The organism is Peribacillus sp. V2I11, from assembly GCF_030817135.1.
GTDB classification, from domain to species: Bacteria; Bacillota; Bacilli; order Bacillales; family DSM-1321; genus Peribacillus; species Peribacillus simplex.
In genome coordinates this window covers 1,138,849-1,254,191 of sequence record NZ_JAUSYW010000001.1, presented here as the reverse complement: position 1 = coordinate 1,254,191, position 115,343 = coordinate 1,138,849, and the positions used below count along the sequence as shown (strand labels likewise).

Sequence of the window (115,343 nt, the reverse complement as noted above, 5' to 3'; positions counted from 1 at the left end):
GTATTCAGAGGTAGGACGCCCAAGTATTGATCCAGTTATTTTAGTTAAACTGACTTTCATTCAATATACCTTCGGTATTCGTTCCATGCGTAAAACGATTGAAGAAGTTGAAACCAATATGGCTTACCGTTGGTTCTTAGGCTATGGTTTCCATGATAAAGTACCTCATTTCTCTACGTTCGGGAAAAATTATGAGCGACGCTTTAAAGATACAGACCTGTTTGAACAGATTTTCTATCGCATTTTAATGACAGCTGCTAATAAAAAGTTAATAAGTGCTGAACACGTTTTCGTGGATTCCACACATGTGAAAGCCAGTGCGAATAAACGGAAATTTGAAAAGAAAATCGTTCGTAAAGAAACACGAGCGTATCAAGGACGTCTTCAAGAAGAAATCAATCAAGATCGTGAAAACCATGGAAAAAAGCCTTTTCCACCAGATAAATTTGATAAAGAAGAGACCAAAGAGATTAAAGAAAGTACAACGGATTCTGAGAGTGGCTACTATGTGAAAGATGAACGAACAAAACAGTTTGCCTATTCATTCCACGCGGCCGCAGACCGCAACGGTTTTGTATTGGGAACGATTGTAACACCTGGAAATACACATGACAGTCAGATCTTAGAGACACTAGTTGAACAAGTGATTGAGAAAGTTGGAAAACCGGAAGCCGTTGCCGCAGATGCAGCTTATAAAACACCAGCGATTACAAGCTACCTATTTAACAAAGAAATCATACCGGCTTTACCTTATACACGTCCTCGCACCAAAGAAGGATTTTTCCGCAAACAGGACTATGTATACGATGAACATTTTGATTGTTACCTTTGCCCTTCGGGCGAAACTTTAAAGTACTCAACAACAAATAAAGAGGGCTATCGCGAGTACAAATCGCCAAAACAAATTTGTACAACATGCTCATTTTTATCTCGGTGTACAGAAAGCAAAGACTGTCAAAAAGTGGTGACACGGCATATCTGGCAAACACATGTGGAAGAAGCAGATCATCTGCGTCATCATCAAGATGTAAAACCTATATATGCAAAACGTAAAGAAACGATTGAGCGTGTATTCGCAGATGCAAAAGAAAAGCATGGTATGCGTTGGACTACTTTAAGGGGACTTAAAAAATTGTCGATGCAGGCGATGCTAACTTTCGCTGCCATTAATTTAAAGAAGATGGCCAATTGGACATGGCGAGGTCCAAAAATGGCCTAACATAGTGGGCTCGTAGAGCCCCAATCTCTTAACTTTAGGCGAAAATTCAAAGGGAATTTCAAAAGGGGTTCAGAATTTTTTAATTCCGAACCCCTTTTGTCTACAAACTGAAAAGAATTGGTATAAGACCAATTCTTTTTTTGTAGAAATTTATTAATTCAAGTTTATCTTCGAATAGGCACTTTGATCTTTTGTCCTTAGAAAAATTTTTATAAAAAATTTAATGGTAAAATACTTGAAATATTCAAAAAACGGTGATAATATCAGAATAAGAAACATGGTTAGTTAATAAGCAACAGAATACTTATTTTTTTTAATTATTTAATGAAACTACGTTGCTTATTACGAGACTAAAAGGAGGAGTAATAGTGGATTTTTCTAAAGAGAAAGGCAAATTTTATAATAATCTAACGAAAACAATTCGCCGGCACATAGTTAAAATGACGAACCATGCTGGAAGTGGTCATCCCGGTGGTTCTTTATCAGCAACTGAACTAATGTCCGTCCTATTTTTTGAACACATGAATGTTGATCCTAACAACCCAGATTGGCAAGACCGAGATTGTTTCTTCCTATCTAAGGGTCATTGTACACCTGTATTTTATTCAGTATTAGCTGAAAAAGGTTTCTTCCCGGTTGAAGAGTTAATGACATTCAGGGATGTTGACGGCAGGTTACATGGACATCCATGTGGAGAGCATATTCCAGGTGTAGACATATCTTCAGGTTCACTTGGTCAAGGATTATCAGTAGCTAATGGTGTTGGATTAATTGCAAAACTGGATGGTAGCAATAGAAGATCATATTGCATGATTGGTGATGGAGAATTACAAGAAGGCCAAGTATGGGAAGCAGCAATGACAACTGCACATTACAATCTTGATAACGTTTGTGCGATTATTGACTGGAACAAAATTCAACTTGATGATTTTGTTGAAAATGTAAAAGGTGTAAAAAATCTTGGTGATAAATTTAGAGCTTTCGGTTGGCACGTTGTTGAAATTGATGGTCATGATATTAATGCAGTTAATGAAGCGTATAAAGAAGCTAAACGCACTAAAGGCAGACCTACTGCAATTCTAGCTCATACGGTTAAAGGCAAGGGAGTTTCATTTATGGAAGATACACATGATTGGCATGGAATGGCTCCGAATGATGAGCAATTAGAAATCGCTTTAAAGGAGTTGGTTTAAGATGGCAAATCAGGAAGCACCACGTAAAGGTTTTGCTGATGCACTAATTAGACTTGGAGAAAAGCATGACAATTTAGTGGTACTTGACGCGGACTGCGCAAAATCAAATATGACAAATTTATATAAAAATAGATTTCCAGAACGCTTTTTTAACATCGGTATTTCTGAATGTGATTTAGTAGGTACTGCAGCTGGTATGGCAGTAGCAGGTAAAGTACCATTTGCGAATGCTTATGCAAACTTCCTTACTGGGCGCGCATTTGATCAAATGAGAATTTCTGTATGTTATTCAAATAACAATGTGAAAATTGTCGGTCATAACGCTGGTACATCAGCTGCTCAAGAAGGTGCAACACATTTACCGCTTGAAGATATTTCATTAATGCGCTCACTTCCACGTATGACTGTAATTGTTCCAGCTGATGCGGTTGAAATGGAAAAAGCAGTAGAAGCTGCTTATTACCATGACGGACCAATTTACCTGCGTGTTGGCAAATTACCAGTACCGATCGTTACAAAAAAAGAAGAACCATTCAAAATAGGTAAAGCAATTAAATACCGTGAAGGATCTGATATTACAATCATCAGTACTGGGATAATGCTTGATGAATCACTAAAAGCAGTAGGTGAATTGGAAAAGCAAGGTGTAAGCGCTGAACTTTTACACATTCATACAATTAAACCTATTGATAAAGAAGCCATTATTGCATCTGCTGCGAAAACAAAACATGTTATCACAGTTGAAGAGCATTCAATTATAGGTGGATTAGGTAGTGCTGTTGCTGAAGTTTTATCAGAAAGCCAACCAGCTAAATTAAGAAGAATAGGTACAAATGATCGTTTTGGAGTTTCTGGAAAAATGGATGAATTACTTGATTTCTTTGAATTAAGAGCACACCGTATTGTTTCTACTGCAAATGAATTATTAGGGCATAGAGTAACTAGCTAATCACATTTTTTGATAATGAAAGGGGGAGGGTTTTTGTCAAACGCAACCCAATATCTAAGTTTAAAGGATACTTTAGCCCTCTTCTCTAAATCGGATGATAGCCTTCGTGCAAAAATCAAAGCTCATTTAAAACAAACAAAACATAAGTTTATCGTTTTAGATGATGATCCAACTGGTGTCCAAACGGTACATGATATTTTTGTCATCACGGACTGGGGAAAAGACTGGATTAAAAAAGGATTATCTGATGAGAGAAGTGTACTTTATATTTTAACAAACACAAGAAGTTATAATGCAGAAAAAACGGAAAACATCAATAGAGAGATTGTCCAAAACATTGTTGACGTTACTAAGGAAATGGGCATTAATTATTCAATTATCAGTAGAAGTGACTCAACATTAAGAGGGCATTATCCACTTGAAATTGATGTGCTCCAAGATGAATTAGTAAAAACTGCTGATGTACAAATTTCAGGTCATTTAATCATACCGGCTTTTTTTGAAGCACATCGTTACACCATAGATAATATTCATTATTTAGGTATGGATGGTCAGCTTGTCCCAGTAAATGAAACAGAATTCGCGAATGATTCCGTTTTCGGTTTCAATACTGCTAATTTGCCGAAATGGATTGAAGAGAAGACAAATGGAAGTGTAGCTTCAGACTCAGCTTTGATCATTTCACTTGAAGATATTCATAATGGTGGCATTGATAAAGTTTATGAGATTTTACTATCTGCTAACAATAATACTCCTATTATAGTAAATGCTAAATCTTACTATGATTTAGACATCGTATCATTAGCTGTCCTTAAAGCAATTGATTCTGGCAAGCAATTCTTGTTTAGAACTGCAGCATCAATTGTAAAATCGATTGCGGGAATTCAGGATCGTCCATATTTATCAACTAATGAGATTGTTTCAAATGATGAAAACCAAAACAATGGTGGATTTATTATAGTAGGATCTCACACGAATAAAACTACGGAACAAATTAAGGAACTAATGAATAAATACCCGATAGAACAAATCGAAATTAATGTTGTGAAAGTTCTAAATAAAGAAACAAGAACTGAAGAGCTAACACGAGTATGTCAATTAGTGGATCATAATATTTCTTCTAATCGCGATACGCTTGTTTATACAAGTAGGGATTTAATTAGTGCGAAAGATAAGGAAGAAAACTTAAAAATTAGTCAAACTGTTTCAAGTTCTTTAGTTAAAGTTATTCGGTCATTAAAAGTAAAGCCGAAATTTATCATTGCAAAAGGTGGTATAACTTCGAGTGATGTGGCAACTGACGGCTTAGAAATAAAATATGCAAAAATTTTAGGGCAAGCGATCGCCGGTGTTCCAGTATGGTTACCCGGAAGTGAAGCTAAGTTCAAAGATACACCTTATATCGTATTTCCAGGCAACGTTGGGGATAAAGATTCGATTGCTCAAATCTTTGAAAATATAAAAAAGGATCAAAAGGGAGAGATATAAATGGCTAAACAAAAAATGACAGCTGCTGAGTTAATTGCCTTGTATTTAGAAAAAAGAGGAGTGAAACACGTTTATGGTATACCGGGAGCTGCAATTTTACCATTCTATGATGCAATAAAAGAATTAACTAAAATTGAATCATATATTGTTCGTCACGAACAAACTGGTGCTTTCATGGCTGACGGTTATTCAAGAGCAACTGGTGAAGTAGGTGTATGTGCTGCCACATCAGGTCCTGGTGGAACTAACTTCTTAACTGGTCTTTATGGTGCATGGATGGATTCCATACCAATGATAGCAATTACTGGTCAACAAAAAAATAGTCTAATTGGAACAATGCAATTCCAAGAAGCGCCTATCGTTGAAATGGCAAAACCTGTAACGAAAGCTGCTTACCGTTTAACTGACGGCTCGAAAATTGCTGAATTTATTCATGAAGCATGGATAACAGCAACTACTGGTAGAAAAGGTCCAGTCCTTCTTGATTTACCAATTGATCAACAAAAAGTAGAAATAGAAGTAGACCTAGATGAGCTTATCGCTTCTACTCCAATCGATAACTTACCACAAGCTTCTGACGCTGATATAGAGAAAGCATTAGAATTATTAAAAGACGCTAAAAGACCAGTCTTACTTTCTGGTGGAGGGGTTAACATTGCAAACGCTACTACTGAATTAAAAGCGTTAGCTGAAGAACTGCAAATCCCTGTAGTAACCTCTGGCATGGGGATGGATACATTCCCTAACGATCACCCTTTATTCGCTGGACGTATGGGAACGATGCTTGATACTCCATTCGGTAACAAAACAATTGTTGAAGCTGACTTAGTAATCAACCTTGCCGGACGTTTCGCTGATCGTTCAACTGGTAATGTTTCGGTATTCACACAAAACGGTAAGAAAATTATCCACGTAAACCTTGATAATAAAGAAATTGGTAAAGTTGTACCAACTAATTTAGGTATCGTTTCTGATGTTAAAGCATTCATGATTAAACTTACAGAAGCACATAAAGCACTTGGCGCTCATGTCGCTGCAACTGCCGAAGTAGGTACTAAAGTTGACTTAACTGAAGAGCGTAAGAAATGGGCACGTAAAACTGATTACACAACACTTCCAATCAGACAAGAACGTGCATTGCGAGAACTTCGTGAATTCTTAGATCGCGATGCATTCGTATCACATGACTGCGGTATCAGCCAAATCTGGTCTAGTCAATTATTTGAAACGTATGAACCAAGAACATACTTATTAACTGGTGGTGCGGGTACAATGGGCTGGGGGCTTGGTGCAGCAATGGCAGCGAAACTTGCATACCCTGAAAGACAAAGTGTAAACATCCTTGGTGATGGAAGCTTAGGTATGTCATTACAAGATATTGCCACAGCTGCAAAACATGATATTCCGGTAATTATTTTCTGTATGAATAACTCATTAATGGGATTAATTCGTCAACAACAAAACTGGTTCTATAATGAACGCCAAATTTCTACGGACTTAATTTACAAAAATGAATTATGTGATAATGAAGAGCGAGGAATCGACTTTGTTAAAACTGCTGAAGGTATGGGTGTTCGTGGTGAGCTTGTTACACATTATGATGATATCAAACCAGCTCTACAACGTGCAGTTGACTCAGGTAAACCATATTTAATCGAAGTTATAGTTGATCCAGATCCTAAGAACGCATGCGAATTCTCTAACAACGGTGCACTAAATGGATTCAAATACTCTGAAAAAATTGATTATTCTAAATAACAATACTTTTGATGGAAGTGATTTTTTTGAGGCAATGGGATATTAACCTATTGCTTCAAAAAACATATTAGTAATAAAAAGTAGTATTGACTGTACTTAAATAATGGGTTTATTAAAGGAGGGAAGCCGAAAAATCGGCGACACAATGTCAGCAAATCTTCATAATTCTATGAAAGTCGGAATTGTTCACTTTATGGCTTATCCGGAAACAATGGGTGGAGATGGTCCAACTGTTGAAACAATTAAGAAAATTGTACAAGATGATTTTTTCTCTGGAATTGAAATTACATCTATTAACAATCCTGAAGAACGTAAAGAGGCTACTCAAATTTTACAATCTGGTGGAATGACTGTAGGATTTGGTGCACAACCGATTCTATTAAGAAACAAAGGAAACCTTAATTCTTTTGATGAAGCTGAGCGTAGAAGGGCTATCGATTTAGTAAAAGGCGGAATTGACCAAGCTTACGAAGTAAATGCTGCTAAACTTGGTTTCTTAAGTGGGGCTAAACCAGATACTCAACAAGATGTTGCATTACAACTACTAACGAATTCTATCAAAGAATTATGCGATTATGCAAAATCTAAAGGTGATTTAGTACTCTCGCTTGAAACATTTGATGATGAGACTGATAAGAAATGTCTTATCGGTTCGAATAAACTTGCTGTTGAAGTTGCAAAAGAAGTTCGTAAAGTAGATCCTACTTTCGGTTTAATGCTTGATTTAAGTCATTTACCAATGCAACGTGAAACGTCTCATGATGCATTAACGGTTGCTCGTGATTATATTAACCATGCCCATATCGGAAATTGCTATATAAAAGATACTTCTGATCCTGCTTACGGCGATCAGCATCCGCGTTTCGGATATCCAGGAAGTGAAGTTGATGTTTCTGAATTAGCGGAGTATTTACGATCTCTATTAGAAATTGGTTACATCGGTGAAGGTATAAAGAATATAGTCGCTTTTGAAGTAAAACCTGTAGGTACAGAATCATCAGATATTGTAATTGCACAGTCAAAACGTACTCTCATTGATGCATGGTCATTATTACATTCAAAAAAAGGGCGTTTAGTTAGTTAGCTTATATATATATTTACGATATGTATTAAACGGTGACAAGCACATTAGCTTGTCACCGTTTAATCTAAAATTTAATTAGCTTATCATGCAGAATTCCTATTGAGCAACGACTAAATAAGGTGTTAATATGACTTTGCATTAAAAAACTGGATTTTGTAATAAATAACAAAAGTTTTTCTTAGAGATTAAATTGGCAGGGAAGTGATCGATTGGTTAAACTTCAGAAGGATGTTGATGCTATAAGAATCAACACTAGAACCGAAGAACTTGCTGCTTGTTCATCTACATCTGTTGGTGTCACTAGACTACCTTTCACAGTGGAAAGTTTAAAAGCAGAAAGACTAGTTGAAGAGTGGATGAAAGCAGCTGGGATGACGGTAAGAAAAGATGCTCTTAACAATATAATCGGACGTTATGAAGGGAAAGATCCTACAGCTCCAGTTTTAATGATAGGTTCACATTTAGATAGCGTGATTGAAGCAGGTAAATATGACGGTATCTTAGGAGTTATAACTGGAATAGAAGTTGTTCAAACTCTTAAGGATAATGGCATTATATTATACAATCCAATCGAAGTGGTAGGTTTTTGTGATGAGGAAGGAGTAAGGTTTCACTCAACTTTCCTTGGTAGTAAAGCGATTGCAGGAACTTTTACTGGTGAAGATTTAGAAAGAGCAGATGATCAAGGGATAACAATTGCTGAAGCGTTAAAAGGAATTGGTATTGCTGACCCATATGCTTATAAAAAAGCTAGTCGTACTCCAGAAGAACTTCTCGCTTATTTGGAACTTCATATCGAACAGGGGCCTGTGCTTGAGAAGGAGAATGAACCTGTCGGAATAGTTCGTGGGATTGCTAGTGCTACAAGATTTTATTTTGAAATTATCGGGAAACCTGGACATGCAGGGACAGTTCCTGTTGCCCTTAGACAAGATGCACTTTTAGGAGCTAGTGATCTCATTTCCTACATTGAGAACACCGCTATCCAAAATGAACCATTAGTGGCGACTATTGGTAAACTCACTGTAAGTCCGGGTGCTAGTAATGTAATACCTGGCCTTGTAACAGGGACGCTGGATATCCGTGATTTAAATGTGGATCGTAAGAAAAAAGCCATTGATTCCATATTAACTGAAAGTGAAAGAGTAGCAAAAGCTAGAGGACTCCAAATTCATTTTGAACAAGTCATGGAAGCCGATCCTGTATACTGTGATGAACAATTGATTAAAGTAATCGAAGAGTCCATTATCGAACTGGATGGTAGCGTTATCAGTCTTGTAAGTGGTGCTGGTCACGATGCAATGGCTATGGCGGATGTAACGAATGTTGCAATGATTTTCGTTCGTTGTAAAGATGGTCTTAGTCATCATCCTGATGAATTCGTTACTGTAGAAGATATGGGTGCAGGAGCTAGAGTCCTTTACTCTACAGTGATTAAGATAGCCACAAAACAATATTGAGGAACTTATAAGTTTTGGCTATCAACTAAAAGAGAACTTACAAAAAAAACTCGTGATCCGACTGTATCGGATCACGAGTTTTTTCAAAATGAATACATTTCAATTTTAGGACAAAGATCCTTCATTCGATGAAACAGACATGAGTATCGACAATGATCCAATGTTATAAAAGGAGTTCTGTATGTTCATAAAAAAGCCACTGAAATTCCTGGATTCCTCCATAATCAAAGACACTTCCAGAAAATAAAGTCAGATTTACTCTTTATATTGATCTCTGTCTGCGTGGGCAGTTTACCTTCAGTCAATATCTGCTTTAGTAGTAATTACAATAACTTATTAATCACTGTTACCCCTAAAAATTGAACTCATGAGTAAAGCTATACGTAAATGAAGTGAGTTTTTTGCATCATGAACGGAATAATTCAACATGTCCTCACATTTGGCAATTCGGTATTTAACGGTATTACGGTGAACAAACAGTTTCCTGGATGTAATAGCAAGTTCACAATTATTATCCAAATATACCAATAAGGTATTAACTAAGTCTTTTTCATCTTTATTTTTCGGGTAGGATAGAGAACGTAAAGTATTTTCATAAAATTTTTTTAAATCTTTTTCGGGAATTAACCGAATCAGTTCTATTAATTGCTTGGTTTCGTAAAAGTTGATAAATTTATTTTGAAACAGTACAGCCCCATTTGTCCATGCTTCCACTGCCTCTTCGTATGTAAGGTGGATATAGGTAAGGTCATTAGAAAAGTTACCAACTCCAAACGACAACGAAATTTTTAGATTTGAATAAGCCTCATTCTGGAATTCCTTCAGCCTTTCTTCTATTATGCTTTTAATCGAATCATTAATATTCAGAGGAGCTTGCATCAGAATAACAAAATATCCATCTTTCATAAAAACGATGTTGTTAGTATCTATTTTTAAAAATGATTTATGTAAAAATTTATATAAATAGTCGTATAATCTATTCATTATGTCTGCACTTTTTTGTAAAGCGTTTTGTTTATCATCATCAATCTTACATACAATGCATACGTATTTCATATTGTCGATTAAGCCATGCTGTTTTCCCCTATGAATAATTTCTTGTTTGTTAGAAATCTTTCCATCAACAAGGGAAGCAAAAAAGTTATTTTCTAACAAACGACTGTTTTCTCTAATAGCCTCGTTTTTAAGCAGCGTGAATGAAATGACTGTTGATGCTTGCTCTATAGCTAATTGGGATGATGGGTATGAAAGCTTCTCGGGGTGAAGAATTAATAGAAAATAGGGATAGGGACGCATTGTTTTCACCCGAAACATTTTTATAGAAATGTCCGTATTTTGGATGTCGATAGTAAGCTGGTTTTTCTCTAGGTATGTTTCTATATCACGTTTAATTTGTTCTTGAACATTTTTCATAACGATTTTCATATTTCCTGTACGAAAATGATGAGAAAAGGATGTCACATCACCAATAGGATCAAGTAGGAGAACAGGACATTTTAATAGGGAGCCAAGATTTTCAATTAAAGAATTCAGACTGTAGCCTTTTATCATCATATTGGTAAATTCCTTGTGAATATGCATCGCATAAAATAACTCTTCAATTTGGTTATCCCATATAAAGCTTAATAATTGATGAGCAACCGCACCTAATGTTAATGTCTCTGGAATTTGAATAATTGGAAATTCTAATGAGTCAGCCAATTCGATTACATCCTGCGGTATCTTATCAATGAATCTTTTAAGTTTAATGGCAATCCCTGCACATGGAAGTTCATTAATTTGGGAAATGAGATTGCATAATGCATGAGGGTCGTTTTTAAAAGCGTATCCTGTTGTCAATAATAGGGAGTTCTTAGCTAAAAAATTGATGGCATCTGGTGTTTCTGAAATCTCAATTGATTCTACTTTCCTTTTAAGTCCGGCATGTCCAGCAATAATTTTGGCTTCTTGAAACACATCAACGATAAATAAATCTTCTACCTTTTTCATCATACACCTTCTAATTCTACATTTTGTCAGTTTTTATTACTAGAAAGGGAAGCAAACGAATCTTGTTAAATTTGGACAAAAATTTAAATGGAAATTGTTTACATCGCATAATGATTTTGTGAATGAATCCGCTTATAATCAATTGTATAGAGGATTGAAGGTTAATGAAACTGTTTTCAAGATTTTTTTTACATTCCATAAATCCCAAGTTTTTATTATATTTAGAAACTATATTTATATTTTGAAGCGCATACAATCCGCCAGTTTTTTCCTGCTCTCAAGCTATTATTTGCTCTATCATTTTTCTCAGGTACGATACTCGCATTCGTTCATCTATATTGTTTTTGTTAAAAAAGTACAACAGAAACGAGAGGATGTGGTTAAAGGGGCTTAATTGATGGAAACGTGAAATAGTCAGTGAAAGAGTCCGAATATTTAAAAAGCATTTTTGAAGCAGGAGTAAACGATGAAGACCGCCTTGGCGAGGAAATGCCGTACAAAACAAGATAACAGCCAAGGCTGCGCATCTCGCTTCCTGTTTCCATAAAGGTGGATGCGATTAAGTTGGGGAAATGGATTGTAAGTTTCATTCCAAAATTGCTTGATAGAAGTTTTAGTGGAATCTACTAAATCTCAAAACGATGTTCAGAATGTAATAGTTGTATTTAATTCCGAATATATACGATTTCAACAGCCCAAAGCAAGATGTTCGTTTCTTCATTATGCAACTTGTAAAAGAGGATTCTCCTTAAAAGTTTTTATAAAATTTGATTTCCCATAGAAAGGAATGAACCTATGACTACATATGATTTACTCATTAGAAATGGAAATCTTGTAATGTTTGATTCGATTGTTCAAGGAGATATTGCAATTAAGGAAGGGAAAATTAAAGAAGTGACTATCGGAAAAAATATTGATGCTATAGCAACAAGAGAAATTAATGCTGAGGGGCAGCACATCCTCCCAGGATTAATTGATACTCATGTTCATTTCAACGAGCCAGGCAGAACTGAGTGGGAAGGTGTTCAAACTGGTAGCAGAAGTTTAGCGGCAGGTGGGGTGACAACCTATTTTGATATGCCATTGAACAGTACACCACCAACAATCAATAAAGAATATTTGGCATTAAAGAGAGCTTGCTCCGAAGAAAAGTCGGTAGTCAATTGCCGCTTTTGGGGTGGACTTATACCAGAAAATATTGAGAATATTAAGGAACTTGATGAAAATGGAGTAATTGGATTTAAAGCTTTTATGTCACCGAGCGGAATTGTCGATTTCAATCATGTCGATGATATTACGATTTTTAAAGGGATGAGAGAAATTGCCTCTGTAGGTTCACTTTTAGCCGTTCATGCTGAAAGTACAGTCATTTGTGATCAGCTTGCACAAGAAAAACAAAGACAAAATAAGACGACTGCAAAAGACTTCGTCGAATCAAGACCGATAATTTCCGAAATTGAAGCGGTAAGAAGAATAATTTCATATGCAGAAGCTACAGGGTGTAAACTGCATATTGTTCATGCGAGCAGCCGCAAAGTAGTGGAAGTCATCAATCAGGCAAAGCAAAGAGGCCTGGATATTACGGTAGAAACATGCCCTCATTATTTATCTTTGACATTAAAAGACTTAGAGGAAAAAGGCGGATTGGCAAAATGCTGCCCTCCACTGCGTGATGATCAAGAAGTAGAACAATTATGGGAAGCTGTAGCAAACGGTGAAATTGACGTAATAGCATCCGACCATTCACCAGCACCTGCCTCTATGAAAGAAGTAATAAATGATGACTTTTTCAGTGCCTGGGGTGGGATTTCCGGTGCCCAATCTACGCTCAATATTATGTTGACAGAGGGGCATTTCAACCGTAATCTTCCTCTGGGGAAAATTGTTGAATTAACATCAACGAATCCAGCTAAGTTATTTGGCCTTTATCCCCATAAAGGGATAATAGCCGTTGATAGCGACGCTGATCTGGCGATAGTTAATCTGAACAAAAGCTTCGAGCTGAAAAAGGAAGATTTGTTCTACCGCCATCAGCAGTCGCCTTATGTTGGCAGGACATTCAAAGGGCAAGTAACAACAACGATCGTCAATGGGGCTATTGTTTTTGAAAATGGCAGCATTACCACTGTGGAAAAAATTAAAATCTAGGATTGTTAAGCTATAAAGGACTGGGGAAAATCTTATTGCACAATCTTAAAAGCAAAAGAAGCAGGTAAGGAACCAGGACCTTCCCTGAAAGAGAAAAAATATGAAGGTAATATGTTTATCTATAATGAACAAAAATATAAAACGTTTTTATCGATTAGGCATAAAGACTAATTAAATGAAAGCGGTTAATATTTATATAAGGGACTTAATTGTTTCTAACACAAGCTAATAATATATGAAAAGAAGCTTCAATTATAAGTTGATTTATAGCGGGAACAGGGCACACCATGAGTCACATATTTCAAATAAAATACGATTAAAAGGAGAGTTTAAAAGATGGGTTATCCTAAAGATTTATTAGCAAGCAGATCAATAATTGAGCACGGTAAATATGCTTTAATTGCACCTGAAGGATTGGTTAATAATGTTGTTCCGGGATTTGAGAATTGTATCATTTCCATTTTGGCTTCTCCAAAGCTTGGAGCAAGCTTTGTCGATTACATTGTGACAATGCAAAAGGAAGGAAAGAACAGCGAGGGGTTTGGTGGACAAGAAGATGTTGAGACATTTGTCTATGTTATTGAAGGGAAAATAAAAGCTACTGCAGGTGAACAAGAGTTTGTCCTCGATGAAAGCGGTTATTTATACTGTCCGCCAGGAACAAAGATGTATTTAGAAAACCAATTGGATGGAGATTCTAAACTATTCCTATATAAGCAAAAGTATCGTCCACTTGAAGGACGGAGGCCATGGGTTTATTCAAACCATGCGAACAACATTGAATTCAGGATTTATGATGATATGCATAATGTCCATCTTAAGGATCTTTTGCCTGCGGATATAGATTTTGATATGAATTTTCATATTCTTTCCTTTGATCCTGCTGCATCTCATCCGTTCATCGAAACACATGTGCAAGAACATGGAGCCTACTTACTCTCGGGAGAAGGGATGTATAACCTGGATAATCAGTGGGTTCCTGTAAAGAAAGGAGATTACATTTTTATGGGTCCATATGTACATCAAGCAGCCTATGCGGTAGGCAGAGAAAATTTAACATATGTTTACTCTAAAGATTGTAATCGTGATGCATCCTTGTAAAAGGTCACATCATTTAGAAGAAATGAGTAGATGACAACTTCAAGAGATTTAATGCGGGCAGAATTGTATTTTAGGGAGATCCGGTAAGTGTAATTCAAAACCATTAAATATTAAAGAGGTGCTGAGGTATGGACCAGAATGTAATTTTGAACAAAAAGTCGATAATAGAGGAAAGAGTTTTTGAAATCGATAAAATAGCAAAATTCGATTCTAATGCACCACAAAAAAATTATTTCTATGAAACGGATAAAACTGTTGGGGCAGTTTGGTGTCTTGAACCTGAGCAGGAAGTATTTTTACATTCCCATTCGAATGTTGATGATATTTGGGTCTGCATTGAGGGGGAAGGAACATACTTTCCTGATCTAGAGAATGAGATCACGATCAGAAAAGGAATGGTAGTATTGGCCAAGCCTAATCAAATTCATGGAATGCGTAATACAGGAAACAGTCGATTCATGTTTGTAGGCTTTGCTGCAGGGGCATTGCCTATGGATATAACAAGATATTAGAAAAAGGCTAAGATTATTTAACATTACAAAATAATTTAAGTTTCTTCTTTCAAAAAACAAAAAAAGTGATTAAGGCGAAGCGATTGTAATGAAGACAGCGCTTCGCTTATATTTTTATTTATAAAAAGTGATGATTTGTAATTTCTACGATTGGCTTCCTTAAAAACTAGCAAACAGATTTTATAAAAATCCAGAAATCGGAAATGGTGATGATTAAGATGAAACAGCAAGGAGTTACTGTAACATTATTCTCCTCTTTACAGTGGCTTTTTTTTATTTTTGCCAATACGGTTGTCGTACCAATTTCTGTAGGAGCAGCATTCCAGCTTCCTACAGAAACAATTGAAATGACGATAAGGTGCTCCTTTATCTTTACCGGAATATCCTGTATTCTGCAGGCATGGGTTGGGCATCGTTATCCATTATTGGACAGCCATTCAGGGCTAATGTGGGGTCTGATGATAAATATGGGTATCTCTGCATCTGCACTCGGATTGGATTTTGCAACCGTAGGGGGAGGAATTGCAACAGGTATTTTGCTGGCTGGAGCTGTAACCGTACTGCTTGCGGCATTTAACCTGATTTATATCATACAAAAAGTAATTAAGCCGATGGTGATAAGTGTTTATATATTTTTACTGACCTTTCAGCTCATCTTTATTTTCTTCAAAGGTATGTTTAAAATAACCGAAAGTGGAACAATTGATCTCCCTGTCAGTTTGTTTTCAATCTTGATTGTCATCTTCGTCGGCTTTTTAAGGATTAAAGGAGGGAAAATACTAAGCAATTTCTCAATCCTGATCGGAATTATCGTAGGATGGTCATTATATCGAATTATTTTCCCTTCAGATCTTCCGACGGCTAGCTCTTCAGGTATGGCATTCACTTTCTTTCCCCTTGGAACTCCAAACTTGAATATTGGTATTATTTTTGTTTCCTTTTTTGCGGTCCTTCTGAATTTAACGAATTCTTTCGCTTCTATTCAAGCTGTTGCAGATGTTTACAAGGAAAAGGTGGAACATAGTCAATACAGGAGATCTATTTTTGTAACAGGTATTTTTGCGTTTATCACTTCGATTTTTGGCTTGGTCCCTTTTACACCATTTACATCTACGATAGGGTTTCTACAAAGTACCAAGTTATTCAAACGAAAGCCATTCATTATAAGCGGATTTTTGTTTACTCTCCTTGGAGTTATTCCGCCATTAGGGCGATTCTTAGGAACAATACCATTAACAATAGGTAACGCTGTTTTATTTGTTGCATACCTTCAATTGTTTGGGACCGCTATAAACAGCCTGAAAGGAACGTTATTCAACTCTGAAACGATACTCCGTTTAGCGGGGCCAGTCCTAGTTGGAGTTAGCATTATGAATATCCCGCCAGCATTATTCGGCAGTATTCCTGTCCTCTTGCAGCCTTTCATTACAAATGGTCTCATTATGGGTGTCATTATATCGATCTTTATGGAAAAACTCATTGATTGGAATAAGTTAACAAATAAATTGGAAGTCGGGCAGTAACCGAATTATCTACCTGAAAATGGAAACATAAGGTGATTATTCTAAAAAAAATGGGATTTCATTTTACGATTGAAGGAAAAAGGTGTTCATACCATATTGACTATATTGGACATCTCTAACGATAAACTTGAAATTGATTATAAGAAAACAAAACAATAAATTTGAGGACTTGAAATCGAAAACAAATTAAGTATTGAACCCGTTCAAAGGGAGGAGAGATCACCTGGTTTAAGAAAATTATCTCGGCGTATGCCGGGAGTCAAACTAATTTTTAAAGGAGGAATACACCATGGGAGAATATGTGAAAATAGGTAATCTTCAAGTGGCTCCGGTACTTTTTGAATTTATCAATAAGGATGGGCTACCTGGAAGCGAACTGAATCAGGAACAATTTTGGGTTGATTTTGAAAAATTGGTGCATGACATGTCTCCAAAAAACAAAAAATTGTTAGCTCGTCGCGATGAAATTCAAACCAAAATCAATACATGGCATAGAGAAAATAAAGAGATTGACTTTGCTAAATATAAATCATTTTTACAAGAGATTGGCTATCTCGAACCTGAAGGAGAAGACTTTCATATTACGACAGAAGGGGTAGATGATGAAATAGCCTTCCAAGCTGGGCCGCAGCTAGTTGTCCCGGTTGATAATGCTCGTTATGCTATTAACGCTTCAAATGCAAGGTGGGGAAGCCTTTATAATGCCCTTTATGGAACAGATGTTATTAGCGAAAAAGGAGGAGCCTACCGAGAAGGGAGCTACAATGAAGTACGCGGTGGAGAAGTTATTTCATTTGCAAAGGATTTTCTTGATCAAGTAACTCCTTTAAAGGATTATTCACATAAAGACGCTGTGAAATATGCAGTAGTAGATGGGAAATTAGCTGTTACACTCAGAAATGGAGAAATTACGAGTTTAGTAGAGGAATCTAAGCTAGTTGGCAATCAAGGTGAATACGAAAAGCCATCGGCTATATTATTAAAAAATAATGGTTTGCATTTTGAAATTCAGATTGATCGAAGTCACCTGATCGGTAAAATAGATAAAGCAGGCGTTAAGGACATTCTAATGGAATCTACTCTTACGACCATTATGGATTGTGAGGATTCTGTTGCCGCAGTGGATGCTGATGATAAAGTCCTGGTCTATCGAAATTGGTTAGGTCTTATGAGGGGTGATCTGACTGTAACTTTCAAAAAGGATAATAAAATGATGACACGTACAATGAACCCGGATCGTTTATACAGAGCACCAGATGGAGCTGAATTCTCTTTTGCCTGGTCGTTCACTTATGTTTGTCCGTAACGTGGGACACTTAATGACCACAAACGCAGTCCTAGATGCAAATGGTGAGGAGATTCCTGAAGGGATTATGGATACAGTCATGACTAGTTTACTTGCCAAACATTCCCTGTTGGGGAATGGTAAATATCAAAATTCATCTAAAGGATCAGTCTATATCGTAAAGCCAAAAATGCATGGATCCGCAGAGGTGGCTTTTGCCAATGAACTCTTTGGTCGTGTGGAAGACATCCTTGGTCTACAGCGAAATACACTGAAAATTGGTGTTATGGACGAAGAACGTCGAACTTCATTAAACTTGAAAGCTTGTATCCGCCAAGTTAAAGAAAGAGTGGCATTTATTAATACCGGGTTCTTAGATCGAACGGGAGACGAAATTCATACTTCTATGGAAGCCGGACCTATGATCCTCAAAAATAACATGAAAGGATCAAAATGGCTACAAGGTTATGAAAAATCGAATGTCAATGTAGGTCTAGCAACCGGTTTTCAAGGTCGAGCTCAAATTGGTAAAGGAATGTGGGCAATACCTGATATGATGGCGGAAATGCTAACGCAAAAGATTGGCCATCTGAAAGCAGGGGCGAATACAGCATGGGTGCCTTCACCAACTGCAGCGACATTGCATGCTCTTCATTATCATCAAGTGGATGTAAAAAAGGTACAAGATGAGTTGAAAAAGAATCCAGTAAATTTACGTGATGATATTTTAGAAATCCCAGTGGATCAAAACCTCGAATGGAGTCCGGAAGAAATTCAGCAAGAGCTAGATAACAATGCTCAAGGTATCCTCGGTTATGTTGTACGTTGGGTAGAACAAGGGATTGGTTGTTCTAAAGTACCAGATATCAACAATGTAGGGTTGATGGAAGACCGTGCCACACTAAGAATTTCTAGTCAGCATATGGCTAACTGGCTTCACCACGGAATTTGTACAAAAGGACAGGTTTTGGAGACTTTACAACGAATGGCTAAAGTAGTGGATGAACAAAACACTGGAGATTCAGCATATCAATATATCGCGGAAAATTACGACAACTCAGTGGCGTTTCAAGCAGCATGCGACCTAGTGTTTCAAGGCTATAACCAACCAAGTGGGTATACTGAGCCTATCCTGCATCGACGACGCATTGAAGCGAAGAAAAATAAGTTGTAACAATAAGTGATTTCTGGGGCATTCAGACCAACCAGGATGCAATGTTATTAAATTCATAAAGCTTAGCGTATGAAAAACTAATTGTCTTTTTTATATGTATTGTATAGTTAGGGTTTTAGGTTAAAGTGTTGGGATATCCCGTATAAGAAACAAGATTTTTCGCAAAGTCTTATTTTAACTCTATATTTTAGGGGGAATCTCCATTAAATACACTGTATAAACAGATTCGTGATAAGCAATTCTTAACAACCAAAAAGGGAGCATTCGTTCTAAAAATTTACAATTAAAAGCAATAAAGTTACGATAAAGCCTGAATTAAAATCAAGATGTTGTTAATTATAATAAAGTGTTTTTAAAGTCAACTTAAGAAATAGGGTACCTTAAGGTTTGAAAATCCAAGTTCACCAATTGTCATAACCTCATACGGGGCTTTGGATTAAAATAAGTGATTATTCGATAAAATGGGGAACAAGTGATCAAGATTACTTGTTCCCCATTTTGGTCTAATTCTTTATAAAAAGAAGAAGTTAAGTAAACATATGTGAATTAGATGTAACAAGATTAGACATCATCTTTTTAGGTTCGCAGACCAACAGAAGTTAATTTGGACGGCATAAGTGGAACTAGTATCTTAATTTATAAAAAAATACCCGTGAAATATGATAAGGAGCTAACTATAACAATAAGTACCACTTCTTTTGATCATAGAAAATCTGTATATTATACACATTATTGGTTTGCTTTCAGATGGTTGTTTTGCACAAAAAAACACCGAAATACTAACAGAATTGTCAATGAAGTTAAATGCGAAAGCAAGTAAAATAATAGATGACATGAATTTTGTGAATATTCATAACATGAATGGGTATTGTGAAGGGAAGCGATGTGGTGGTCAATCAAAACGAAAAATTCATAGATGAAAAGGATGATGTTGCGTTCGATGATAGAATCGTTAGCACTTTCGGGGCAACAGAGAGAGTAATGGGGTGACCCGGTTATTATATTCCAAGGAATGGATGAGCGCTCAGCAGGCAATGAAAGCTGAGATGGAAAAAGAAAACCTTATTACATATTTTGATAGTATATAGGCAACTTGTTTGGAGGCTTGAGGGAAAGGATCCCCCCCATCCTTGACCGGTTCCCATATAGACACGGTCAAGGATGGGGGGGAATATGACGGCGCATATGGGGTCGTCAGCCATATTGTCGGGCAGCGCCGTAATACGGTGAAAATCATTGGTGAGAGTGAGCATGCGGGCACCACTCCCATGTCATATAGGAAGGATGCAGTAGGTTTTGCTTCGGAATTCATTTCTTTTTTAACGAAAAAAGCGAAGGGCATGGACCCGGGTTTAGTTGCGACGGTTGGCAGAATGGATGTTAAACCTAATGTTCCAAATGTCATTGCTGGTGAAGTGGAGTTCAGTCTCGATATCAGGCACCACAAGGAAACGGTTCTTGAAAGGTTTTGTAAGGAAATCTTTTCGACTTTCGATTCCTTGGCAAAAGAAGCTGAAATGAAGCTGGAGGTTTCACAATGGATGGATGTCGAACCTGTTGCGATGGATCCGGAAATGAATCGCCTTGTCAGATAGCTGAAGATAAAAACATACCTTACCAAGATATGGTCAGCGGAGCCGGGCATGATGCACAGGTGTTCGGTTCGTATTGTCCGACTTGCCTGCTGTTCGTTCCAAGTAATGGGGGAATCAGTCATTCGCCTAAGGAGTTTACGAGTGTTGGGATATGGAAAAGGGAATCGGCGTTTTAAGTGAAATACTATATAAATTAGACTATTAATGGAGTTGGTTAAAATGTCATATTCAGAATTGAATGCACCGATGAGAACGATCATGACACCAGGCCCGGTCGAAGTGGACCCGCGTGTTTTAAGGGCGATGAGCACACCGATATTAGGGCAATTCGATCCTGCGTTCACTACTATCATGAATGAAGTGATGGAAATGCTGCGTTTGGTTTTTCAAACGAAAAATAAATGGGCCTTCCCGATAGATGGCACCTCAAGATCGGGTAATGAAGCGATTCTATGCAGCATCATTGAGCCGGGGGATAAGGTTTTGGTTCCTATATTCGGAAGGTTCGGTCATTTGTTGGTGGAAATTTGTAAGCGATACGGAGCTGAAGTCCATACGATAGAATGTCCTTGGGGAGAGGTGTTCGATCCGCAAGCTGTCATCGCGGAAATCAAGAAACTCTCCCCTAAGATAACAGCAATCGTCCATGGGGAAACTTCCACTGGTTGCATGCAGCCCTTGAAGGAAATCGGGTTGGCCTGCCGTGAATTGGGTGTCCTGCTTGTGGTGGATGCGGTTGCCTCCATCGGGGGCACCGATGTAAAGGTGGATGAATGGTGTATTGATGGATTGATAGGAGGGACACAAAAATGCTTGTCCGTTCCTTCGGGTATGGCACCGATTACGTATAATGAGCGAATAGAAGCAATCATCCAGTCCCGCAAAAAGGTGGAACGTGGTATTGCGACGGATGAAGACAACCAAAAGGTTTCGGTCCGCCGTCCGATTACCAGTAATTATTTCGATTTAAGCATGCTTCAGGATTATTGGGGGCCGCGCCGTTTAAATCACCATACGGAAGCGACTTCCATGATTTATGCGTTACGTGAAGGATTGCGTCTTGTGCTTGAAGAAGGTCTGGAAACGCGCTTTGCCCGTCATGAACTTCACGAAGCTGCTCTCGTTGAAGGGATCAAGGCGATGGGGCTAACGTTATTCGGGGATGGGAAAAACAAACTTCCATGTGTAACTTGCATCGAAATTCCAAAAGGAATCGATGGTGAAGCTGTAAGAGCCATGCTGTTGAATGAATTTGGTATCGAAATCGCTTCCTCATTTGGTCCGCTTCACGGGAAAATCTGGAGGATCGGGACCATGGGATTCAGTTGCAGGAAAGAAAACATCCTGTTTGTATTGGCCTCCTTGGAAGCTGTCCTTTTGCGCCAGGGGTTCCAAGTTAATCGGGGAGAGGCTTTGCAGGCTGCGCTGGATGTATATGAAGGAAAGAAGGAGAAAATGGTAGCATCACGAGGATTTCTTTGATTAATTGATGTCCATGTGCATTTCAGCGAATCTGGCCGTAATCATTGGGAAGGCATAGAGGGAAAATCGTTTATCAGACGGATGGGATAAGTGAAAGGGGCGTGGGGAGTGGTTAAAAGTGATAGATTCCAGTATTGCGGTCAATAACTAGAAGAAGGGTTTAAAATAGGGGAGGGGGATTCCAAATCGGGAATCCTCCTTTTTTTAATGTATGCGTATGTATCCTTGGAAAATCAAGGGAAAGGAAACCGGACAAATGGATTGCTTGTCCGGTTTCAAACGTTACTTATTCAACTTGGTCTACGAAATATTGATTTTTCCTGTATACCATCGCTTCCATGGTTGCAATCAATTCCCTTTCATTTAACACGTCTATTTTATACCATGCCAGTTTATGGTTTTTCTTGATCTCTTCCGCTCTGGCAGTTAAAGTCTCACCCCGTTTGCCAGCTGATAAGAAATTGATGTTGTTTGAAACGCCAACCGCTATTTTGCCATAGGAATTGCTGGCTGCTGCGAACACGTAATCAGCAAGTGAAAAGATAATGGCACCATGAACCGTTCCGTGTGCATTGAGCATGTGGTCACTTGGAATCAATTCTGCTTCAGCTGTACCGGGACCGAGTTTCGTCAATCTCATCCCGAGGAAAGAAGCATATGGTTCTTCGACCAGTACTTGTTTGATTTGATCATAATGCAATTCGTGAATATCCTGATCTAAATGTGTGGTCATGAAAATCCCCCTCCTTAATGGTCTTTAGCTGAACTTATCCCATATCCGGTGTTTGATTTGAACAGTACTTCAGCAAAACTGTTTTCCTCATCTTTTGCCTTTGACAAGATTGTGCCTAAATAAGCTCCAATAAAGCCGAGCGGCACGGTGAAAATGGTCGGGTTGCTCATCGTGAAGAGGGGATCGCCTGTGAAAATCCCCATTCCAGGTTCCGGATTCCATACATTAGGACTGAGCATGACTAGTATGATGGAGCTGAGTAACCCGAATAACATTCCTGTGATCGCTCCGGTTGCGTTGAAGCGTTTCCAATATATTGTGCAAAGGATGATCGGTAAATTGGCACTGGCAGCAATTCCAAGCGCAAGGACTGAAAGAAAAGCGACATTCATTGATTGAGCAAATAAAGCAAGTAAAATCGAAATGACCGCTACGCCGACCGAAGCTATACGGGCAACGAGAATTTGCTGTTTTTCCGTAATATTCCCGTCCTTGATGATTTCACCGTATATGTCATGTGCAAAAGCGGATGCTGACGTTAAAACAAGTCCGGATACAACCGCTAATATCGTGGCAAATGCCACAGCGGATACGAAAGCGAATAAAAATTCACCGCCCACGGTTAATGCAAGTAGGGGCGCGGCCATGTTTCCGGCCGAGTTAGCTTCGACGATCCGGTCAAAACCGACGAAAGCGGCAGCACCGAAACCAAGGAAAATCGTCATGATGAAAAATATCCCTATAAACCATGTGGAATATACGACGGATTTCCTTGCAGTAGCCGCATCCTTCACTGTAAAGAAGCGGACGAGCAAATGCGGAAGGCCCGCTGCTCCAAGTACAAGCGACATATTAAATGAAATCATGTCAAGCCCATCGGTGTATTTATTTCCAGGATTCAAAAAATCATTTCCAAGAGGTGTTGCGGTTTGGACATGATGGAACATCTCTGAAATGTTGAAATTAAAACGGGAAAATACGATGAACGTCAACACAGCGGAACCGCATAGTAAAAGAACCGCTTTGGTGATCTGCACCCAGCTTGTCGCTCTCATTCCGCCGAAAATTACATAAATCGTCATCAATACACCGACAAGAAGTACGGATAGCCAATAATCGATGCCGAGCAACAGTTTAATTAATCCTCCTGCACCAACAAGTTGAGCAATCATGTAAAAGATTGAAATGACAAGTGTATTAGCTGCAGCTATCCCACGCACCTTTTTTGATTTAAAGCGCGCTGATATCATGTCTGCCAGCGTAAATTTACCTAAATTTCGAAGTGGTTCCGAAACAAGATACAGTAAGACAAGAAAGGCAACAAGGTTCCCGATGCTCATATAAAAGCCATCAAAACCAATCAGCGCGATAGCGCCTGTTATTCCCAGGAAAGAAGCGGCTGACATAAAGTCACCGGCTACGGCCAATCCATTTTGCCATGCTGTCAATCCGCCGCCGGCAGTATAAAAATCACTGGCATTTTTCGTTTTTTTTGAAGAGTAATAGGTTATTGCAAGCGTTAATAAAATGATGCCTAAAAAAAGCGTAAGGGATAAAATGCTCATTCGCCAAGCTCCTTCTGATATTTATTCAAGATATTCTTAGCCATCTTGTCGTACTTCTCTGATTTTTTTATATAGACAATTCCTCCTATCCATACGACGGCAAATTGGAGAAGTGCATATACCCAAGCCCAAGTAATATTGAAAAAGGCTTCACCTTTCAGTACTTCTGTGTAAGCAGCTAAAATAGGCAGAACAAAATAAAAGGCAAGAAAGAAAAGAGTGACAGGTAAGATAAAAGCTTTTTTCTTTTGAAGCAGATCCTTGAATTCTTCTGTTTCAATTAATTGACGATACTTATTTCCGCTGTCATGACCTTCAGGTGAAAGACCCATTTTAACCGGTTTTTCCATAATAATCCCCCTTTTTATTGTAGAACGTTTTTAAAACGAGCATTCGATAAAATGATATACCAATGCTAAAGTTAACATAATCAGAAAATTTAGTAAATTAAAACTTTGTTTTTTTTTTTGTTTATTCTGTCATTTTTGTTGAATCCAAAAAACATGATTGACAACGTATAAGTGACGTATTAATCTTAAAATTAAGCATAACAATAATTTTATTTCCGTATTATTACCGTTATGAAAGAGAAATGCTTGGGACCAAATGAGGGGGACTGGAACAATGTACAATCCGGAAGTTGAAACGGCTACGCGTGCTGAAATGGAAAGTTTACAAATGGCACGCCTTAAAAAAACGATAAGCCATGTATATGAAAATGTACCTTATTACAGAGAAAAATTTGAAGAGATGGGCCTTGATCCAGAAGATATTCAAACTCTAGGCGATGTGACAAAGCTTCCATTTACAAAAAAACAGACTCTTCGTGATCAGTATCCGTTCGGTTTATTCGCCGTTCCAATGGAGGATGTGACACGCATTCATGGTTCATCCGGAACAAGCGGAAAGCCTACCATTGTCGGGTATACGAAAAACGATTTGGAAAACTGGGCAACGATCGTCGCACGTGGAATTGTAGCGGCAGGAGGTCGGAAGTCGGATATTTTCCATAACGCATATGGATATGGTCTGTTTACAGGCGGACTGGGTCTCCATTGCGGTGCAGAAAAGCTAGGGGTTGCCACCGTACCAATTTCAGGGGGGAATACCGATCGCCAGATTACGATCATCAATGATTTTAAACCGCGCGGCATTTGTGGAACCCCTTCTTATATTTTGAATATCGCTGAAAAGATGGAAGAGATGGGGATTGACCCAGCTGATAATGGGCTTGAGTATGGGATTTTCGGAGCTGAGCCGTGGTCAGAGGAAATGAGAGCGACCCTTGAGAGGAAACTGAATTTGAAAGCGATCGATATTTACGGACTAAGTGAAATCATGGGGCCAGGAGTTGCGATAGAATGCCGTGAAGCACAGGATGGATTGCATATCGCAGAAGACCATTTCCTTGTTGAGATCATTAACCCCGATACGCTTGAACCAGTTGAGGACGGCAAAGATGGGGAACTTGTCTTTACCAGCCTTACAAAGGAAGCGCTGCCAATCATTCGTTATCGTACAGGTGATATCGCCTCCATTACCCATGAACCGTGTAAATGCGGACGTACCACAACAAGAATGTCCCGTGTTAAAGGCAGAACGGATGATATGATCATAGTCAGGGGAGTGAATGTATTTCCTTCAGAAATTGAGCGTGTTTTATTCCAAATGGAGGGAATCGTGCCTCATTATCAGATTCATCTCGTTAAGAAGGGGAAAATGGATAGTGTTGAACTGCACATCGAAATTGAAAGCGGTTTCTACCAAGAGATTGAAGGAGACTTAACGCATGAAAATGTAGGGATATTAAGGAAAACGATTCAGCATCATATGAAGTCCACATGTCTTGTAACGATGGATATTGTTGTCAACATTCCAAAAAGCATTCCGCGTTCAGAAGGAAAAGCCATCCGTGTCGTTGATAAACGGAAAGATGAAGTGATTAATTTATAACTGGCTGGAAAGGAGGGTGCCGGATGAGCGAACAAGAAAATGTAGTCGATGTCACGATTATTGGTGGAGGCCCAGTAGGGCTATTTACAGCTTTTTATGGCGGCATGAGGCAAATGTCTGTCAAAATCATTGAAAGTTTGCCACAGCTTGGAGGTCAATTATCAGCGTTATATCCGGAGAAGTATATTTATGATGTTGCCGGATTCCCAAAAGTGAGGGCACAAGAGCTGGTGAATAATTTAAAAGAACAAATGAAAGCGTTTAAACAAGAGGTTTGTTTAGAGCAGGCGGTAGAAATGATCGAAAAGCAGAAGGATGGCATTTTTAAACTCACTACAAATAAAGAAGTCCACTATTCAAGAACGATCATCATCACGGCGGGCAATGGTGCTTTCCACCCGAGAAAATTAAAAATTGATACGGAAGAAAAGTTCCAAGGTAAAAATCTTCATTATTTTGTAGATGACCTAAATTCGTTCATGGAAAAGGATGTTATTGTTTTTGGAGGCGGTGATTCTGCCGTTGATTGGGCTTTAATGCTCGAGCCTATCGCAAATCGTGTGACGATTGCACACCGTCGGGGAAAATTCCGTGCTCATGAACATAGCGTTGAAAACCTTACGGACTCTGACGTTGAGATAATGACTCCTTATATACCGATTGAATTACGTGGAGCAGAAGAAATTGAACAAGTGGTGCTCGAAAACGTGAATAACGGGGAAGAAGCGATCCATAAAGCGGATGCAGTCGTGGTTAACTATGGGTTTATCTCTTCTTTGGGTCCGATTAAAGACTGGAATCTGGAAATTGAAAAAAATGCGATTGTCGTTAATTCAAGAATGGAAACGAACATTCCGGGCATTTATGCCGCAGGGGACATCTGCACTTACGAAGGGAAAGTAAAGTTGATAGCTAGTGGGTTTGGAGAAGCACCTACTGCAATCAGCAATGCAAAAGTATTCATCGATCCATCTTCAAAAGTGCAGCCCCTTCACAGCACAAGTCTAATGGAAGAGAAGAAAGAAACAATCATGAAATAGGAGAAGGAGGAAGGCATCTTGGCTAAATATACAATTGTGGATCAAGAAACTTGCATTGCTTGCGGTGCGTGCGGTGCCGCTGCACCGGAAATCTTTGATTACAATGATGAGGGAGTGGCATTTGTCATCCAGGATGAAAATGAAGGAACTGCAGAGGTCGCGGAAGATTTATTTGATGATCTGGAAGATGCAATGGAAGGCTGTCCAACAGAGTCAATTAAAGTGGAAACTTCGCCGTTTAAGGTTTTAGTTGAATAAAAGAATCGTAGAACCCCTGATAATTTCCTTTTATTTTGAAAAAAAACGGAATAGTCTTGCAATAAATATAACAGTAAAATATAATAACGTTATATAAACGTTATATAATAAAAAAGAGGTGATTTGAATGAACGTTCTTTTAAATGATATGGCAGAACAAGAAAAACTGAACCAATTCATTGCCAGAATCGAAGCTGGGGAAAAGATAGAAGCGGATGATTGGATGCCGGAAGATTATCGGGGCACCCTCATCAAGTTAATATCGATGCATGGCATCAGTGAAATCATGGGGGCGCTTCCAGAAAAGGAATGGGTACCTAAAGCCCCGACCTTAAATAGAAAACTTGGAATCATGGCAAAGGTGCAGGATGAAATGGGGCATGGGCAATTATTGCTTCGAGTCGCCGAGGATTTGCTAAAGCCGTACAGCAAAAAACGGGATGACCTTATGCAAGATTTATTTAAAGGAGATTTAAAGTTTCATAATGTCTTCCATATGGAAGCCAAATCCTGGGGCGATGCAGGATTGATTGGCTGGCTGGTTGATGGGGCAGCCATCATTTCCCAGACGAATATGCTTGGCGCTTCATATGGACCATATGCACGAGCTTTACAGAGGATTTGCGCGGAAGAAGTTTTTCACGCCCAGCATGGTGAAGCGATAATCATGGCTTTGGCTGAAGGAACGGAAGAACAAAGGAAATTGGTTCAGGACTCCATCAATTATTGGTGGGAATCTTTGTTACTTTTCTTTGGACCTCCCAGTAAGAATGAAGTGGGATCATCCAAACAGGATGTAACGATAAAGTACAGAATCAGAACCAGTACCAATGAAGAGCTTCGCCAAGGCTTTTTGTCTAAATATGTGAAGCGAATCCTTTCACTTGGTTTTACCATTCCAGATGAAACACTTAGATTTGATAAAGAATCTGAAACATGGATTTACCAACAACCCGATTGGGGGAAATTGAAGGTCATCGCAAGAAATGAAGGGCCCTGTTCGCAGGATCGCTTAAGTCTTCGAAGAACTTCTTATGAAAATAATAAATGGGTACGTGAGGCGTTAGCGCCAAAGGTCATCTAAGAGAGGGGGAAGGACGATATGGAAACTAGACAAGAAAATTACTTTGAAGAATTTGAAGTATTTAGCCGTAAAACGCAAACTTCACCCGTTCAATATCATTTTAGCCTCCTGGCACCCAATGAGGATATCGCCATCATGATGGCACAAGAAAATTTCATGAGACGTGAAGCGGTTGATGATATCTGGGTCGTTAAAAGACAGAATATACGAAAAATGACGATTGAGGAAAAGAAAACGCTTCAACGTATTGATAATAAAGATTACCGAACCACAAAAGGGTATGGGTATTTAAAGAAAAAATGGCGGAAGTATGAGCAGGGAATGCTCGATGAAAAAGAGATAATGTCTTGGGCGGGAGGCGTGAAAAATGAGGAATGAACCATTGAAGAACATAGTAATCAAGGAATTGCTGCTTCAACTGGCGGACGATGATTTCATCCATTCATATCGTGGTTCGGAATGGCTGGGACTCGCACCGCATATCGAAGAAGATGTTGCATCCTCCTCGATATCTCAAGATACGATGGGGCATGCAGCCATATTTTATAAATTACTGGATGAACTCGGTGAAGGGGATGCAGATAAACTGGCTCACGACCGTCCCGCTAAAGAACGGCGTAATGCGATCATCCTCGAAGTGGTCAATGGTCCAGGGTACTATTTGAAAGACCCGGATTATGATTGGGCTTTTGCGGTAGTGCGGAATTATTTTTATACCCAAGCCAAAGCGATTAAGGTTCAATCCCTTCATTCAAGTTCATATGAACCGCTTGCCGAAGTGGCACAAAAGGTACAGATGGAACTTTACTATCATTTGATGCACTGGAAAACATGGTTCGTCCAATTGCTGGGTTCTGGTCACGAAGAAGCGGTTTCGAGAATGATAGCAGCGATTGAGAAAACAATGCCGGATTTCGCTGGCGTATTTTCACTTGGACAATATGGAGAAGAAATGGTGGAGCTTGGCTTGATAGAAAGCGAAGCTGCCTTACAGAAGAAATGGATCGAGGCTGTCACCCCAATCTTTGAAAGTGTAGGCTTAGCAACAACTCTTGAAATTGGAATGGCCCAAGGTGATGGACGCAATGGACAGCATACGGGAGATTTGGAAAAGGCGCTAGAAACGTTAAGTGAAGTGTACGCAACCGATAAAGCAGCTTCATGGTGAATCAATAGAAAAAGGGGAGGGGTATCATGTCGACCGTACTGATAAACACAGAAGAAATATATAAGCTCCTGGAAGACGTTAAAGATCCCGAAATTGATACAGTTAGTATTTTGGATTTAGGGATGGTTGAAGACGTGACGGTTTCGGGCCGGGACGTTTCGGTGAAAATGCTGCCAACTTTTTTAGGGTGCCCGGCATTGTCCATCATTCAAAAAAATGTGGAATCCGCCATAAAACAGCTGCCAGCCGTAAAAAATGTAAGCGTGGAATTTTTACGGTCCCCTTCCTGGACATCTGATCGAATTACGGAAAAGGGGAAAGCTGGATTGAAGGTTTTCGGAATCTCCCCTCCTCCTCGACAAATGAAAAAAGATGGATCTTGGCATGTAGATTGCCCGTATTGTGAATCTACATATGTCACGATGGAAAATATATTCGGTCCAACGGCGTGCCGCAGCATTTTATATTGCAAAGCATGCAAAAATCCTTTCGAAGCGATGAAACCGATGATTAAAATGATTTAATAAAATGGAGGTTCTATAAAATGGTAAAGTTAATCGCCCTATACAAACAACCTGAAAACAAGGAAGAATTCGATGAGCACTACTTCAATGTACATGGTCCGATAACGGAAAAAATTCCCGGTCTTCAAAAAATGGAGGTCACTAAAATAGTCGGGACCCCAATGGGCAAAGACTCTGAGTATTACATTCTATGTGAAATGTATTATGAAGACCACGATGCACTGCAACAAGGAATGCGTTCCCCGGAAGGAAAAGCATCAGGGAAAGACCTGATGGGCTTTGCTGGGAAACTAGTAACGATGATGATTGGCGAGGAAATAAAATGAATGCGCTTCAATTCATTGAAACGTCAATCGAGGATGGCATTGGTTATATCTTTTTAAATCGGCCGAAGCAACTGAATGCCCTTAACAGGAAAATGGTAAGGGAAATAGTTTCAACTATGGAAGAATTCGATTTGGACCCTCAAGTGAAGGTGATTTTGCTAACGGGCAATGGAAAAGCATTTTCTGCTGGAGCTGATATTGACGAGATGGTGAACGACAATCCAATCAGTATGGAGTTAACTAACCAATTTGCTGATTGGGACCGAATAAGCTTAGTCAAGAAGCCTGTGATTGGTGCGGTGAAAAGTTTTGTATTCGGTGGTGGTTTTGAACTTGCTTTATCCTGCGATTTCTTGATTGCCGCTAGCGATACCCAGTTTTCCTTTCCGGAAGTGACATTAGGAGTCATGCCTGGTGCAGGAGGAACCCAAAGGCTAACGAAATTGGTAGGCAAGACGAAGGCACTTGAATGGATATTGACGGCTGAAAGGATAAAGGCAAAGACAGCTCTGCAATATGGTTTCATAAATAAGATCGTTGCTCCTGAATTGTTAATGGAAGAAACAGTCGATTTTGCAGGAAAGATAGCAAAGCAACCTCCGTTAGCTGTAAGGCTGATTAAAGAATCCGTCAATAAAGCCGTTGATTACCCCTTATATGAGGGCATGCAATTTGAACGGAAGAACTTCTATATTCTTTTTGCATCAGAGGACCAAAAAGAAGGGATGAAAGCATTTGTTGAAAAAAGAGAGCCTAATTTTACAGGCGGATAAGGGGTGCTCTATGTACGAAACTATCACATATAGGGTTGAAAACGGAGTGGCTTGGCTTACTTTGAACCGTCCTGATAAACTTAATGCCTTTACGTCCCAAATGAATAAGGAAATACAGAAAGCGATCAAAATATCTGCGGGTTCCGCTGAAGTGCGGGCCATTATCATTACAGGGGAAGGCAGGGCCTTTTGTTCGGGGCAGGATTTATCTGATGTTGATGAAAGCATGAATTTAGGCCAGATGCTGCGCGAAGACTATGGTCCGATGATGCTGCAAATAGCAAGCTGTGAAAAACCGATCATTGCAGCGGTCAATGGAGTGGCTGCAGGGGCTGGATTCAGCCTTGCACTGGCATGCGATTTCCGGCTTGTTTCTGAAAAAGCCAGTTTTTTAAATGCTTTTGTCAATATCGGATTGATTCCTGATTCGGGAAATCTTTATTACCTTTCGCGGATCGTTGGTCATGCGAAAGCCTTGGAATTATCTTTATTGGGGGAAAAGGTCCCTGCTGCCGAGGCGAAAAATATCGGGCTCGCTACAAAAGTGATCGGTGCGGAAGAATGGAACGGGCAATTGAAAGCCTTTGCAGAGAATATCGCAAACAAACCAACGAAAGCAATAGGCTTAATCAAAAGATATTTAGAGGCATCCTATCACCTTTCATTAGAAGAATACTTAAAAGAAGAAGCGGAGGGTCAGCGAATTGCCGGCTTAACGATGGATTATGCTGAAGGTGTGGCAGCATTCAGTGAAAAAAGGAAAGCTCAATTCATAGGCAAGTAATATAGAAAAGGGAGTGGATTACATGGTTAAAGTTCAAGAGTCAGCATTTGAAAAAGCGGAAGTGAAACGTGATTATTATCATCTGATCATTAATGGAGAAAGAGTCGAAAGCTCTAATGGATCCACAATCGACGCGTACAATCCTGCGACTGGTGAAATCATTGCCAAGGTTGCAAAGGCGACTAAAGAAGATGCAGAAAGAGCTGTTCAAGCTGCACGTGAAGCATTTGATAATGGGAAATGGAAGAAAACTCCGATTAATAAGCGGTCTCGTGTATTGAACAAAATTGCAGCAATCATGCGTTCACGCTTCAATGAATTGGTTGAATTGGAGGTTCTGAACAGCGGTAAATCCATTTCCGCAGCGCAAGGCCAAGTCATGCAGGCAATAGAAGATTTCGAATTTTATGCAGGCGCTTTAGTTGGACACCGCGGAACTGTCAATAATGTACCTGGTCAATTCCATAACTATACGGAGAAAGAGCCAGTAGGTGTTTGTGCTCAAATCATTCCTTGGAATTACCCGATGATGATGGCAGCGTGGAAAATTGCACCAGCAATCGCAGTTGGCTGTTCAGTCATTGTTAAGCCAGCTTCTCTAACGCCGCTGACTGCCATTGTATTAGGGGAAATCTGTTTAGAAGCAGGTGTTCCTTCGGGAGTGGTCAATATCATTCCAGGTCCTGGATCGGACGTAGGGAACTACCTTGTCGAGCATCCGAAAGTGAATAAGGTGGCTTTCACAGGTTCTACGCCAATCGGCAGGGATCTAATGGGCAAAGCTTCACAGACATTAAAAAGGGTGACATTGGAGCTTGGCGGAAAGTCCCCGAATATTGTCTTTGAAGATGCGGACCTTGAAGCAGCTATCGATGGATCCTTATATGGCATTTTCTACAATACTGGACAATCTTGCGAGGCAAGATCCCGTTTATACGTACACGAAGACATATACGATGAGTTCGTTGCCAGATTCGTAGAAAAAACGAAGAAATTGAAATTGGGCAATCCACTCGACAAAGAAACACATGTCGGTGCAGTCATAGATCAAGGGCAATTGGATGTCATCGACAATTATGTGCAATCTGCCATTGCTGATGGAGCGGAAATCCTGACAGGAGGAAAACCAGCGGTTATCGAAGGTTTCGAAAGCGGTTATTGGTATGAGCCGACGGTCATTGCGAAGGTCAATCATGAAATGGATGTAGTGAAAGAGGAAATATTCGGACCGGTTGTTGTCATTATGAAATTCAAAGATGAAAAAGAAGCCGTGAGACTCGCGAATGATACGGAATTCGGTTTGGGTTCAGCCCTATGGACAAAGGATGGCGGGCGTGCGACTCGAGTGGCAAATCAAATCGAAACGGGAATCGTCATGGTGAATTGCCCATTCTCCGCATTTCCTGGAACACCTTTCGGAGGCTATAAACAGTCAGGATTCGGCCGGGAACTTTGTATTGAGACACTTGATCTTTATACAGAAACGAAAAGTATCATTTCCTATCATGGAAGCCGTCCCTTAAATCCCTTTGGAATTTAATAAAATATAAAATAGGTGGCTGGCTGAACGGTATGTCGGAAAAGTAATTCAGGTATGGATGAATGCTGATCTGATTACATTGTAGCCAGCCCTATTTATTTTTAAGGAGGAATGAACGAATGATTAGAAATCTAGTGATTGTCGGATCTGGTGTCATGGGCAGGGGAATAGCCTATGTAGGAGCAACAGGGGGCTTTAACGTAGTATTGGTGGATGTGAATCAAAATGCATTGGAAAGTGCAAGAAAAGAGATCGATACCATTTTTGAGAAGGGTGTGCGCTACCAAAAAATCACCCAGGAAGAAGCGGCAGCCGCAAAAAGTAGATTTTCGTATTCTTCCGATTTGAAAGAATCAGCAGCATATGCCGATTTAATCATAGAGGCAGTTCCGGAAAAGGCAGAAATAAAGAAGGGTGTCTTCGAAACAATTGAAGAACATGCAAAAGAAGGCTGTTACTTTGCAACTAATACTTCCACGATGAGCCCGACGGAAATTGGTTCTTATGGAAAGCGTCCTGAAAAAACGATTGCCATGCATTTCTTCAATCCTGTACAAAAGATGCCACTTGTTGAAATTGTACGTGGTCTTGAAACAAGTGATGAAACGGCAGCCATAATAAAAGAGGTAGCTGAAAAAATGGGAAAAGAAACCGTGGTCATTAATGAATTCCCTGGGTTTGTAACCAGTAGAATCAGCTGTTTGGTAGGTAATGAAGCGTTCTATATGCTTCAAGAAGGTTTAGGAACACCAGAAGAAATCGATAAGGCAATAAAGTTAGGGCTTAATTACCCAATGGGACCATTTGAGCTAGGGGATTTGGTGGGATTGGATGCCCGTTTGAATAATTTAAAATATTTATATAGTAAACTTGGCGAGAAATACCGTCCGGCGCCCCTCCTTGAACAGTATGTTAAAGCTGGCAGGCTCGGCCGCAAGTCTGGCAAAGGTGTGTACGATTATACAAAAGATGGAGAGCTGGTGAGGAAATGAAGGATGTTGTGATTGTCGATGCTGTGAGAACGCCAATCGGAAGATATAAAGGAGCTTTGAAAAGCGTTCGGCCGGATGACCTCGGTGCAATTGTAATCAAGGCGCTTACCGATCGCAATCCAGAGCTGCCACCAGATCAAATTGAAGATGTCATCTTCGGAAATGCAAATCAAGCAGGAGAGGATAATCGCGATGTGGCTAGGATGTCCGCCCTTTTAGCTGGTCTTCCGGTAAACGTAGCTGGAACGACAATAAATCGTTTGTGTGGATCCGGACTGGATGCCGTTATGTATGCTGCACGCTCTATAGCAGTAGGGGAAGGCGATATTTATATCGCAGGCGGGACTGAAAGCATGACAAGGGCGCCGTACGTCATGGCCAAACCTGAGAGTGAATTTCCGCGGGGGTCAATGGAGCTTCAGGATACAACTATCGGATGGCGTTTCACGAATGAGAAACTTAAAGAAATGTATGGCTCGGACTCCATGCCTCAAACAGCCGAAAACATCGCCCAGCGTTTTTCGGTTTCAAGGGGGGACCAAGATCAATTCGCGTTTCAAAGCCAGCAAAGAGCGAAAAAAGCAGTGGAAAATGAGCGTTTCATTAATGAAATCGTACCTGTTCGATATACGGATCGTAAAGGGAATGAGGTCATTTTCGATAAAGATGAACACCCCCGTCCTGACACGACCATCGAAAAGTTGGAAAAACTCAAACCTATCTTTAAAGGTGGCACTGTAACGGCCGGTAATGCTTCCGGTGTAAATGATGGTGCCTCGGCATTACTATTAATGAGTGCAGAAAAAGCACGGGAGCTTGGATTAAAACCTCTGGCCAAATATGTTGTAGGCGCGGTAGCGGGCTTAGAACCGTCCATTATGGGCCTTGGTCCAATTCATGCCACTAAAAAGGCATTGGAGAGGGCAAATTTAACGATTGAAGACATCGGGTTAGTTGAATTGAATGAAGCATTTGCTTCCCAATCCGTAGAGTGCATCCGCCAATTGAAATTGGATCAGGAGAAAGTGAATGTCAACGGCGGGGCGATAGCATTTGGCCATCCACTCGGTGCAAGCGGGGCGCGTATTTTAACAACACTTGTTCACGAAATGAAAAAGCGGAATGTACGCTATGGTCTTGCAACGATGTGTGTCGGTGTTGGCCAGGGTATATCCGCCATTATAGAAAATATTGAAAATGATTGATGTTAGGCCCTTAATAGTTTTTTTTGCATAGGGGTCATTTTCTTAAAAAAGGGAGAGGGCTCATGTCTAAGATTATTTATAAAGTGGTAAATCAAATCGGCTATATAACAGTGAATCGACCTGACGTATTGAATTGCTTCGACTATGAGACACTTTCTGAACTGCAGGAAGTCATCGATTCAGTTTATATGGACGGCGATATCCGTGTCGTTATTTTCACGGGTGCAGGGGAAAAAGCATTCAGCGCGGGAGCGGATTTGAAAGAAAGGAAGTCTTTGAATGATGCGGAAGTAAGAAGGAACGTTAAAGCGATTCGCGATGTTTTTAATAGTATCGCAGGGCTTCCGCAGCCAACCATAGCTGCCGTCAATGGGTATGCATTGGGGGGAGGATTTGAATGGCTGCTTTCATGTGACTTTGCAATCGCTGCTGAAGGTGTTTCTTTGGGGCTCACTGAAACTAGCTGGGCCATTATTCCTGGGGCAGGCGGTACACAGCGGCTGCCGAGATTGATTGGGGAAATGAAAGCGAAGGAATTAATCTTTACTGCTAAAAAATTGACGGCAGAAGAGGCATGTCAATTAGGGATCCTTTTGAAGGTCGTGCCAAGGGATCAACTTATGTCAGTCTGTGAGGAATTGGCAGCAGACATCATGAAGAATGGGCCGATTGCTGTAAAACAAGCCAAATATGCGATTGCCCAAGGAATGAATACAGACTTGCAAACCGGAATGGCCATAGAGGGAAAAGCCTATGAATTGACCATCCCGACTCAAGACAGATTGGAAGCACTCCAAGCATTTAGTGAACGGAGAAAAACGCAATTTACGGGTAAATAATATTGCGCTTTCATTTGAAAAAGATATAATAATTATTATGTCTTCCGTTTGAAAATAGTAACAATGTAAGGGTGAGGTGAGAAAGATAGGTACTAATACTCAATCCATGATTTTTACGATATACGGCGATTATATCCGTAACTATGGAAGTAAAATCTGGATAGGCAGTTTAATTCGTTTGTTAAAGGAATTCGGTCATAATGAGCAGGGCGTTCGTGTAGCCGTTTCACGAATGGTCAAGCAAGGGTGGATTCAGTCAGAGAAGCAGGGAAATAAAAGCTATTACTTTTTGACTGATCGCGGTGTGCAGAGAATGGATGAAGCGGCCAATCGCATATATAAGATGAAACCGAATGAATGGGACGGGAAATGGCGTATTTTAATGTACACGATCCCTGAAGATAAGCGGCAATTACGGGATGATTTCCGTAAAGAATTATTATGGAGCGGGTTTGGCAGTTTTTCAAGTGGTTGCTGGATTTCGCCTAATGATTTGGAGAAACAAATCAATCGCTTGATCGAGAAATATGACATCAATGAATATGTTGATTTTTTCATTTCGGAGTACAAAGGTCCAAAAGAAAACCAATCGCTTGTAGAGAAGAGCTGGCATTTAGAAGTGATTGAAAATAAATATGAAGAATTCATCGAGAAATACAGCAAACAATTCATAGTTCATCAAAGCATCATTAGCAGGGGGGAAATGTCCGATGCTGATTGCTTTGTAGAACGAACGAACTTGGTGCATGAATACCGTAAGTTTTTATTTATCGACCCGGGCCTGCCAAAGGAACTGTTGCCTTCAAAGTGGAACGGGAATCATGCTGCTCTTTTATTTAGCCAGTATTATCAAGTCTTGGCTGAACCAGCAAGCCGTTTCTTTGAAAGCGTATTTCAGGAAAACAATGATTTATGCCGGAAAAACGAAACCTATGATGCTAAGGATCATCCTCTTATCATTAAGTGAAAAAGAGCTTCAGCCAGTCGCTAATGACTTGCCGGAGCTCTTTTCTACATTTTTTATGGTCAACTAAAGACAACGGCGAAATTCTCTTTGTGATTTTTAATCAAGTATCCCTTTGAAGTCCTTTCCTTTTTGAACATACGTATCAATCGAAAGTTGGATCAATTCAAGATCTTTATCATTCAATCTGCGAACCACTTTCCCCGGGGAACCAATGACCAGAGAACGTGGAGGTATGCTTTTGCCAGAGGAAATCAATGTATTCGCTCCGATAATGCATTCTTCGCCGATTTCTACATTATCCAATATCGTTGAACCCATACCGATAATGGATCGTTTTCCTATTTTACAACCATGTAGGATAACGTTGTGACCAACCGTCACTTCGTCTTCAATGACAACTGGGCATCCTTCAAATAAATGAATGGTGGAGTTATCTTGAATACTGCATTTTTCTCCTATTGTGATTGAATCTTCATCACCGCGCAGAACGGAGTTAAACCAAATGGTCGATTCTTTCCCAATCGAAATATCACCGATTAAATGGGCACCAGGTGCAATGAAAACGGTATCATCAATAGAAGGCTTTTTATTCTTGTACGGAATAATCATAGTATCGCTCCTTTTGGAAAAGTCAGAATTGTTTTTCTAATGAATATAGTATAACATTAAATGGACAGGGAGGGATGAAAGTGAAATATATTTGCGAGCTTTTTTCGATAAAATATCCAATTATTCAAGGCGGCATGGGGAATATAAGCAATGCAAGTCTTGCGGCTGCAGTATCCAATGCAGGGGGCCTAGGGACAATAGGGTGCGGTACCATGAATCCTGAACAGGTAGAAGCCATCATTCTCGAAACCAAAGATAAAACTAATAACAATTTCGCGTTGAATATTCCGATAAACGTTAGTCCATATACAGATGAGTTAATCAATCTTGTCCTGAAGCATGATATACCTGTAGTTTCCTTATCTGCAGGAAATCCTGCCCCTATCATTCCATTATTGCAAAAAAAGAATATAAAAGTGATCGCTATCGTTGCATCGGTCAAGCACGCACAAAAAGCGCAAGCTGCAGGGGCCGATGTGTTGGTCGCAGAAGGGTTTGAAGCTGCCGGCATCAATTCGAACCTGGAATTGACGACCTTTACACTCATTCCGCAAATTAGCAAGCATGTGACGCTTCCCGTTTTGGCTGCTGGCGGGATAGGCAATGGTCAGGGGTTGGCAGCTGCATTGATGTTGGGAGCTTCAGGAGTCCAGTTAGGAACCAGGCTGATTGCTACACAAGAAGCACCGTTCCATCCATCATATAAACAGAAACTAATGGAAGCGATGGGTAATGATACATTTATATTGGGCAGATCCGTTGGCCAGGTCAGAAGAGTATTGAAGGACCCATACACGGAAAAAATTCTGAATTTGGAAAAATGTGGATTGTCCCCTGTGGATTTTCGTGAAATGACCTCAGAAGTCCATCATATTAATGGGGCGATGAACGGGGATGTTAACAATGGTTTTATGAACAGTGGCCAGGTTGCCGGATTGATTGACGATATGCCCACGGTTAAGGAATTACTTGATGGCATGATGAAAGATGCGAAAAAACAAATGGAGGATGGATTAAGTAGGCTTTCCACCCCCTTTATGATTTGAGAAACAAGGGTAACAATCTTGTCATTAGTACATGTCTAACCATGTTGGGATATTCTCTGGTTAACTGTCGAAAGCTTAAGGGCAATTCGTCCTCAAGCTTTTTTCGTTTCGGGACCATCTGAAATTATATTATCATTCTTCTTACAAGCTGAGTTCTGTAGTAAATAGCCCGATAACGCAACATGAACTCCATAAGAACATTGTTTTAGTTATGAAAAAATGCGAGTTAACTTGTGATACAATGGGAAATGTCCTTTTTGACATCAAGGGGTGCCTGGATTCATTCTGGGAGCACCCCTTTTTATATGTAATAAAAGTTAGAAAAGGGGAAAATTCTATGGAAACTTTAATAATGGATATGATTGAAGCGTTTAAATCTTTATCCTATTTCGGTGTGTTACTAGCTTTGACTTTTGAATTCATTCCTGCTGAAATAGTTTTGCCACTTGCCGGATACTGGGTTTATCAAGGTGATATGAATTTATACTTGACTATCCTTGCCGGTTCGCTTGGTGGAGTAACGGGACCATTGACACTTTATGCTTTAGGCAAGTATGGCGGGAGACCGCTTGTATTAAAGTTCGGAAAATACTTTTTGATTAAAGATGAGCAGTTGAACAAAGCTGACCGCTTCTTTGAAAGGTATGGAGGGGGAATGGCCTTTTTTGGACGGTTTGTACCAGGCATTCGTACCGCCGTGTCGCTACCATGCGGAATATTGAAAATGAATATTTGGAAATTCATTTTATATACCTATATGGCGATGCTTCCCGTTACCAGTGCTTATGTTTATCTAGGGTATAAGTTAGGACCTAGATGGGAGCAGGCAGGAGCCATCTTTTCACAATATGCGAATTTCTTGCTTATCCCCATCGCACTCATAGTCATTTGGTTCGTTATGAAGACGCAAAAACAAAAGCAAAGACAAAAACTAAAAGCCAATTCATAACAAAGAAGGCGCCTTGTTCAGGCGCCTTTCAGTTTGTAGACAAAAGGGGTTCGGAATTAAAAAATTCTGAACCCCTTTTGAAATTCCCTTTGAATTTTCGCCTAAAGTTAAGAGATTGGGGCTCTACGAGCCCACTATGTTAGGCCATTTTTGGACCTCGCCATGTCCAATTGGCCATCTTCTTTAAATTAATGGCAGCGAAAGTAAGCATCGCCTGCATCGACAATTTTTTAAGTCCCCTTAAAGTAGTCCAACGCATACCATGCTTTTCTTTTGCATCTGCGAATACACGCTCAATCGTTTCTTTACGTTTTGCATATATAGGTTTTACATCTTGATGATGACGCAGATGATCTGCTTCTTCCACATGTGTTTGCCAGATATGCCGTGTCACCACTTTTTGACAGTCTTTGCTTTCTGTACACCGAGATAAAAATGAGCATGTTGTACAAATTTGTTTTGGCGATTTGTACTCGCGATAGCCCTCTTTATTTGTTGTTGAGTACTTTAAAGTTTCGCCCGAAGGGCAAAGGTAACAATCAAAATGTTCATCGTATACATAGTCCTGTTTGCGGAAAAATCCTTCTTTGGTGCGAGGACGTGTATAAGGTAAAGCCGGTATGATTTCTTTGTTAAATAGGTAGCTTGTAATCGCTGGTGTTTTATAAGCTGCATCTGCGGCAACGGCTTCCGGTTTTCCAACTTTCTCAATCACTTGTTCAACTAGTGGCTCTAAGATCTGACTGTCATGTGTATTTCCAGGTGTTACAATCGTTCCCAATACAAAACCGTTGCGGTCTGCGGCCGCGTGGAATGAATAGGCAAACTGTTTTGTTCGTTCATCTTTCACATAGTAGCCACTCTCAGAATCCGTTGTACTTTCTTTAATCTCTTTGGTCTCTTCTTTATCAAATTTATCTGGTGGAAAAGGCTTTTTTCCATGGTTTTCACGATCTTGATTGATTTCTTCTTGAAGACGTCCTTGATACGCTCGTGTTTCTTTACGAACGATTTTCTTTTCAAATTTCCGTTTATTCGCACTGGCTTTCACATGTGTGGAATCCACGAAAACGTGTTCAGCACTTATTAACTTTTTATTAGCAGCTGTCATTAAAATGCGATAGAAAATCTGTTCAAATAGGTCTGTATCTTTAAAGCGTCGCTCATAATTTTTCCCGAACGTAGAGAAATGAGGTACTTTATCATGGAAACCATAGCCTAAGAACCAACGGTAAGCCATATTGGTTTCAACTTCTTCAATCGTTTTACGCATGGAACGAATACCGAAGGTATATTGAATGAAAGTCAGTTTAACTAAAATAACTGGATCAATACTTGGGCGTCCTACCTCTGAATACATATCTTTCACCAAGTCATAAATGAAAGTGAAGTCAATGGCAGCCTCCATTTTACGAACCAAATGGTTCGGTGGCACCAGTTGATCTAAAGTAATCATTTCAAGTTGATCTCGCTGAATAGAATCATGTTTAGAAAGCATCCTCATCACCTCAAGTTTTAATACTTCTATTTTAAAACAAAAATGACTCCAGGCAAAAGTGTTCTATCTAAAAGGTAAGACAAAGTTGATTGGAACGGAAGGTACGAGACTCCTGCGGGAAAAGCGCGTCTAGGGGAGACCCCGCAGGCGAAAGCCGAGGAGGCTCCCCGACCGCCCGCGGAAAGCGAGTGCCTGGAGTGGAAATCAACGTCCAAATTGTACAAGCCATAAAAATAGACAAACTCGATTTTCATCGAGTTTGTCTACAGTCTGGAAGGCGCCTTGTTCAGGCGCCTTTTTGATTTATGTCATTATTAGCAGCATCCACCGAAGCCGCCGCCGAATCCCCAACTGCATCCGATGATGATCAACAAGATGAATAATACGATCAGCAATGCAAATCCGTTATCGAAACCGCAGCCACCACCGCCGCCACAACAATCATTACCATTTCCACCCATTTAATTTCCTCCTCATACATATTATGAATTACATACCTAGCAAAACATCTTTACCGGGAATACTTCATACTATGTATTCTAGGCCGAAGTGTTTGCTTATTCATAAAAAATGGGCATGGGTATATCAGGGGGAATAAGCCCGAATATTTTTTTGATTTCGTTTGAAATGTTATAATATACCATGTGGATTGTGGGGGAAGGGAGCTGAATTAAGTCATGAAAGTTGCCATTATAACGGATGTGCATGGTAATGCATCAGCGTTAAAAGCCGTTCTTAGGGATATTGATCAAAGGGAAGATATAGATCGTCTCTATTGTTTGGGAGATATGGTCGGGATTGGCCCGGATACAAATGAGGTCCTTGAACTTTTATTTTCAAGAAATGATTTATCGATGATAACTGGAAATCATGATGAAGCTGTCCTGGCCATCATTAACGGGGAGCCGCATCCGGCCGGTCATATTCATGTGAAGGAGCATCATGAATGGATAGCGGATAGGATGCATCGGAAATTCATAACCAAATTGGAAAAATTACCTCGTACCATACATCATATCATTAATGATCACTCCGTTTACTTCACCCATTATCACATGGAATCGAAGAAATTGGATGAGCACATAAGCCAAAATCCATTTAGTAAAATCGTTGAACCGAATTTAAATAATTTAGAAATGCTTTTCAGAGATCAACATCACGATTTAATAGGGTTTGGTCATCATCACCCTATCCACTTTTTTAAAAATGACCGAACGATATTCCTGAATCCTGGTTCACTTGGCTGTAATGGTGAACCAGTTGCTCCTTATGCCATTGTTACGATTGAAAATACCGGTATTCAGGTAAAGCTTGAAAAAGTAGCCTATGATAATGCATCATTCCTGTTATCGTATAAAAGCCTACAAGTTCCAGAGCATGAATTCATTATACGTACCTTCCATGGCGGACAGCAGGTCTAATACGTATGGGGAAATGTTTAGCATAAAGGTACATGCCTGTGGATACGATAATAGGCAAACATCATGATGCTGGAGGTAGGTTATGAAGGAAAAGGAACAGGTAAGTCAAGAGCAGGAAGAGATGGAACGGCACAGTCTTGTCTGTAATGATGAATTGTTTAATAAGGATCTGCACGCCATTGTCGATGATACGATGCAAGAGGAAAGATAAACGGGAAAAACGCTGCAGGAATCGTCTGTAGCGTTTATTTTTACTTTGAAATGGTTGAAGGCAGAATTTTGGTTTTTCGTAAAAGATCACGTCCTGCCTGTTTTCATCACTCTTTTTACAGCCAGTGGATCCCAGAAGTGAATCATTTGAAACCATTCTGGATTTATCCCATACTATATATAAGTTTCAAATCCGAGAGGAGGGATGGCATGGGACATCATCATGGTCACTCCCATGATCATGGGCACGGACACCACCATCATTCTAATAATAAAAAAGCATTGTTGGCTTCTTTCTTATTAATCTCCACATTTATGATAGTCGAGGTCATTGGCGGATTCTTGACAAATAGTCTGGCTTTACTGTCGGATGCAGGTCACATGCTTAGCGATGCGGCAGCTTTAGGACTTAGTTATACAGCGATAAGGTTGGGGGAAAGGAAAGCAACATCGTCCAAATCGTATGGATATAAACGTTTTGAAATCATTGCTGCTTGTTTGAATGGATTGACCTTGATCGTCATTTCCGTATTCATTTTCATAGAGGCAATTAAGAGGTTCCTGGATCCCCCTGAGGTGCAAAGCTTGGGAATGCTAATGATTTCAATCATCGGCTTACTTGTTAATATCATTGCGGCCTGGATTTTAATGAGCGGAGATAAGGAAGACAATCTAAATGTACGGAGTGCTTTTTTACATGTTATTGGTGATATGCTTGGATCTGTAGGTGCCATCGCGGCCGCACTCTTTATTTACTTTTTCGATTGGGGAATTGCAGATCCGATTGCGAGCGTCATAGTCGCGATTTTAATTATTATCAGCGGTTTTAGGGTAGTGAGGGATTCTTTCCATATCTTGATGGAGGGCACACCAGACCAAGTCGATATGGATGAAGTGAAAGCATCCTTGACGGAATTGGTTGGTGTATCCGAAGTCCATGATCTCCATATCTGGACGATCACCTCTGGTTTTTTGACAATGAGCTGCCATGTTGTCATAGATGAGAGCGGTAATCACGATTCAGTTTTAGAAGAAGCGCAAAAATTACTTCATGATAAGTTTGGAATCGAACATAGCACGATTCAAGTGGAAAGACAGGAAGCAGGCTGTCCGAATCCACACGAGACATGTAATTGAAAAGGGCTGGCTCAGTTTAGAGCCAGCCTCTTAAGAGTGTAATAAGAGTTTCAAGCAATTTTTTATCCATTTCCAGACCTTGTAGTATATTCCTGTTAAAATGAATCCAGATCACTTGCACGAAATGACTAAGTGAAAACATCGGTAAATTTTACTGCGAACATAATCCTGACACATAAAAAGGGTAAGATTGAGGGAAAAAGCTTGGTGTTAGTTAGCATATACAACATGATTCCACTATAATTCAGGAAGGAGGAATCCATAATGAAGAAAATTCTTGTAGTAGAAGATGAAATTGCCATATCGATGGTATTGAAAGCATATTTGGAGCGGGAGGGTTTTGATGTAGTCCAAGTTTACGATGGGCTAAAGGCCATTCCGGTGTTTGAAGAAACGAAGCCAGACCTAGTCCTGCTTGATGTCATGCTGCCGGGTAAGGAAGGCTGGGATATATTGAAGGAAATTCGGGAGGACGGTACATGTCCGGTCATTATGTTGACTGCACTGACAGATGTCGATTACAGATTATCGGGATTTAAGTCAGGTGCGGATGATTACATCTCCAAACCCTTCGTTGCCGAAGAAGTCGTGGCCCGGGTACATGCCGTTTTAAGAAGATCCTCATCGGTTATTACGGAAGCTGGTCATGTACATGAGTTTGGGAGTTTAACAATCGATGATCTGTCTTATATGGTGCATTTAAATGGAGAAGAGATAAACTTGACGCCGCGTGATTTGTCGCTGCTCGTTTTTTTCGCTAAGCACCCTAATCAAATTTTCACAAGGGAACAGCTGCTCGACCAAGTGTGGGGCTTGGATTATGACGGCAGTGACCGTGCGGTGGACCTGGCGATCAAACGAATCAGGAAGGCGATAGATGCATGGCCTGTAACTGAGGGGGAAATAAAAACATTGCGTGGATTGGGGTATCAATTGAGTGTCTATGAAAACTAAAAAAAGAACCACTTTACAACGCTATTGGACTAAGAGATACGTATTGACCTTGATTTCAGGTTTGATATTATTGTCTGTTTTTTCCTTATGGTGGATGGAAAAAACGGCTTTGGAATATAGGCTAAGCCTTCTTAAGTACTTAGCTGATGAAACATCCGATCGGGCGATTAAGGAAAATGGTCAGATTGTCATTGGTCCGATCCTTTCGGAAATTGTTGAGGAAAGGGAGAAAATCCTCCATCTGAACCAACAGCCAATCATCTATATCGTCGATCCCGATGCCACCATCATTTATACGATGCCACAATTGTATATAGATCCCGATGAAAATAAACTCCCGGATGTCATCATGAAAAATACGGAGTTAATCCAGAAGGTCAAGATCTCCGACAACAAAGTATATGTCGTCAAATCCCCCATTACGTTTAATGATGAGACGAGAGGCTGGGTGGTCATTGCACAAGAAGAAGGGGCATTGAAGGAAATCAACCAAGATCATGGATTGTTGGCGATCATGATTGGTGGCCTTCTGATTCTGGGAACGGGAGTCATTTATTTTCTTTCCAGGCAGATTTCGCGGCCCATTCAAGACGTAGCTAACGCCGCTGTCCAGGTTCGTGAAGGCAACTATGATATCCATTTCAAAGAGGAAGAGGAAATCAAGGAAGAAGAAATTTATGAACTGATAGAATCATTTAAGGAGATGACCAACCGATTGAAGGTCATGGAGAAGTTGCGGGCGGAATTGCTTGCAGGCGTAACCCATGATTTGAAAACGCCAGTCACTTCCATTAGCGGACTGATACAAGCGGTTAAGGATGATGTCGTTAAGGGAGAGCAAAGTAAGGAATTCCTCGATATTTCCTTAAAGGAAACTCAACGTTTACAAGGGATGATAGAGGATTTACTCAATTATAATGCCATATCTGCAGGCGCTTTTAAAATTCGGGTGCAAAAAGAGAATATCAATATATTCATCAAGGAAATCGCCCATCGCTGGCAGGTGACCCAGGATGATGATCAATCGTTCGCTTTTGAGATAAAAGTTCCTGATGAACCGGTCTTTGGTCAAATAGATTCATTACGGATGCAGCAAATCGTCATTAACCTTTTGAATAATGCCAGACATGCACTTGATGGCAAAGGGAAAATAGCGATTCACCTTTATGAAAAGGGTGCAGAACGAATCTGCATTGATGTACTGGACAGTGGCCGGGGGATTCCGGAACATGAACAACAATATGTGTTCGAACCATTTTATCGAGGTGAAAACAAAAAGTTGAAGGTACGTGGTTTAGGTTTGGGACTGCCATTCAGTAGAATGCTGGCAAAAGCGCAAAAGGGAGATCTTGTGCTTAAGGATAGCGATGAACAAGGGACCACCTTCACGATTGTCATAGAGAAAGCGGATCAGATATAAAAAAGGGTTGTCCGATGTAGTGGACAACCCTTTTATTCTGCAGAATGTTAACTAATTAAGCCAATTGGCTGATTGCACGCCATAATTGTACATGACGGACCTTCCTTGGAAGGAATCGTCCCATTTCTTCTTCATTATATCCTGCATGCAAGTTCTTATGGTCGAAAATGATTGGCCGGCGAAGTAAATCCGGGTTATCTTGAATAAGCTTGCAAAGATCATTAAGTGGTGTATTATTTATATCGATATTAAGGCTTTTGAATTTTTTGGAACGGGTTGAGATGATTTCATCTGTCCCGCCTTCCGTTTTACGTAAAATCTCTTTTATTTCTTCTATAGAAAGAGGTTGGGAATATAGGTTACGTTCATTAAAGGAAATTTCGTTCTTCTTAAGCCAAGCTTTTGCTTTACGACAGGCTAAACTGCTTGGAGTAGTATAAATTGTTACCATTAAAATCGACTCCTTCAAAGTTTTCAAGTTTATTGGAATGAAATTATTTTTATATTTGTGATACTCTTACTTTAACGTTTCTTTGTGTCAGCAAGATGTCAAGAAAAATAAACTTAAATGTTATTTTAAAAAGAAAGGGAGAAACTTAAATGAAGTCTGCCTTTAATGAAAAAGAAACCGTTTGGGTAATGATGCCGAACAAGGACCTGCATAGGCCGATATTTAACAGTGATGTGCGGATAGTATCATGACAGGGGATTTTTGGTCACCTGTCAGGCTATCGATACAAGTAGCGGGACTATCGGGTATCCTTGTTTTCATTTTAGGAATTATCCTAGCGCGAATGATGGCTAAAAAGCAATTCAGGGGAAGAGTCCTGTTGGAAACAGCGTTTTTATTACCGCTTGTTTTGCCGCCTTCCGTCGTTGGTTTTTTATTGATTGTGCTTTTTGGCAAGAGTGGAATACCGGGACAATTCATTGAAAGGGTTTTTGATCAGCCCCTGATGTTCACGTGGTGGGCAGCGGTCATTTCATCTACAGTGGTAGCGTTTCCGCTTATGTATCAATCTGCTAAAACGGGCTTTGAAGGTATAGATGAAGAAATCGAAAATGCAGCAAGGGTAGACGGGGCCGGCGAGTGGAGATTATTCCTGAATGTAACCCTTCCATTGGCTGTCAAATCCATCGTCACAGGTGCCATCTTAAGTTCTGCGCGTGCGTTGGGGGAATTTGGGGCCACACTCATGTTTGCGGGAAACATTCCCGGACAGACACAAACCATACCGACAGCGATTTATATCGCCATGGATTCCGGGAATATGACATTAGCCTGGCTATGGGTTGCCGTAATCATCGTCATTTCATTCATTATGCTTTTTATCGTGACATACATAAAATGAATGCTTTTTCTCGTATATGCTTATGAAAAAGAGAGGTGTGGCTTCTACGTCCTCTTTATGAATGAAGCCGTTTTTTTCGTAAAGGTTCCGTGCAGGCAGGTTCATTTTACCGTTCGAAACGGATATCTTTTCCCAGTCGCCGTGTAGATGAAGAGCATGCAACAGTGCATCCGCGATACCCTGCCGAAAATAATCAGGATGGACGACCATTCGGCAAATCAGCAATTGACCATTCTCTTTTGTATAAGATATTGCACCAGCTAAGGCATCTCCCTTTAAATAGCATAAAAACGTTTCATGACAATGAATGAATTGTTCATATGTTTCCAATAGAGGAGGTATATCGGCAAAACCGATCAATTCCGCTTCCACCTTATAAGCTTCTTTCTGAAGTTTAAAAAGCTGCTGGCCATAATCGGAGTCCAGGTCCCGAATTTTCATGATCAAATCCTATCACTCCCTTTCATTACATTATAATGGAAGAAGGAGATTATTGTTTCTAATCAGTCTGTGTTATAATCGACAAACAATATGAACTAATGAAATGAGGAAGAAATTTGTTAACATTTGAAGAAAAATTGAGCATCATTGAAACTTTTCCGGAATTACAGCGAAAAGACGTTTCATTGGGGCGTGTGAACTTCCATTATCCAGATAGTGTCCAGGAGAAAAAGATCGTCGTTCAGCACTTGCATCCCAATGGTAATGGTTTCGTTTACGCAGGGCATATGAGAAAAAAAGACACTGACCGTAAAGGATTTATCAATATACGTGACTATAATGAAGCGGAATTAAAAGAATTGATCCAAAAAAGCGTGGATTACCTATCTGAACCTCCTGTTGAATTCGAAGAAGAGGAAAACGAGTTCGCTAGGTTGGAAGGGACATGGATTGGTCCTGAAAAGCAAGAGCTTACACTTGAAAGGGAAGACCTGCTTTGGAATGTGTATTCAGGGTCGAATCTTGAGGAGTGTTTCGAGAGTCCAGTAGAGGCGGAGCGCTACTTATTGGACGAAGGCTTCCGACAAAGCAAGAAGAGGAATATGTAGAATTTTAGGATAATTTGTCGGTTGATTTACTGCGATAATCTTGTTTTTTTAGGATTTCCCATGATATAATATAAGTAATTATTTTTGTTCGGAATAAGTTTGATAGAAGGATTTACTGTAATAGGATTCCTCTTGAAACATTATCCAGAACCAAAAATAGTAATAAAATGGATTTTTCCAAACACAGGAGGAACTATCATGGTACAAGGTAAAGTAAAATGGTTTAACGCAGAAAAAGGTTTCGGTTTCATCGAAGTTGAAGGCCAAGACGATGTATTCGTACATTTCTCAGCTATCCAAGGCGAAGGCTTCAAAACGCTTGAAGAAGGCCAAGAAGTTTCTTTCGAAATCGAGCAAGGCGCTCGTGGACCACAAGCAGCTAACGTTCAAAAATAATTGAACGCATATAAAAAAAGACTCCGATTTTGGAGTCTTTTTATTTTTCATCTTTTTCGGTCATTTCCTTTAATGCTTTGTCCAATTTTTCTTCGATCCGTTTAGAACGATTAAAATGCCCTGACAGGAAAAACACGATGAATATAACGAATACGACAAGCACTAGCATAAAAAGGATAGGCAGGAACTGGGTTATATTTTCAGTCATTGGATATTATCTCCTTTTTTCTTCCATTATACTTCATGCTTACCGCTGCCATGATATAGGGAGCCAAGTTTTTTTAAAAAAATACTGAGAGGGGATATGCAAAAACGCATATCCCCTTTCGGTCAGTTCTGGAATAGCGAGGCGAACTTTTGAAGTCTGGGCAAGTCTGATTCTTGATACATCTGTTCTATCTTCAATGTCACCAATAACTGGCTCTTGGCAAATAACATATCCCGGAAATGATCGACCGCCCCACAAAAATGATTATAGTTGGTTTCACCAGTGCCGAAGACTCCCGTTTTCAGATGAGCAATAGGCAACTGTTCCAATTCTTTATAAAGGGCTGCTGATTTAGCAGGAAGCTCCCCATTGCCCCATGTATAGGTGCCGATAATCAATGCATCGTAATCCGGCAATGTACGTAAATCGAATTCATTCATTCGATATAGTCCAGCTTCAGGTAAAAGGGAAGCAAGGGCTTCAGCAAGCGCTTTTGTATTGCCGCCGGCAGAATGATAGACTATGGCAACTTTACAGCTCATCGAACCCATTGCTGGCATTTACTTGACTGTATGTCCTTGACTTCTGTTCGAAGAAATCGGTTTTGGTAAGGCCGATGGATTCGTCATCGAACGTTTTGATCCATGGCATCGGATTCTCGCCATACTCTTTATACAAATTTTCTAGACCCAGCATACGTAACCGTTTGTTGGCGATATATTCGATGTACTCATTGAATTCTTCCAAATCGAGATCGGCTTTGTTTTGGATATCTTCGAGCATATATTCAGACCATTCCTTTTCGAGTTCGACTGCTTTTTCAATCGTTGTATAGATGAACTTAGTGTTTTCTTCATTATTTAACTCAGGATATTCATACATCAAGATTTGAACGAGCATTCCAATGAAATCGAAATGGACCATTTCATCGCGATGAATATAGGATATCATCGTAGCGGAACCGGTCATTAAATTTTGGCGTCCTAAATTATAATAAAAGGCGAAAGCCAGATAGAAATAAATCCCTTCAAGGTTCGTTGAATGGATCAGTGCCTCGAATAAATGCTGAGGGCTGGGATCATCCACGAACGTTTGATAAGCATCAACGATCGGTTGGTTACGCTTAATCACTTCAGGATGTTCTTTAATGCGGTCGAATAGCTGTTTTTGCTTGCCTACCGGAATCAAGGAAGCAAGGATATAGGAATAAGATTCATTATGGATCGATTCCTGCTGGGCCATGTTGGCCAGGATAGCTTTTGCCGCCGGATCTTTGATGTACCGAAGGATTTCTACTAAAGTGGGCGTTTGAAGACTGTCCATTCCAGCAATCATAGTAAGGATATCGAGAAAAGCGTCCTGGATATCTTCGTCCAATTCGCCCCACTGCTTTTTATCCTGAATCATGTTCACGCTCGAAGGCTTCCAAAAGTTATTGATGAGCTGTGTATAGGTATCATAGAATTTTTCATACTGAATATCGTTCCAAAGGAGGAAGCCTGAAGCTTCTCCTTTGAAAACACCGGTTGCCTTGGTAGGATGCGTTGGTTCCAGCATCCGAATCTTTTTGATATGATTGGTCATTCGTGAAAACTCCTTTAAGAATAGATTAATGGGTTATGATTATCGTTAACTTGAACAGCTTTCGCAGGCATTGTCATATTCCGAAGAAGTCGAACGAACATAATACGTTGATTTCAACCCGCTTTCCCATGCCGTTAAATGGATATCCAAAAGGACCTTCGCTTTGATTGTATTGTGTACATACAGATTAAAGCTGATTGCTTGGTCAATATGGCGTTGGCGGGCTGCATTTTGCCTGATGCTTTCCAGTTGGTCCAAATTAAATCGCGTCTTTTTATAATATTCATACGTATTTGGCGTCAAGCCTGGTGCGGTCACCTTGAATTTGAAGTTTTTCTTTTCTTCGTAAAATTCAATTTCATACAAAGGATCGATTCCATCCGTGGAGTTACCGATTTTAGCGGTCGATGAATTGGGGGCAATGGCCATTAAATATCCATTACGGGTCCCATGTTCCTGCACGTCTGCTTTTAAATCCATCCACTTTTGATCTGTATAGTCACGCAGTTCGAAATAGTCCCCTGTATGCCAATCAGATCCTTCAAAATATGGGTATGATCCTTTTTCCTTGGCTAATTCGTTGGATGCCTTGATTGTTAAGTAAGCGATCTTTTCGTATAAAGCATCTGCATAGTGAACAGCCTCATCGGATTCCCAATAAATATTCTGTGTGGCAAGTAAATGATGCCATCCAAACGTCCCTAAACCAATTGCCCGGTAGCGTTTGTTCGAGATGGATGCTTGTTTGACAGGAAGATTATTCACATCAATGACATTATCCAGCATACGGATCTGAATGGGAATCAATCTTTCCAAAACATCGCTGCCCACCGCTCGGGGCAAGTTAATGGATGAAAGGTTGCAGACAACGAAATCGCCGCTTTTACGAACCACAACAACATCTCCATCTTCTGTTTCATATTCATCCGTGATCGTCGAAGGGCTTAGGTTTTGGGCAATTTCCGTGCAAAGGTTAGAACAATAAATCATACCTTTATGTTTATTGGGATTCTTCCGATTCACTTCATCGCGGTAGAACATATATGGTACGCCTTCTTCCAATTGAGAAATCATGATGCTTTTCATGATGTCCATCGCATTGATTTTTTCAAAGCTATAGTTTGGAAGCGTGCCATTTTCTGCGGCCTCGACAGCAAGTGCATAATGATTCCTGAAGCTACCTTCACCTTTCTTTTCGTCATAAAGATCTTCAAGTGAAAATCCAAGGGTTTGCTTAACGGTATGCGGATCGAAAAGATACCATTCTTTTCTGTCGCGTACAGCCTCCATGAATAAATCAGGGATGCATACACCTGTAAAAATATCATGGGCTTTTAATCTGTCATCCCCGTTTTGTGTCTTCAAATCGAGGAAGCTCATGATATCTTTATGCCAGGCATCCAAGTAAATCGCGATGGCACCTTTACGTTGACCCAATTGATCGACACTTACAGCTGTCTGGTTGAAAAGTCGAATCCAGGGAGTCGTGCCGGAACTGTTTCCAGAGAAACCTCGGATATCAGAACCAAGAGAGCGAATCTTACCAACGTAAAGACCGACACCGCCACCGAATTTAGATACTTTTGCTGCATCGTAGTTAGATAGGTAGATGCCGTCAATGGAATCTTCAATTGCGTCGATAAAGCAAGAGCTTAACTGTCCATGTGTTTTACCTGCATTGGAGAGTGTAGGGGTCGCAACGGTCATATAAAGGTTGGACATGGCCCAGTATGCTTCTTTTATAAGTTGCAGGCGGTGCCCCGTTTTTTCCAATCGCATGATTTCCATCGCGATGATCATGAAGCGTTCTTGTGGCAGTTCGTACACCTTGTCCTTTTTTGGGCGGGCTAGGTAGCGATCGTTTAATAAGTAGAGGCCTATGTAAGAGAATAATTTATCTTTTTCCGGGTCGATTACCGAACCCAATTCCTCAATTTCCGCTTTTGTATATGAAGATAGCAGTTCTGATTTATAAATGGGATAACGCTGACCTTCTGAAAGCTGGGAGAGTTCCGTGATCAGTTCATAGAATGGGCCATAACTCATGACTTCATAACCTCGATTGGCTTGTGCATCCCTATACATTGTATTCAATAGTTCTGCTGCAGCAACAAACGTCCAATCTGGAGCATCGATATCCACACCTTCAAGAGCGAGCTGAATCAGTTTTCTTGATGCCTGTTCTTCGGTTGAGTCACTTTTGCGATCAAGCCATTTTGTAAAACGCTTTTTGAACTTTTCCATATCGAGACGGCCTTCGAATTCCTTCGATAACATCTCAAGCTGGATGGATTTCGTTTCTGTGTCATTTTCGCTAATGGTAAAGTTATATGTTTGAGTCATTAATAATCCTCCTTGTTAACTTCCGCTAAAATAAAAAAAAACCGCCCAATGAATTGAGCGGATCAAACGATAGAATAAAAGGGCCATGAAAAAATAGCCGTTATACTATCGTTTCATCATCTCAATCCCCGAAGAATAAGAAACGTGAAAAATTCAAGGCAGGTCTCCTGACTCATGATCATCCTACTTTGAGTCCTTCCCGTATAGAGAGCTATACAGTGGGTTTCTCATTTCGTCACATTTACAGTTGCGGGGACAGTTCCGGGTTTACACCGGATTCCCTTTTCAGCCATCACTGGCACCTTGGATTATAAAAAATTCTATATATAGTTATTAATATGGTTTATGTAATCAATATCTAGTATTTCTGCTTATATTATAGTAAGCCATATAGGATGATAATTCAACTAATATATTTGAAAAAAACCAGCCCTTATCTATTGACAAAGTGAGGGTAGAAGGTGAAGGAATGAAAGATTTTATTGGGGAATGGGTAATTCAAGCGCTGGTTTTACGGGATTTTGTGTTAAAATAAAGTGTCTAGTAAAGGTGGCTCTCCCTTATTGCTATAAGGGGATTCGCGGAAAAATATTTATGAAAAAGGGGATTAAATCTTGGAAAAAGTATTAGTTTTTGGACATAAAAACCCGGATACAGACACAATCTGTTCAGCAATCGCTTATGCAGATCTGAAAAAGCAGTTAGGTATCAACGCTGAACCAGTTCGTCTGGGTGAAGTGAATGGTGAAACTCAATATGCATTGGACCAATTCAAATTCGAAGCTCCCCGTCTTGTGGAAAAAGTTGCAGGGGAAGCTGATGGCGTAATCCTGGTCGATCATAACGAACGCCAGCAAAGTGCTGAAGATATTGACCAAGTCCGTGTGTTGGAAGTTATCGACCATCACCGTATCGCTAACTTTGAAACAAGCGATCCTTTATATTACCGTGCGGAACCAGTTGGCTGTACGGCAACCATTTTAAATAAAATTTATAAAGAAAACGGCATTGAAGTCCCTAAAGCAATCGCAGGTCTTATGCTGTCTGCCATCATTTCCGATTCCTTATTGTTCAAATCACCGACCTGCACGGAGCAAGACGTTGCAGCAGCAATGGAACTGGCAGCCATTGCGGGAGTCGACGCTGAAACATACGGCTTGGAAATGTTGAAAGCTGGAGCTGACTTGAGCGACAAAACGATTGCCCAGCTTATCACTCTTGATGCAAAGGAATTCCCCATGGGAATGGCTAAAGTGGAGATAGCACAGGTCAATGCTGTAGATCCGAACGAGGTCCTTGCTAAGCAAGCAGAATTGGAAGCGGCTATTGAAGCGGTCATCGCTGTGAAGGAATTGGACTTATTCCTTTTCGTCGTAACGGATATCTTGACTAATGATTCTGTTGCCTTGGCTCTTGGTAAAGCAGCTTATGCAGTAGAAAAAGCTTACGACGTTTCATTAAACAATAACATCGCCGTCTTAGAAGGCGTTGTATCGCGTAAAAAACAAATCGTGCCAGTCTTAACGGACGTATTCAGCAAATAATACAGAAAAAGGGGTGCTCATTAAAAACATGGGCATCCTTTTTCTGTACATGCAAAAAAAGACTCAACCATCCATTAAGGTTGTTTGAGTCTTTTTTCTTAATTCCTATTCTTTTTCATAGGCGATGACAATCAATTCTTTATTGGCTTCCTCGCCGAGTTTGCTTTCAAAGCTTTTCAGTTCATTCAATAAATCCGGTGACAGATTTGCTGCCGTATAATCCTGCTCGGGTGTCATGCTTTTCGCTCCTTTCAAAAGGAAATAATTCATGTTATCTATTTTGTCGGTTTGAAAAGTTTCTATTCAGCAGAATTTTACTTCTTCAAGATATTTTACTTTCTGAGGTGGCGAGTTTTTCAAGCAATAACGAACTTTCGTCATCAAGTCCTTGCACATGGACAGGTATTCCCAGAAGCTGATACTTAAGGACAACCGTATCAACAGCACTGACTGCTGAAGCATCCCAGATTTTAGAATGGGAAAAGTCGATGACAATTGCATCGGCTTTTTCCTTGAAGTCGAACTTCGAAATAAAGTCCTGGACAGAAGCGAAAAATATTTGTCCGCTGATACGATAAATGATTTTCTTAGCCTGGATGTCTTCCGTTTTCTCTACAGCCACTTTAGAAATTTTAGCCGAGAAGAAAATCATGCTCAAGAGCACTCCAGCAAAAACCCCTTTTGATAAATCATGAGTATAAAGGACAATGAGGACCGTCACGATCATCACGGCAGCATCTGACTTTGGAGCTCTAGTGAGCCTCTTTAGGGATGACCAGTCAAAGGTCCCGATTGAAACCATGATCATGACTGCGACAAGTGCAGCCATCGGTATTTTAATAAGGACATCATTCAATACCACGATTAATACCATAAGGAATGCGCCAGCTACAAAAGTGGAGAGACGGCCCCTTCCTCCCGATTTAATGTTGATACCGGATTGACCGATCATCGCACATCCTGCCATTCCGCCAAAACACCCGGCAATGATATTCGAAATCCCCTGGCCTTTGGCTTCCTTATTTTTATTACTGTCCGTGTCAGTCATCTCATCGACTATTTGAGCTGTCAATAACGATTCTAGCAACCCCACAAACGCAAGGGCTATGGAATAAGGGAAAATGATCGCCAAAGTTTCGAAGGTCAAAGGGATGTCTGGAAGCATGAACATCGGAAGCGCTTCGGTCAATTGCCCCATATCCCCTACAGTCCGCACCGTAGCCCCCGTGGTAACTGCAACGATCGTCATGAATACGATGGCGACAAGTGGTGAAGGTATGACTTTCGTGATCAGCGGGAAAAGATAAATGATGGCTAATGAAACGGCTGTCATGACATACATGATCCATGTTTCGCCCACGAAATGGGTGAGCTGTGCCGTGAAAATCAAGATGGCTAAAGAATTCACAAAACCAGTCATTACAGGCTTCGGAATGAACTTCATTAATTTCCCGATTTTTAAAACCCCTAGTAAAATTTGGAGCAAACCAGTCAATATTGTTGCGGCAAGTAAATAGTTCAAGCCATGATCTTTAACAAGGTCGACCATGACGAGTGCCATTGCGCCAGTGGCAGCCGATATCATTCCCGGCCTCCCGCCGACTAAAGAGATGACGATGGCAATGCAGAATGAGGCATATAGACCAACCATTGGGTCAACGCCAGCAATGATCGAAAAGGCAATCGCCTCCGGAATCAATGCCAAGGCAACGACAATTCCCGATAGGATATCTCCCCTAACGTTGCCGAACCACTCCTGTTTGTATGCTGATGTATTCAAAGAAACACTCCTTCTTTCTTTTATATATGTGTGTTAAATTCTTTTTTAACGCACTAAATTATAGCATGAGCCTTTCTTTCTATCTATATGGATAATATAAACGACAAATCGAGGGCTATTCACTTCTTAGTGAATGAAGGTAAAATGCCTAAAGAGAGAAGAATTGGTACAAAAGGCCTTGAGCTATCATGTGAGGGAACCAAGGCTGAAGAAGCCTCCATTCATCTATACGATGAATCGGAAACTGTTTAAAGACCTTCGGTAGGGCCTCCAAAACTGAAAAAAATCATCATGACTAAAAGGGATGATATGAAGATTACCGGTTGAAAGGGAAAATAAACTCGTACCTTCGTATTGGAAGGAGATATATCATTATCCTAGTGAACTGCCGATTATCTTATGGAGGTAGGCGGTACCACTAGAAAGCTGGATCATTTATTATGCCTGCATACAGGCCATGCCTGTAATAATGTCAGTCGAAATGGATTTCCGAAAAATGGCTTGGCCATTTTTTGACGTAATGGGCTCCTACACGCTTTTGTATAATTCCGGCTAAAGGGGAGTGGGGTAAAACGGTAGGGATCTATTTCATAACTGAAAATCAAAAAAAACATGGATTTCCTTTTCCTACTCGCTTTGCGCCACTGATTGGAACCGATTCTTGACACTCTAGACATGGGTTTTAGAAGGTAGTGAAACGCGATAGAATCTAATGATTACTTATAAACCACATGATTTATATCAATCGGGCCAGTTATAGGCAGACCGTACATTTACTATTCATATAATGAAAAAAGATAGTGCTTTAACTGTTTCAGTTTAAGTGGGCATGAGGTAAGAGAGTTTTTTTCTATCAAAGTTTGGGAGCAGGAACCTTCCCTGTGTTAAGGGGCTATTCCTTATCAATGATACTGGATTTACATAAAGGACATGTCACTTCTTTATAATGCTTGAACCTGATCTTTCGAAGGTCGCTTCTGGACAACATTGCGAATACATTATATCTTGTGCCGCATGCACAAGTATTTTTATCTTTAACTATGTGTCTCTCATCCGCTGAATAAATGGTTGGAAAGAACATATATAACCCTCCTTGTTTTAATTTTAGGCAAATTAAAAAGGGGCAAGAAATTGATAATAAAGTGTTACATTCAAGAAAAATCTTGGCAGCCCGTCTGCCATGACAACTAGTTGTTGGTTAAGGCTGGCTTTGCGTCTTTTACTTTCATAAAATTTGCCTAAAATAATCTTAACATAAAATTTAATGCGTGATGAAGTGCAGAAAAAATACTTATCAGTTTATGGGTGGGTCCTAAGAATTGAGGGAATTTCACGGATAGGCATGAACGTGTCCCGTTTCAAATCTTTTTCCTCGATTTCCCTTCGATAATACCCCATTTACAATAACCCTGATTCTTGATTTAAATGTACATTTGAATCAAGTGTAAAGGAGGGCTATAAGATTTCATTCCATTAAAATTCAAGGTCGGTTCATGGCATTGCCTCATTGGGGGGGGATTGTGGGTCCATATATAACAGGGCTATTCGTGAAAAAATCCGTGACGGCAGCAGCTGGTTTCCAATATTTCCTTTTCATGTGTGCAGGACTCTTGTTCGTTTTTGGCCTCACTGCCTATATCGGAATACGACCGAAACGAAATCCAGCTCCAGAGGTATCCGGCACTACAGCTGTATGAGCATTAAACATGAAAAAGCCTGCTTCCATCTGGAAGCGGGCTTTCTTGCCAAAGTGTGATCAATGTGATCTGGCCAACTCCGGATTGCGGTGCATCGCGAAATAGAGGACTAGTCCGGCTATGAGGAGTAACGTGCTGGTCGTGATGAAAACGGCGGAGAATCCGTAGAAACCAGCAACCATTCCGCCCATTGCGGGTCCGATGATATTGCCTAAAAAGCGCAGGCTCGTATTGTACCCAAGTACTTCCCCCTGCATGGCAACAGGAGCTTCTTGGCGAATGTAGGCAATCCTTACAGGGATGATGCCGCCTATTGCCATGCCTAGTATGAAACGTACCAAAACAAGCTGCCAAAAATGATTGATGAAGGCACCGGGCAAGTAGACTGTAGCAGTCAGAAAAAGAAGCAGCACTAGAATCTTCACATGTCCATGCCGATCACCTATCTTGCCCCAGTGACGCGCCATCAATAAATTCCCCAGGCCTGCTGCAGAAAAGGCGATACCTGAATAAAATCCAAGATTGGAAGTTCCATGCAGCTCACCAACGTATAAAGAAAGAATGGGCTGAATGCTGAAGTGGGCAACTTGAACAAGAGTCGAAATGAGCATGACATTCACCAGGATGGGATTCCTTAAGATATGCGAGAGAACCTCCCTGCTTGTATAGCTCGACTTTGTTCCCTTTTGCCGTTCCATTTGGTACTCCTTGGTTGCAAAAACAAGAAGTCCAGAGATGAAAATGGTGATGGAGGTGAATTTAAAGGCGGTTGAATAGCCGAGTGTGTCTGCAAGCAGGCCGCCAAGCAATGGTCCGAAAAGGGAACCGGTTATATTTCCCGTTTGCAAGGTTCCCAGTACTCGTCCAGCAATTTCTTTTGGGGTCTGCGTTGATATGAAGGCCTGTGACATGGAAATGAAGCCTGTGAATATTCCGGTGAACATCCTTAAGACGAATAGCTGCCAAACATTTTCAACGAATCCCATCAGGAAAATCGACAGCCCCATCCCAAAGGCACAGACAATCAAGATTTTCTTTCTGCCGTACCGATCACCAATTCGTCCCCAAATGGGAGAGAATAAAAAGGCAGTCACAAAAGTGATTCCAAATGTCCATCCGGACCAATGCTGGATATATTGAGTCGAATAATCCCCGAATGTACCAATGTATAAGGATATGAATGGGAGAACCATCGTCATGCTCCCGCCTATGAAGAAATTGGCGAACCACATGATGAAAAGATTCCGATTAGCTATTTTATGAGCATTCATTTTACATACAACACTTCTTTCCTCCGAAAAAAACTTCGGGTTCCTAAATAATAGTATACATAATTTAACTAATTTATTAAACGAATTTGTTTTACTGGTTTTTTAATGAATGCGCAAATGGTATAATGTGAAAATATTGATTTTTCAGAAAAATTAAACAAAACGAAAGGTATTCACTTTTTCATTTAAAGGAGTTTTTAACATGTTGACGATTTTAGGATTTTGCATGATTTTAACGTTTCTGGTCTTAGTCATCACAAAGCGTTTATCAGTGGTTGTCGCTTTTATCTTCACTGCGATTGCTTTTGGTCTGATTGGTGGCTTTGCCTCGGAAATGGGAGATATGATGGTAGCAGGTATTTTAAAGGTGACACCGACAGCAGTCATGATCGTTTTTGCTATTCTGTATTTTGGTTTAATGATTGACGTTGGTTTATTCGAGCCCATGATCGCTAAAATAATGAGTTTTGTAAAAGGGGATCCGCTAAAGGTTGTCATGGCAACCGCCATTATAACCATGTTGGTAGGTTTGGACGGAGACGGTTCTTCCACATTCATGATCACCGTTTCAGCCATGCTGCCGCTTTATATCAAATTAGGGATGAACAGGCTAGTATTGGCCTGTGTCGTTGGTTTAGCCGCTGGCGTCATGAATATGATTCCTTGGGGAGGTCCTTTGGTCAGGGCGGCCGCGAGCCTTCAGGTTGAAGTATCGGAGTTATTCATTCCCCTCATTCCGGTCATGATTTGCGGTCTTTTATGGACGCTTTTTTCGGCATATATACTTGGCAAAAAGGAAAGGGAGAGATTAGGAGTCAGCTCCCTGGAGACGAACATGCAACCTGGTATGGGCGAACAGGCTGCAGCGGTTGAAACCGCATCTAAAGGAACATCCAAGCTTTTTTGGTTTAATTGGTTCTTGACGATTTTACTGATGGTTTTGCTGGTGATGGAAGTGCTGCCGATCCAAATCTTATTTGCCACCGCTTTTGCGATTGCACTATTCGTTAACTTTCCGAACCCAAAAGAACAGCAGGAAAGGATTTTAAGTCATGCCAATAGTTTCGTGATGATCTGTACACTCATATTCGCAGCAGGGATTTTTACGGGTGTATTCACAGAAACAAAGATGATGGACTCGATGGCTGCTTCAATCGTAACTGTCATCCCGGAGTGGCTCGGGGCACATTTGCCACTGGTGGTAGCGCTGACAAGCATTCCGATGGGGTTCATTTTTTCACCTGATGCCTATTACTTTGGCATTCTACCAATAATAAGTGAAACGGCATCGAACTTCGGTATTGCTCCTGTAGAAATCGGAAGGGCGGCTTTATTAGGCCATTCGACCGCAGGGTTCCCATTATCGCCATTGGTGCCTGCAACATTCATATTGATTGGCCTTGTAGGCGTGGATTTTGGGGATCACCAAAAATTCCTGTTTAAATGGGCGTTTGGGACAACCATCATCATGACGATCGCAGCCATTACTTTCGGGGTCATCACTTTGTAAAATGTGAGCCTATTAAGCTATATTGTAAAATCCTTGTCTGTGAATTTAGTAAGGTGTTCACTCTCACTGGTGTAATCTATTTTCCTATTTATCCCGCTTTCTGTTTATTTTTCCATAATAGTGGAAAGTAATAAGAGGAAATACATATAAGAAAGTGAGGGAATTTATCATGAACTATAAACAAAAACTTATACTGCCTATGTGTACTGCCATTTTACTGTATGGATGTAATTCAGCGGATGATTCAAATCAGGCGGACAAAAATGCCGAGGACATGAATACAGTGGGACAAGGAACAGATACAGAGGTCGATCCGCAGGTGAAAGCGGAAGTAAAAGATGTAGAAGGTAAAACACTTGGGACAGTAAACTTTACCGCTGAAGAGAATTCTGTAGTGATCGAGACAGCTTTGGAGGGCCTTGAGCCAGGCTATCATGGATTCCATGTTCACGAAAACGCAGCATGTGAGCCGGATGCCAAGGAAGGCCCTTTCACTACAGCGGGAGGACACTTCAATCCAACTGATGAAACGCACTCTAAACATGCAGGAGATATGCCCCCTCTATATGTAAAAGAAGATGGGACAGCCAAATATACGGCAACATTGGATAACATGACAATAGATCAACTTAAGAAAGAAGAGTTGGCTGTAATCGTTCATGCGAATCCAGACAACTTTGCCAATATTCCTGACCGTTATGAAGCCAATGGAGAAAAAGGACCGGATGAAGATACCTTGAAAACTGGTGATGCAGGCGATAGGCAAGCTTGCGGGATTGTTGTAAGTGCAGAGGAAAAATAACATTAATGAAGCTTGAGCGATTCTTCTAAAGAGGAATCGCTCTTTTCATTGAAGGTAAAACAGCAGTCCGCAAAAATCTTAAGGCTGAATTCATTCTTTTTACGTTTTAAGAAGGCTTTTTCTATTGTGATATAGAAGTAAAAGAGTAAGTAATATTGCATTAGCGGCACATGGTATTAAAAGATCATAGTTAATTCTTACAGTTGGATGAAGTCCAAGGCATAGGTTTAATATAGGAAAATAAGTTTTGGTTTGAATGGATAAAAAAACCCGAATAGGGATCATGTCCACTGATTCGGGTTTGCTTTATCATTTTGCCGTAATGGTTTCTTCGATTAGCTGTAATCTCCAGCCACTTCATCTTCAGAAAGGTTATGCTCGACTACATAGCGGTTACGCGGATGCACACGGCATTCATGAGTACAGCTGCGCATATGTTTGTGTTCGTTCTCTTCACTGCAAAGGATTTTCTTGTTGCATTCAGGGTTAGCGCAATTGACATAGCGTTCACAAGGTTCGCCGGAATAAATATCGCGTCCGACAATGACATGTTCCTTTTGATTGATAGGTACGGCAATCCTTTCATCAAATACATACATTTGGCCGTCCCAAAGCTCACCTTGGACTTCGGGATCCTTCCCGTATGTTGCGATGCCGCCATGAAGCTGGCTTACATCTTCAAAGCCTTCTTCGACAAGCCAGCCGGAGAATTTCTCGCAACGGATACCGCCGGTGCAATACGTAAGAATTTTTTTGCCTTCGAACATTTGTCTATTTTCCTGGACCCAATCCGGAAGTTCACGGAAATTCGTGATTTCTGGCTTGATTGCACCTCTGAAATGGCCTAAATCATATTCATAGTCATTTCTGGCATCAAGGACGATGGTATTTTCATCTTGCATTTGCTCGAAGAATTCCTTCGGGCTCAAGTATTTGCCTGTCGTCCGATTCGGGTTGATGTCCTCTTCCAAACGAAGCGTGACAAGTTCATTACGTGGTCGAACATGCATTTTTTTGAAAGCATGGCCGTCAGCTTCATCTATTTTAAACACGATATCGGCAAAGCGGGGATCGCTTTTCATCATGTCCATATATTGGTTGGTTTGTTCAATCGTACCTGAAACGGTTCCGTTGATACCTTCTGATGCCACCAAGATACGGCCTTTCAAGTCAAGGGCTTTACATGCCGCAAGATGCTCGGCTGCGAATTCTTCGTGATTCTCGATGGGTACATACAAATAATAAAGTAATACTCTATATGGTTTTGTTTCCATTTTTTATTTACCACCTATGTTTTATATTTGCAAGATATAAAGGGTGATCATTTAGACACTTTTCTCTTACAGATAATCATTATACCAAGAAAACGTAAAAATGATAAGGGCATGAATAAAAATCAAAAGGAGTTGTATGGAATGTTGAAAGATTTAATGAGATATCCAATCATTCAAGCGCCTATGGCAGGAGGAGCTTCCAGTCCGAGGCTTGCGGCTTCAGTATCCAATGCAGGAGGATTGGGCTTTCTCGCAGCTGGCTATAAGACTGCGGAAGAGATGAAGGACGAGATAGGGCAGACCCGTCAGTTGACTGAGCGCCCTTTTGGCGTGAATGTATTTGTACCAGGCAACGAGGCGGTGGATGAAAATATATTATCTGGCTATCGTGAAAAGATCGAAAAAGAGGCCGAGAGCGTTGGGGCTGAGATTGGAAAAGCCGATAGTGATGACGATGATTGGGGAAATAAACTACATGTATTGAAGGAAGCTGGGGTCTCTGTCGTCAGTTTTACGTTTGGATGTCCAACGGAAGATGTAATAAGGGAGCTCCAAGATGTCGGTTCCCTTATAGCCGTGACAGTAACCAACCTTCAGGAAGCAAAAAAGGCGGCGGGCGCGGATATTCTATGTGTACAGGGGTTTGAAGCAGGGGGGCACCGGGCCAGCTTTGATAACCGCACAGAAGAGGATTACGGTCTTTTAGTATTGATACGTATGATAAAAGATGAACTGAGCTTACCGATCATTGCCGCTGGCGGACTGATGCATGGAAAGGATATCGCGGCCGTGCTCGAAGCGGGAGCAATAGCAGCGCAATTGGGAACAGCTTTCCTTCGCTGTCCCGAAAGCGGGGCAAGTCCGGTCCATAAGGCGGCGCTGGGAAATCCCCGATTTACTCAGACCTCTATTACCCGAGCCTTCAGCGGCAGGAGGGCACGCGGGTTGGTGAATCACTTTTTAACGGAATATGATAGCGTTGCACCAGTTGCCTATCCTTATGTCCATCACATGACAAAGCAAATGCGAAAAGCGGCTGGACAAAAAAACAATCCTGAATTGATGGCTTTGTGGGCAGGACAGGGATATAAGTTGAGCAGGGAACTTCCTGCATCGGAATTGGTTGAACTTCTTGTAGAAGAACTAAACTGGGAAGGGTTTGGAAGCTGATGGAGATAAGGGAATTATTCATGGATGAGCCACCGCCAATGCATTTATTGCTTTTGGCAGATCCTTCAAGGGAATTGGTCGAGGAATACTTGGGAAGCGGAACGTGCTTTGTTGCCGTGAGTGATAAGCGAATGATCGGTGTTTATGTTTTACTGCAAAAAGGTCCAAAACTGATAGAGATAATGAACATCGCGGTGGATGAACGGCAACATGGAAGAGGAATCGGAAGGCAATTGATTGAACACGCCATAGGCCATGTAAGGGAACAGGGATATAAAACGATTGAAATCGGCACGGGAAATTCGGGAATAGGGCAGCTTGCCCTTTACCAAAAATGCGGTTTTAGAATAACTGGGGTCGATCGGGATTTTTTTAATAGAAACTATTCCGAGGCCATTTATGAAAATGGGATTCAGTGCCAGGATATGATTCGCCTGTCACAAAGTTTAGACTAACCAATGATCATCCAAGTTTGACGGAAAAGCTTTACAGACAAAAGTGCGCGTCGCATTGCTTAGGGGGAATGAACTTGTTCTTTGGAGATATGGTTTATCTCCTTTTTGCTTTACTAATGCCGTTTTTATTTGCGATTGGCGTTTTCATATTCATTAGATCAACGAAAAGGCAAAAGGATTCTTTATCGAAGATTCATAAGGACTCACATGAAAAATAGCAGCAAGAGAAAAAGAGTGCAAAACAACGGCACTCTTTTTCTCATCTTCACCTTTCCAAAAAGGCTTCCAAATTCCTTTTCACACTGGGCCATTCATGCTCGAGAATACTGTAGACCACCGTGTTCCTTATCCTTCCATCTTGCAGTTTTTTCTCCATCCTCAAAATGCCTTCTTCAAGGGCGCCGAGCCTGGTTATTGCTGCACGCGATCTTTTGTTGCATTCGTCCGTCCTGAATTCGACCCGTTTCATTTGCCACTTTTCAAAAGCATGCTGCAATAGCAGGTACTTACATTCTGTGTTAATGGCTGTTCGCCATTTGTCGGGATGATACCAAGTTGCACCGATTTCCAGGGATTGATTATGAAATTGAATATTTCTTAAGCTTGTGCTGCCAACTATCGTATCATCAATCTGATCGATAACGACAAATGGATGATGAAGTTCCTGTTCCCTTGCTCGAATGCCTTCCTTTACATAGGAAATCGCATCTTCATATGACAAAATTTTTGTGGCGCTCCATTCCCATATTTCAGATGGCAGGGAAGCAGCGTAAAGCGGTTCGATATGATGATCCATCATCGGGGCGAGTATCACGTGTTTCCCGAGTAATTCGATATGCTCCATAGTCTCCTCCTCTTGATTGATATCTTCATTATAAAAATATTCTGGTCCTGCAATAAGGACCAATGCTGATATAATTTATGGAACCAGTTTGAAGGAGGACCAAATGTTTGAAATCACTCTAACCTTAGATAAAACGAATAAAGAAGCTTTATATGTCCAATTGTATAAATACTTTATAAAGGAAATCCAGAATGGACAAATAAAGGCCGGAATGAAACTGCCTACTAAACGAAAACTAGCTGTGCATTTAGGGATAGGCCTGAATACAGTGGATACGGCTTATCAGCAGTTGATTGCAGAAGGATATGTGGAAAGTCAATTAAGGAAAGGTTATTACGTAGCCGATTTAGAACCGATCTCACCTTTAAATGAGCCCTTGCCTTTAACGGAAGGGAGGATGGGCCCTCCGAATGAAAGAAATGAAATAGATTACAATCATGGAAGGGTGGACGTGGATTCTTTCCCGCATGCAGTGTGGAAAAAATGCTTGAACAATACGATATATCTACAGGAAAGGGAAATGTTCATGAGCGGTCATCCTCAAGGGGAATGGGGGCTCCGGGCTGAGATCTCATCCTATCTATTTCAATCGAGAGGAGTTCGCTGCGGGGCTGATCAAATCATCATTGGGGCAGGTACCCAGTATTTCATCCATCTGCTGCGGTTACTTCTTGGAAATGAGCGGATATTTGGGTTGGAAGACCCTGGCTTTCATCGAGTAAGGGAGGTACTGATGTTAGAGGGAGCGGATATGGCATTCATACCCTTGGATGAAAGTGGAATGAGTGTGGACTCTTTGAAAGAGAGTGCAGCGAATGTTGCCTATGTCACTCCTTCCCATCAATTTCCTTCGGGTATGATCATGCCGATAACTAGAAGGGTTGAATTGCTGAATTGGGCAGTGGAAAAAAAGGGGTATATTATTGAAGATGATTATGACGGGGAATTCCGACATGCAGGCAAACCGATTCCGTCCTTGCAGGGGTTGGACATAAATGGAAAGGTCATCTACCTAGGCACGTTTTCAAAGTCGCTCATTCCATCAATCAGGGTGGGATACATGGTGTTACCCATCGAGTTGGCTAGCCTTTATCAGCAGAAGTTAATTGGATATAAACAGACCGTTTCCAGACTGATTCAGGAAACGCTCTGTCTTTTTATGAAAAATGGACATTGGGAACGCCATCTGAATAATATGCGAACGATTTATCGTAAAAAGAATAAGGTGCTGCTGAATGCAATTGAAGAGAGCTTCCATGATCGTGTAGCCGTAATCGGTGAAAAGTCAGGATTGCACGTTCTTTTAAAAGTGAAAAACGGCAGCAGTGAGGCAGAGCTCATTCAAAAGGCTGCCATTGTTGGGGTTAAAGTCCACCCAACTTCGGTTTATCATTCAAAGAATGTGAAAGATCCGACTATTTTGATTGGGTACGGTGGTTTAACCGAAAGGGAAATCGAAGCAGGAATCCGACTTTTAAAAATGGCATGGCTATAGCATGTAGCGAAAGAATAAGGAAAAGACCTTGATTCACAATTATTCCTCAATGATATAAGATACCCATTCAGTTTCTAATATTATTGAGGATTTTAAGGACCGTTTGGAAAAATATTTCCTGTTCTTCTTCAGTAATGCCTTCCAGGGCTTTTCCTTCGATTTTTTCTGCAATCTTAAGACATTTTGTATGTACCTCTTTGCCTCGGGGGGTCAGTTCGATTCGTTTTTCCTGTTCATCTTTTCCAGGAACTTGTTTAATCATATTATTCTGTTCCATGCTGTTGACCGAACGTGTGATGATAACATTATCTACATCCAAGTAGCTGCAAATATCGGGGATTGTGGAATATCCACAGTTCTTTAAATAATTCAGGATTGTCCACTGATTATGGTAAATTTCAAGGGCTGTAATTTGTTCATTCATTTTGCTGACTAATGATCTCGATACTTGTAAATATTGATGAAATAATTGAGTAGGGTTCGTCATAAGATTCTCCTTTATAATGGTCGACCAATCCATTATATTCTTTAATTCTTAAAAGTCTATTGTAAAGAATCATTTATTTCAGTCAATGTTTATTTTTGGAAGTGGAGCAGGAAAGGGGGGAATTCAGGAAATATGAATGAATTGAGAGAGAGTCCAGTTCTCCTAAAGCATTAAAAAACAATGGGAGAAGCATATATAAACTGACAAGAGGGCCCTTAATATATGACGGCAAATATTTATTTTTTCCTTAATATGGTCTATTAGCAAGAATCAAAGGACCGCCCAGACCATGAAGCTGAATGCGAAATATCCTGTAAACAAAAACCAGCCTCTAAAGTGGCTGGTTTTTGTTTATAACCTCTCGCTGGTGGAGCGGTGTTTTGTTTCTTTTTTATTTCGTTCTTCTTGTCGTTCATATTTAATTTCATCAATTGGTAAATCATCAATGGGCATGACTACTTGATCTCGTTCCAGCTGTTTTTCCTGATTTTTCTTGAATGCCTTGGATTTATCATTACGCTCCTCAAGATACTTTTCTTTATCTTTATTGTCCAATGTCAATCCCTCCATCTCTTTTTATCTCTTTTTCCCCTTATTGAGAAAATAAAACGTATAAACGAAATATATGTGACACCATTTCATAAATATAAGGAGAACAGGAAAGTGCAAGGAGGGTTTGTTCAGTGAATGTCGCCGTCTTTTTTCGCTGGTTTTGGAGAGGTATTCTCCTTTTAGGCATATTAATCGTCATTCCCTATTCATGGGCTTTGATTTTAGCATTGCTAACCGCCATTCTTTTGGATGGATTGGTCCGCCTGATTGGTAAAACGGCAAAGGTGCACCGGTTTTGGGCAGTATTGATTTCATTTGTTATATATGTAGGCGGGCTTATGAGCATCACTTATTTTTCCTTTTCGGTATTAATCAAGAAGGTCATTGTCTATTCGGAAGAATTTCCGGGTTTCATACGTGAAGTGTATTTGACGGCTATATTGCCAGTCATTAGGCAATGGGAACAGTATTCCCAAACGTTGCCGCCAAATCTCATTCAATCAATAGAACAAACGATGGAAAAGGGAGTCATGGCTCTGGAGGGGTTCACAGAAGGCTTTGTTCAGGATATGGTTCAGTTCGTTACACTCATTCCGGGACTTTTCATTGACTTTTTAATTTATTTAATCGCTTTATTCTTCATTAGTCTTGAATTGCCTAAGTTAAGAAAAAAGGCAGTCCTTTATTTAAAGTCATCCACCTATCAAAAGATTTCGCTAGTTTATCAAGATTTAAGTATGGCAGCCGTAGGATTCATCAAGGCACAAATCCTGTTGAGTTTAATCACGTTCATCATGGCATATGGAGGACTATGGTTGTTAAATGTGAAGTATACGATTCCATTGGCACTGTTAATAGTAGTTGTGGACATTCTACCTATCTTGGGGACGGGATCTGTACTGGTTCCTTGGGCAGCGATTGTTTGGGCTCAAGGAAACCATCATCTAGGTATTGGCCTCATCATCCTATTCCTGGTCATTACCATCATAAGAAGGACCATCGAACCGAAAATCTACTCAGCAAATATGGGATTGAGCCCATTGGCATCGTTGGTCAGTCTTTATTTAGGGTTTAAAATGCTTGGTTTCATTGGCCTTTTCCTTGGACCTTCGATACTGATTGTTTATGATACGTTAAAGAGGGCAGGTGTCATCAAAACCAATTTCAAAATATGAAAGATTATTAGATGTTTTTTGCCTGATTTCTTAAATTTGACATATCTTTTACCGCTTTACCTTGACCGTTGCAATGATTGCAGTCCCGGGAAAAGAATTGCAGATAACGGGTTTTCCCTTTCCCTTTGCAGTGTTGGCAAATGGTTATGAGTTTCATGTTTCCTCACTCCTTCAAAAAGTATCGCTTTTCTAACAGTATGAAACAATAAAGGTAGAACTATACTTCATGTAATCATTCAATGTTAAATGCAGCAGTTTTATATAATATGTGTTTACATCATTTCATGTACCAGTTGAAAAAAAATGACCCCCGCTCCTATTGTCTTTTAGGAACGGGGGTCATTATCATGAAACGATTTCGGTTTGTGATATTATCGGGAATTCTTTCACTTCGCTTACGACTTTTGCTGGTTTGTATATTTCAATATAACGAATATGGTGATCTTCCATTTCTTTTATCCTAAAGTTATAGGGACCATAAACCAGGATATCACCTTGTTTGGCCTCGTAATCCTCGGTAAGGATCCACCCGCCCATCGTATCAATATCTTCATCATTGATATCCAATCCAAGTAAATCATTCACTTCACTGACTAATACCTTGGCATCGATGATATAGTGATCTTCTTTTAATTTGCGGACATCCGGCACTTCATCCAGATCGAACTCATCTCGGATATCGCCAACGATTTCTTCAAGTATATCTTCAACGGTCACCAAACCTGACGTACCGCCGTATTCATCCATGAGGATAGCCATGTGGATCCGTTCCTTTTGCATTTTTAAAAGTAAATCGTGAATCGGGATACTGTCAATGACACGGATGATCGGACGAACATATCGGTCGATCGTTGACGCTGCCTGATTGTTCTTGTCTATCATTTCAGTGAAAAGCTCTTTGATATTGACCATTCCGATAACATGATCTTTATCACCATCAATGACAGGATATCGTGTAAAGTTCTCTTCCGCCATAACGGTGAAAAACTGTTGGATTGTATCAGCTTTGGATACCGTTGCAATTTCTGTACGTGGAACCATGATTTCTTTTGCAATCCGATCATCGAATTCAAAAATTTTATTCACATATTTAAACTCTGATTGGTTAATTTCGCCACTTTTGTAGCTTTCGGAAACAATGATACGTAGCTCTTCTTCTGTGTGAGCCAAATCATGTTCGGAAACTGCTTTTAATCCTAGCATTCTTGTAAGCGTCCTTGCAGAGCCATTCAGTACCCAGATGAATGGATACATGATTTTGTTAAAACCAATTAAAGGTTTGGAAACCAATAAAGTTACTTGCTCCGCTTTTTGAATTGCCAATGTTTTTGGTGCCAATTCCCCAACAACCACATGTATGAAGGTAATGAAAGAAAAGGCAATTGCAACCGAGAGTGCATGTGAAGCTGAATTTGGAAGATTCAATTGATTAAAGAGTGGGTGCAAAATGTTTTCAACTGTCGGTTCTCCAAGCACCCCAAGCCCTAGAGCGGTAACGGTAATTCCGAGCTGGCATGTTGAGAGGTATTCATCTAGGTTCGATATGACCTTTTTTGCTGAAAGAGCATTCGGCTTTCCTTCTTCAATTAATTGATCGACCCTCGTGCTTCTCACTTTAACAATCGCAAACTCCGTAGCTACAAAAAATGCTGTTAAAGCAATTAAAATGGCAATAAGAACCAAGTTTATTATGTCCAAATAGTCTCCCTTAACTCGCCTTCGAGACGAATAAGGAGTACACCTCCTACATTTTTAAAATATACAAGTATATTTTTTTTTGCCGTGCTGAATATTTTCGGGATTCATTCAAAATGGCTGTGCTAATAGCTGTGCAGCCGCTTGAACTCCCATTTCCTTTAGTGATGAAGAGAATAATATTATATGCCCATTAGCGATGCGTAGACGGGAAATAGAAGAATTTCTGTCTGAAGGAATGCAGCCATTTTTTAAAAGGATGCACATATCCGTTACGCAAAGCAGCGTCCGTCCGTCAAAACGAACATTCTTTAATGCCCCATCAAATCACCTCAATCTAATTAATTTAAATACTTTCATTATAAAAAGAGTTACTCATTCAGTCAAACAGCTTACGTCACCTTAAATCCGGTAAATTGCTTGTAAAGGATCAGTTTGAGCTAATAATTAGCTGTTTTTGACTGTTTTCTCTACTTTATTGTATCATATTATAGAATATTCAGAAAACTACAGGCTGTTTCATAAAAATTGGTCCGTTTCATTATTTTTTGGATGGTTTAAACATATTCTATAGGAACAAGACAAGTTTTAAATTCAGATTAAAGGGGGTGACAGCCATGAAAATCATGGAAAGGATGGCAGCAATCATTGCCGGCAGCATGCTTGTAGGCGTGGGAATCAATTTTTTTCTGATACCTTATCATTTATTGGACGGTGGCATGATAGGGATTGGGCTGATTTTTCATTACTATATAGGACTTCCGACAGGACTGGGTGTGATTTTGAGCAGCATTCCATTATATATATATGCTTGGTACTTTGAAAAAAAACTATTTCTTAACAGCTTGCATGGCTTGCTTTTTTCCTCTTTATGCATCGATATTTTTTCCGACGCTGTCACCGGATGGAATATTCCGATCTATGTAAGTGCGATAATCGGGGGAGGGTTGATTGGACTTGGAATCGGCTTGATGCTTCGGTATGGTACCTCTACAGGCGGAACGGATATGTTGGCACAGATCCTTTCCAGGAAGAGCGGACTCAATGTAGGTTTGCTGATTTTTTTCATTGATGGATGCGTACTGCTTTGCGGACTGAGTGTTGTGGGGACTTCAATCTTTTTATATTCATTTTTAACGATCATCGCGGTAGCCATGCTGACTTCAGTCACAGTGATGCGAACCATCTAATGTTAAATCATGTATAAAAATCCGAAAAATGGAAAGGATGGGCAATATGAAAAGGACAGATTTCTAGTCTAATAAATAGTAAAGGGAAGTTCTTATGAAAAAACTCTATATGTGTACTGCGTTGTTGTTAGTTATGCTGGCTGGGTGTCAAGAGTCTGAAATGCCGGAGGATAAAGAAGTGAACAGTGCTGTTCCAGAATCCATGGATGCATCAATTGTCATTAAAGGGAAATTGGAGCCTGGAAAAGAAGTCATTCTTGAAACGACCGTGAAACAGGGAAGCCAATTGGTGAATGAAGCTGATGAGGTACTGTTTGAAGTGAGAAAGTCCGGACAGGATAAAAGGGAAATGCTTGAAGCGAAGAATACTGGAAGTGGCATGTATCAAGTGATGCATACTTTTGAAGAACAAGGCAAATATATTGTAGTCTCCCATGTAACGGCCAAAGGCCTTCATGTGATGCCTGAAAAAGAAGTTGTCGTTCCAGAACATGAAAGTGAAGGTGCATCGGTTCATCCTAGTACGGATGTATCTATCGAGTTTCAAAGTAACCCTGTAAAGGCAGGAAACAGTTCGAACTTTGAAGCGACGGTTGAATTGAATGGGAAACCACTGACAAATGCAGATGTGAATTTCGAGGTGTGGAAGGAAGGTAGCGAAGAGAGTCATTTCACCAAAGCTGAAGAAGATGGAAATGGAACATATCTAAATAAGGTATCTTTCGAAGAATCTGGAACCTATAAGGTGCAGGTACATGTAGAAAAAGACGAAGTGCATGAACACCAACTGCAAACCATTCAAGTCAATTGATTGTTTTTGGATCTAATTGTTTAAACAGGTTTTATCCTTTCGTTAAATGGGAAGTAAAAGGATAACGGTACAGCAGAAAGGGAGGGTAAGAATGAGTAATCAAATAATCAACAAGTATAAAAATCTCGGGATTCATATTGAAAAGACGAAATCACGCCAGGAGATTTTCACTAATGTTTCACAAAATGATTCATCCTTACTCACCATAGCTGCTTTTACTCATTTCCCCAAAAAAGGGAGCTAAAAGAATATTGATGCAATGAGACCGGAGCACATATCAGCTGGTCTTTTTTTGTCTTTCTTAAATGTGGGACAAGCTGGATAGGAAAAATCGAATAGAACGTCATGAGCTGAAATAGGATAGAAGGACAAACAATTTGAATTTAGCGGTAAGGGGAGTCCGGTAGAATGATATCACAGCTTATGATGACGATATTGAATTGGTTTGCGGAAATGGGATATATGGGGATTTTATTGGGGCTGATGGTTGAAATCCTCCCGAGTGAGCTTGTTCTCGGATACGGTGGTTATGTGGTAGGTCTGGGGAAAATGAATTTTTGGGGAGCTGTTCTTGCAGGTGTGGCAGGCGGGACGATGGCACAACTATTTCTCTATTGGGCTGGTTATTATGGAGGACGGCCCTTTCTCTTGAAGTATGGAAAATATATTTTAATTAAAGAAAATCATATTGTAAATGCTGAAGAGTGGTTTCAACGGTATGGTGTAGGCGTGATTTTTACGGCTCGATTCATTCCTGTGGTTCGTCATGCTATTTCCATCCCTGCCGGAATTGCGAGGATGTCCGTATGGAAGTTTATATTTTATACGGTTGCGGCTGTCATACCTTGGACAATATTGTTCCTGACCTTGGGAAGGATCCTCGGTGAGAATTGGCAGCACATCCGGGAAATAACTGAACCTTATCTAATTCCGGCTGCTGGTTTTTCCTTTATCTTTATCATGCTGTATATCTTATGGAAAAAAAAGAGCACACCTCCAATCGTAACGGTCAAAAAAATGGGCCGGTTTCCCGATAAATGAACAAATCGAAAAAACAGCCACGTAAAATCACCTTTTACGTGGCTGTTTTTAATCGTTATCCTTGGGTAAGGTCTTCTTCCAGAGGAAGCTGTACCACCTTTTTTGTGACCTCGATAGAACGAATGGCGTGGTCTTCCATTTCAATCACTTTAAAGCAGAATCCGTCTTTTTCCATGATGTCCCCTACATTCACATCATAATTTTCAGTAAGGACCCATCCGCCTATAGTATCGACATCATCTTCTTCTAAGTGAATGCCAAGTAGATCATTCACTTCCTTTACAAGAAGTTTAGAGTCTAAAATATAATGTCCATCTTTAATTTTCCTGATCGAGGCAACTTCATCGATATCGAATTCATCACGAATTTCCCCAACTATTTCCTCGAGGATATCCTCGACCGTGACAAGTCCGGAAGTTCCGCCGTATTCATCCATCAAAATAGCCATGTGAATGCGTTCTTTTTGCATTTTTAACAGCAAATCGTGAATTGGTATATTTTCCATTACCCGAATGACCGGACGAGCGTAATTTTCAATCGCTTTGATATGGATTTCCCGATTCTTAATAAGATCCGAGAAAACTTCCTTTAAGTTCACTAAGCCGATGACATGGTCTTTATCACCTTCGACAACAGGATATCGAGTGTATTTTTCCAATTTGGCCACATCGACGAATTCCTGTACCGTTTCATCTTTGGATATGGTCATGATTTCTGTCCTTGGAACCATGATTTCTTTGGCAACACGATCATCGAATTCAAAGATGTTATTTACATATTTAAATTCCGACTGGTTAATCTCTCCGCTTTTATAGCTATCCGATAGAATGAAACGCAATTCTTCTTCCGTATGGGCTATTTCGCTTTCGGATGCTGGCTTGAAGCCAAATAAACCGACAACGAATCGGGAAGAATGATTCAAGGCCCAGATGAAGGGAAAGGCAATCTTATGGAAAAAGATCAGCGGGCCGGCAATTGCCAAGGCCACTTGCTCAGCCTTTTGGATGGCTACAGTCTTTGGAGCCAATTCACCAACAACCACATTCAGGAACGTAATCAGGGAAAATGAAATGATAAATGTCAGAATGCTTGTGACTTCTTGAGGGATATTCAAGGCATTGAATAAAGGCCCTACCAATTTGAGGATGGTCGGTTGTCCTAACCACCCCAATCCAAGGGCAGTAACGGTAATTCCAAGCTGTGTCGCGGATAGGTACTCATCAAGATCGGATGTAACCTTCTTTGCCGCAATGGCTTTTTTGTTTCCCTCTTCAATCAATTGATCGATCCTAGAGCTACGAACCCTAATGATCGAAAATTCCGAAGCTACAAAAAAGGCAGTTAAAGCAATTAAAATAATGACTAATAAAAAACTTAATATGTCCAATTAGTGTGGGACTTAATTGAATCGCCAGATGTACCGAACGATTTAATTATCCCAGTCACCTCCCAAAACCAATAATGAATGAAATGATATTAGTGTATAAAATGTTAGATGAAAAATAAGTCTCGTCTATCTTGTATGAAAATTATGCTGGTTATTATTTTCAATCTATAGGATCATTCACCTCGATTAGTAGTGGAACCTACCTTTTAGTATAAGTAACTGGACGTCAATCAGTCAAAAATTTCACACTAAAAACCTAAGGAAAAAAGGATATTTAACCATTATTTAGTTTTCAATTGTATCGAAAAGGTCGTTAGGAAATCGGTAGAGTGACAGGATAAGGTTCCTTGATGCTTTAAAACGATTTCTTTACAGACGAATAATCCCAATCCCGTGCCTCTTTTTTTTGTGGTGATGAATGGTTCAAAAATATTCGGCAGGACGTCGTCAGGTATTTTCGGCCCATTGTTCGATATATTTAAGGTAAGTATGCCGGGCGGTGATTCAGAGCCTGAAATGTAAATGGATGGGGAAGGCATCCCTGCAACCACATCAAGAGCATTTAAAATAATATTAAGTAAAACTTGCCGGAATTCTTCTTTAGAACCGGATATGACAGCATCATCGACAATATTACATGTAATGGAAGCATTTACTTCCAAAATGCTGGGATATAAAAATTCGATCACCTCATTCACAAGCTGAGCAATGGAAAATAGATCAGGTGGTGATGCTGAAGTTTCCTTTTTGGAAATATTAAGGAATTGTGTGATCCGGTAATTAAGCTGATCCAATTCCTTTGAAATGATATCAAGGTATTTTATCTCAGGTTGTTCTGCCTGTAACAATTGTATGAATCCCATTATGGAAGTCAGCGGATTTCGGAATTCATGGACAAAGCTTGAGGTCATTTGACCTAGGAGCGTCAAACGGTCTTTATGGTTTGGGCTTATGAATTGATAGCGTTCTTCAAGTTCCATCGTTTTCAATTCGGTATAATGGGATAATGCAAAATGAATGAGTTTATCGAAGTAAACGTTTATTTGCTTAATTAGATCGGATATTTCTTCTTTGGGTGCTTCGGAATTCAAAACGTGCTCAATGAGGATGGTTCTCCCGATGGTTACAGTGGAAAAGAAATTTTCCATATCCAATTGCTTTTTAACTCGATCAGACGCAATTTTTTCCCCTACGACCTTCAGTACATCGTCTATTTCAGTATCCGATTTTCCAAGCTGATCCATTAGCAGATTAAAAATATTTTCTACTTCTCCTTTAAAATACCCCAGATATCCGTCCGGTAAATGCAGCAACTCATCTTTCCATTTGGAAATGATACTGCTTTTTTGAGAAGATAAAAAGTGAATGGTCATTTCTCGATTAGATACCATTTTGCCCTCCATACTGTAGGAAAATGAATTTACTTTTGACCCAGAAAGTGCTTTATTTGAATAAAGTTACAAAATTTTAAAATAATTACATCTGGTTTTCATGATAACAGATTACTGTTCTTTTAACATGTGTCAATTGGATAAATATTCGGCAATCAATCAATAAATACCTTTTTTTGACACAGTTTTATTACAGTAATTACAGGAATTAATAACAAAAAAAGGTATCCGCAAAGTTAATGACGGTTACCTTTTTTATGAAATGCATATGGTTCGATGTGAACGATCACATGCTGGATATTATATTCCTTCAATAGATTCTCTTCGATTTTAACCGTAATATCATGACCTTGAATGACGGTCAAAAGAGGGTTAACATGAACGGTAGTTTCGAGCAGGATTTCACTTCCGTGCATCCGGGCTTTAATTTCACTCATGTCTTTAACACCCTCTGTCAATATAATGGTTTGTCCGATCTTTTGCAGGAGCTGCTCGTCGAAACCATCGGTTAAAGAGATGGAGGCATCACGAAAGATATCCCATGCCGTTTTGCATATGATGACCCCCACGACTGCTGCAGCTATCGCATCCAGCCAAGGGATTCCCATCTTAGTACCGATGATTCCAATGAAAGCACCAACACTGACAAGGGCATCGGAACGATTATCCTGTGCAACGGCATAGATGGAAGAGCTGTTGATCTTTTTACTTAATGATAAGTTATAACGGTAGATTCCGTACATGAAGATTGCAGAGAATAGAGCGACATAACCTGCCAGCATACTGGGAACGGTTGTTGAATCTTGGTGAAAGAAGGATTCAATGGCACTGAATATAACCTGAAGGCCCACGGTGATCATGATGAAGGCAGCTACCAACGAGGCTACGGTTTCCGCCCGTAAATGACCATATGAATGATTATCATCAGGAGGTCTCTTTGAAATTTTTAAACCAATCAATACGGCTATGGAAGCGATGATGTCGGTCGTATTATTTAAACCATCAGCCCAAAGCCCTTTCGAATCACCGAAATAACCAAATGACAATTTAAGAGCAGACAAGAATATGTAAGCGGCAATGCTTATGTAGGCGCCTTTTTCAGCTGAAATCGAATGTTTATCCATGTCCATTCCCTCCCCAATGTAAATTAGGCTTAATAAAGATACCAAATCAAACCTTAGTGAGTCTATAGAAAAATTGTCGTATTTAGCCATCTAACTTGGTTAATAGCAGGTGTATTGAAGGTCTGTAAAGAAGTTGGATAAACGAAAGAATATCGCCATAAAATGGAATGGCAAGTTTTGATGATATGTACATTTTCTTTAATTGTATTCTAACCGATGATCGAAAATTAAATACTTCCACAAGGGGAGCCAAAAAGGCTGAGAGTGAAAGGTTCTAGTTCAGACAACTTTGAACCTGATGGTTAGCTCTGGTGTAGGGATGAGGTTTTGGGCAGCCATTAGCGCCCCGGTATTATTCGGCTGCTTCAAATGTATGACTGAAAAAATCCTATAAACAAAAAGGCAAGATTCTATAAGAATCTTGCCTTCAGACTGTAGACAAACTCGATGAAAATCGAGTTTGTCTATTTTTATGGCTTGTACAATTTGGACGTTGATTTCCACTCCAGGCACTCGCTTTCCGCGGGCGGTCGGGGAGCCTCCTCGGCTTTCGCCTGCGGGGTCTCCCCTAGACGCGCTTTTCCCGCAGGAGTCTCGTACCTTCCGTTCCAATCAACTTTGTCTTACCTTTTAGATAGAACACTTTTGCCTGGAGTCATTTTTGTTTTAAAATAGAAGTATTAAAACTTGAGGTGATGAGGATGCTTTCTAAACATGATTCTATTCAGCGAGATCAACTTGAAATGATTACTTTAGATCAACTGGTGCCACCGAACCATTTGGTTCGTAAAATGGAGGCTGCCATTGACATCACTTTCATTTATGACTTGGTGAAAGATATGTATTCAGAGGTAGGACGCCCAAGTATTGATCCAGTTATTTTAGTTAAACTGACTTTCATTCAATATACCTTCGGTATTCGTTCCATGCGTAAAACGATTGAAGGCAAGATTCTATAAGAATCTTGCCTTTTTTCGGAGAATGCTCTACTCGAGCCATTCAGGGCGAACCCGCTCAATCTTCATTTTGCAATGAATACCGAACAGGGGGCGTTTTTCGCAATGGAACTACTTGTACTGCCAAGGAAGAATTTTTCCAAACCGCTTTTAGCGCTATTTCCAACAACGATAAGGTCAGCTGAAGTTCTGGCTGCAAAGTCACATACGCTATCTGGCGGATATCCTTCCAATAGTTCGTATTTTCCCTTGACTTGACATTCACTTAACAATCTCAACGTATTACTTTCTGCGTTCTGAATACCATTCTCGACGGCGAAAGGGGTGTCATTTACCTTTTGATGTCCTGGCTGATCAACTTCAACAACGGGATGTGTCTGGACTGGATCCACATAAAATCCGGCAGCGGGTACGAACCCCGGAGCCGAGGTGTTTCCCATGATACGCTGTTCAACCTTATCATTTAGGACATGAACTACGGTAAACTCGGCTTTTGGAAAGGCCTTTTTCAATGTTGCTCCATATTCCACGGCCCGTTTACTCTCTTCATTTCCATCAAAAGCGACGACAATATGTTTTAAGTCTTTCATTAATATCATCTCTCCCTTTATAAGACCTTAAATTGTTATACCCAATTTTAAAGGCTTCACGCCTTTAATCGGTATATAGATTGCCTTTTAAGGGTAAAGGATAGATACGAGCATAGTTAAAATGGTAGGATGAACTCTGGTCCTTCATTTAGTTGGTATGCTCAGACGATGAATGGGTATTATCGGCAAGGAAGCCGATTCGCGAGTATAGTGCTGCAAGAAAAGGCGTCTTTTATTCAATCGACGAGTTTTCTTTAATAAAAAGGGTAAAATATTTTTAATGATACATGTCGCAGATGGGAAAATGGGGGTACAAATGAAAGGGTTAGTGAAATTAGGTCTAATTATAATATTGGCGATTGTGGTTTTAGGCGCCGGTTCACTATTGTATTTCAGACAGGGTGCAGATATAAGCCATCTGAAAAATTATCTTCAGCAACCGACAGGAATCTATGATCTGGATGGGAATCTTGCCAGTACGATCACGGCAAATAAATCCGAAGGTGTTGCGATAGATGAAATACCGGAACATATGAAACAAGCGGTGGTTTCCATTGAGGATCACCGTTTTTATGAACATCACGGCATAGATTATCAAGGGATTTTGCGGGCTTTGGTTAAAAATGCGAAGGCTGGAAGTGTTGTTGAAGGCGGGAGCACGCTCACCCAGCAGCTTGTAAAAATCACGATGCTGGAATCGGAACGAACATTGAAAAGGAAGATAGAAGAGTTTTTTCTAGCCCAGGAAGTTGAAAATCAATATACAAAAGATGAAATTCTGGAAATGTACTTGAATCAAGTTTATTTTGGCCATGGGGCATGGGGAATCAAAAAGGCTGCAAATATTTATTTTTCCAAAGAGGTCTCTGAATTGACCGTTGCCGAGGCAGCTTTGCTGGCGGGTGTCATTAACTTGCCATCCAAGCTTGATCCTTACAAGAATTTAGACGGGGCAGTCAAGAGGCGTGATTTGGTTCTTTCGAGAATGGCGGAACATGGTTATTTGACGAAAGACGAAGAAGCAGCTGCAAAAAAAGATTCGGTGACACTTCTTATGGGGGAGAAGGAAACCGATCCATTAAGAGGTAAATATCCTTATTTTGTCGATCATGTTTTATCTGAAGCATCGAGTAAATATGGAATCAAGCTTGAGGAGCTGCTTTCAAAGGGCTACAAAATTTACACGACACTGGACCAATCCATGCAGCAGTCTACAGAAACCGTGTATGCGAATGATGCCAATTTTCCAGTGGGAACGAGTGCAGATGAACTGGTTCAAAGCGGGTCTGTCCTCCTTGATCCTGAAACGGGAGGCATAAAGGCACTTGTCGGTGGGAGAGGTAAGCATCAATTCATGGGATATAACCGGGCAACCCAGCTGACAAGATCTCCTGGCTCATCCATTAAACCGCTTGTCGTATACTTGCCAGCGGTTGAAGAGGGATACGATATCACTGACCCTTTAAAGGATGAAAAAATGAGCTTCGGTGAATATGAGCCAACAAACCTTGGTGGTGAATATAAAGGAGAGGTGCCGATGTATGAAGCGGTGATGAATTCCTTGAATGTACCAACGGTTTGGCTATTGAATGAGATTGGAATCGATAAGGGGCTTGATTCACTTAAGCGGTTTGGGATTCCATATGAAAAGGATGATCGAAACCTATCGATAGCTTTGGGGGGGATGAAAAAAGGCGTGTCCCCGCTGCAAATGGCGGGAGCCTTTTCAACTTTCGCGAACGATGGGGAAAGGATGGAAACCCATGCCATTGTAAGAATAGAAAATGCCGATGGCAAAGAGGTAGCCGCTTGGAAAGAGAAAAGCACCAAAGTGACCTCTGAAGGCGCCGTCGACAAAATGAATGCCATGCTGCTTGGAACAGTGGAATATGGCACAGCGAAAAACGCGGCTGTTTCCGGATATGAAATAGCAGGTAAAACAGGTTCCACACAAGTTCCCATCGAAGGAATATCAGGGGTTAAAGATCAATGGTTCATCGGTTATTCACCTTCGCTGGTCGGTGCTGTATGGGCTGGATATGATAAGACGGATGAAAAACATTATCTAACGACACACAGCAGTCAGGGAAGTGCACTCATCTTTCAAAAAATAATGTCGCAAGCCATACAGAATCAAGCCGCTCAATCTTTTAAAGCACAAGATATTGGTCCGCTTATAGCTGAACAACAGGCACTTAAAGCCGAGCAACAGGAAAAGGAAGAAGAGGAGAAAAGGAGACAATATTGGATTGATAAAGGAAATGAAATACGGGAAGGTTTGAATAAATGGAGGGACTGGGAGGTTCCGTGGTGATTCTCAAGGAAAGGGAAGTATGGCAAACGCTCTTTAAATAAAATTAACAAACTGAGACTGTCAAGCATTTGACAGTCTCAGTTTGTCGGCAAAAAGGGGGGGGATGGTCTCATCCCGAACCATGATCTTAAAACAAAACTAGGTTATCCTTAATGGTTTTTAACTGTTTTATGAACCCTCATTAAATTGAAGAAATTTGCGACACTCCTGCCGAATAACTGGCTAGACGAGACCCCACAGACGCTTGCGGCGAGGAGGCTTGGCAGACAGTCGGTGGAAAGGGAGCGGATTTCTGAAAAACAACTCATTTACAGTCTTTCATCATTCTTAAAAAATGAGATTTGCTATTATGCCTATTACGACGATTGCGCCTATCACCATTAATATGGTTCTCATTTCTATACACCCTCTTCATAACGTAGTTGGAATCATTTAAATATTAACGGTTTGGTTCGATTGGAAACCAAATGCACTTTCATCATTTTCTTCACAAATAGACTGTACTTTTTCTAGCATGGCATGTATATTTTCGCCTTCAAGTATGACTTTCATGGTGGCACACTCTTGAAGAATGAGCACAAAGGATACGAAAGTCGAAAGTTTCTTGGCATCGACCAATTTATGGTTGCAGATAAAATATATATTCCCTTTAAATTCTTTTGTAACTTGATATAGGTTCATGATTTGTCGCATGGATAATCTTTTATTTGTTTTAATGTCAGAAGAAATCACTTTATTCATGTCGTTTACTCCTTTTGTTTTTATACTTTTGGAAAAGCATAATCAAGATGTCAATTCAGCTACAACTTTTAAAAATGAACAAGTATTTTTGGTCTTTTTTATGTAATTGTTAGCGGGTCATGTTGTATATTTACCCGAGTAAAAGATTTTGAAACCTATTTGAAAATTTCTATTTTTGAAGGGAGAAGAAAAATGCTCACGCTAATTAAGAATGGGGAGCTTTATGGTCCGGAATATATGGGCCGAAAAGATATCATCTTGGTTGGAAAGCAAATTGGCTTCATCGAGGACAAGATTGATGTACCTGCCAATTTCGTTGAATTGGAAGTGATTGATGCGAGTGGCCAAATCGTGGCTCCGGGTTTTATAGATGCACACGTACATATTATCGGCGGAGGCGGGGAAGGGGGCTTTAAAACGAGGACTCCTGAAATCCAATTAACAGATGCCACTTTAGCGGGTATAACGACATTGGTAGGGGTCATCGGAACAGATGGAACGACAAGGACGATGCCGGCACTGCTTGCTAAAGCGAGAGCGCTTGAAGAAGAAGGAATTAGCTGCTTCGTTCAGACTGGTTCCTATCAAGTTCCAGTCAAGACGTTAACCGGTAAGATCGAAGATGATTTGATTCTTGTGGATAAAATCATCGGTGTTGGCGAAATAGCCATTGCCGATCATCGTTCTTCGCAGCCGACTGCCGCTGAACTGGCTAAACTTGCCTCTCAGGCACGTAATGGAGGTCTGTTGTCCGGGAAAAGCGGTATCGTCAACATTCATGTCGGCGAAAGTCTAGATCATTTGCATGTAATTGAAGAAGTTGTCGAGACAACGGAAATACCGATCACTCAGTTCTACCCTACACATATAAACCGAAATCCGCATTTATTCAATGCTGGGGTGGAATATGCAAAAAAAGGGGGGTATATCGATTTTACGACAAGTATGATCCAGAAGTTCCTTGAAGAAGGGGAGGTCAAAGCAAGTACAGCAATAAAAAGGGCACTGGAAGAAGGCGTTGAAATCGGGCAGATCACCATAACTTCAGATGGACAAGCCAGCCTGCCTGACTTCGATCAAAGCGGTAACCTGCGCGGTTTGAACATTGGTACATGCATGTCCTTATATGAATGTGTTGTCGATGCGGTCCTCGAGGATGGAGTGACAATTGCCGATGCCATACGAGTCGTGACGGAAAATCCGGCAAACATTTTAAAACTTTCCACAAAGGGACAGCTTGCGGTAGGTAAGGACGCCGATATCATCATGATGAAGAAAAAAACTTTAGAAATGAATAGTGTTATCGCGATGGGGCAAATCATGGTCAAAGATGGTGAAGCAGTCGTGAAAGGAACATTTGAAAAATAAATCTTTCTAATTTTGGGTGCTATTTCCGTGCGAGTACTAGCCCATTTATCCTGAATTGTAAAAAGGGGTAACATTGATCTAATTTCGGATTTCTGAAAGACGGTATGTGTAATGATTTCCACTCCAGGCACTCGCTTTCCGCGGGCGGTCCGGGAGCCTCCTCGGCGCTCGCCTGCGGGGTCTCCCTCGACGCGCTTTCCCCGCAGGAGTTTCGTACCTTCCGTTCCAATCAACTGAAACTTCTTTTTTAAGAAATTTTGGAGGAAACTGGCTCTTCTCCAATTCGTCTAGAGTCTGGGGTTCCATCAATTTTTCGACAAAAGGAGTTTCGGATTTCTCGCCCTGAACCAAGATTTTAAAAGTTAACTTGGTTATCCATCATGTTTTTAACTGGAATCCTCAATGGATTGAAGAAATAGGCGACACTCCTGCCGAACAACTGGCTAGCCGAGACCCCACAGGCGCTTGCTTTGATGTAGCTTGGCAGACAGTCGGAGGAAAAGGAGAGGATTTCTGAAATCAACTGGAATATTCTATTAGAAAAAAACGTATGCAACTGGATTTCTTGGAGTTTGTATACAGTCTAAGACCCATATATTATATAATGGGTCTTTTTTTGTGCTTGATACTTTTTGGAAGAGGTCGTGAATCGATCGAGCATATCAACAATTTGTAGGTAATAAATGAAATTTTCCCATTAATGATTCTGATTTTCAAAATGAAGGTGAAGCATCAGAAAACATATTCTAAATAAAGGTAATATGCGAAAAATTCATTCTATTTAACATATTATTAAAAACTTGGATGTATTATCCTTTTATATAAGGAAATGTAGTTTATGAAACAGCATTTAATCACAGACATAAAGACCAATAAATACATTTTGGGCTGTTATTTCATGACTGTTCAAAACCTTGGTAAGTTTGCGAAACAAATCTATCTTAAGGGGAGAAATGAAATGGAAAAGACGGGAAACCCAATAATGAAAGCGCATTCAAATGAAGCTGAGCCGGAAATGTTTCGTGTATTGACTCCTGATGGGGAAATCGTTGAAACGATTGATGGAAAAATCGATAAATCACTGATGTTAAAGATGTATGAGAGCATGCTCCTGCTCAGAACATTTGACCGAAAATCAATTAATCTCCAGCGTCAAGGCAGGATTGGAACTTATGCACCTTTCGAAGGACAGGAAGCATCCCAGGTAGGAAGCGCTTTAGCGTTGTCGGCAGGGGATTGGATGTTTCCCACATACCGTGATCATGGAGCGGCAATCATTCATGGGCAGGAATTATACCGTGTTTTCCTATACTGGATGGCGCATTTTGATGGCTCAGTTTGTCCAGAAGGAAAAAGGATATTGCCTCCGAGTGTTCCCATTGCCACTCAAATGGTTCATGCAGTTGGAACGGCTTGGGCAAGTAAGATTAAAGGCGAAAAGAATGTTAGCATTGCTTATTTTGGTGATGGAGCCACTTCTGAAGGGGACTTTCATGAGGCACTGAATTTTGCTGGCGTTTATAAAACCCCAACAATCTTTTTCTGCCAAAATAATGGCTACGCGATCAGTGTGCCTTTTGAAAAGCAATCGGCATCCAAAACAATATCCCAGCGGGCTGCTGCTTATGACATCCATGGGGTCCGAGTGGATGGAAATGATATTTTCGCAGTCTGGCTGACTGTAAAGGAGGCTGTCGAAAGAGCGCTTAAAGGGGAAGGCCCTACATTAATCGAAGCCATTACCTTTCGCTATGGCGCCCATACTACTGCAGACAATCCGAACATATATCGCGATCAGGACGAAGTTTCAACGTTCTGGAGGGAAAACCGGGATCCCATTACACGTCTTAGAAAGTATTTGAATAAAGAGGGTCACTGGAATGAAGAGCAGGAGGAATTGGTGTTAAAACAATTCAACGAACTGATTGATGCTCACCTTCAAAAAGCCGAAGGGTATCCGAAATCCGACCCGCTCGAAATGTTTAACCATGTATACGCCGAGGAGTCATGGCAACTAAAGGAACAGAAGCAGGAATTGAACCAAATCTTAAGGAAAGGCGGGAAGAAATAATGGGCAAAAATTTAACGATGCTCCAGGCTATTACGGAAGCACTGGACCAAATGCTGGGTCATGATGATCGCGTGATGATCTTGGGTGAGGATATTGGAGTGAATGGCGGAGTTTTCCGATCGACTGAAGGGCTTTATGAGAAGTATGGAAAAGATCGAGTTGTGGATACGCCATTAGCTGAATCCGGAATCATCGGCTCTGCAATTGGTTTAGCCCTTAACGGAATGCTGCCCATAGTGGAGATCCAGTTTCTCGCCTTTATTTATCCGGGTTTCGAGCAACTCGTTTCCCATGCTGCCCGTATGAGGTATCGTACTCGTGGGCAATTTGGGGTGCCCCTCGTAATCCGCACGCCATATGGAGCCGGAATCAGGGGTCCTGAACTTCATTCCGAAAGTGTTGAAACCTTCTTTGCCCATACTCCGGGTTTAAAGGTGGTTGCACCCAGTAATCCATACGACGCAAAAGGGCTGCTCATTTCAGCGCTCGAAGATCCAGATCCGGTGATCTTTTTGGAACCGACTAAATTGTATCGGGCCTTTAAGGAAGAAGTTCCCGAAGAAATGTACCGAATACCAATCGGTCAAGCAAAAGTGGTCCAGGAAGGAAGCGACCTGACCATTTTTGCATGGGGGGCCATGTTAAGAGAGGCAATGAATGCCGTGAAAAAGATTGAAGCGGAAAAAGGCTGGAAGTGTGAAGTGGTCGATCTTCGAACATTATACCCTCTAGATAGGGATACAATCGTGCAATCCATTAAAAAGACTGGTCGTGCATTAATCGTCCATGAAGCCCATAAGACTGCCGGATTAGGTGCGGAGATTATCTCCATCATTAATGATGAAGCTCTTATTTACCTGAAAGCGCCGATTAAGCGTGTAACAGGATTTGATGTACCGGTTCCGCCGTTTACAATAGAAGATCATTATTTACCGACTGTTGACCGTGTAAAACAAGGAATTGTCGAAACGATATCATTTTAATTGTGATTAAGGGAGAAGGAGGATGACGCATGATGGAATTTAAACTTCCTGATGTAGGGGAAGGGATGCATGAAGGGGAAATTATCCAATGGCTCATCAAAGAAGGGGATGCGGTAAAACAGGACCAACCCATTGTTGAGGTGCAAACGGATAAAGTCAATGCGGAATTGACATCTCCCGCAGCGGGGGTGGTCAAGAAAATACTTTTTTCCGAAGGGGATATCGTGGAAGTGGGAACCACTATATTCACAATTCAGGAAGAGAACGTTATGTCAGTTCCGGATACAGGCATTATTGAAGAAGAAAACCAAGTCGTGCAACCTGGTGATGTAAAAGTAAATGCAGAGCATATTACGACTAAACAGCATCATGGGGCAGTGCGTGCGTTGGCAACCCCATTCGTGCGTCAAATGGCGAGGGAAATGAAGATTGATATCGAGAAGGTTAAAGGCTCCGGTCCGGCTGGGCGAATTACCGAAAGTGACTTGAAGCAGTTTAAAGAAAATAACTCGATTACACGGGAAAATGCCAAACGGCATGATGACAAGATTGTTAAAGAGATGGCCCCGATGAAGGATGCCCAGGCAAAAGGAGTGGAAAATGAGTGGGAAGAGCGGATTCCGCTTAAAGGCATTCGTAAAAAAATCGCTGAACATATGGTAAAGTCTGTTTCGACCATTCCTCATGTAACCCATGTAGATGAATTGGAAATGGACCGATTGAAGGAATTTAAAAATCAATTAAAGGAGTACTCCGATGATAAGGATATTAAATTGACTTTTTTGCCATTTTTCGTTAAAGCCATTGTCATCGCCTTAAAGGAGTTCAAAACATTAAACGCTTCAATTGATGAAAAGACCAATGAAATCATCCTGAAAAATTATTATCATATTGGGATTGCGACGAATACAAAAGAGGGTCTCATGGTTCCAGTCATAAAACATGCCGACCAAAAAACCATTTTCCAACTGGCTGATGAAATCAGGCAATTGGCAGACCAAGCCCGTGAAGGGAAGTTGAGCATAGATCAAATCACAGGCAGTACATTTACCATAAGCAATGTAGGACCAATCGGAGGGATGCACGCGACCCCGATCATTAACTATCCGGAAGCGGCCATATTAGCTTTGCATAAAATGGAACATCGCATGGTCGTTCGCGATTTGGAAGGTGTTATCCGTTTAATGATGAATATGTCTCTTTCTTTCGATCATCGTTTGATTGATGGGGTAACAGCCGTGCATTTTACCAATAGAATCAAGGAATTGTTGGAAAATCCAATTCGTTTAGTTGTGGAGATGAGATAAATGGTAGTAGGGGAAGTTGCTGTAGAGACGGATGTTATCATCATTGGAGGAGGTCCGGGAGGATATGCTGCGGCTATCCGTCTCGGCCAGTTAGGAAAATCAGTCGTGCTGGTTGAAAAGGATAAGCTGGGCGGGGTTTGCCTTAATCGGGGCTGTATACCTTCAAAGGCATTAATTCACGCAGCTGATCAATACCAAAGGCTTAACGATTTAGGGAAAATGGGAATCCGGTTATCCCAGGAAAGAACGACAATGGACTTGGGAGTTTGGCAGGATTGGAAGGCGGGCATCACATCTCAGTTGAGGCAAGGTATTGCCCATTTGTGTAAGGAAAATGGAGTGACGGTGGTTAAAGGTCAAGCAACCTTTTTATCTGATGACCGTATCGGAGTTGAAACCGATGGCGATTTTGAAACCTACAAGTTTGAACAGGCAATTATTGCGACGGGGTCCAGACCTTTCATTCCATCCTTCATTAAAGTCGATGGAGAATATATATTGGATTCAACATCATCTTTGCAGCTGAAGGAAGTTCCATCAAGCTTGTCGATCATTGGCGGAGGATATATCGGAATCGAATTGGGTATGGCATTTGCAAAGCTAGGTACTAAAGTGACCATCATTGAAATGGCCAATCGGATACTCCCCCAAGTTGCTGAAAACCTGGTAAAGGAAGTCACCCGGAATGCCAAGAAGCTTGGGATGAATATCAAAACATCCACGAGGGTAGAAAAAGCGAGTGTAGTGGATGGCCAAGTACACCTTCATGTTTCCTCGGAAGAACAGGGGACGGAAGTGGTCGTGAGCGAAAAGACCCTGGTTACTATTGGCAGGATACCCAACACTGAAGAAATTGGCCTGAATCGGGCTGGGGTTACGGCTGGTGAAAAAGGCCATATAGCAGTGGATATGGAATGCCGTACAAATGTGCCGCACATCTTTGCCATCGGTGACACTACACCTGGTCCAGCTCTTGCCCATCGAGCGACCAAACAGGGAATCGTGGCAGCTGAAGTGATAGGGGGGTTGCCAAGTGCAGTTGACTCACCTAATGTTCCCTATGTAATCTTCTCGGACCCGCAAATAGCTGGGGTTGGTTTAAGCCGTGAAGAGGCTGAACAACAGGGATATAGCGTCAAAATCGGCAAATTTCCGTTCAGTGCCAACGGAAGGGCCCTTGCAACGAATGAAACAGAGGGATTTGCTGAAGTGATCGTGGATGCTAATAGCCACATATTGCTCGGAATGCATATGGTAGGTGCTGATGCTTCCAACCTTATAGGTGAAGGGCTCCTTGCCCTGGAGCTGGCGGCTCGGGTCGAAGATATAGCACTCAGCATGCACCCACATCCAACTTTGACTGAAGGGTGGATGGAAGCGGCTGAGGCAGTTTTGGGACATGCGATTCACATCGTAAATAAATAAGGTAAAAATGTAAAGTTATGGGGATTACCAATGTAGTCCCCGATTATAGTGTATTTTTCTGGAGTCAGATACCTGTCAATGGCCCCGATAAGGCAAGGCTATCAGCAAATCCACTCCATTTCGAAGATCAGAACCCGGCGTTTGGCTAAACAGGAGCAATTTTGCCTGCAATGATTCCCTCTTGTAAAACCATCGGCATATTGATATCATTTTTACTTTGGGGAAGTATAGAGTTTTCAAGAAGGCTTTGCATCCTTCCACTCCTAAACCATAACGGTTGATGAGATAACTTATCTATTCGCCATTCAACGATTGAAATGGGTTTGATTTTTTATATGAGAAAATTATGGAATGAAGGAGGCAGATGTAATGGAGTCAAATGGTGGGTCACTGCAAAAGAAATTATTGCCGCGGCATATTAGCATGATGGCAATGGGAGGGGCAATAGGTACTGGGATTTTTAAAGGAAGTGCCGAAACCATATCGTTAGCAGGGCCAGGAGTCATATTCACTTATATTTTTGCAGGATTATTACTGCTTGTAGTCATGGGTGCTATAGCAGAAATGGCAATTGTCTATCCCAATACGAATATGAAGGGTTTCGTTCAGAAAGCATTCGGTAAGCGTTTTTCCTTTATCGTAGGCTGGATGTATTGTTTCATGTGGCTGTCCGTATGTGTCATTGAGGTAGTGGTGGCAGGAAGCTTCTTGCAGTATTGGCTCCCTGCAATCCCGCTATGGGTATTAAGTTTAGGGTGTACGGCTTTCATCATTGGGATTAACATGATGAATGTCAAAAATTATGGTGAATTCGAATTTTGGTTTGCTGGCATTAAAATTACAATGATCATATTATTCATCATATTGGGAGCCTGTATTTTATTTGGAGTCATCCCAAGCGGCGGATCTAATTATCTGCAAAACTTCACAGGGCATGGAGGATTTTTCCCAAATGGGTGGATGTCCATCTTTTCGGCATTACTGATTGTCATGTTCTCCTATGGCGGTTCCGAGTTAATAGGGGTGACGGTAACGGAAGCAAAGGATGCGGAACGCATTTTACCGAAGGTCATTAAAAACTATATTTGGAGAGTCGTATTATTCTTCACCTTACCGATCCTTGTAATCTGCGGTTTGATTCCGTGGAACGAAATTAGCGACCAGGCAAGTCCGTTTGTACAGGTTTTGTCAATGTCGGGTTTTCAGGGATCTGCACATATCATGAATTTCATTTTGATTACGGCCGTCTTATCAGCCGCTAACTCTGGAATATATGGGTGTACCCGAATGCTGCATTCTTTAGCTGCAGAAGGGGAAGCTCCCAAGTCGTTCTCTTATGTATCAAAAAATGGCGTTCCCTTGTACAGTTTGATATTAAGTGCAGTTGTATTGGTCGTCGGCTCCATGATTACTTTCGTTGCACAGGACAAGGCATTTACTCTATTAATGGCCTTTCCGGGTTTTGTAGTATCCCTTGTATGGATCAGCATCTGTTTAGCGCAGCTAAAACTTCGCAATTCATATCCCAAGGCTCCGAGTTTTAAATTGTGGGGCTTTCCATATGTAACCTTGTTTACCGTAATCACCTTAAGCATCATTTGTGTCACGTTCGTGTTCAGTGAACAGAATCGGATCAGTATCATTGCTTGCCTGATTGTGTTGGCTGCCTTAATCTCGATTTCGATTTTTAAATTTAAAAGTGTGGATGCACAGGAAGCACCTATAATAGAAAAGGATATTGCTAAATAAATCCACGTAAAAGATACGGCATGGGCAAAGGCGTCCATGTCGTATCTTTCATTAATGATCATTGATATACAGCCACTTCATTTTAATCGGTCATCCACCAGACGTTTTATTGATTATATGTTGTAAGGATGCTATGAATCTCTCGTTTTCAATCGGAGTGCCGATGGTAACGCGGATAGTATTTTCATAGCCTAGCAAATGACCTGAACGGATGATGACACCCTGAATTAATAACTTCTCAAAAATGTCCCTGCCAGGCTGGTTCAATTTGACCATCAAGAAGTTGGCATGTGAAGGGAAGAATGTTAATCCCATCTTGCTTAGTTCGTTTTCTAAATACATTCTTCCTTCCCCATTCTTACGAACACATTTCTCAACGAATGGATGGTCGTCGAGGGAAGCGAATGCCGCAGCCTGTGCTAAACGGTTGGTATTGAAGGGTTCCTTCACTTTAACTAGCTCTTGTATGATGGATGCATCCATTAAACCGTATCCAATCCTTAATGCAGCCAGGCCATAAATCTTAGAAAAAGTGCGTAAGATAACCAGATTTGAATGCATATTTAGAAGTGGTAAAGTTTCTAAATATTCTCCATCTTCGACATATTCATAGTATGCTTCATCAACGATCAGCAAAATATGTTTTGGCACCTTCTCGATAAAAGAGCGCAACTTTTCTTTTTGAACGATCGTTCCTGTTGGATTATTGGGATTACAGACAAATATCATTCTTGTTTTTTCTGTTATGGCCTCATACATACCCTGCAGGTCATGTACCCCATTAATAAGAGGTATCTTTACAGGTGTGCCGCCGTCAATCAATACATTCGTTTCATACCGTGGAAATGTTACATCAGCCATGATGACTTCATCATTTTGTTGGATATAGGTTCTTGTTAGCAAACGTATCACTTCATCAGATCCATTGCCCAAAATGATATGATCTTTATTGATATTCAATTTCCTTGCCAGCTTTTCAGCTAATGCCGGTGCCATACCTTCAGGGTAAAAGGAGGTTTGCTCCATTTCGGTAAGCATGGCTTCTTTTGCTAGAGTTGAGCAACCGAATGGATTCTCATTCGATGCCAATTTAACGATCGTTTCAAGACCAAGTTCACGTTGCACTTCTTCAATTGGCTTGCCGGAAACATATGGGCTAATGCTTTCGATGTTTTGTCGAACCGGGATTTTCGTAAAGGTCAATGCAGGTTCCTCCCTTTGGTAAATTCTGAATTTTCTTTTTCTATTTGATTATTTTAATGATAGAATATTAACTGGTAAAATTACATACAAAAAAGAATGTATTTATTGCTATCCATACAACATTTTAAAGAAATATATGCTTATATTCCTTCATTATGAAAGGCGGTTGCTTCATGGATGAAATAGATGTCAGGTTACTGGAACTTTTACAAAGAGATGGACGCATTACGATTAGTGAACTATCGAAGAAATTGGCTCTCAGTCGACCTAGCATCTCTGAACGTATGTATCGCCTGCAAGAAAAGGGGATCATTGAGGGGTTCAGCGCAAGGGTTTCACCTCTGGCGATAGGAAGGGGTGTCCTTGTGTTCATTCAGGTGAGTGAACTTAAGGTTCCTGTTTCCGATTTTGAGCAATTGGTGAAAAATGATTTAGACATTATTGAGTGCCATCGTGTAACAGGAACCGTAGGATATTTTTTGAAAGCGGCTTTGGCTGATATGGACAGCATGAGATTACTGATTGATCGATTGATACCTTATGGACATCTGAATACATCCGTGGTTTTGACATCACCGGTACCATCCCGCTCCATTCTTCCAAGGATCAATGAAATGGAGGATCATGGTGCGAAACCCTAGGTGGTAATTCAACGTAAATGGATTCGGTGACCGTTCAAACTAGGTTTATTACAGAAAGGAACGAGGCACGGCGCCTGTTCCTTTTTGTCGTTACTTTAAATCCATCAAAGCCCCGAAATATTGCTGGGCCGTTGTAAAGCAAATGAATGCAAATAGTTCAGAAATCTCTTCATCACTGAATGACTCCTTCAATACTTGGAAAAACTTTTCCTCCGTATTTTCACGTTGCAAGAGGAATACTTCCGCAAAGGCGATTGCATAGCTTTCTTTCATATCTTCCGGCTTTAGTGGAATTCCTTTTGCCTGACAGTATGAGCAGCCATTCCCGTAGGCAAGCACCCTTCTGACGTTTTCCTTTAACTTCTTCGAAAGTTTCCCATCTGCAGATATGCAATCTGAGAGGTCCGACCATTTATGCGAAATCTCTTCAGAATGAAATAATCTTTGAAATGGACTGGATCCCTGCGATGATATTTTTATTCTTGTCATGAACATCTCCCCTTTGAGATAATCCTAATATAAAAAGCTAGGAATATAAATTCCGTTTGTAAAGTATTACGATTGAATAATGAATGAATGTAAAGAAAAGAAGGGAAATAACAGTGAAATGAAAATAGATGAAAAAGACCAGAGCATCCTTGCCGAATTAACGTTGAATAGCCGAATCTCCATGAGGGAATTGGCAAAGAAAGTAAACCTCTCTGCCCCCACCGTTGCCGAACGGGTACGGCAAATGGAGTCGTTCGGGATCATTAAAGGGTATGTTGCCGAGATTGATCATAAAAAGATCGGTTTTCCAATTGAGTGCATCGTGGAAGCAACGATAAAAAATGGGGAATATGAGAAATTCAAAAAGTATATCTCCAAGGTGCCGAATGTTGACTTTTGTTATCGAATTGCCGGGCAGGCTTGCTTTATGCTGAAAATCCACAGTGAGAGCCTTGAAGAAGTGGAGGAATTCATCAATCGGACCATTCCCTATGCGGCAACCGTTACCCATGTGATCCTTTCACAGGTGGAGCGGGAACAGGAATGAGTATTTATGTTTATCGCTTTCGGATAATAGTGTTTGGGGATGAAAGCCGATAATCATAATGGAAGAAAAAGATCAGTTTATACCGATCATTTTGAACCGTTTTGGAATTGTTTATATGGACAGGATAAAATCACGTGTCCATAAAGGTATAATGATAAAAGGGATTCAACCCCTCTGACTAAAGTGGTTCCAGCTCCTAAGTGATACCATTATTCATTGGCGTTCATATCCATTTTATGTGAAAAGGAAGGTGAAGGGGTACCATGAGCAGCCTTGAAATACTTGTCTTGATTGTGTGTGTGGTTATTTTAATGACCCAAAGCATAAATCTATTTATCGATGCCATGAAGAATGGCTTCAACCATTGGATGTGGGGTATTCTTGGTTTGATTCAAGCCCCATTTCCGTTAATTTTTTATTTGATCGTAAAGAAAATCAGAAAAAGGGAAGAGGCTGAACTATATGATTATCGTGACTACTGGTTCCGTTCCTGGAAAAGAAATTAAAGATTTGAAGGGTCTTGTTAAGGGGAAATGCGTTCAATCGAAACATATTGGAAAAGATATTCTCGCGGGATTGAGGACGATTGTCGGCGGTGAATCACAGAGTACTCGGAAATGATGAAAGAGGCCAGACAAAAGGCAATAGGGAGGATGGTCGATGAAGCGACAGAAAAAGGGGCGAATGCCATCGTTGCAATGCGCCTGGAAATATCGGCTATCATGCAGAATGCTAGTGAAATCATTGCTTATGGCACTACAGTTCATGTTGAATGAAAGAAAGTTTAGTTTTGGTTCTTTTTCTATAAAACGGAATTTCACAAAGTTTCTAATTTACCGTGATGGAAATGTCGTATAGCGTTTTGATTCGGTCGAAGCTCCCTTCGAAATGGAAAGCGTTATTGAAAAACTTTTATAACTTGTTTTGTGCAGCACCTGGATATCTCCAGGTGTTTTTTTGCGATTAATACTTTCGGGATTCATGCAAGAACTTGAATAGCTAATGAAATAAGGGATACAGGTAATAACGATGAACATGGATTCGAATCTGAAAAGCTGGGGTAAGGTATCATGGAGGGAACTGACGACTTTAAACCTGAACTAGCCAGGGAAGCAGTTAATGTGATTGAAAATGTAGCAGGAACACATCCTGGTTATCGGCGTGCGCATGCAAGGGGATATGTTTATGAGGGGGTTTTTACCCCAAACGGAAAAGCGTCCCCATTAACTGTGGCTTCGCATCTACAGGATGAATACCGGAATGAAACTTCCGGATTCGAATGAGTCCGTCCAATCAGCCATGATAGGACTGAAGCCTTTTGAATACCAGTTATCGAAGACGGAAGCTGAATTTTTTAATGAATTTAAACTCACTACGGAATTTAACAATGTGGCTGCCCTAATGAAGATAATGTGAAGATAGATATGGTATTTGATTATGAGATGGGTAATGATTTAGCTTCAAATATACAAGAATTGTTAAGCGAATGCTTTCAAGAAGACTTTCCCAAAAACAGAATTTATTTTAAACAATTACCTCATTTTAGATTTGTAGCTTTTAACGAAAAAAATCAACTTGTAGGACAGGTAGGAATAGATTTCAGAGTGATGAATCTTAATGGAAATCATATAAGAGTACTTGGTCTAATTGATTTATGTGCCGCCCAAAACATTCGCTCACAGGGGATAGGCTCGATGTTACTTTTAGAAATTGAACAGTTTTGTAGCAATAGAAATATTGATGTTATTTGCTGACAACAAAACGTTATATTTAAAAAATGGATACAGGCCAGTTACAAACAAATGTAAATGATTAAAAATCGACCATGAAAGTCAAATTACAAGGGGTATAGGTTATGAAGAAATTGAGGGAAAGGAAGGCGGCAGGCCATTAAGTATGAGTGGGTACCTGATGCCGGCCTTAGTATGCTAGAAAAAAAGGAGGTAGCCAAGCATTCGCCAGAGTGTCTGGATGAGGAAATGGAAGAGAGGCTCAAGAAAGGCCCGGTGGGCTTTAAATTGAACATACAAATAGGAGGGAAAAATGACCCGACTGACGATCCAACAACAGCTTGGTCGGAAGATAAACAGGTAATCACGATCGGGCATTTAAAGGTTTCCAAAAAATCGGAAGTGTTTAAAGATACTTTAATGTTCGATCCAACCAATATACCTGAAGGAATCGAGTGCTCGGAAGACCGAATCTTGCATTTTCGCCATAGTGCGTATGCTGTTTCATATGAACGTCGGATAAATAACCAATGAATGAAATCATGAAAAAGGGGAACGCCTTATTAAAGGGGTTTCCCTTCAGACTGTAGGCAAACTTGCTTTTGGAAATCCGCTCCCGCTCCCTTTCCGCCGACTGTCTGCCAAGCCTCCTGCCGAACGCCTGTGGGGTCTTGGCTAGCCAGTTATTCCGGCAGGAGTTTCGCAAATTTCTTCAATCCAATAAGGATTACAGTAAAAAAACTTTAAGGATAATCTAGTCTTGTTTTAAATTCAGGGTACGGGATGAGACCAATCCGAACCCCTTTTTTCGTGCGCCCGGCATGGGTGCAATCTATAGGGTGAAAGTCCCGAACCATGAAGGCAGTAGTAGTGGTTAGCTTAATGCAAGGGTGTCCACGGTGACGTGGAATCTGAAGGAAGCAAGCGGCAAACCTCCGGTCTGAGGAACACGAACTTCATATAAGGCTAGGTATCATTGGATGAGTTTGCGAAACAAAACAAAGTCCTTACTGCCGAAGGTGGTACAGAGTAAATGAAGCAGATAGATGGAGGGAAAGATTGCACTCTTACCCGGGGAGGTCTGATGACAGCCAAGTACACTTGGTAACCTGTCCAGTGATGGACAGCTGAATCATCAGAAGTCAGCAGAGGTCATAGTACTTGTCTACTCGAGAAGATAAGGAAGGACCGAACAGATTAAGGAGGATGAATACTAGGCGTTCGTTATCTGCAAAGAAGCAAACAATTCCTAACGGAACTTATTTGAAGGAAGAAGTGGTGAATACACGGGGAACTTCAAAAGGGTGGAGCAGATAAAGGCACAAATAGACCATTTATCCACGTAGAAAGGATATCAACGATGTTAATGGAACAGATACTAGAGAGGGAAAACTTAATACAGGCATTGAAGCGTGTAGAAAGAAATAAGGGAAGCCATGGTGTAGATGGAATGCCGGTTCAAAACCTGAGACCGCACCTCGTAACCGAATGGTACAACATGAAAACTGCCCTTTTACAGGGTACCTATCAACCGCAGCCCGTCCGTCGTATCGAAATCCCGAAACCAAACGGCGGAGTTCGGCTATTGGGTATTCCAACCGTTCTAGACCGTTTCATTCAACAAGCCATTGCCCAAATATTGACCAAGATATATGACTCAACCTTTTCGGAGAATAGCTATGGATTTCGCCCTAACAAACAGGGGCACCAGGCGGTTCGAAAGGCAAAGTCCTATATAACCGAAGGTTATACATGGGTAGTGGATATGGACTTGGAGAAGTTCTTCGATAAAGTGAATCATGACAAGCTCATGGGAATGTTAGAGCGGAAAATTGAAGATAAACGAGTTCTCAAACTGATTCGTAAATTCCTTCAAGCAGGCATTATGATAGGCGGACTTTTTCATAAAAGTGAGGAGGGAACTCCGCAAGGAGGTCCGTTAAGTCCTTTATTATCTAATATCATGTTAGACGAGTTAGATAAAGAACTAGAGAAACGCAATCTTCGATTCGTAAGGTATGCGGATGACAGTACTATCTTTGTGAAGACACGAAAAGCCGCCAAACGTGCAATGGGGAATATCTCAAGCTTCATTGAAAATAAACTGAAGCTAAAGGTCAACTACGAGAAGTCGAAGTATGATCGCCCTTGGAACAGAACGTTTCTCGGTTTTAGTTTCACGAAGTCAAAGAAGAACCCGAAGGTTCTACTGGCTAAACAAACGGTGAAGAGAGTAAAGAAACGAATCAGGGAAATGACCTCGAGAAAATTACCGATACCCATGAAACTCCGAATAAATAAGTTAAAGCAATACCTTAGAGGTTGGATGGGGTATTTCGCCCTCATTGATACTCCGAACGTATTGAAGAATTTAGATTCATGGATTCGAAGAAGACTCAGGATGTGTCTATGGAAGCAATGGAAATTGCCAAGAACGAGGGTGAGGAAACTCAAAGGATTAGGCGTCCCATTTGGAAAAGCATATGAATGGGGAAATAGCAGAAAGGGTTATTGGCGCATAGCGCATAGTCCTATTCTAGACAAAACCCTTAATAATGTTTATTGGCTCCATCATGGGTTAGTAATTCTATATGAACGATATACAAAACTACGTCAGACTTAAACTGAACCGCCGTATACCGAACGGTATGTACGGTGGTGTGAGAGGTCGGAGGCTAGGCGCCTCCTCCTACTCGATTTAATTTTACATTTTCCCGGATCTGAAAATGGTGTAGAGCATAAGTAAGAACATCAGGGTTGCAACGACAAATCCAATCTCGATAACCGGTATTTTCCATAGGATCAAGGTTTCCCCGCCTATTGCAGAGCCGATAATGAGACCGACCATGATTATGCTGAATGCAAGCAGGATAATACTGAAAGACAGCCGGTTCGAGATTTGATCAAGCTTATGTAAAAAAACTTGAAGTTCGGGAATATTGATATCGAGCCGCATTTTCCCTTTTTTAATGATACCTGTCACTTCCCTGATATCCTTGGGCAGTTCGGCAATGGCTTCAGCAGACTCGATGAATTGATTCCAGGCGTTCTTCGCAATGTTTCTTGGATTGTAGCGTTCCTTAAAAAGCCTTTCCCCAAAAGGTTCAGCTGCCTTCATAATGCTGAAATTCGGATCTAACCCTTCGACAATGGCCTCCATGGTGAGCAGAGCCTTGCCGAGCATCGTGAATTCGGGAGGGATTTGGACTTGATGCCGATTGGCAACCGTGAACAGGTCATTGACTGCTCCGCCTAAGCTGATTTGGCTCAATGGGATATCATAGTATTTATTTCGCAGTTCATCAATATCCCCCCTTAATGGGGCCATATCGATTTCGTCCGTCAGGAGGCCCATATCTGAAAGCGTCTTGATCAATCCATTGGTGCTTCCGCGTTTCAGATTGATGACAAGCGAGGCGAACTGATACTTGGTTTCTTCCTCCAGACGTCCCACCATTCCGTAATCCATGAGTGCGACGACATTCCCTGGCAAAATGATGATATTGCCAGGGTGGGGATCGCCGTGGTAAAAGCCATCGATCAATATTTGATGTAACATGGAGTTCGCTAATCTTTCCGCGATTTGCCGGCGATCATACCCTTCATCATCAAGCTGTTTATAATGATTGATCTTGATTCCTTGAATGAAATCCATCGTCAGGACCCTTTTTGTGGAATACTCCCAATGGACCCTTGGTACCTTAAACCCTTGATCATCGATGAATTGCTTGGCTATTCTTTCCCCGTTTCGACCCTCGGAGTTATAATCGAGTTCTGCGCGGAGTGATTTAGCGAATTCATCAATCATTTTTCTGATTTGGTAGCGTCTTGCCCAAGATATCCGTGCTTCCATAAGTCTTGCCAAATCATCGAGAATTTCCAAATCCGTTTCCACAGTCGGCAGAATATCGGGCCGCTGCACTTTGATTGCTACGACTTCCTGTGACGGAAGCCGTGCCGTATGGACCTGCCCAATCGAAGCGGTTGCCAGTGGTTTTTCATGGAATTCAAGAAAAATGTTTTCCAGAGAATCACCCAATTCGGCTTCGACAATTTTGCGAACCCTATCAAATGGAAAGGGGGTGACCTGGTCCTGTAGCTTTTCAAGTTCGCGGACGATTTCGTCCGGAACGAAATCACGCCTCGTACTGGCAATCTGACCAAGTTTAATGAATGTAGGTCCCAAGCTTTGTAATATCGTATGCAGCCGCTCTCCGATTGAGCGGAGGTTCAGGTTTTCATCGGGTTGGAGTTTCGATGCCGCTTTGTTCTCGGATAATCCCAGGCGATAGATGAAGTAACCAAAACCATTTTTCAAGAAGGCATTAATGATTTCTTGGTAACGATGTGCGTGTTTCAGTCGCTTACGAAACATTCGAGTACCTCCATGATCACGATTGGATGCTTTGGTTCTGTTTCTCCAAAATTACGATACGTCGCTCCAATTCCTGAACTTCTTCTTTAGTTGCCAAGTTTAGGCCGTTGAGCGCTTGATTGACCTTGGCTTTGACGGAATCATCCAGCTGCTTTTGGGCTTGTTCCCCTTTTTCGACCCATTGCTTAATAAGGACTTTGGAGTCTTCTTTGCTGATATCGCCTTTTTTCACAAGAGAGTCCACCGCTTTTTCAATTTGCTCTTTTGTAGCAGCTGCAGCACCTAATCCTAAAGAAAACACATTTTTTAATAAGTCCATTTTTACATTCCTCCAATATAAATTTTTACACTGTAAGAAAGATAACAGCGGATGCCTTTCACCCTGGTTCAATCTTGTTGTTATTATCTATCATACATCACTTTATGGCAGCTACAAAAATATAAGGGTCCTGCTGATTATTGATGATAAGGAAAAGGGTTTGTTGATAGTCAAGGAAATTGTTTGTAGTGAAGCGAATTGGATATTATGATAGGGGAAAATAAGCTGTGAAAGTGGGGATGGAATAATGGGTTTCACTAATAAAACGGTGATTGTAACAGGCGCTTCGAATGGTATAGGGAGGGGCGTGGCAAAAGGATATGCAGAAAGCGGCGCTTCAGTCGTTCTCGCAGATTTGGACGAGCGGGAAGGTCTTCTGTATGTGGAAGAGCTCAAAAGTAATGGTCATGAAGCCATGTTCGTTAAAACGGATGTTCGTAAAGAATCTGACATTCAACATTTGATGGATGTAACTTTAAAAACATATAAGACCATTGATATATTAATCAATAATGCGGGAAAGGCACTATTCAAATCGCTTTATGATCTGACGATTGAGGAATGGGGCGATATGATGAATACGAATTTGCGCAGTGTTTTCCTTTGTTCCCGGGCCGCTGCTGCATCAATGCGAAAAAATGAAACGGGAGGTGCAATCATCAATTTAGCATCAACTAGAGCGATAATGTCTGAGCCGGATTCAGAATCCTATGCAGCGACAAAGGGAGGGATCATAGCGCTGACACATGCACTTGCTGCTTCTTTAGGTAACGAGAAAATTACGGTCAATTCGATTTCTCCGGGATGGATTGAATCGGGTGATTATGAATCGCTGAGGGATAAAGATCATCAACAGCATTTTTCCAATCGGGTTGGCAAACCGGAAGATATTGCAAGGGCCTGTCTTTATTTGACGGCAACGGAAAATGATTTCGTTACGGGTGCGGATCTTATCGTCGATGGAGGCATGACAAGAAAAATGATATACGAGGAGTAACCTCATTTTTTTCGATAAAGATATTGCAGTTCAGTCCCGAGCTCACGGTTGAGCAGCTGTTCCATTTCTTCAAGCTCTTTTATGCCGATAGGGGCATCGGCAGCTGTCCAGTGAATGGTATAAACAAAATAGTAATCTCTTATTTTTCGGAAAATAACAGGCGAATTCGGGAATTGATCAAAAATTGCCCTGATATTATAGCTTCTCATGTAGGACCACTTAACAAGCTGCATGTAGCTATCCATCCTTTTCAAAAGAGATCAATGACTGCCATGAAGGCAGCCATTGATCCGGTTCTTATTTATCGTTGAATAAATTGAATAAGCCTCTAGCTACGCTGCCTTCTTCGGATGATCCTCCATTTTGCGGCGCTGCAGCAAATACACGGCTGGCAAGCCGGCTGAATGGCAAAGATTGGACCCAGACGGTTCCGGGTCCTTTTAATGTTGCAAAGAATAAACCTTCGCCTCCGAATAAAGCGGTTTTCACGCCTTTTACAGTTTCAATATTATAATCTACCCCGCTAGTCATTGCCACTAAACATCCTGTATCGACGCGTAAGACCTCTCCTGCAGCCAATTCCTTTTTATGGATCGTGCCGCCGGCATGAACGAAGGTCATTCCATCTCCTTCAAGTTTTTGCATGATGAAGCCTTCGCCGCCAAAGAAGCCTGCACCTATCTTTCTCTGAAACTCAATTCCGACCGAAACGCCTTTCGCGGCCGCCAGGAATGCGTCTTTTTGACAAATGATTTTCCCGCCAAGCTCGCTTAAATCCATCGGAATGATTTTACCTGGATAAGGCGAGGCGAATGAAACGTGTTTTTTATCTCGTCCTTCATTCGTAAAAGCCGTCATGAAAAGACTCTCACCAGTAAGGAGCCGTTTCCCGGCACCGAATAGCTTACCCATCATTCCGCTGTCACCATTTGAAGACCCATCACCAAAGATGGTTTCCATCTTGATTTGATCTTCCATCATCATTAAACTTCCAGCTTCGGCAATCACCGTTTCCTGAGGATCCAATTCCACTTCAACAAACTGCATGTCATCTCCATATAACTTAAAATCTATTTCATGATTATTCAATTTCCATTCCTCCTATCGACCTTATTTTCATTGTAAAAGATAAACTCTTAACCTGCCAATATTTTTCAATTTTTCAGCCTTAATTTATATTTTTTGTTTCACGGGTATATCTAGTAAAATGAAGAAAGAGAAAACAGCATGACACTTGAGCTGAAATGAACCTTTTCTTAAGTGCAGGAGGAGACAGCCATGGAAACTTACATACTATCATTGGACCAGGGAACGACAAGTTCCCGGGCCATTTTATTTAATAAAAGCGGGGAAGTTTTACATATTGCCCAAAAGGAATTCACTCAATATTTCCCGAATCCTGGATGGGTGGAGCACAATGCCAATGAAATTTGGGGTTCCATCCTATCGGTAATTGCTTCCTGTCTATCGGAAATGAATGTAAAACCGGAACAGATTGCTGGAATTGGCATAACGAATCAACGGGAGACGACCGTGGTATGGGAAAAGGAAACAGGTCAGCCGATTCATCATGCCATCGTTTGGCAATCCCGGCAAACAAGCGAAATCTGCGCGCAATTGAAGGATGAGGGTCTCGATGAATTATTTATGCGGAAAACCGGTTTGTTGATTGATGCTTATTTTTCCGGTACAAAGGTGAAATGGATTCTCGACAATGTAGATGGGGCGCGGGAAAAGGCGGAAAACGGAGACTTATTGTTTGGTACGATCGATACGTGGCTGATATGGAAACTTTCGGGTGGCAAAGCACATGTAACCGATTATTCGAATGCTTCAAGGACTCTGATGTATAACATTCATGACCTGAAGTGGGACGAAGAGCTGCTGGAAATCCTGCAGGTGCCGCAATCGATGCTCCCGGATGTTCGCTCTTCATCAGAGATATACGGGAAAACAGCGCCACACCATTTCTTTGGACACGAAATCCCGATTGCCGGAGCAGCGGGAGATCAACAGGCAGCTTTGTTCGGCCAAGAATGCTTTGAAAAAGGCATGGCCAAGAATACGTATGGCACCGGATGCTTCATGCTGATGAATAAAGGAGAAAAGGCAGTGAAATCAGAGTATGGCCTGTTGACCACGATTGCATGGGGGCTGAATGGAAAAGTCGAATATGCCTTGGAAGGCAGTATTTTTGTCGCAGGTTCGGCCATACAATGGTTAAGGGATGGGCTGAAACTCTTGCATGATCCGAAAGACAGTGAAAAGTATGCTTCGCGGGTCACTTCAGCCGATGGTGTCTATGTAGTCCCCGCATTTGTTGGATTAGGTACCCCTTATTGGGATAGTGATGTCAGGGGAGCTGTATTCGGACTGACAAGGGGGACCTCGAAGGAGCATTTCGTCCGGGCAACATTGGAAGCGTTGGCCTACCAGACAAAAGATGTCCTTAGCGCCATGGAAGTCGATTCAGGGATTAACCTAAAGGCATTGAGGGTCGATGGCGGGGTTGTCAAAAACAACTTCTTGATGGAATTTCAAAGCGGCCTCCTGAATGTACCGGTCGAAAGACCGGTTATTAGTGAAACGACAGCGTTAGGCGCAGCGTATTTGGCTGGACTCGCTGTCGGATATTGGGAAAGTCAGGAAGAGATTTCAAAACTATGGGCAGTCGATAAGAAATTCGAACCCGAGATGGAAGAACAGGAGCGGAAGGATTTATATACTGGCTGGAAAAGGGCAGTTCAGGCGGCAAGGGTTTTTAAATAGAATAAAGGGTATTAATAGAGGAGAGATGAATAACAGAACGTCCAAACTAAAAAAAGGGGTGGTAATATGTTAGTCAAGGATTTCATGATAAGGGAAGTCTACGTTGCCCGTCCTGATTTTACATTAAAGGAAATCCTGCGAATCTTAATCGAAAATAAAGTGGGCGGGGTCCCTGTTGTGGATGAACATGATAAGCTATTGGGAATGGTGACGGACGGGGATATCCTTCGTTACTTGAAACCTGCAGAGGAAGCCATCATGGGGTATTTCACATACATTACGGTTCTTCCCGGTGAAGAATTGGATGAAAAGGTTACATCCAAAATGCATGATAAAGTCTCACAAATCATTAAAAATAAAAGGATAACAAAGCTTTCCCCCGAAGATCCGTTAGATGAATTGATAAAGGTCCTTTCCAAGCATCATTTCAAGAAAATCCCCGTCGTGGACGAAAATGATAAAGTCGTCGGCATCATCAGCAGGGGAGATGCACTTAGGGCTCTATATAAGGAATTCGTTCAAAAACTGGAATAAATGGAGCATCAAAAAAGGCCTGCTCGTAATCGAGCAGACCTTTTTTTGTAAACATCATTGAGTGCTTTCTACTGCCTTATCTGCATCAGATTCACCTTTTGCTCTTTTTTCCTTCAATTTAAAGTAGGCGTCCATTACGTCCCGCCCGATACGTTTGTTAATATCATCAGAGGGCTTGCCTTGATACACCCATGGCACGACGACAGAGAATGCCACTTCCGGATTATTGTGAGGTGCATAACCTACAAGTGTCAGATTGATAGTAGGGACTGGCGCGCTATATTGATTCCTCCGCGGTCCGTCGTAAAAGGCCTCGGCAGTACCCGTTTTCGCTGCTGCACGGTAAGACTTCCCGCCGAAATATTTATATGCCGTCCCGCCTGGCTCCTGGGCAACCTGCCTGAATCCTTCCTGGACACGCTGAATCCAAACGTCTTTCCCGCCTAAATCGTTTAACACTTTGGGACTCATTGTTTTAAAGACGCTGCCCAATTCATTGTGTTCGTTGGATGGATTCCTGATTTCCCTGACCATATGTGGCTCAAGCCTTTTTCCACCATTTGCAATTGTCGAAACATACTGTGCCAATTGCATTGGGGTATATGTATCAAACTGGCCAATCGATAAATCCAGCAGCAATCCATCTGTTGAATCGACCCCTTTAAATCCGACTGATTCATTAGGCAGGTCGATGCCGGTACGGACTCCCAATCCGAATTGGGCATAATGATTCCGCATGATGGCAAAGGCTTCACGGTTGATTCCTAACGGTCGATGAGGGATATAATGACCGCCGCCAATTCTGATCGCCGTCATGAACATATAGACATTCGACGATTTCTTTAACGCGGTGACATCCGTTACATACCCTAAAGGGCTATAAGATTTTTTGGGATTTGCACCAGCTAATAAAAGTGGATGGTCATGAAATGCCGACCCTGGTGCGATGGCTCCAGTCTGAAATCCCGTGTAGACCGTAGCCCCTTTAACAGATGACCCCATCGTATAGGAGGTCGTAATGTTTCCAAGGGCAAAATCGTTCATTTCGGTCAAGCCGGTTTGACTGTTGCGGCCGTATTGCCTGCCGGCCATCGTAAGCACCTCGCCTGTATTCGGGTCCATTAAAACGACGAAGGCACGATCCAATAAGTAGGTATTTCCCCTAGCCTTAGTTCTGCGCAATTCGCTCTCAATGATTTTTTCAACCTGTTGCTGCAGCTCCATATCAATTGTAAGGATCAAGTCTTTTCCGCTTTGCCCTTCAGTCAGGGTATTCGTATTGATGACTTCCCCTTTGCTCAGCACATTTTCAATCCGCGTCTTTTGACCGCGCAGGACATCTTCATATTGTTTTTCGATATAACTTTTTCCGACCCTGTCATTCCTGGTATAGTCGCGTGCCAGATAATAGTCAATATTTTCACTGGGAATGCCTTCTTCGGAAGAAGAGACCTTGCCAAGTACCGAGCGGAGGGTCTCATCATACTTATAGGTCCTTTCCCAATCCGTCGTTATGTCCACGCCTGGCATTTCATCCAAATGTTCACTAACCCTGGCGAATTCCTTAGTGGTGACATCTTTATTCTTCACGATTGACGGTGCGAGGGCATAGCCACTATTGAATTCCCGGAAGATAGCGATCACTTCCAATTCATCCTTGGAGAATTCCTGGATATTCTCATCGGTTACCCGTTCCATTTGAAGTTTGTATAAATCTTTTTGCTCTAGTTTCTTTTCGATTACTTTCTTCTTCTCGGCCTTGGTAATCAAGGCATCGGCTTCTTTCGGATGTTTTAAAATCCAAAAATCCTTTTTATCCGGAAGGGTTACCTTTTTAGTATCTTTTTCTATCAAGGTAGCAAGGACCTCTGCCGTCTTCACCATATCTGCCGTTTTTGTATTTGGATATTTCGTATAAGTGATGGCATTACGTGGCTCATTATCAACGACAGGATTCAAGTTGCGGTCATACATCTTACCACGGGGAACGGGGGTATTGGCCACATCGTTTTCCGTTCGGTCGACTTCGCGGAGGTAATCATCCCCATACACGATTTGGACGATGCCAAGCCGGATTATTAAGCTTGAAAATAAAATGAATATTAAAAAGAACATAAAGTTCAGTCGGAAAGGAATTGGGGTTTTTTTCTTTTTTTCTTTGGCCATCATTAACATTCCTTTCTAGTAATAGTAAAAAATAAGAAAATTCCTATCTCCAATGATATATAAAATTAACTTATTTTTCTATGCTTTATCCGTAAATTTATCTATATATCCAAAAAATTGTTTTGAAGTTATATAATTCCTAGTAATCTTATAATTGGGAAAATTGATATAAATATGATGGCCAATGAGTCTGAAGGGGTTTTAATAGATACAGTGGGTGAAGCGGCACAGCGACAATCATGAGGAGTGATGCATGTATGGGTCGCTCATGTGAAAAGGGAAGTATAAACGATAAGTACTTGGAAATATGGTCTGGTAAAAAAGAGCAATTAATGACTTTAGATCCAGTCACAATGACTTAAGTACCATGATTTTATTTAAGCATTAATTTGCTTCATATTTCCTAACGGGAGTTTGAGTCGCGACACTGATAATTTCTTTGAAATATCCGCATAGCTCAAGCCATTTTTCAGGGTAAATATAGATGAACCGTTCGATCGTTTCCAGAGAGTGAAGCACAAGGAAATCGATTTGATCCGTTTTTTGATTTTGTAAATTGAATAGAAGCTCATGAGGGATGGTGTAATAAGGATGGATTTGATACGGATTCAGTATGACCGGGGAAATATTCTTCTCTTCCATATACTTGTCCGTCACAATCTTTTGGATTGCAAAGCTTTCATTCGTATGTAAATCCCCGATTTTGTAATTTGGATTCAATAGTACAATGCCTCTCATTTGATTCACCCATTCTTTTTGCTAACCATTCTTGCCAAATGGAGGATGGGATATTCAAAGTAAGAGGCTTGATGCTAGAAAATGGCTTTCATTCCGTTAAGGATTTTGAGCTGATTGACATTTTCGAGAACCTTGTTGGTCAGGTCTTCCTTTTTAATGATCGGTGAGCTTCGTAAATCTTCTATGAAGCTATCATTCGTGAACCAATCAATGGAATGGGGAGGAAAGAATAGTTGATCTGCCCATGCATCATGAAGAGTGGGACTGTACACTTTATCATCTTTTGACGTGGATGCATCAGAGGTATATATGCTTCCCCAGTAATCCTCTCTGGACCCCGTGTGTGGAACCTCTTTTGTAAATTGGCTAACACCGCGAAAAACAACCGGATGCTGAAAAAGAAGCCCATATAATAATTTTCCCGTTTCAATACGCTGTTTCGGGTCGGCAAAGCGTTCAACGGTCAGGCCTGTCAAGGAATGAAGACCGTTTTGCTTGTTTGCATAAGGAAAGATCACTTTCATGAAGCCTAAGTATTCCTGTAGCTGAAAATCAAGCCTTCGGAGGATTTCACCATGACGGGTGCGTTTTAATATCCTTTCCTGAAGCATTCTTTGTTCATTAATGATAAGGGCAGTTGTCAAAAGGGGTGAATGGGGCTCTTCGATGAAAGATTCCCAAATCGGCGCCATGAATTTTGAAATGCGGAATACTGGTAAATACCTTCTTAGCGGAAGTTCTTTTTGTTTAGAATGTTCATATAAAAGAAGCTGGGGGAATGCATCTGCAAATATGGCTGAATTGGCGCGCTCAAGGAATAGGAAAAATTTCTGCTGTTCCGCTCTGTCAAGGAGATGGGTCATCGACGAACTTTTCAAGTCAGTCATATGGTATCCTCCATTCCTCGAAACCATATGTGCTAAAAAAGCCCAATGGACCTCTGGATTACGATTGTAAAAGGCAAGATATGCTTGTGTTCTTGTGATATTGTTCCGGTTCAGGGCAGCCGTCTTGGTTCGAATGCTTTTTATCAGAGCGGTTTCCTCAGGAAAGAAAGCCTTTGACGCATCAAATGGCTGAAAAAGCTCTTTTTGTAAATGGGATCTTAGCGTGTCATATTTTTCAGCATCGATGATGGGTTTTGTTTTGACAGGGTGTTTGCCCATCAGCTTTTGCAAATATTGGGAGAACATACAATCACCACAAATGTTTTTCAATCATCATATGCAGAACCGTCAAGAAAGGGGCGTTGCAGTTGCAACGCCCTGGATTTCTTTTGTCATCAGTTATTTTTCTTCTTCTTTTCCAGGTACAATAAAATATAATAAACTATCCAGAAAAGAAAAACAGGAATGAAGGATAACAGTCTATATTTTACCGGTACGGCAAATAAGATGAAAATGGATGAAAATAAAAAGGGAACCGCCAGGAGTATATATTTTCTCCATTGCATATGCTGAACCTCCTTAGGTTACGTCATTCTTATAAGAATAAAGGATTATCCATCAATAATCTAGAAAAGTCACAATTGACAAAAATAGGCACAAGTAGTAATCTTTAAACATAAGTTAAAAATTACCATTAATCAATAGAAAAGGAGGCGAACGTCATGACTAAATCAGTTAAGCATATGGATGTCACAACCGAATATCATACGTCCGCCTGCCCTGAAACCTTGTCGTTCTAGACAAAGGATTGAGAACGTGTTCATTGATCATTTTAAAGCGCAGGTTGTGGAATTTTCGCGGCCTGCGCTTTTATATGTGTTATGACGCATTTAAAAAAGCTTCCGCTAATAGGCGGGGGCTTTTTGGCATTTGGGATACGGGTACATTAGCATCCTTTCCAATAAATGATAGGAGGAATTTTAAATGAGACAAAAGACAATGGATATCTTATTGCAACCCGGAGATCCAGAAAGCGGTTAGCGAGTGAAGGTTTGACCAAAAGGGAGGGGAATTCATGTTTGCGATTTTTAAAAAGCTGTCCTGGTTCTTTAAAGAACAGTGGCAGCGTTATACCTTGGCGATTTTATTTCTATGTCTAGTGAATATCTTGGAGGTTATCCCGCCAAAACTTGTCGGGAATGCCATCGATGATATGAACAATGGCAGCATGACTCAAGAAGGGGTCATGAAATACGTTATTTATTTGCTCATGGTACTGACCGGCAGTTACCTATTTGGTTACCTATGGAGTTATCTGTTATTCGGCGGCGGAAACTTGGCCGAACGAAAACTAAGGTCCGGATTTATGGGCCATTTGCTGAAAATGACGCCGACCTTTTATGAAAAAAACCGTACAGGGGATTTAATGGCAAGGGCAACCAATGATTTAAAGGCAATATCCCTCACTGCTGGTTTCGGGATATTGACCCTCGTTGACGCGGTGCTGTTCACCATTACGGTTGTAGTCATGATGGGAGCCACGATCAGCTGGCAGTTGACGATTGCGGCGGTGCTGCCGCTTCCGATCATGGCAGTGATGATGCAAATTTACGTGAAGAAAATTTACAAACGTTTTACGGATGCACAAGCAGCCTTTGGTACTTTAAATGACAAGGTCCTGGAATCCATTTCAGGTGTCCGTGTTATCCGGGCCTATGTCCAGGAACGGGAAGATGAAAAGCGGTTTGAAGAAATGACCGAGGATGTATATCGTAAAAATCTAGCTGTGGCAAGAATCGACGCCCTCTTTGATCCGACGATCAGCATTATCATCGGCATCAGTTATTTAATCGGTTTGGGCTATGGAGCTTATCTTGTGTTTCAACAGGCCATAACGCTTGGCGGACTTGTTTCGTTCAATGTGTACCTAGGCATGTTAATTTGGCCGATGATCGCGGTGGGTGAACTGATCAATGTCATGCAAAGGGGAAATGCTTCGCTGGACCGTGTTCAGGATACCCTTTCATATGAAGCGGATGTGAAGAATTCATTGGGTCTGGAGAATATTCCGAATCCGGGAAATATCCAATACAATTCAGTGTATTTTACATACCCTTCCTCAACGGTTGTGAATCTATCCGATATTTCCGTTCAGCTTGAGCGCGGTCAAACATTGGGGATAGTAGGGAAAACAGGTAGTGGAAAAACGACATTCGTGAAGCAATTGCTGCGGGAATATCCTTTAGGAACAGGTGAAATCGCTTTTGCAGGCATGCCGCTGGAGCAACTGAACCTTGAGGATATTCGTAAATGGATCGGCTACGTTCCACAGGACCATTTTTTATTCTCGAAGTCTGTTAGGGAAAATATCTTATTCGGTAAAATGGATGCAACGGAAGATGAACTGGCTGAAGCTATCCGTCTTGCGGATTTTGAGAAGGACTTAATGATGCTGCCAAACCGTCTTGAGACACTCGTCGGTGAGAAGGGTGTCGCTCTATCTGGAGGGCAAAAGCAGAGGATCTCGATTGCCAGGGCACTGATCAAAAATCCGGAAATCCTTATATTGGATGATTCCTTATCCGCTGTAGATGCAAAAACGGAAACGACGATCATCGAAAATATCCAAAATGAACGGGCAGGGAAAACGACCATCATCACAACCCATCGCTTATCAGCCGTTCAGCACGCGGACAGGATTATCGTGTTGGACAGCGGAGAGATCATCGAAGAGGGGACTCATGCGGATTTACTGCAGAATGATGGCTGGTATAGGGAACAATATGAACGACAGCAGGTTGACGAAGGGACGGGGGTGAAGGCATGAAGGTCGTAAAGAAACTTTTTAATTATGCTGCCCTTTATAAAAAATTGATCATTGGCGCCCTGATCATGCTGGCACTTTCGGTAGCGGCCGATTTAACGGGTCCTTTCGTTGCCAAGAAAATCATCGATTCACATATACTTGGCATCGAATCTACCTGGTATGAAGCGGGTAAAGGAAAAGATGCTGTTAAGTTTGATGGAAATTGGTATAAACGGGCTGATTACTTTGCAAAAGGTGAGAAGAAAGGCAGGGAAGTCCATGTTCTGCAGGTTGGCAATCAATTTGTCTTCTTAAATGAAGCTGTTCCTATCGATGGGCGCAGAACCTTGGAGAACCAATCGTTGATCATCAAGAAAGGCGGGAAAGAGCAACGTGCGCAAGCAGTGAAATTGACGAGTCAGGAAGTGATGCGGTTTTACCAACCGGAAATCCCGCGGATCATTAAGCTTGTGGCTTTTTATTTTAGTCTTGTCATCCTTTCCTCCATTTTTCAATATGGGCAGAGTTTTTATTTACAGAAAGCGGCGAACCGAATCATACAGAAGATGCGAAATGATATTTTCACACATATTTCCCGTCTGCCGATACGTTATTTCGATAATATGCCAGCGGGGAAAATTGTAGCCAGGGTCACTAATGATACGGAAGCGATCCGGGAATTATATGTAACCGTGCTCGCCAACTTCTTCTCGAGTACAATTAATATCTTCGGCGTACTAATTGCTTTGTATATTCTGGATCCACGAGTCGGTACCATTGGCCTTTTACTTATTCCGATCATCGTTATCTGGACGATGGTATACCGTAAATTCGCATCGAAATATAATCACATCATTCGGGAACGGGTCAGCGATATTAATGGGATGATCAATGAATCCATTTCTGGAATGAGCATCATTCAGGCATTTGGACGTGAAAAGGAGACGAAGCAATCTTTTGAAAATCTGAACCAGGAGCATTATTCCTATCAAAATAAAATGCTCCATTTGAATTCGTTGACGGGTGGAAACTTGATTGGTGTCATTAAGGTTTTGGCGCTAATGGCATTCGTCTGGTATTTCGGTGGGATTTCCCTTACGGCGAGGTCTGCCATTTCCTTAGGGATGATGTATGCAATTGTTGATTTGATCAGCCGCCTGCTTCATCCGCTTCATGGAATCGTCAATCAGTTCGCTAATCTTGAACAGGCACTTGTTGCAGGGGAGCGGGCATTCAGTTTATTGGATGAGCAGGGATTGGCAGTCAGTGATGAAAACATATCCAGATACAAAGGAAACGTGCAATTCGAAAATGTTTCTTTTGGTTATAAGGATAATGAATATGTGTTAAGGGACATTTCCTTCTCTGCTAAACAAGGGGAAACGGTCGCTTTAGTTGGCCATACTGGGTCAGGAAAAAGTTCCATAATGAATTTATTGTTCCGTTTTTATGACAGTAGTGAAGGGCAAATTAAAATCGATGGAAGAGATATATTGGATATTCCCCATCAGACGCTTAGGGAGCATATGGGAATCGTCCTTCAGGATCCGTATTTATTTACTGGCACCATCGCATCCAATATCAGTCTGAATCATAAAGGCATTACAAGGGAAATGGTTGAAAAATCATTAAGAGATGTTGGGGGGGACAAAGTGCTGAAGCATCTTCCTTTAGGGCTGGACGAACCCGTGATCGAAAAAGGAGGAACACTGTCTTCCGGACAGCGGCAGCTAATCTCTTTTGCCCGTGCTCTTGCATTCAATCCGGCAATATTGATTTTGGATGAAGCGACAGCAAGCATCGACACCGAAACCGAGGCAATTATCCAGAAGGGAATGGAAGTGCTGAAAAAAGGGAGAACGACCTTCATCATTGCACATAGACTTTCCACGATAAAAAATGCCGACCAAATTCTTGTACTGGATAAAGGGCGGATTGCTGAGAAAGGTACACATGAAGAATTAATGGAACTAAAAGGGAAGTACCATCAAATGTATGAACTGCAGGCTGGTCCGCATAAAGACATGGCTGGCTGAACACAATTGAATAAGGGTCGATAATCAAGATTAAACTATAATGAGGGTGCCGTTTTTGGTACCTTCAAGCACAAATGTTGATAATAGTAATCATTACGTTTAGTATATACCTATACTGACAATGAGGTGATAATAGTGAAACAAGAAATTCATCCCGATTATCAACGAGTGGTATTCATGGATACCAACAGTGAGTATAAATTTTTGACAGGCTCAACGAAGACGTCCAATGAAACGATCATTTGGGAAGACGGCCAAACGTATCCTTTATTAAAAGTGGAAATCAGTTCAGATACGCACCCTTTTTATACTTGAAAGCAGAAGTTTGCTGAAAAAGGCGGACGGGTGGATCGCTTCCTGGATAAATATAATATGAAGAAATGAGAGTCAGTCCATCGGGAAATCGATGGCCTTTTTTTGTATGGCTGGGTTGAAAAGAGTTAACAATGATACTAAGAAAAAGGGTGCCCATAATATATGAGGCACCCATCTTTTAATCATTTTGCAGCAATTGCTTCCCCTTTTGCAATATTTACGAGGGCTGCATCGAAGTCCTTTATTAAATCGTCCGGATTTTCAAGTCCGACAGAGAGGCGGAGCAAGCTGTTCGTGATGCCTCGCTTTTCCCTTTCATCAGCAGGCATGGCAGCATGGGACATTTTGGCCGGGTAGGATAATATAGATTCGACCGCACCAAGGCTTACGGCAAAAACAGGGAGCTCGACAGTGTTCACGAAAGAACGGAAGATTTCCTCACTTTCCAATTCAAATGATAGGACCGCACCTGCTCCAAGCGACTGTCCTTTCTGGATGGCGTGCTGTGGATGATCGGCAAGGCCGGGATAATACACTTTTTTCACCAAGGGCTGCTCCTTTAAGTAGGCTGCAATCTTTTCTGCCCCTTTTTGTGAATGTTCCATTCTAACTGACAAGGTTTTCAGGCCTCTCATTACAAGCCAGGCGTCCTGTACACCAAGAACCGCTCCAAATGAGTTTTGGAGGGAACCGAGTCTTACTGCC

At 41.0% G+C, this 115,343-nt stretch carries 108 protein-coding genes, 4 pseudogenes and 2 riboswitches (2 of these 114 only partly in view); of the genes and pseudogenes, 76 read left to right on the top strand and 36 right to left on the bottom strand.

The window, feature by feature from the left end; all coding sequences use genetic code 11:
- The 7 genes from QFZ73_RS06095 to QFZ73_RS06065 all read left to right on the top strand — a co-directional run.
- Nucleotides 1-1,219 carry the 3' portion of an IS1182 family transposase gene (locus QFZ73_RS06095; RefSeq protein WP_307264182.1) on the top strand. It extends 140 nt beyond the left edge of the window, so 1,219 of the gene's 1,359 nt are visible here — the last part of the coding sequence; the start codon falls outside the window, past its left edge; the stop codon is at nucleotides 1,217-1,219.
- 368 nt (nucleotides 1,220-1,587) lie between these two features.
- Nucleotides 1,588-2,412: a transketolase gene (locus tag QFZ73_RS06090; RefSeq protein ID WP_251435828.1), complete on the top strand. Its 825-nt coding sequence runs from the start codon at nucleotides 1,588-1,590 to the stop codon at nucleotides 2,410-2,412.
- A 1-nt stretch (nucleotide 2,413) separates the two neighbouring features.
- A complete protein-coding gene (locus tag QFZ73_RS06085; RefSeq protein ID WP_076367512.1) occupies nucleotides 2,414-3,361 on the top strand; it encodes a transketolase family protein in 948 nt (315 codons plus the stop codon).
- Nucleotides 3,362-3,394: 33 nt separating this feature from the next.
- Entirely contained in the window at nucleotides 3,395-4,849 is a 1,455-nt protein-coding gene (locus tag QFZ73_RS06080; protein ID WP_307264174.1) for a four-carbon acid sugar kinase family protein, read from the top strand.
- Nucleotides 4,850-6,607, top strand: coding sequence for a thiamine pyrophosphate-binding protein (locus tag QFZ73_RS06075; RefSeq protein ID WP_251435824.1), 1,758 nt, complete (start codon nucleotides 4,850-4,852; stop codon nucleotides 6,605-6,607).
- A 145-nt stretch (nucleotides 6,608-6,752) separates the two neighbouring features.
- On the top strand, nucleotides 6,753-7,691 hold the full coding sequence (locus QFZ73_RS06070) for a sugar phosphate isomerase/epimerase family protein (protein WP_307264171.1): 939 nt from the start codon (nucleotides 6,753-6,755) through the stop codon (nucleotides 7,689-7,691).
- A gap of 209 nt (nucleotides 7,692-7,900) precedes the next feature.
- Nucleotides 7,901-9,151 (top strand): allantoate amidohydrolase, encoded by a 1,251-nt coding sequence (locus QFZ73_RS06065; RefSeq protein WP_307264167.1) that lies wholly within the window; start codon nucleotides 7,901-7,903, stop codon nucleotides 9,149-9,151.
- Between the two features lie 336 nt (nucleotides 9,152-9,487).
- Here the strand turns inward: QFZ73_RS06065 and QFZ73_RS06060 are convergent, their stop codons facing one another.
- Nucleotides 9,488-11,140 (bottom strand): PucR family transcriptional regulator, encoded by a 1,653-nt coding sequence (locus QFZ73_RS06060; RefSeq protein ID WP_251435816.1) that lies wholly within the window; start codon nucleotides 11,138-11,140, stop codon nucleotides 9,488-9,490.
- A gap of 795 nt (nucleotides 11,141-11,935) precedes the next feature.
- On the opposite strand from QFZ73_RS06060, the gene QFZ73_RS06055 reads away from it, so the two are divergent.
- From QFZ73_RS06055 to QFZ73_RS06020, 8 genes and pseudogenes are all read left to right on the top strand, one after another.
- Entirely contained in the window at nucleotides 11,936-13,288 is a 1,353-nt protein-coding gene (locus tag QFZ73_RS06055; RefSeq protein WP_307264161.1) for an allantoinase, read from the top strand.
- Nucleotides 13,289-13,624: 336 nt separating this feature from the next.
- Entirely contained in the window at nucleotides 13,625-14,389 is a 765-nt protein-coding gene (gene allE, locus QFZ73_RS06050; RefSeq protein ID WP_251435810.1) for a (S)-ureidoglycine aminohydrolase, read from the top strand.
- Between the two features lie 128 nt (nucleotides 14,390-14,517).
- Nucleotides 14,518-14,901 carry a cupin domain-containing protein gene (locus QFZ73_RS06045; RefSeq protein ID WP_207117649.1) on the top strand — a complete coding sequence of 128 codons (384 nt, stop codon included), beginning with the start codon at nucleotides 14,518-14,520 and terminating at the stop codon, nucleotides 14,899-14,901.
- A 218-nt stretch (nucleotides 14,902-15,119) separates the two neighbouring features.
- Nucleotides 15,120-16,424 carry a uracil/xanthine transporter gene (locus QFZ73_RS06040; protein WP_307264156.1) on the top strand — a complete coding sequence of 435 codons (1,305 nt, stop codon included), beginning with the start codon at nucleotides 15,120-15,122 and terminating at the stop codon, nucleotides 16,422-16,424.
- Nucleotides 16,425-16,713: 289 nt separating this feature from the next.
- Nucleotides 16,714-18,883 (top strand): annotated as a pseudogene (locus tag QFZ73_RS06035) (malate synthase G).
- Nucleotides 18,884-20,013: 1,130 nt separating this feature from the next.
- Nucleotides 20,014-20,478 (top strand): peptidase dimerization domain-containing protein, encoded by a 465-nt coding sequence (locus QFZ73_RS06030; RefSeq protein WP_251435801.1) that lies wholly within the window; start codon nucleotides 20,014-20,016, stop codon nucleotides 20,476-20,478.
- Entirely contained in the window at nucleotides 20,421-20,654 is a 234-nt protein-coding gene (locus QFZ73_RS06025; protein WP_251435798.1) for a M20/M25/M40 family metallo-hydrolase, read from the top strand. Before QFZ73_RS06030 ends, QFZ73_RS06025 begins: the two co-directional genes overlap by 58 nt.
- A 43-nt stretch (nucleotides 20,655-20,697) precedes the next feature.
- Nucleotides 20,698-21,960: a pyridoxal-phosphate-dependent aminotransferase family protein gene (locus tag QFZ73_RS06020; protein WP_307264149.1), complete on the top strand. Its 1,263-nt coding sequence runs from the start codon at nucleotides 20,698-20,700 to the stop codon at nucleotides 21,958-21,960.
- Between the two features lie 286 nt (nucleotides 21,961-22,246).
- Here the strand turns inward: QFZ73_RS06020 and QFZ73_RS06015 are convergent, their stop codons facing one another.
- The 3 genes from QFZ73_RS06015 to QFZ73_RS06005 are packed head-to-tail and all read right to left on the bottom strand — an operon-like array spanning nucleotide 22,247 to nucleotide 24,608.
- Entirely contained in the window at nucleotides 22,247-22,693 is a 447-nt protein-coding gene (locus QFZ73_RS06015) for a PaaI family thioesterase (protein WP_307264146.1), read from the bottom strand.
- 14 nt (nucleotides 22,694-22,707) lie between these two features.
- The gene (locus tag QFZ73_RS06010) at nucleotides 22,708-24,258 is read right to left on the bottom strand and encodes a solute symporter family protein (RefSeq protein WP_307264140.1); all 1,551 of its coding nucleotides are present in this window, start codon (nucleotides 24,256-24,258) and stop codon (nucleotides 22,708-22,710) included.
- The gene (locus QFZ73_RS06005; RefSeq protein WP_251435789.1) at nucleotides 24,255-24,608 is read right to left on the bottom strand and encodes a DUF485 domain-containing protein; all 354 of its coding nucleotides are present in this window, start codon (nucleotides 24,606-24,608) and stop codon (nucleotides 24,255-24,257) included. Before QFZ73_RS06005 ends, QFZ73_RS06010 begins: the two co-directional genes overlap by 4 nt.
- Nucleotides 24,609-24,882: 274 nt before the next feature.
- On the opposite strand from QFZ73_RS06005, the gene QFZ73_RS06000 reads away from it, so the two are divergent.
- The 15 genes from QFZ73_RS06000 to paaX all read left to right on the top strand — a co-directional run bounded on the left by QFZ73_RS06000 (nucleotide 24,883) and on the right by paaX (nucleotide 37,711).
- A complete protein-coding gene (locus QFZ73_RS06000) occupies nucleotides 24,883-26,211 on the top strand; it encodes a phenylacetate--CoA ligase family protein (RefSeq protein WP_251435787.1) in 1,329 nt (442 codons plus the stop codon).
- Nucleotides 26,212-26,234: 23 nt separating this feature from the next.
- Nucleotides 26,235-27,251, top strand: coding sequence for an NAD(P)/FAD-dependent oxidoreductase (locus tag QFZ73_RS05995; RefSeq protein ID WP_307264132.1), 1,017 nt, complete (start codon nucleotides 26,235-26,237; stop codon nucleotides 27,249-27,251).
- 18 nt (nucleotides 27,252-27,269) lie between these two features.
- On the top strand, nucleotides 27,270-27,509 hold the full coding sequence (locus QFZ73_RS05990) for a ferredoxin (protein WP_251435781.1): 240 nt from the start codon (nucleotides 27,270-27,272) through the stop codon (nucleotides 27,507-27,509).
- A gap of 127 nt (nucleotides 27,510-27,636) precedes the next feature.
- Nucleotides 27,637-28,593 carry a 1,2-phenylacetyl-CoA epoxidase subunit PaaA gene (paaA, locus tag QFZ73_RS05985; protein ID WP_251435778.1) on the top strand — a complete coding sequence of 319 codons (957 nt, stop codon included), beginning with the start codon at nucleotides 27,637-27,639 and terminating at the stop codon, nucleotides 28,591-28,593.
- A gap of 18 nt (nucleotides 28,594-28,611) precedes the next feature.
- Entirely contained in the window at nucleotides 28,612-28,971 is a 360-nt protein-coding gene (gene paaB, locus QFZ73_RS05980) for a 1,2-phenylacetyl-CoA epoxidase subunit PaaB (protein WP_061461908.1), read from the top strand.
- Nucleotides 28,961-29,761: a 1,2-phenylacetyl-CoA epoxidase subunit PaaC gene (gene paaC / locus QFZ73_RS05975; RefSeq protein ID WP_307264124.1), complete on the top strand. Its 801-nt coding sequence runs from the start codon at nucleotides 28,961-28,963 to the stop codon at nucleotides 29,759-29,761. The genes paaB and paaC overlap by 11 nt, the downstream gene beginning before the upstream one ends.
- A 26-nt stretch (nucleotides 29,762-29,787) precedes the next feature.
- The gene (paaD, locus tag QFZ73_RS05970; RefSeq protein WP_251435772.1) at nucleotides 29,788-30,285 is read left to right on the top strand and encodes a 1,2-phenylacetyl-CoA epoxidase subunit PaaD; all 498 of its coding nucleotides are present in this window, start codon (nucleotides 29,788-29,790) and stop codon (nucleotides 30,283-30,285) included.
- Between the two features lie 20 nt (nucleotides 30,286-30,305).
- A complete protein-coding gene (locus QFZ73_RS05965; RefSeq protein WP_034314904.1) occupies nucleotides 30,306-30,611 on the top strand; it encodes an EthD family reductase in 306 nt (101 codons plus the stop codon).
- Nucleotides 30,608-31,384, top strand: coding sequence for an enoyl-CoA hydratase/isomerase family protein (locus QFZ73_RS05960; RefSeq protein WP_251435769.1), 777 nt, complete (start codon nucleotides 30,608-30,610; stop codon nucleotides 31,382-31,384). The genes QFZ73_RS05965 and QFZ73_RS05960 overlap by 4 nt, the downstream gene beginning before the upstream one ends.
- Nucleotides 31,385-31,394: 10 nt before the next feature.
- Nucleotides 31,395-32,168 carry an enoyl-CoA hydratase-related protein gene (locus QFZ73_RS05955; RefSeq protein WP_307264114.1) on the top strand — a complete coding sequence of 258 codons (774 nt, stop codon included), beginning with the start codon at nucleotides 31,395-31,397 and terminating at the stop codon, nucleotides 32,166-32,168.
- 22 nt (nucleotides 32,169-32,190) lie between these two features.
- On the top strand, nucleotides 32,191-33,708 hold the full coding sequence (locus tag QFZ73_RS05950; RefSeq protein ID WP_307264111.1) for an aldehyde dehydrogenase family protein: 1,518 nt from the start codon (nucleotides 32,191-32,193) through the stop codon (nucleotides 33,706-33,708).
- A gap of 119 nt (nucleotides 33,709-33,827) precedes the next feature.
- Complete coding sequence (locus QFZ73_RS05945; RefSeq protein WP_307264108.1) at nucleotides 33,828-34,700, top strand: 3-hydroxyacyl-CoA dehydrogenase; 873 nt, start codon at nucleotides 33,828-33,830, stop codon at nucleotides 34,698-34,700.
- Nucleotides 34,697-35,905, top strand: a complete 1,209-nt coding sequence (locus QFZ73_RS05940; protein WP_251435757.1) for an acetyl-CoA C-acyltransferase — start codon at nucleotides 34,697-34,699, stop codon at nucleotides 35,903-35,905. The genes QFZ73_RS05945 and QFZ73_RS05940 overlap by 4 nt, the downstream gene beginning before the upstream one ends.
- 62 nt (nucleotides 35,906-35,967) lie before the next feature.
- A complete protein-coding gene (locus QFZ73_RS05935) occupies nucleotides 35,968-36,744 on the top strand; it encodes an enoyl-CoA hydratase-related protein (protein ID WP_307264105.1) in 777 nt (258 codons plus the stop codon).
- Nucleotides 36,745-36,829: 85 nt separating this feature from the next.
- Nucleotides 36,830-37,711, top strand: a complete 882-nt coding sequence (gene paaX, locus QFZ73_RS05930) for a phenylacetic acid degradation operon negative regulatory protein PaaX (RefSeq protein WP_307272624.1) — start codon at nucleotides 36,830-36,832, stop codon at nucleotides 37,709-37,711.
- A gap of 96 nt (nucleotides 37,712-37,807) precedes the next feature.
- On the opposite strand, the gene QFZ73_RS05925 is transcribed toward paaX, so the two are convergent.
- Nucleotides 37,808-38,320 (bottom strand): gamma carbonic anhydrase family protein, encoded by a 513-nt coding sequence (locus QFZ73_RS05925; RefSeq protein WP_307264103.1) that lies wholly within the window; start codon nucleotides 38,318-38,320, stop codon nucleotides 37,808-37,810.
- 80 nt (nucleotides 38,321-38,400) lie between these two features.
- On the opposite strand from QFZ73_RS05925, the gene QFZ73_RS05920 reads away from it, so the two are divergent.
- Together QFZ73_RS05920 and QFZ73_RS05915 are read left to right on the top strand one after the other, a co-directional pair.
- Nucleotides 38,401-39,366, top strand: a complete 966-nt coding sequence (locus QFZ73_RS05920; RefSeq protein ID WP_307264100.1) for an NAD(P)H-dependent flavin oxidoreductase — start codon at nucleotides 38,401-38,403, stop codon at nucleotides 39,364-39,366.
- A gap of 337 nt (nucleotides 39,367-39,703) precedes the next feature.
- Nucleotides 39,704-40,315, top strand: coding sequence for a DedA family protein (locus QFZ73_RS05915; protein ID WP_251435745.1), 612 nt, complete (start codon nucleotides 39,704-39,706; stop codon nucleotides 40,313-40,315).
- Nucleotides 40,316-40,454: 139 nt separating this feature from the next.
- Here QFZ73_RS05915 and QFZ73_RS05910 read toward each other — a convergent pair whose 3' ends face one another.
- Entirely contained in the window at nucleotides 40,455-41,813 is a 1,359-nt protein-coding gene (locus QFZ73_RS05910; protein ID WP_307262410.1) for an IS1182 family transposase, read from the bottom strand.
- Nucleotides 41,814-42,127: 314 nt separating this feature from the next.
- Nucleotides 42,128-42,274, bottom strand: a complete 147-nt coding sequence (locus tag QFZ73_RS05905; protein ID WP_251435742.1) for a YjcZ family sporulation protein — start codon at nucleotides 42,272-42,274, stop codon at nucleotides 42,128-42,130.
- 216 nt (nucleotides 42,275-42,490) lie between these two features.
- Here QFZ73_RS05905 and QFZ73_RS05900 point away from each other — a divergent pair, with 216 nt between their 5' ends.
- The 5 genes from QFZ73_RS05900 (at nucleotide 42,491) to QFZ73_RS05880 (ending at nucleotide 46,955) form a co-directional block, all read left to right on the top strand.
- On the top strand, nucleotides 42,491-43,234 hold the full coding sequence (locus QFZ73_RS05900; RefSeq protein ID WP_307264093.1) for a metallophosphoesterase family protein: 744 nt from the start codon (nucleotides 42,491-42,493) through the stop codon (nucleotides 43,232-43,234).
- Nucleotides 43,235-43,316: 82 nt separating this feature from the next.
- Nucleotides 43,317-43,445 carry a hypothetical protein gene (locus QFZ73_RS05895; RefSeq protein WP_257790334.1) on the top strand — a complete coding sequence of 43 codons (129 nt, stop codon included), beginning with the start codon at nucleotides 43,317-43,319 and terminating at the stop codon, nucleotides 43,443-43,445.
- A 209-nt stretch (nucleotides 43,446-43,654) separates the two neighbouring features.
- Nucleotides 43,655-44,581 carry a cation diffusion facilitator family transporter gene (locus QFZ73_RS05890; protein WP_307264090.1) on the top strand — a complete coding sequence of 309 codons (927 nt, stop codon included), beginning with the start codon at nucleotides 43,655-43,657 and terminating at the stop codon, nucleotides 44,579-44,581.
- A gap of 264 nt (nucleotides 44,582-44,845) precedes the next feature.
- Entirely contained in the window at nucleotides 44,846-45,535 is a 690-nt protein-coding gene (locus tag QFZ73_RS05885) for a response regulator transcription factor (protein WP_251435734.1), read from the top strand.
- Nucleotides 45,525-46,955, top strand: a complete 1,431-nt coding sequence (locus tag QFZ73_RS05880; protein ID WP_307272620.1) for a HAMP domain-containing sensor histidine kinase — start codon at nucleotides 45,525-45,527, stop codon at nucleotides 46,953-46,955. Before QFZ73_RS05885 ends, QFZ73_RS05880 begins: the two co-directional genes overlap by 11 nt.
- Nucleotides 46,956-47,010: 55 nt before the next feature.
- Here the strand turns inward: QFZ73_RS05880 and spx are convergent, their stop codons facing one another.
- On the bottom strand, nucleotides 47,011-47,406 hold the full coding sequence (gene spx / locus QFZ73_RS05875) for a transcriptional regulator Spx (protein ID WP_034314875.1): 396 nt from the start codon (nucleotides 47,404-47,406) through the stop codon (nucleotides 47,011-47,013).
- A 247-nt stretch (nucleotides 47,407-47,653) separates the two neighbouring features.
- Between spx and modB the strand changes: the two genes are divergently transcribed.
- Nucleotides 47,654-48,307 (top strand): molybdate ABC transporter permease subunit, encoded by a 654-nt coding sequence (gene modB / locus QFZ73_RS05870; RefSeq protein ID WP_307264083.1) that lies wholly within the window; start codon nucleotides 47,654-47,656, stop codon nucleotides 48,305-48,307.
- Here modB and QFZ73_RS05865 read toward each other — a convergent pair.
- Complete coding sequence (locus QFZ73_RS05865) at nucleotides 48,269-48,748, bottom strand: GNAT family N-acetyltransferase (RefSeq protein WP_307272617.1); 480 nt, start codon at nucleotides 48,746-48,748, stop codon at nucleotides 48,269-48,271. The genes modB and QFZ73_RS05865 overlap by 39 nt on opposite strands.
- 116 nt (nucleotides 48,749-48,864) lie before the next feature.
- Here QFZ73_RS05865 and QFZ73_RS05860 point away from each other — a divergent pair, with 116 nt between their 5' ends.
- Complete coding sequence (locus QFZ73_RS05860; protein ID WP_076367434.1) at nucleotides 48,865-49,356, top strand: hypothetical protein; 492 nt, start codon at nucleotides 48,865-48,867, stop codon at nucleotides 49,354-49,356.
- 198 nt (nucleotides 49,357-49,554) lie between these two features.
- Nucleotides 49,555-49,752 (top strand): cold-shock protein, encoded by a 198-nt coding sequence (locus QFZ73_RS05855; protein ID WP_028393295.1) that lies wholly within the window; start codon nucleotides 49,555-49,557, stop codon nucleotides 49,750-49,752.
- Nucleotides 49,753-49,792: 40 nt separating this feature from the next.
- Here QFZ73_RS05855 and QFZ73_RS05850 read toward each other — a convergent pair whose 3' ends face one another.
- From QFZ73_RS05850 to QFZ73_RS05835, 4 genes are all read right to left on the bottom strand, one after another.
- Nucleotides 49,793-49,960 carry a hypothetical protein gene (locus QFZ73_RS05850; RefSeq protein ID WP_307264076.1) on the bottom strand — a complete coding sequence of 56 codons (168 nt, stop codon included), beginning with the start codon at nucleotides 49,958-49,960 and terminating at the stop codon, nucleotides 49,793-49,795.
- A gap of 122 nt (nucleotides 49,961-50,082) precedes the next feature.
- Entirely contained in the window at nucleotides 50,083-50,520 is a 438-nt protein-coding gene (locus QFZ73_RS05845; protein WP_307264073.1) for a flavodoxin domain-containing protein, read from the bottom strand.
- Nucleotides 50,492-51,544: a ribonucleotide-diphosphate reductase subunit beta gene (locus QFZ73_RS05840; RefSeq protein ID WP_251435722.1), complete on the bottom strand. Its 1,053-nt coding sequence runs from the start codon at nucleotides 51,542-51,544 to the stop codon at nucleotides 50,492-50,494. Before QFZ73_RS05840 ends, QFZ73_RS05845 begins: the two co-directional genes overlap by 29 nt.
- Nucleotides 51,545-51,589: 45 nt before the next feature.
- A complete protein-coding gene (locus QFZ73_RS05835; RefSeq protein ID WP_307264069.1) occupies nucleotides 51,590-53,887 on the bottom strand; it encodes a ribonucleoside-diphosphate reductase subunit alpha in 2,298 nt (765 codons plus the stop codon).
- Nucleotides 53,888-54,027: 140 nt separating this feature from the next.
- Nucleotides 54,028-54,208: riboswitch (cobalamin riboswitch) on the bottom strand.
- A gap of 293 nt (nucleotides 54,209-54,501) precedes the next feature.
- Here QFZ73_RS05835 and QFZ73_RS05830 point away from each other — a divergent pair.
- Nucleotides 54,502-55,431 (top strand): manganese-dependent inorganic pyrophosphatase, encoded by a 930-nt coding sequence (locus QFZ73_RS05830; RefSeq protein ID WP_251435720.1) that lies wholly within the window; start codon nucleotides 54,502-54,504, stop codon nucleotides 55,429-55,431.
- Between the two features lie 105 nt (nucleotides 55,432-55,536).
- On the opposite strand, the gene QFZ73_RS05825 is transcribed toward QFZ73_RS05830, so the two are convergent.
- Entirely contained in the window at nucleotides 55,537-55,668 is a 132-nt protein-coding gene (locus QFZ73_RS05825; RefSeq protein ID WP_285847350.1) for a hypothetical protein, read from the bottom strand.
- A gap of 85 nt (nucleotides 55,669-55,753) precedes the next feature.
- Nucleotides 55,754-57,211 carry a SulP family inorganic anion transporter gene (locus tag QFZ73_RS05820; RefSeq protein ID WP_307264061.1) on the bottom strand — a complete coding sequence of 486 codons (1,458 nt, stop codon included), beginning with the start codon at nucleotides 57,209-57,211 and terminating at the stop codon, nucleotides 55,754-55,756.
- Nucleotides 57,212-58,373: 1,162 nt separating this feature from the next.
- A riboswitch (cyclic di-GMP riboswitch) is annotated at nucleotides 58,374-58,460 on the bottom strand.
- Between the two features lie 271 nt (nucleotides 58,461-58,731).
- On the opposite strand from QFZ73_RS05820, the gene QFZ73_RS05815 reads away from it, so the two are divergent.
- Nucleotides 58,732-58,908, top strand: coding sequence for a hypothetical protein (locus tag QFZ73_RS05815; protein WP_251435715.1), 177 nt, complete (start codon nucleotides 58,732-58,734; stop codon nucleotides 58,906-58,908).
- A 59-nt stretch (nucleotides 58,909-58,967) separates the two neighbouring features.
- Here QFZ73_RS05815 and QFZ73_RS05810 read toward each other — a convergent pair whose 3' ends face one another.
- Nucleotides 58,968-60,179 carry an MFS transporter gene (locus QFZ73_RS05810; protein WP_251435712.1) on the bottom strand — a complete coding sequence of 404 codons (1,212 nt, stop codon included), beginning with the start codon at nucleotides 60,177-60,179 and terminating at the stop codon, nucleotides 58,968-58,970.
- 202 nt (nucleotides 60,180-60,381) lie between these two features.
- Between QFZ73_RS05810 and QFZ73_RS05805 the strand changes: the two genes are divergently transcribed.
- The gene (locus QFZ73_RS05805; RefSeq protein ID WP_307264055.1) at nucleotides 60,382-61,689 is read left to right on the top strand and encodes a CitMHS family transporter; all 1,308 of its coding nucleotides are present in this window, start codon (nucleotides 60,382-60,384) and stop codon (nucleotides 61,687-61,689) included.
- Between the two features lie 169 nt (nucleotides 61,690-61,858).
- On the top strand, nucleotides 61,859-62,491 hold the full coding sequence (locus tag QFZ73_RS05800; protein ID WP_251435706.1) for a superoxide dismutase family protein: 633 nt from the start codon (nucleotides 61,859-61,861) through the stop codon (nucleotides 62,489-62,491).
- A gap of 335 nt (nucleotides 62,492-62,826) precedes the next feature.
- Here the strand turns inward: QFZ73_RS05800 and trhO are convergent, their stop codons facing one another.
- Nucleotides 62,827-63,765: an oxygen-dependent tRNA uridine(34) hydroxylase TrhO gene (trhO, locus tag QFZ73_RS05795; RefSeq protein ID WP_307264052.1), complete on the bottom strand. Its 939-nt coding sequence runs from the start codon at nucleotides 63,763-63,765 to the stop codon at nucleotides 62,827-62,829.
- Between the two features lie 141 nt (nucleotides 63,766-63,906).
- Between trhO and QFZ73_RS05790 the strand changes: the two genes are divergently transcribed.
- Both QFZ73_RS05790 and QFZ73_RS05785 read left to right on the top strand, forming a co-directional pair.
- Complete coding sequence (locus tag QFZ73_RS05790; RefSeq protein WP_307264049.1) at nucleotides 63,907-64,935, top strand: nitronate monooxygenase; 1,029 nt, start codon at nucleotides 63,907-63,909, stop codon at nucleotides 64,933-64,935.
- Nucleotides 64,935-65,390: a GNAT family N-acetyltransferase gene (locus tag QFZ73_RS05785; protein WP_251435697.1), complete on the top strand. Its 456-nt coding sequence runs from the start codon at nucleotides 64,935-64,937 to the stop codon at nucleotides 65,388-65,390. Before QFZ73_RS05790 ends, QFZ73_RS05785 begins: the two co-directional genes overlap by 1 nt.
- Before the next feature lie 265 nt (nucleotides 65,391-65,655).
- Here the strand turns inward: QFZ73_RS05785 and QFZ73_RS05780 are convergent, their stop codons facing one another.
- Nucleotides 65,656-66,234: a GNAT family N-acetyltransferase gene (locus QFZ73_RS05780; RefSeq protein ID WP_251435694.1), complete on the bottom strand. Its 579-nt coding sequence runs from the start codon at nucleotides 66,232-66,234 to the stop codon at nucleotides 65,656-65,658.
- Between the two features lie 103 nt (nucleotides 66,235-66,337).
- Between QFZ73_RS05780 and pdxR the strand changes: the two genes are divergently transcribed.
- Nucleotides 66,338-67,729: a MocR-like pyridoxine biosynthesis transcription factor PdxR gene (gene pdxR, locus QFZ73_RS05775; RefSeq protein ID WP_307264043.1), complete on the top strand. Its 1,392-nt coding sequence runs from the start codon at nucleotides 66,338-66,340 to the stop codon at nucleotides 67,727-67,729.
- A 67-nt stretch (nucleotides 67,730-67,796) separates the two neighbouring features.
- Here the strand turns inward: pdxR and QFZ73_RS05770 are convergent, their stop codons facing one another.
- Both QFZ73_RS05770 and QFZ73_RS05765 read right to left on the bottom strand, forming a co-directional pair.
- Nucleotides 67,797-68,216, bottom strand: coding sequence for a MarR family winged helix-turn-helix transcriptional regulator (locus QFZ73_RS05770; RefSeq protein ID WP_063232335.1), 420 nt, complete (start codon nucleotides 68,214-68,216; stop codon nucleotides 67,797-67,799).
- A gap of 351 nt (nucleotides 68,217-68,567) precedes the next feature.
- Nucleotides 68,568-68,771 (bottom strand): hypothetical protein, encoded by a 204-nt coding sequence (locus QFZ73_RS05765; protein ID WP_081112853.1) that lies wholly within the window; start codon nucleotides 68,769-68,771, stop codon nucleotides 68,568-68,570.
- Nucleotides 68,772-68,899: 128 nt separating this feature from the next.
- On the opposite strand from QFZ73_RS05765, the gene ytvI reads away from it, so the two are divergent.
- A complete protein-coding gene (gene ytvI, locus QFZ73_RS05760; RefSeq protein WP_251435688.1) occupies nucleotides 68,900-69,943 on the top strand; it encodes a sporulation integral membrane protein YtvI in 1,044 nt (347 codons plus the stop codon).
- Between the two features lie 345 nt (nucleotides 69,944-70,288).
- On the opposite strand, the gene QFZ73_RS05755 is transcribed toward ytvI, so the two are convergent.
- A complete protein-coding gene (locus QFZ73_RS05755) occupies nucleotides 70,289-71,641 on the bottom strand; it encodes a hemolysin family protein (protein ID WP_307264031.1) in 1,353 nt (450 codons plus the stop codon).
- Between the two features lie 614 nt (nucleotides 71,642-72,255).
- Here QFZ73_RS05755 and QFZ73_RS05750 point away from each other — a divergent pair.
- The 4 genes from QFZ73_RS05750 to uptA all read left to right on the top strand — a co-directional run bounded on the left by QFZ73_RS05750 (nucleotide 72,256) and on the right by uptA (nucleotide 74,680).
- Nucleotides 72,256-72,828 carry a YitT family protein gene (locus tag QFZ73_RS05750; protein ID WP_307264028.1) on the top strand — a complete coding sequence of 191 codons (573 nt, stop codon included), beginning with the start codon at nucleotides 72,256-72,258 and terminating at the stop codon, nucleotides 72,826-72,828.
- A gap of 94 nt (nucleotides 72,829-72,922) precedes the next feature.
- Nucleotides 72,923-73,639: a FixH family protein gene (locus tag QFZ73_RS05745; protein ID WP_307264025.1), complete on the top strand. Its 717-nt coding sequence runs from the start codon at nucleotides 72,923-72,925 to the stop codon at nucleotides 73,637-73,639.
- A gap of 91 nt (nucleotides 73,640-73,730) precedes the next feature.
- Nucleotides 73,731-73,883 (top strand): Lmo0850 family protein, encoded by a 153-nt coding sequence (locus tag QFZ73_RS05740; protein ID WP_251435682.1) that lies wholly within the window; start codon nucleotides 73,731-73,733, stop codon nucleotides 73,881-73,883.
- Between the two features lie 167 nt (nucleotides 73,884-74,050).
- Nucleotides 74,051-74,680 carry an undecaprenyl phosphate transporter UptA gene (gene uptA / locus QFZ73_RS05735; RefSeq protein ID WP_307272612.1) on the top strand — a complete coding sequence of 210 codons (630 nt, stop codon included), beginning with the start codon at nucleotides 74,051-74,053 and terminating at the stop codon, nucleotides 74,678-74,680.
- A 55-nt stretch (nucleotides 74,681-74,735) separates the two neighbouring features.
- Here uptA and QFZ73_RS05730 read toward each other — a convergent pair whose 3' ends face one another.
- The 3 genes from QFZ73_RS05730 to QFZ73_RS05720 all read right to left on the bottom strand — a co-directional run bounded on the left by QFZ73_RS05730 (nucleotide 74,736) and on the right by QFZ73_RS05720 (nucleotide 78,582).
- Nucleotides 74,736-76,067 (bottom strand): hemolysin family protein, encoded by a 1,332-nt coding sequence (locus QFZ73_RS05730; RefSeq protein ID WP_251435678.1) that lies wholly within the window; start codon nucleotides 76,065-76,067, stop codon nucleotides 74,736-74,738.
- A gap of 281 nt (nucleotides 76,068-76,348) precedes the next feature.
- Nucleotides 76,349-77,458, bottom strand: coding sequence for a histidine kinase N-terminal domain-containing protein (locus QFZ73_RS05725; protein WP_307264018.1), 1,110 nt, complete (start codon nucleotides 77,456-77,458; stop codon nucleotides 76,349-76,351).
- Nucleotides 77,459-77,694: 236 nt separating this feature from the next.
- The gene (locus QFZ73_RS05720; RefSeq protein WP_307264015.1) at nucleotides 77,695-78,582 is read right to left on the bottom strand and encodes a cation diffusion facilitator family transporter; all 888 of its coding nucleotides are present in this window, start codon (nucleotides 78,580-78,582) and stop codon (nucleotides 77,695-77,697) included.
- Nucleotides 78,583-79,283: 701 nt separating this feature from the next.
- Here QFZ73_RS05720 and QFZ73_RS05715 point away from each other — a divergent pair.
- A pseudogene (locus tag QFZ73_RS05715) lies at nucleotides 79,284-79,526 on the top strand (transposase); the annotation flags it as partial.
- Nucleotides 79,527-79,603: 77 nt separating this feature from the next.
- Here QFZ73_RS05715 and QFZ73_RS05710 read toward each other — a convergent pair.
- A complete protein-coding gene (locus QFZ73_RS05710) occupies nucleotides 79,604-80,128 on the bottom strand; it encodes a universal stress protein (RefSeq protein WP_307264012.1) in 525 nt (174 codons plus the stop codon).
- Nucleotides 80,129-80,408: 280 nt separating this feature from the next.
- On the opposite strand from QFZ73_RS05710, the gene QFZ73_RS05705 reads away from it, so the two are divergent.
- Entirely contained in the window at nucleotides 80,409-82,442 is a 2,034-nt protein-coding gene (locus QFZ73_RS05705; protein WP_307264009.1) for a transglycosylase domain-containing protein, read from the top strand.
- A 432-nt stretch (nucleotides 82,443-82,874) separates the two neighbouring features.
- Here QFZ73_RS05705 and QFZ73_RS05700 read toward each other — a convergent pair whose 3' ends face one another.
- Nucleotides 82,875-83,183 (bottom strand): hypothetical protein, encoded by a 309-nt coding sequence (locus QFZ73_RS05700; RefSeq protein ID WP_307264006.1) that lies wholly within the window; start codon nucleotides 83,181-83,183, stop codon nucleotides 82,875-82,877.
- A 192-nt stretch (nucleotides 83,184-83,375) separates the two neighbouring features.
- On the opposite strand from QFZ73_RS05700, the gene iadA reads away from it, so the two are divergent.
- From iadA to QFZ73_RS05670, 6 genes are all read left to right on the top strand, one after another.
- Nucleotides 83,376-84,551: a beta-aspartyl-peptidase gene (gene iadA / locus QFZ73_RS05695; protein WP_307264003.1), complete on the top strand. Its 1,176-nt coding sequence runs from the start codon at nucleotides 83,376-83,378 to the stop codon at nucleotides 84,549-84,551.
- A 958-nt stretch (nucleotides 84,552-85,509) separates the two neighbouring features.
- A complete protein-coding gene (gene pdhA, locus QFZ73_RS05690; protein WP_251433192.1) occupies nucleotides 85,510-86,622 on the top strand; it encodes a pyruvate dehydrogenase (acetyl-transferring) E1 component subunit alpha in 1,113 nt (370 codons plus the stop codon).
- Nucleotides 86,622-87,605 carry an alpha-ketoacid dehydrogenase subunit beta gene (locus QFZ73_RS05685; RefSeq protein ID WP_307263999.1) on the top strand — a complete coding sequence of 328 codons (984 nt, stop codon included), beginning with the start codon at nucleotides 86,622-86,624 and terminating at the stop codon, nucleotides 87,603-87,605. The genes pdhA and QFZ73_RS05685 overlap by 1 nt, the downstream gene beginning before the upstream one ends.
- A gap of 29 nt (nucleotides 87,606-87,634) precedes the next feature.
- Nucleotides 87,635-88,912: a dihydrolipoamide acetyltransferase family protein gene (locus QFZ73_RS05680; protein WP_307263996.1), complete on the top strand. Its 1,278-nt coding sequence runs from the start codon at nucleotides 87,635-87,637 to the stop codon at nucleotides 88,910-88,912.
- Nucleotides 88,913-90,337 carry a dihydrolipoyl dehydrogenase gene (gene lpdA, locus QFZ73_RS05675; RefSeq protein ID WP_251433199.1) on the top strand — a complete coding sequence of 475 codons (1,425 nt, stop codon included), beginning with the start codon at nucleotides 88,913-88,915 and terminating at the stop codon, nucleotides 90,335-90,337.
- A 369-nt stretch (nucleotides 90,338-90,706) separates the two neighbouring features.
- Complete coding sequence (locus QFZ73_RS05670; RefSeq protein ID WP_251433201.1) at nucleotides 90,707-92,086, top strand: amino acid permease; 1,380 nt, start codon at nucleotides 90,707-90,709, stop codon at nucleotides 92,084-92,086.
- 90 nt (nucleotides 92,087-92,176) lie between these two features.
- Here the strand turns inward: QFZ73_RS05670 and hisC are convergent, their stop codons facing one another.
- On the bottom strand, nucleotides 92,177-93,289 hold the full coding sequence (gene hisC, locus QFZ73_RS05665) for a histidinol-phosphate transaminase (RefSeq protein ID WP_307263991.1): 1,113 nt from the start codon (nucleotides 93,287-93,289) through the stop codon (nucleotides 92,177-92,179).
- A gap of 173 nt (nucleotides 93,290-93,462) precedes the next feature.
- On the opposite strand from hisC, the gene QFZ73_RS05660 reads away from it, so the two are divergent.
- Entirely contained in the window at nucleotides 93,463-93,930 is a 468-nt protein-coding gene (locus QFZ73_RS05660; protein ID WP_251433206.1) for an Lrp/AsnC family transcriptional regulator, read from the top strand.
- Nucleotides 93,931-94,020: 90 nt separating this feature from the next.
- On the opposite strand, the gene QFZ73_RS05655 is transcribed toward QFZ73_RS05660, so the two are convergent.
- A complete protein-coding gene (locus QFZ73_RS05655; protein ID WP_307263987.1) occupies nucleotides 94,021-94,419 on the bottom strand; it encodes a carboxymuconolactone decarboxylase family protein in 399 nt (132 codons plus the stop codon).
- Nucleotides 94,420-94,537: 118 nt separating this feature from the next.
- Here QFZ73_RS05655 and QFZ73_RS05650 point away from each other — a divergent pair, with 118 nt between their 5' ends.
- The 9 genes and pseudogenes from QFZ73_RS05650 (at nucleotide 94,538) to ltrA (ending at nucleotide 99,319) form a co-directional block, all read left to right on the top strand.
- Nucleotides 94,538-94,966, top strand: a complete 429-nt coding sequence (locus QFZ73_RS05650) for an Lrp/AsnC family transcriptional regulator (RefSeq protein ID WP_307263984.1) — start codon at nucleotides 94,538-94,540, stop codon at nucleotides 94,964-94,966.
- A 263-nt stretch (nucleotides 94,967-95,229) separates the two neighbouring features.
- Nucleotides 95,230-95,472 (top strand): sigma-Y antisigma factor component, encoded by a 243-nt coding sequence (locus tag QFZ73_RS05645; RefSeq protein WP_251433211.1) that lies wholly within the window; start codon nucleotides 95,230-95,232, stop codon nucleotides 95,470-95,472.
- Nucleotides 95,429-95,742 (top strand): annotated as a pseudogene (locus QFZ73_RS05640) (YbjQ family protein). Before QFZ73_RS05645 ends, QFZ73_RS05640 begins: the two are co-directional and overlap by 44 nt.
- Nucleotides 95,743-96,036: 294 nt before the next feature.
- Nucleotides 96,037-96,249 carry a hypothetical protein gene (locus tag QFZ73_RS05635; protein WP_307263979.1) on the top strand — a complete coding sequence of 71 codons (213 nt, stop codon included), beginning with the start codon at nucleotides 96,037-96,039 and terminating at the stop codon, nucleotides 96,247-96,249.
- Nucleotides 96,227-96,382, top strand: coding sequence for a hypothetical protein (locus QFZ73_RS05630; RefSeq protein WP_307263975.1), 156 nt, complete (start codon nucleotides 96,227-96,229; stop codon nucleotides 96,380-96,382). The genes QFZ73_RS05635 and QFZ73_RS05630 overlap by 23 nt, the downstream gene beginning before the upstream one ends.
- Nucleotides 96,379-96,720: a GNAT family N-acetyltransferase gene (locus QFZ73_RS05625; RefSeq protein ID WP_307263972.1), complete on the top strand. Its 342-nt coding sequence runs from the start codon at nucleotides 96,379-96,381 to the stop codon at nucleotides 96,718-96,720. The genes QFZ73_RS05630 and QFZ73_RS05625 overlap by 4 nt, the downstream gene beginning before the upstream one ends.
- 171 nt (nucleotides 96,721-96,891) lie before the next feature.
- The gene (locus tag QFZ73_RS05620) at nucleotides 96,892-97,230 is read left to right on the top strand and encodes a catalase (protein ID WP_307263968.1); all 339 of its coding nucleotides are present in this window, start codon (nucleotides 96,892-96,894) and stop codon (nucleotides 97,228-97,230) included.
- A gap of 627 nt (nucleotides 97,231-97,857) precedes the next feature.
- Nucleotides 97,858-98,013 (top strand): hypothetical protein, encoded by a 156-nt coding sequence (locus QFZ73_RS05615; RefSeq protein ID WP_307263198.1) that lies wholly within the window; start codon nucleotides 97,858-97,860, stop codon nucleotides 98,011-98,013.
- 43 nt (nucleotides 98,014-98,056) lie between these two features.
- Nucleotides 98,057-99,319, top strand: coding sequence for a group II intron reverse transcriptase/maturase (ltrA, locus tag QFZ73_RS05610; protein WP_307263965.1), 1,263 nt, complete (start codon nucleotides 98,057-98,059; stop codon nucleotides 99,317-99,319).
- Between the two features lie 81 nt (nucleotides 99,320-99,400).
- On the opposite strand, the gene QFZ73_RS05605 is transcribed toward ltrA, so the two are convergent.
- Both QFZ73_RS05605 and QFZ73_RS05600 read right to left on the bottom strand, forming a co-directional pair.
- Complete coding sequence (locus QFZ73_RS05605; protein WP_251433219.1) at nucleotides 99,401-101,071, bottom strand: ABC1 kinase family protein; 1,671 nt, start codon at nucleotides 101,069-101,071, stop codon at nucleotides 99,401-99,403.
- A 16-nt stretch (nucleotides 101,072-101,087) separates the two neighbouring features.
- Nucleotides 101,088-101,390 carry a phasin family protein gene (locus tag QFZ73_RS05600; RefSeq protein ID WP_251433221.1) on the bottom strand — a complete coding sequence of 101 codons (303 nt, stop codon included), beginning with the start codon at nucleotides 101,388-101,390 and terminating at the stop codon, nucleotides 101,088-101,090.
- Nucleotides 101,391-101,637: 247 nt separating this feature from the next.
- Here QFZ73_RS05600 and QFZ73_RS05595 point away from each other — a divergent pair, with 247 nt between their 5' ends.
- Nucleotides 101,638-102,387: an SDR family NAD(P)-dependent oxidoreductase gene (locus QFZ73_RS05595; protein ID WP_307263959.1), complete on the top strand. Its 750-nt coding sequence runs from the start codon at nucleotides 101,638-101,640 to the stop codon at nucleotides 102,385-102,387.
- 2 nt (nucleotides 102,388-102,389) lie between these two features.
- On the opposite strand, the gene QFZ73_RS05590 is transcribed toward QFZ73_RS05595, so the two are convergent.
- Nucleotides 102,390-102,596 (bottom strand): hypothetical protein, encoded by a 207-nt coding sequence (locus tag QFZ73_RS05590; protein WP_307263956.1) that lies wholly within the window; start codon nucleotides 102,594-102,596, stop codon nucleotides 102,390-102,392.
- Between the two features lie 88 nt (nucleotides 102,597-102,684).
- Nucleotides 102,685-103,476: a TIGR00266 family protein gene (locus tag QFZ73_RS05585; protein ID WP_144477736.1), complete on the bottom strand. Its 792-nt coding sequence runs from the start codon at nucleotides 103,474-103,476 to the stop codon at nucleotides 102,685-102,687.
- A 189-nt stretch (nucleotides 103,477-103,665) separates the two neighbouring features.
- Here QFZ73_RS05585 and glpK point away from each other — a divergent pair, with 189 nt between their 5' ends.
- A complete protein-coding gene (gene glpK / locus QFZ73_RS05580; protein ID WP_307263951.1) occupies nucleotides 103,666-105,156 on the top strand; it encodes a glycerol kinase GlpK in 1,491 nt (496 codons plus the stop codon).
- Nucleotides 105,157-105,222: 66 nt separating this feature from the next.
- The gene (locus QFZ73_RS05575; protein ID WP_251433233.1) at nucleotides 105,223-105,690 is read left to right on the top strand and encodes a CBS domain-containing protein; all 468 of its coding nucleotides are present in this window, start codon (nucleotides 105,223-105,225) and stop codon (nucleotides 105,688-105,690) included.
- A gap of 54 nt (nucleotides 105,691-105,744) precedes the next feature.
- Here QFZ73_RS05575 and QFZ73_RS05570 read toward each other — a convergent pair whose 3' ends face one another.
- The 3 genes from QFZ73_RS05570 to QFZ73_RS05560 form a co-directional block, all read right to left on the bottom strand.
- Nucleotides 105,745-107,856, bottom strand: coding sequence for a penicillin-binding transpeptidase domain-containing protein (locus QFZ73_RS05570; RefSeq protein WP_307263946.1), 2,112 nt, complete (start codon nucleotides 107,854-107,856; stop codon nucleotides 105,745-105,747).
- A 384-nt stretch (nucleotides 107,857-108,240) separates the two neighbouring features.
- Nucleotides 108,241-108,594 (bottom strand): hypothetical protein, encoded by a 354-nt coding sequence (locus QFZ73_RS05565; RefSeq protein ID WP_307263943.1) that lies wholly within the window; start codon nucleotides 108,592-108,594, stop codon nucleotides 108,241-108,243.
- Nucleotides 108,595-108,668: 74 nt separating this feature from the next.
- Complete coding sequence (locus tag QFZ73_RS05560; protein ID WP_307263941.1) at nucleotides 108,669-109,787, bottom strand: DUF2515 family protein; 1,119 nt, start codon at nucleotides 109,785-109,787, stop codon at nucleotides 108,669-108,671.
- Nucleotides 109,788-110,556: 769 nt separating this feature from the next.
- Between QFZ73_RS05560 and QFZ73_RS05555 the strand changes: the two genes are divergently transcribed.
- The 3 genes and pseudogenes from QFZ73_RS05555 to QFZ73_RS05545 all read left to right on the top strand — a co-directional run bounded on the left by QFZ73_RS05555 (nucleotide 110,557) and on the right by QFZ73_RS05545 (nucleotide 114,707).
- Nucleotides 110,557-112,308 (top strand): ABC transporter ATP-binding protein, encoded by a 1,752-nt coding sequence (locus tag QFZ73_RS05555; protein WP_307263938.1) that lies wholly within the window; start codon nucleotides 110,557-110,559, stop codon nucleotides 112,306-112,308.
- Nucleotides 112,305-114,323, top strand: coding sequence for an ABC transporter ATP-binding protein (locus tag QFZ73_RS05550; protein WP_307263935.1), 2,019 nt, complete (start codon nucleotides 112,305-112,307; stop codon nucleotides 114,321-114,323). The genes QFZ73_RS05555 and QFZ73_RS05550 overlap by 4 nt, the downstream gene beginning before the upstream one ends.
- A gap of 135 nt (nucleotides 114,324-114,458) precedes the next feature.
- Nucleotides 114,459-114,707 (top strand): annotated as a pseudogene (locus QFZ73_RS05545) (type B 50S ribosomal protein L31).
- 113 nt (nucleotides 114,708-114,820) lie between these two features.
- Here the strand turns inward: QFZ73_RS05545 and metC are convergent.
- On the bottom strand, nucleotides 114,821-115,343 hold the 3' portion of the coding sequence (metC, locus tag QFZ73_RS05540) for a cystathionine beta-lyase (RefSeq protein WP_251433260.1). It continues 659 nt past the right edge of the window; 523 of the gene's 1,182 nt are visible here — the last part of the coding sequence; its start codon lies off the right edge, out of view; it ends in the stop codon at nucleotides 114,821-114,823.

Bases quoted from the DNA above. Each gene is read 5' to 3' on its own strand.
- QFZ73_RS06025 (WP_251435798.1), top strand. From the start codon at position 20,421: ATGGATGGATGTCGAACCTGTTGCGATGGATCCGGAAATGAATCGCCT.
- paaA (WP_251435778.1), top strand. From the start codon at position 27,637: ATGAACGTTCTTTTAAATGATATGGCAGAACAAGAAAAACTGAACCAA.
- QFZ73_RS05800 (WP_251435706.1), top strand. From the start codon at position 61,859: ATGAACTATAAACAAAAACTTATACTGCCTATGTGTACTGCCATTTTA.
- QFZ73_RS05595 (WP_307263959.1), top strand. From the start codon at position 101,638: ATGGGTTTCACTAATAAAACGGTGATTGTAACAGGCGCTTCGAATGGT.
- allE (WP_251435810.1), top strand. From the start codon at position 13,625: ATGGGTTATCCTAAAGATTTATTAGCAAGCAGATCAATAATTGAGCAC.
- QFZ73_RS05565 (WP_307263943.1), bottom strand. From the start codon at position 108,594: ATGAGAGGCATTGTACTATTGAATCCAAATTACAAAATCGGGGATTTA.
- spx (WP_034314875.1), bottom strand. From the start codon at position 47,406: ATGGTAACAATTTATACTACTCCAAGCAGTTTAGCCTGTCGTAAAGCA.
- QFZ73_RS05590 (WP_307263956.1), bottom strand. From the start codon at position 102,596: ATGAGAAGCTATAATATCAGGGCAATTTTTGATCAATTCCCGAATTCG.
- QFZ73_RS05655 (WP_307263987.1), bottom strand. From the start codon at position 94,419: ATGACAAGAATAAAAATATCATCGCAGGGATCCAGTCCATTTCAAAGA.
- QFZ73_RS05680 (WP_307263996.1), top strand. From the start codon at position 87,635: ATGATGGAATTTAAACTTCCTGATGTAGGGGAAGGGATGCATGAAGGG.
- QFZ73_RS05645 (WP_251433211.1), top strand. From the start codon at position 95,230: ATGAGCAGCCTTGAAATACTTGTCTTGATTGTGTGTGTGGTTATTTTA.
- QFZ73_RS05910 (WP_307262410.1), bottom strand. From the start codon at position 41,813: ATGCTTTCTAAACATGATTCTATTCAGCGAGATCAACTTGAAATGATT.
- QFZ73_RS05560 (WP_307263941.1), bottom strand. From the start codon at position 109,787: ATGTTCTCCCAATATTTGCAAAAGCTGATGGGCAAACACCCTGTCAAA.
- QFZ73_RS05660 (WP_251433206.1), top strand. From the start codon at position 93,463: ATGGATGAAATAGATGTCAGGTTACTGGAACTTTTACAAAGAGATGGA.
- QFZ73_RS05890 (WP_307264090.1), top strand. From the start codon at position 43,655: ATGGGACATCATCATGGTCACTCCCATGATCATGGGCACGGACACCAC.
- QFZ73_RS05835 (WP_307264069.1), bottom strand. From the start codon at position 53,887: ATGACTCAAACATATAACTTTACCATTAGCGAAAATGACACAGAAACG.
- QFZ73_RS05995 (WP_307264132.1), top strand. From the start codon at position 26,235: ATGAGCGAACAAGAAAATGTAGTCGATGTCACGATTATTGGTGGAGGC.
- QFZ73_RS05805 (WP_307264055.1), top strand. From the start codon at position 60,382: ATGTTGACGATTTTAGGATTTTGCATGATTTTAACGTTTCTGGTCTTA.
- QFZ73_RS06045 (WP_207117649.1), top strand. From the start codon at position 14,518: ATGGACCAGAATGTAATTTTGAACAAAAAGTCGATAATAGAGGAAAGA.
- QFZ73_RS05550 (WP_307263935.1), top strand. From the start codon at position 112,305: ATGAAGGTCGTAAAGAAACTTTTTAATTATGCTGCCCTTTATAAAAAA.
- QFZ73_RS06085 (WP_076367512.1), top strand. From the start codon at position 2,414: ATGGCAAATCAGGAAGCACCACGTAAAGGTTTTGCTGATGCACTAATT.
- QFZ73_RS05725 (WP_307264018.1), bottom strand. From the start codon at position 77,458: ATGGTATCTAATCGAGAAATGACCATTCACTTTTTATCTTCTCAAAAA.
- QFZ73_RS05895 (WP_257790334.1), top strand. From the start codon at position 43,317: ATGAAGGAAAAGGAACAGGTAAGTCAAGAGCAGGAAGAGATGGAACGG.
- QFZ73_RS05685 (WP_307263999.1), top strand. From the start codon at position 86,622: ATGGGCAAAAATTTAACGATGCTCCAGGCTATTACGGAAGCACTGGAC.
- pdxR (WP_307264043.1), top strand. From the start codon at position 66,338: ATGTTTGAAATCACTCTAACCTTAGATAAAACGAATAAAGAAGCTTTA.
- QFZ73_RS05630 (WP_307263975.1), top strand. From the start codon at position 96,227: ATGAAACTTCCGGATTCGAATGAGTCCGTCCAATCAGCCATGATAGGA.
- QFZ73_RS05810 (WP_251435712.1), bottom strand. From the start codon at position 60,179: ATGAATGCTCATAAAATAGCTAATCGGAATCTTTTCATCATGTGGTTC.
- QFZ73_RS05840 (WP_251435722.1), bottom strand. From the start codon at position 51,544: ATGACCAATCATATCAAAAAGATTCGGATGCTGGAACCAACGCATCCT.
- QFZ73_RS06005 (WP_251435789.1), bottom strand. From the start codon at position 24,608: ATGGAAAAACCGGTTAAAATGGGTCTTTCACCTGAAGGTCATGACAGC.
- QFZ73_RS05850 (WP_307264076.1), bottom strand. From the start codon at position 49,960: ATGACTGAAAATATAACCCAGTTCCTGCCTATCCTTTTTATGCTAGTG.
- QFZ73_RS05885 (WP_251435734.1), top strand. From the start codon at position 44,846: ATGAAGAAAATTCTTGTAGTAGAAGATGAAATTGCCATATCGATGGTA.
- QFZ73_RS05880 (WP_307272620.1), top strand. From the start codon at position 45,525: ATGAAAACTAAAAAAAGAACCACTTTACAACGCTATTGGACTAAGAGA.
- QFZ73_RS05705 (WP_307264009.1), top strand. From the start codon at position 80,409: ATGATACATGTCGCAGATGGGAAAATGGGGGTACAAATGAAAGGGTTA.
- QFZ73_RS05770 (WP_063232335.1), bottom strand. From the start codon at position 68,216: ATGACGAACCCTACTCAATTATTTCATCAATATTTACAAGTATCGAGA.
- trhO (WP_307264052.1), bottom strand. From the start codon at position 63,765: ATGGAAACAAAACCATATAGAGTATTACTTTATTATTTGTATGTACCC.
- QFZ73_RS05780 (WP_251435694.1), bottom strand. From the start codon at position 66,234: ATGGAGCATATCGAATTACTCGGGAAACACGTGATACTCGCCCCGATG.
- pdhA (WP_251433192.1), top strand. From the start codon at position 85,510: ATGGAAAAGACGGGAAACCCAATAATGAAAGCGCATTCAAATGAAGCT.
- QFZ73_RS06060 (WP_251435816.1), bottom strand. From the start codon at position 11,140: ATGAAAAAGGTAGAAGATTTATTTATCGTTGATGTGTTTCAAGAAGCC.
- QFZ73_RS05635 (WP_307263979.1), top strand. From the start codon at position 96,037: ATGGAGGGAACTGACGACTTTAAACCTGAACTAGCCAGGGAAGCAGTT.
- QFZ73_RS05915 (WP_251435745.1), top strand. From the start codon at position 39,704: ATGGAAACTTTAATAATGGATATGATTGAAGCGTTTAAATCTTTATCC.
- QFZ73_RS06010 (WP_307264140.1), bottom strand. From the start codon at position 24,258: ATGAGCATTTTATCCCTTACGCTTTTTTTAGGCATCATTTTATTAACG.
- QFZ73_RS05900 (WP_307264093.1), top strand. From the start codon at position 42,491: ATGAAAGTTGCCATTATAACGGATGTGCATGGTAATGCATCAGCGTTA.
- QFZ73_RS05960 (WP_251435769.1), top strand. From the start codon at position 30,608: ATGAATGCGCTTCAATTCATTGAAACGTCAATCGAGGATGGCATTGGT.
- paaD (WP_251435772.1), top strand. From the start codon at position 29,788: ATGTCGACCGTACTGATAAACACAGAAGAAATATATAAGCTCCTGGAA.
- QFZ73_RS05720 (WP_307264015.1), bottom strand. From the start codon at position 78,582: ATGGATAAACATTCGATTTCAGCTGAAAAAGGCGCCTACATAAGCATT.
- QFZ73_RS05945 (WP_307264108.1), top strand. From the start codon at position 33,828: ATGATTAGAAATCTAGTGATTGTCGGATCTGGTGTCATGGGCAGGGGA.
- QFZ73_RS06020 (WP_307264149.1), top strand. From the start codon at position 20,698: ATGTCATATTCAGAATTGAATGCACCGATGAGAACGATCATGACACCA.
- QFZ73_RS05710 (WP_307264012.1), bottom strand. From the start codon at position 80,128: ATGAAAGACTTAAAACATATTGTCGTCGCTTTTGATGGAAATGAAGAG.
- QFZ73_RS05940 (WP_251435757.1), top strand. From the start codon at position 34,697: ATGAAGGATGTTGTGATTGTCGATGCTGTGAGAACGCCAATCGGAAGA.
- ltrA (WP_307263965.1), top strand. From the start codon at position 98,057: ATGTTAATGGAACAGATACTAGAGAGGGAAAACTTAATACAGGCATTG.
- modB (WP_307264083.1), top strand. From the start codon at position 47,654: ATGACAGGGGATTTTTGGTCACCTGTCAGGCTATCGATACAAGTAGCG.
- QFZ73_RS06000 (WP_251435787.1), top strand. From the start codon at position 24,883: ATGTACAATCCGGAAGTTGAAACGGCTACGCGTGCTGAAATGGAAAGT.
- QFZ73_RS05825 (WP_285847350.1), bottom strand. From the start codon at position 55,668: ATGACACCCGAGCAGGATTATACGGCAGCAAATCTGTCACCGGATTTA.
- QFZ73_RS05575 (WP_251433233.1), top strand. From the start codon at position 105,223: ATGTTAGTCAAGGATTTCATGATAAGGGAAGTCTACGTTGCCCGTCCT.
- QFZ73_RS06070 (WP_307264171.1), top strand. From the start codon at position 6,753: ATGTCAGCAAATCTTCATAATTCTATGAAAGTCGGAATTGTTCACTTT.
- paaC (WP_307264124.1), top strand. From the start codon at position 28,961: ATGAGGAATGAACCATTGAAGAACATAGTAATCAAGGAATTGCTGCTT.
- QFZ73_RS05700 (WP_307264006.1), bottom strand. From the start codon at position 83,183: ATGAATAAAGTGATTTCTTCTGACATTAAAACAAATAAAAGATTATCC.
- QFZ73_RS05855 (WP_028393295.1), top strand. From the start codon at position 49,555: ATGGTACAAGGTAAAGTAAAATGGTTTAACGCAGAAAAAGGTTTCGGT.
- QFZ73_RS05745 (WP_307264025.1), top strand. From the start codon at position 72,923: ATGAAAAAACTCTATATGTGTACTGCGTTGTTGTTAGTTATGCTGGCT.
- QFZ73_RS05600 (WP_251433221.1), bottom strand. From the start codon at position 101,390: ATGGACTTATTAAAAAATGTGTTTTCTTTAGGATTAGGTGCTGCAGCT.
- QFZ73_RS05750 (WP_307264028.1), top strand. From the start codon at position 72,256: ATGAAAATCATGGAAAGGATGGCAGCAATCATTGCCGGCAGCATGCTT.
- QFZ73_RS05650 (WP_307263984.1), top strand. From the start codon at position 94,538: ATGAAAATAGATGAAAAAGACCAGAGCATCCTTGCCGAATTAACGTTG.
- iadA (WP_307264003.1), top strand. From the start codon at position 83,376: ATGCTCACGCTAATTAAGAATGGGGAGCTTTATGGTCCGGAATATATG.
- QFZ73_RS06055 (WP_307264161.1), top strand. From the start codon at position 11,936: ATGACTACATATGATTTACTCATTAGAAATGGAAATCTTGTAATGTTT.
- QFZ73_RS05950 (WP_307264111.1), top strand. From the start codon at position 32,191: ATGGTTAAAGTTCAAGAGTCAGCATTTGAAAAAGCGGAAGTGAAACGT.
- QFZ73_RS05965 (WP_034314904.1), top strand. From the start codon at position 30,306: ATGGTAAAGTTAATCGCCCTATACAAACAACCTGAAAACAAGGAAGAA.
- QFZ73_RS06075 (WP_251435824.1), top strand. From the start codon at position 4,850: ATGGCTAAACAAAAAATGACAGCTGCTGAGTTAATTGCCTTGTATTTA.
- QFZ73_RS05935 (WP_307264105.1), top strand. From the start codon at position 35,968: ATGTCTAAGATTATTTATAAAGTGGTAAATCAAATCGGCTATATAACA.
- paaB (WP_061461908.1), top strand. From the start codon at position 28,612: ATGGAAACTAGACAAGAAAATTACTTTGAAGAATTTGAAGTATTTAGC.
- QFZ73_RS05620 (WP_307263968.1), top strand. From the start codon at position 96,892: ATGCTAGAAAAAAAGGAGGTAGCCAAGCATTCGCCAGAGTGTCTGGAT.
- QFZ73_RS05925 (WP_307264103.1), bottom strand. From the start codon at position 38,320: ATGATTATTCCGTACAAGAATAAAAAGCCTTCTATTGATGATACCGTT.
- QFZ73_RS06015 (WP_307264146.1), bottom strand. From the start codon at position 22,693: ATGACCACACATTTAGATCAGGATATTCACGAATTGCATTATGATCAA.
- QFZ73_RS05905 (WP_251435742.1), bottom strand. From the start codon at position 42,274: ATGGGTGGAAATGGTAATGATTGTTGTGGCGGCGGTGGTGGCTGCGGT.
- lpdA (WP_251433199.1), top strand. From the start codon at position 88,913: ATGGTAGTAGGGGAAGTTGCTGTAGAGACGGATGTTATCATCATTGGA.
- QFZ73_RS05555 (WP_307263938.1), top strand. From the start codon at position 110,557: ATGTTTGCGATTTTTAAAAAGCTGTCCTGGTTCTTTAAAGAACAGTGG.
- QFZ73_RS05570 (WP_307263946.1), bottom strand. From the start codon at position 107,856: ATGGCCAAAGAAAAAAAGAAAAAAACCCCAATTCCTTTCCGACTGAAC.
- QFZ73_RS06040 (WP_307264156.1), top strand. From the start codon at position 15,120: ATGAAACAGCAAGGAGTTACTGTAACATTATTCTCCTCTTTACAGTGG.
- QFZ73_RS05865 (WP_307272617.1), bottom strand. From the start codon at position 48,748: ATGAAAATTCGGGACCTGGACTCCGATTATGGCCAGCAGCTTTTTAAA.
- QFZ73_RS05845 (WP_307264073.1), bottom strand. From the start codon at position 50,520: ATGCCAGCAATGGGTTCGATGAGCTGTAAAGTTGCCATAGTCTATCAT.
- QFZ73_RS05740 (WP_251435682.1), top strand. From the start codon at position 73,731: ATGAGTAATCAAATAATCAACAAGTATAAAAATCTCGGGATTCATATT.
- QFZ73_RS05790 (WP_307264049.1), top strand. From the start codon at position 63,907: ATGTTGAAAGATTTAATGAGATATCCAATCATTCAAGCGCCTATGGCA.
- QFZ73_RS05955 (WP_307264114.1), top strand. From the start codon at position 31,395: ATGTACGAAACTATCACATATAGGGTTGAAAACGGAGTGGCTTGGCTT.
- QFZ73_RS05785 (WP_251435697.1), top strand. From the start codon at position 64,935: ATGGAGATAAGGGAATTATTCATGGATGAGCCACCGCCAATGCATTTA.
- QFZ73_RS05670 (WP_251433201.1), top strand. From the start codon at position 90,707: ATGGAGTCAAATGGTGGGTCACTGCAAAAGAAATTATTGCCGCGGCAT.
- glpK (WP_307263951.1), top strand. From the start codon at position 103,666: ATGGAAACTTACATACTATCATTGGACCAGGGAACGACAAGTTCCCGG.
- QFZ73_RS05605 (WP_251433219.1), bottom strand. From the start codon at position 101,071: ATGTTTCGTAAGCGACTGAAACACGCACATCGTTACCAAGAAATCATT.